Origin of the sequence: Psychrosphaera sp. 1_MG-2023, assembly GCF_030548245.1 — a bacterium.
In the GTDB taxonomy this organism is placed as follows: Bacteria; Pseudomonadota; Gammaproteobacteria; order Enterobacterales; family Alteromonadaceae; genus Psychrosphaera; species Psychrosphaera algicola.
Genome location: NZ_JAUORW010000004.1, coordinates 57,672 through 173,014, shown reverse-complemented (window position 1 = coordinate 173,014; position 115,343 = coordinate 57,672). Strand labels below are relative to the sequence as shown.

Genomic DNA, 115,343 nt, shown 5'->3' with positions numbered 1-115,343 from the left:
GTCCTTAATTTAATGAAGATTAAAACCTTGTATCCGTTAACTTTAGCATCGAATAATTTGTTGTGACAATGCTTTGGCAATTTAGCCGCTATATTATAAGTTTTGGCAACCGATAAAGTGCGTGTTAAGTCGCGGTGAAGACATCAATAGCACTGCGAATGAGTTGCATGTGAACTTGGGTAAGTTTCGCGATATCTCGTTGATACCCACCACCAATTACCGCCATGATGGGTAAATTCAATTGTTTTGCGCGATTAAATACAAACTGATCACGCAAATAGATACCTTGGGTTGAAATGTTCAATAAGCCTAAGTCATCATCTTCATGGATATCAACTCCTGCGTCGTAAATGATAAAGTCAGGTTTAAAACTTTGCACTGCAGCGTCGAACGTTTCTTCTATTATAGGAAGGTATTCTGTATCACCGATGTGGCGGTCTAAACCAAGATCCCAATCACTTTGTTGTTTGCGCGTCGGGAAGTTTTTTTCACAATGAATAGAAACCGTAAATATATTTGATTCATTTTCTGCGCACACTGCGGTGCCATCGCCCTGATGAACATCACAATCAAATATGAGGATGCGTTGAGCAAGATGATTATCTAAAAGGTATTTTGCAGCAATTGTAAGGTCATTAAATACACAAAAACCGGAGCCAAAGTCTGGGTGAGCATGATGGTAGCCCCCAGTACAATTGATGGCGATACTATGTTCTAAAGCTAGCTTAGCCGTCTCTAATGTCCCGTTAACGGCGGTTAAAGTTCGATTGACAAATTGTTGTGACCATTCAAATCCAATGCGTTTCATTGCTTTTGGTGATATTTGACCGCTGATGAAGTCTGCGACATATTGCTTAGTATGAATGGAACACAATAGGTCAGGACTGATATAACCCGGTACGGGGTTGCTGACGAGTTTATTTGGGTATGTGGCAAATGCCGTATCGAATAGCGCTTGGTATTTTTCGATTGGAAAACGGTGTCTTTTAGCGAGGTCGAGTTGGCTATAAATTGGATCGAAAACAACAGGAAGTTGCATTAATTTTGCCTTTCGTCGAGTTTTTGAATTTGTTCTTCGATTTTACTGATTGCTTGACGGCAACGCCCCAATCGTTGGTGTGTGACTAGTACGTCATCTTGTAAAGTTTGGCGCTGAGCTTGCCCTGAATATTTATTAAGGGTTTGTTGTTTTTCGGCTACCATATCGACTAAACGTCGTTCAAATTCTTGTAATTTTGAAAGCTCTTCATAAAGTGAGCGACTCGATGCGCGGGCCTGTTTGGCAAATTGCTTCACTTTATTTATCTGTTTTCTATGTGTGGCGTTATACGTTTTACTTTTGGTATTAAGAACAACAGAGTTGAGTAGCCCACGAAAACAAGAAAACTGATCGGCGACTCGGACAGAAAGATGTTCCATCAGTTGTACGTTTTGAATTGACCCCAGCTTTTTGACGTTATTTTCGAGTTCTAATACGTAGTCTTTTAATTCATCTGAACGTGTGTAAAAAGTTGTAGAATTAAACAGATCATTTTTAGCAAACCATTTCTCGGGTAAAATAGATATCGCATTGAGTTGCTCTTTTAACGACTCAAATTGTTGACACAATATTTGATAGTTATTTGTACTTGAATTCATACGAACCAAAAATCCTACTTATTCTTAACAATTAAAACCAAGCGTCAAATGCCAACTTCAATGCCATGCAACTCACAACCACGGTAAATAGTGGGCGAATAAATTTATTACCAAAGTGGATTGCTGAATGTGCGCCAGTATAGGCACCGATCATTAAAAACAAGCCCATGGAAATCCCAATAAACCAGTTAATGTAACCTAAATAGATAAATGTCACGAGGGAAAAGAAGTTACTAATAAAATTCATTGAACGGGCGACACCCGATGACAGCAATATATTCATTTTGTACAAATACAAATTACTGACTGTCCAAAAAGCGCCGGTACCAGGTCCAGCAAAACCGTCATAAAACCCGAGTGTGAATCCTTGGCTTGCCTGCTGAGTTTTTAATTTGGGTGTTTTATCAGGGAGTAAGTTGTGTTTCACTGCCGCTGTCCGATTAAATAAGGCGTAAAATGCACTAAAGCCGATTAAGATCGGAAGTAATTTGTTCAGTATATTTGGATCTAAATAAGAAACCGCAACAGTACCGACAATTGAGCCAATAGCAGTATACCAAAAACTTATTTTCCAAAACGAGGGATCAAAAAGTCGCTTCTTATAGAAGGTATAGGCCGCCGTTAGGGAACCAAAAGTAGCGGCAAGTTTATTTGTACCTAAGGCGACATGTGGTGGTAATCCACTGGCCAGTAGTGCTGGAACAGTAAGTAAACCACCGCCTCCAGCGATAGCGTCGATAAAGCCAGCGGCAAAGGCACATACGACTAAAATGAACAGTAGACTTGTCGACAACCCTGTCATTTCAGTCAACCAAATGGAAATCTCCAAACTATTTCTCCACGAAATCTACCTATTGCACCTTGATTGAAACAACAGCTTGTCTTATAAAAGCAGGATTATAACGTCATCTCAGTTGAAAATGTATCTTGGGCTCAAATCTAATCGGTTCACCTTATGCAATTTGTAAAGGTAGTTTACTAACACGCAATCAGTATGACCGTGACGGCCGTTGTATCTTTGAGCTTTGGATAAAGTCTAATGAGGCTAATATTCAGCTTATTATTACCGACGAACGTCCGGTCTGTTTTGCGACTCTACAAAACGTTAAGTTATTACAAACGGCATCAACTGCCTTGTATCCCTCTATTGAATTCACTCAGGTGAAACTTAAGACCTTTGCTGATGAAGACGTTTATGCAATTTACGTAAATTCACTTAGTGAGTTTTATCAGCTGCGACAATCAGCGACTCAACAAAGTATTGAACTACTAGAGGCAGATGTAAAACCGGTAGACCGCTATCTAATGGAGCGGTTTATTCAACTCGGTGTGACTTTTACGGGGGTTGAAGTGTCAAGTAAAGGCAATTATCAACGCTTTGAACAAGTAAAAGTAAAATCGAGTCGAGAAGCTTTCCCTATGCTTAAAGCGATGTCCATAGATATAGAGTGTGATGAAAATGGCTATCTTTTTTCTATTGGTATTCATGCTTTTGCCAAAGACAGTAATGATGAGGATTTTACTAAGGTCCTCTACAATGTTGAAGATTTTGCCTCAGGTATTGAAACTGATAACTCGTTACCCTACGTAGAATGGTTACAAGGTGAACGCGCGCTTTTGCAACGTTTAAATCAAATTGTAATGGAGCAAGACCCTGACTGTCTTATAGGTTGGAATTTTGTTGCCTTTGATATCCATGTGCTGTCACAAGCTGCGACACGAAATCATATAAAGCTTAAGTTCGGGCGAGATAATTCACGATTGAATTATTCAGCACGTCGCGCCGACGATGATTCGAGAATGCCTGCAAGGGCTTATGCGGCAGGAAGGGTAGTTCTAGATGGCATCGAAGTGATGAAAAACGCAACGTACCATTTTAATAGTTTTGCTCTAGATGCGGTCGCGTCCGAACTATTAGGTGAACGAAAACTCATTAGCAATGTTGACGGATTGGATAAACTGGCTGAAATTAAACGCCAATATAGAGAAGAGCCATTAGCCTTAGCCAAATATAATCTTCAAGATTGTGTTTTAGTATCGAAAATATTCAAACAAGAGAAGTTGCTCGAATTTTTACTCACACGCTCGCAATTAACCGGATTAGAGTTAGAACGTTTAGGTGGTTCGGTCGCGGCATTTACTAATTTATATCTCCCGCAAATTCATCGTAAAGGTTGGATAGCGCCTAACTTAGTTAATGCTGAGGACTATTTGCACAGTCCAGGCGGTTTTGTCATGGATTCGAAACCAGGCATGCACGACGACATCCTAGTTTTTGACTTTAAAAGTCTGTACCCGAGTATAATTAGAACCTTTAATGTTGATCCGATTGCTCTGCAAGAAGGGGTTAGGTTACCTGAAGCAGAGGCGATTCCAGGCTTTAGAGGCGGTCAATTTAGTCGTGAAACGAGTATATTGGCCACTATCGTAGATGATTTGTGGACTGCACGTGAAAAAGCTAAAAAGCAGAATAATACGGTTTGGTCTAATGCGATAAAAATCATTATGAATAGTTTTTATGGGGTATTAGGTTCTGCAGGATGTCGTTTTTATGATACGCGTTTAGCGAGCTCAATAACGATGAGGGGTCATTGGATTTTAGCCCAGTCTAAAATTTGGTTTGAAGAAAAAGGACTCGATGTTATTTATGGAGATACTGACTCTATATTTGTTAGCTTGCATGGCTCTAATTTTGAACCCAAAGATGCAGTTTCATTAGAACAAGAACTAAATACTTGGTGGGATATAAAAATTCAACGAGAGTTCAAATTACATAGCCGACTTGAAATTGAATTCGAATCGCATTTTAGTCCGTTTTTTATGCCAACGATTCGAGGCATGGAAAAAGGATCAAAGAAACGTTACGCGGGTATGAAACTGCAAAAGAATGCAGATCCAATATTGGTATTCAAAGGAATGGAATCAGTGCGCAGCGATTGGACCGATTTAGCTAAGGAATTTCAAACCAAACTGTTTCAATTGGTATTTAATAAACAACCCGTGACTGACTACCTTAGGTCGATAATTGCAGAGTTGTTTTCAGGTAACCTAGACAATAAACTGGTTTATAGAAAAAAAATTCGGCAACACCTCAACGAATATGTAAAAACAACTCCGCCTCAAATAAAAGCAGCCAAATTGGCAAATAATCTTTACGGCCACCCCAAATACCGTAGAGGTAGCGTTATACCTTACGTTGTGACGATAAAAGGGCCTCAAGAGTACACTAGCTGCGATAACCCTTTGCATTATCAACATTACCTGGAAAGGCAACTTTTTCCAATTGCATCGGCAATACTAGAAAATATTTCTCCAAGTGAATTGTCTGTCTTTGACCGTCAGATGACGCTTAATTGGTAGCAACGCACCATATATTGTATATCATTTCACTTTTGTCGACTTTTTATTCACTAAATGAATAACTTATTCGTAACAAATAATTGCGCTTAATTATTTGTTATTAAAAAAAATATACATTTTATTACAAAATGTTACCAATCGCCTAAAAAGTATACTAATTTTGCGTTGCGGTGGTTGACCTGTGGAAATATAGAGGTAATATCGAGACCGTTTGCTGCCCTTTGATTGCGCTTTTATCAATTACTGATTGATTATTGTTCAATTACTGGTCGGAGCCGTTACGGCTAAAACTTATAATTCATAAAAAAATGAATCACTAATAAAGTGGTCCAGGGAGAAAACTTCATGTTTACAAATAACAAACTAGCTAAGTCTGTTCGCTTAGCAATCATGTTTGGTGCTGCAGCTACAGCACTACCTGCAACTCAAGCGTTCGCGGCTGAAGAAGAAGCTGAAGAAGTTGAACGTATTGAAGTTACGGGTTCTCGTATCAAACGTACCGACCTTGAAGGTGCTTCACCAGTTAACATCATTACTGCTGAAGACATGAAAGTTGAAGGTAACTTCACGGTAGCTGACGCACTACGCGGCAGTTCATTCAACTCGTTCGGTTCGTTCTCTGAGAAATCTGGTAGTTCTGCACAGTCTCAAGCAACATTAAACCTACGTGGTGCTGGTTCTAACCGTACGTTAATCTTGTTAGACGGTAAACGTCTTCCAGGTTCTCCTACTTTAGGCGGTCAATCTGCTAACCTTAACGCAATCCCTATGGCTGCTGTTGAACGTATCGAAATCTTAACAGATGGTGCTTCTTCAACTTACGGTTCTGACGCGATTGCTGGTGTTGTAAACATCATCTTGAAAAAAGATTACGAAGGTCTAACTGTTAATATCGGTTCAGGCTGGCGTACACGTGATACTGATGTTGGTGGTACTCCAACTTCAAGCGAATTTTCAATCATTGCTGGTTACAGCAACGATAAAGGTAATATCACTTTCTCATTCGACCATCAAAAACGTGAAGGTATTTCTGATGGCCAACGTGCATTCACAGCTGCACGTGCTGAAGATTTAGATGGCGATGGTGACATTGAAATCTATTCTGATGAAACAGACGGTTGGTCTTACTACGGTGCAAGTGTGTTTGATCCAGCTTTCGATACACTATACTCATCTCCACTTTGTGATGATTTAATTGCTGAATACGGTGAAGATACATTTAAAGAATTTGACGGAACAACTGCATGGGGCCCAGGCTCTACAGTTTGTGGTTTCGCATATGCTAACGTTTCTTATAACCGTGCTTCTATCGACCGTAACACTGTATTCGTAGACGCAAACTACGAAGTAGCTGAAGACGTTGAATTCTTCACTCGTGCAATGTTCGTTCAAAACAAATCTTTCGGACGTTATGCTCCTCCAGCGGCTCCATGGGAAAATATGTCAGCTGACAACCCACATAACCCTACTGGTTTAGATGGCGCTTACGGTCTATTCCGTTGGGTTGGTATCGGTAACCGTGACGGTAACGTTCATGATTACAACCAAGATTACTTAATGGGTCTACGTGGTTTCTCTACCATCGCTGGTTTGGATGTTGACTGGGAAGTTTACTACCATAAAAATGTAGCGGACAACAAATCTGTTGGTCAATACTACTTGTCTTACGGTGGTTTAGCTTACAATGAGAAAAACGACATTGATTTAGGTTCAGAACAGGGTATAGCTAATATGAAAGCTACTACACTAACTGAAGATTCTTCAACGTTTGACCAATATTATGCTGGTGCTGGTTTTGATGCATTCGAACTACCTGGTGGCCAAGTGGCTCACTACATTGGTATGGAATACATGGAAATCAACTTCGCCTCTATCTATGACGGTCAGTCTGCTGCTGGTCTAGTTGGTGGTTCTGCTGGTAACTCTGCTGAAGGTATGCGTGATATCACTGCATTCTTCTACGAAGCAGCATTACCTGTAACTGACGATGTTGAAATGAACATTGCTGCTCGTTACGATGACTACTCTGACTTTGGTGATAACCTTGCACCAAAAGTATCTGTTCGTTGGCAAGCACTTGACAACTTAGTTGTACGTGCATCTTACTCAGAAGCGTTCCGCGCACCTGGTTTGGATGAACTTAATGCGGCGACTACGTTCTCTGCTGAAGCAGCAACGGATTACATCAGCAACCCTGATGCAGCTGAGCGTCAATATGATACTTACTACAAATCTAACTCTAACTTAGGTCCTGAAACATCTGAGTATATGAACTTTGGTGTTGCATACGACATTACTGATGACTTCGCTGTTAAAGTTGATTACTTCAACTTAGACATCTCAAACGTTGTTCAAACTAAAACTGTTAACGGTCTTATTAATGACCAAGCAAATGGTAACTTAACGCCATTAGCACCTGGTGCAAATACAGACAATGAAACGTTTTATCTAATCCGTGCCGGTGGTTCTTTAACTGGTAACATCCTAGAAGCTGGTACTGGTTACTTCAACGGTGTTGGTTTCGGAATTGAAGGTGTCGATTTAACGTTCACTGGTAATATCGAAACAGATTTTGGTGATTTCAGCGTTAATGCTGTAAACAGCTTTATCTTAGATTACGCTACAGATAACGGCGGCGACTCTGTAAACACAGCTGGCTGGTCTGGACAACCTGATCACCGTGCAGTATTTACATTCGGTTGGGCTCTAGATGGACATAGTGTTACTTGGAACACTAACTACATCGCAGATACTTCTGAAGATGAGCAGTTAATTACTAAAGATGAAGCTGGCGCTGACCTAGCTGAAGACGATTGGTACTACCAAACGGAAGGTAAACTTGACGCTTGGATTATCCACAGCCTTAACTACTCATACAACATGGGTGATTACGGTCGTGCATCACTTACTATCTCTAACTTAACAGACGAAGATCCAGTATTATCTTCAGCTGGTGTGTATGAGAACCCGGATTTATATAATAACTTCGGTCAAGACGTACGTGTAAGCTACACAATCAGCTTCTAATATTGATTTAAAAGCGAATAATATTGAAAAGCCGATTCTTTGAATCGGCTTTTTTTATGTATTATTATTATGAAATTAGACAGTTAGTCGTAAAGTGTAACTACAAATTTTAGATGATTGGACAATATGCAAACGCAAAAGTACTGGGATAATTATTGGCAACAGGGCCATATTACGTCATTTGGCAATGAAATTATGGGGACGTACAGTGGCGCGATAAAACACTTTTGGCAACGTTATTTAGGCGATACTCAACCGAACACAAGATTGCTAGATATGTGTTCTGGGAATGGCGCACTGCCTATGTTGTTTCTGCAGTTTCAGCCAAAATTATCGATAGTTGCTACGGACTTAGCACAATTAGATGAAGCGAAACTTGAGCAGCAAGTTAAGCGTCAATTTCCGGCATGCGAAATAGAATTTAAGAGCCGTGTTGATTGTACGGCACCAAATTTAAATGGGGACAAATTTGATATAGTGACGAGTCAATTTGGAATTGAATATGCGCCATTAGAGCAGGTTATTCCGGCGGCCTATGATTTGTTAAATAAGCACGGCAAATTTGCAATTATCACCCATGTTTATGATTCGCGTTTTATCAAGCAAAATACTGTAAGTTGGGCGTTTGTAGGGGAAGTTAGAAAATCTGGATTAACTGACATACTTAGGGCGCAGATCGCATCGGAAGATAATAACTCATCTGAAAAAGTGAGGGTTTCACATCAATTACAAAAAGTGACAGCGAATCTTAAAGCATTTGATAATGTTGAATATGGCTTGCTCAATATAGATGGTTTTATACAGATGTCGTTAGGCATGCAAGACAGCAACAAACTTGAACAACTCATCGCATTATTTGATAACGAAATGTTAAATTATCATTCTAGGTTGTCTGAATTGGTAAAAGCATCACGTACAGAAGAGCAACTTTCAGAAATTGTTACTATGGCATCAAATTGTGGGTTTACTTTACAACAAAGTCATCGGGTGCAAGATCAAACTGGCATTCTTGGTCACGGATTTGTTTTTACAAAATAGCTTCTGTTTTATTATAGTTATAAATTACTAAAGTTCGAGGTATCCATGAACACCCCACACATTCGACAACAAATTGCTCAGTTCTTTCAATTTGTCAAACAGGGGAAGTACGGCGACGCTGCACAGTTTGCAAGCTTACCTCACATCCAGAGTATCAAAGACCCACAAGTCCAGCATGCGCGTGGGGTGACGTTCCTAAACATTGGCTATGAGCAACATGCACTAGACGCTTTTTTACTTTTTTTAACAATGGCGCCTGAACATCATCCTATTCACAATATTGTTGCCGATCTTAGCGCCAAGCAGGGCAAATATGAGCTGGCCAACACCCACTTTGCAAAAGCAACAAATTTGGCAAGTCATGTATATCAGTACTGGTTTAATTGGGGCCTTTGTTGGAGTCTTCAAAACCAACATGAGTTAGCGAAAGCGCATTTTCTTAAATCACTGGCAATTGAGCCAGGCTTTGCGAAAGCCCGTTTTGAACATGCAAAAGCCTGCCTTGCACTTAAAGATTATGTTGGCTCGGAGCAAGCTTTAACAACGCTTTTTAATCAAGAAACTCAGCAACCTCCTTGGAAATGGCATTATGTTTATGGTCAAGTACTTGAGGGACTTTGTCGAACTGAAGAGGCAAGTAAGCAATATCAGGCTGCCTTGAGCCTGAGCGTCAATGACCAAGAGTCAGATGTACTTTATGAATGTCTTGCATTGTTGCATGTGAAGCTTTGTGACAATGAACAAGCACTATCTTGGTTAACGAAAGGGGTTGAAAATCACCCGACTAGTCGAGTTCTGCATAAATTGTTGTCTAATTTAAAATATGAAATGAACGCACCTAATCCCCTTCGTAATTATGAATCAGTCTCTGTGAACAACTTTAATACTGAGTTACAACATGATTATGTTTCATTATTGATGTCTCAAGGTAAACTCGATGCGGCAAAATCTGCACTAGTTAAATTTAAGCGTAATAAACCCAAAACCAATGCATTTACCAATCTCGATTGTCAAATAGCAATCAAAGAACATAGGTACGACGAGGTTTTGTCGGCCGTACCCACGACATTGGATATGAATAACCCCGGGGCCAGACAACTTTGTGAGTATTCTACTTTAGCTAATCTGGCATTAGGAGATTACGTTACTGCGGGTAAAAAAATCGATTTATTACTCGATGCAGATGCAACGAATCAATATTATTTGGCGTTAAAATCGACAGAATTAAAGTTAACTAATAAAGATGCCTATGAACAGCTGATAAATTTTCATTCATTAGTAAGTTTTTGTGAAATTTCTGTTACGGCTGATTATTCTTCAATTTTAGACTTTAATGAGCAACTTATGGCGGCATTGAAGTCTATCCATACGATGCAAAAACAACCATTAGGACAGTCAGGTAATGGCGGAACTCAGACCCCTGGTTACTTGTTTGACCATCCACATAAAGTTATTCAAGATTTAAAAATATCCCTCCGCAATTCATGCTCAGAACACCTTTCAAATATCAGTAAATTACCTTATTTGGAACATCCTGCGTTAACTCGGTTTAGTGATCAGTTTAATATAGTAACTGCGTGGTCTATGTGGCTTAGAGACGGCGGTTATCATGTTCCCCACTGTCACCCTAAGGGGTGGTTTAGTAGCGCATACTATGTCAACACACCGGAGTGCATCACTCAGGGCTCTGAACAGGGGCAAATTTACTTCGGGAAACCTGGAATTGTGACTTATGATGAGATAGTCGAAGACTATGCGTTAACACCTAAAGCGGGTCACCTAGCATTGTTTCCATCTTACTATTGGCATGCAACTAAGCCATTCGTTAGTGATACGCCTCGTGTGGTTGTCGCCTTTGATATCCTACCAGTAGCCAAGTGAACAATAAGTAGACGGTTCAGGAAGAATAACGAAAATATTAAGTAAATCGGGCGATTTTGTTAATTGACGTTACAGATTATGTTTGGGACACTCGATGGTCGATATTCCGTGACTTTAGTCACTGAATGGAGAGTAAAAACTCTAAAAGAGAACTTAAACACATACATTGGTTGGGAACTATGTCAAAGATGAAATTAAGTCTAGTCGCGTCAGCGTTAGTAGGGGCGGTAGCATTTACCGGATCTGCTTTTGCAGCGGATCCACTAGAGAAAATTCACGCAGCAGAACGCGTTATTCACAAAGCAGCTGCTAAATCTCAAACGAAAATTGACGCGATTCAAGAACAGACTCAAGATCTGGTTATTGAATATCGTAGCGTCGTTGACGAAATGGAGATCAATAAAGTTTATAATGATCATGTTGCGAAATTAGTAGCAGCACAAAACGACGAAATTGCTTCTTTGGAAGAGCAAATCGCTGAGATCGAAAATACAAAACGAAATGTTGTTCCTCTGATGTATCGAATGATTGATATGTTGGAAAAATTCGTAAAAGCAGACATTCCGGTTAAATTGGAATTGCGCACACAACGTATTGAACGTTTACGTGCAACCATGGTAAACCCTAACGTAAGTACTTCTGAGAAATATCGTCAGGTACTTGAAGCTTACGAAATTGAAAAAGATTACGGTAGTGCTGTCGAAGCATGGCAAGCAACTGAAACGTTTGATGGCAAACAAATTACTGCTGACTTCGTTCACGTAGGTCGTATTTCATTAGTTGCACAGTCTAAAGATCTTAAGAATGCATGGGTGTGGAATAACACTTCTCGTTCTTGGGAAAAATTAGGTGACGAATACCTAAAAGATGTGACTAAGACAATCCGTATGGCTCGTAAACAAGCGCCATTAGATCTAATTAAACTACCAATTTTTGCTGCGGAGTAATAACACATGAAAAAGGTATTTAATTCATTGGTTTTAGCCGCTGCTTTAGCAACTGCAGGTATCGCAACTCAAGCGAATGCAGCAGGCGAGCTAGACAATTTATTGCAACAAGTTAAGAAAGACCGTATTTCAGAAGGTCAACTTAACAAGAAGCGTGAGCAAGAGTTTTCTTCTGCTCGTGCTGACAAACAAGCATTGTTGAAAAAAGGGCAAGACGAACTTAAAGCTGAGAAAGACCGTGGCGACCGTTTGCAAAAGCAATACGGACAAAATGAGAAAACGTTAGCTGTTCGTGCTCAAGAATTGAAAAATGCAGAAGGTACTTTGGGCGAAATGTTTGGTGTTGTACGTCGTGCAGCTACTAATACAATCGGTTCAATTACTGCATCTAACATTTCTTCACAGTATCCTGGTCGTGACAAACTTTTAGCAGAACTTGCTGAAGCTAAAAAACTTCCTACGACTCGTGAATTAGAAGAGTTATGGATTGCATTACAAACAGAAATGACTGAATCAGGTAAAGTAGTTAAGTTTGAAACTGAAGTTTCACAACTTGCTGGCGGCCAAACAGTTGAAACTGTTACTCGTGTTGGTTCGTTCAACCTTGTATTAGACGACGGTAGCTACGTTATTTATAACGACGCAACTGGTAAAGTTCAACCTTTAGGTAAGTCTGCTGAATCTCACTTCCGTTCATCTGCTAAAGAATTAGCAAGTGCACCAGCGGGTTCATTTGTACCTTTCTATGTTGACCCTAGCCGTGGCGGTATCTTGCGTCTTAACACGCAAAAAGCAACTTTAGAAGACCGTTATCACCAAGGTGGTACTCCAGGTTACGTAATTACAGCGGTATTGGCTATTGGTTTCCTAATTGCCCTATTAAGCTTGTTCACTACGTTAACTGAAGGTTCTAAGATGAAGAAGCAGCTTAAAGATACTTCAAATCCATCTGAGAATAACGCGTTAGGTCGTATCTTAAAGATTTATCATGATAACCGTGGTTCAGATGTTGAAAATCTAGAACTTAAGTTGGATGAAGGTATTCTACGTGAAACGCCTCGCATCGAACGTGGTATCAACACAATCAAGATCCTTGCTGCTGTAGCACCTTTGTTAGGTCTATTAGGTACGGTAATCGGTATGATTGAAACGTTCCAACAAATTACGTTATTCGGTACTGGTGACCCTAAACTAATGGCTGGTTCAATCTCTATGGCACTTGTAACAACTGCTATGGGTATCATTGCTGCACTACCACTAATCTTTACACACAGCATCGTTGCTGCACGTGCTAAAACTATCATTCACATCTTAGATGAGCAAAGCGCTGGTATCATTGCTGCTCATGCTGAGAAGGAGAAAGCCTAATGATATACCTGATGGGTCTATGGGAATCCGTCAGGGATTTTATTGGCACTGGCGGCTTTGTTTTATACTTTGTCGCATTCGCCCTACTTGTTATGTGGGCGTTAATGATGGAGCGTTGGTGGTTTTTGACAGTTGAGTTTCCAAAATTGCGTGATTCTATTATTGCAAGATGGGATGCTCGACCAGACACGACTTCATGGAGTGCACATAGGATCCGTGATGCTTGGGTTTCTGAGGCATCCGAACTATTAAACGCAAGAATGTTAATTATTAAAACTCTTGTTGCGATGTGTCCGCTGATTGGTCTATTAGGTACAGTAACCGGTATGATTACTGTATTTGACACAATGGCGTCGCAAGGTACTGGTAACCCTCGTTTGATGGCTTCTGGTATTTCAATGGCGACAATCCCGACAATGGCGGGAATGGTTGCTGCGCTATCTGGAATCTTCTTCAGTACGCGTCTTGAAACAAGAGTTAAAGTGGCAAAAGAAAAGCTAGTTGATAGCTTGCCACATCACTAGGAGATTGAACTATGGCACGTAAACAACGTTTTCGTGAAGATGATGATGCCGCAATTGATATGACTCCGATGCTAGACATCGTATTCATCATGTTGATATTCTTCATCGTTACAACGTCATTCGTGAAAGAAGCTGGTATTGAAGTAGTTAAGCCAAAAGCAGCTGCCTCAAAGCCAAACTCTAAAGGCAACATATTTATCGCGATCAAAGCTAACGGCGAAGTTTGGATGGACAAACGTCTAGTCGACATCGAACGTGTAGCTGCAAATATCGAGCGTATGTTGGCTGAACAACCGACTGAATCTATCATCGTGCAAGCAGATAAAGAATCTAAACACGGTGTTGTGGTTAAAGTAATGGACGCTATCAAGTCGGCTGGTGAACTAAAAATCATCATCGCAGCGGAGAAGAAATAGTATGTTGAGATTGATTGCATCACTTGCGGTTGGTGTAGTAATCACATTCGGCTTGTTTGTTGTTATGGCTGAGCTTATCTCTGGAGGTGCAAAATCCAAAGATGAGCAACGTGAGAACATCATCGTTGAAATAAATACTACTCCGCCGGAAAGTAAAGCGCAGCAGCGGAACCGTGTTCCGCCGCCGCCTCCGCCTCCGCCTAAGCAGCCGCCTAAGCCGCAAACGCCTGAACCTGAACCTGAAATTTCTGACAGCACCAGCATGGGTATTCGTATGCCTACTGTTGATGTCGGTGGTGCAAGTGCAGGACTAAGTGGTCCAGGTGCATTGGTTAGAGATGGCGACGCTACACCTATTGTACGAATTGAACCAAAATTCCCGACTAAAGCTGCCCGTGATGGTATCGAAGGTTGGGTTAAGTTGAGCTTTGAAATTAACAAACTTGGTGGTGTTGAGAATGTCGAAATTATCGACGCTGAACCCAAACGTGTTTTCGACCGCGAAGCAAGAAAAGCGCTACGTAAGTGGAAATACAAGCCAAAAATGGTTGATGGAAAACCTCAGCACCAAACTGGTTTAAGTGTACAACTAGACTTTAATTTGGGAGGAGGTTAGTAATATGAATAACACATTGAAACTAGTCCTTTCAGCTTCATTAGTTTTAGGTGCACTTGTTGCTCCTAAAGCTAAAGCAGCGGTTCCAGCTGAGAAAGCTGAATTAGTTCAGCAACTTAAGAAACAACGTGGTGGTAAAGCGTTAGGTCCGAGAATCGGTAAGAAAGTCCAAAAGGCTTTTGAGTTGTATTCAGCGGATGATATTAAAGGCGGTTTAGAAATCCTTTTAGAAGTTGATGCTAAAGATGATTTCGATAAAGCCTATATCGATCGTTTTATCGGTAATATGTATGCGCAGGAAGGTCAAGTTGACCTTGCGTTAAAACACCTTAATAGTGCTAAAGACATCGACGAATTACCGTTTGATGATCATAAAGGCGTGCTTAAGCTGATTGCCGATTTATCGATTCAAGAGAAAAAATATGAAGATGCGTTGGTAAATTATCAAGCGTTTCTTGATTTTTCTCATGACGAAGATCCGAACGTTTACTTGCGTATCGCAAATGCACATTATGAGTTGAAAAACTATGATGCGGTACTTGCACCAGCAAGAAAAGCGATCACTTTGTATGAAAAACCAAATCAAAACCCGTATGTGTTAGTTATGGCGTCTTACTACGAACGTAAGATGTATCCAGAAGCGACGAAAGCGGTTGAAGACTTGGTTAAAACTTTCCCTGACAATGCTAAGTGGTGGACTCAATTAGGCATGTTTTACATGTTAACTGAGGATTACCAACGTGGATTGTCAACAATGGAAGTTGCTCATAAGCAAGGTTTCTTAACTACGCAATCTCAAGTTAAACAGTTAGCACAACTTTACGCATCTAATGGCATTCCTTATAAAGCTGCCATTATTCAAGATGAGTTTATCGCTAGTGGATTGATTAAGAAAACAGAACAGACGTTGTCAGTTATGGCGAGTACCTATCAAAATGCAAAAGAGTATGCGAAAGCAGCGAAGTATTTTGGTGAAGCCGCTAAGATTGATAATGACGCAGACTTGTACCGTAAGCAAGGCACAGCGTATATGGTAATGGAACGTTTTGATAAAGCTGTAGAAGCTTTTGATAAAGCGCTTAAATTTGGCATAAAACGCAAAGGTCCTGTCTATATGGGTATAGCAGAAGCACAGTTTTATTTAGAAAACTGGAAAGAGTCCTACGCGGCTATCCAAGAAGCTAAAAAAGACAAAAACTCTGCTAAATCAGCTGCAGGCTGGGAAGGTTATATTAAAGACACAGCAAGCCGAAAAGGCACTGTTCTTTAAATACGTTTTCGTAAAAAAAAAACCGCCTCAAGGCGGTTTTTTTGTATCTAAAGCAAACAAATTTTAGTTTAGCCATTTTTAGTATCCGACAGTACAATATTGTTCGCTATAAACATGACAAACCACAAACAGCCTTGCGGTTACTTTTATTTTTCGGGAGGATTAGCCCCGTCCAAAGTATTTAATTATACCAATCTTCACAATTAAATCGTCAGTTCAGTACGTTGGCCGAATCATGACAATTAATGTAATTTATAATATTGCAACTCGCATGCGTTTGGTCCCTTGCTTTCCGCTTTAAACGTTAAATCCTCTGTCAAATTAAACAGTTGTTCCAACTCTATGTCGTTATTAGGTAAAACGTTTAATGCACCGATGGAAAAGTTAATGTTAATTCCTAGTTGAACGAGTTCGGAAACGCAATCAGTTAAGATCCTTTTGGCGACAGTCTCGGTGCCGTTTTCATCTAAATTAAAAAGCCCGATGGCAATTTCATTGTCGTGGAAGCGACAAACTAAATCAGTTGAACGTTTAGTTGAGTTTTCTACATGTTCGGAAACAACTTTAAACATTTTACGGTCGAGTTCTTGATTTACATTAAGATGGGTATGGATGATCATAATCGTGAGAGCGTCTTTTTCTCGCATCATTCTATTCCATTCTCGTTGGAATACCTCGGCGAAGTAGGCTTCACTATATAGACCGGATAGATTGTCACGAAATGATGTTTCTAATCTGCTAAAAATCATAGTGTTTCTTCATTTGTATTACTGGTATTTTTGATTATAGTTGCTAATTGTCATTTGTTGGTCAATAAAATATTAGAGTTTTGACTATTTTTATTGAAATAAAATGGATAACCGTCAGGTCATCTATGTAAGCAATGTTGAAAGGCGATATTATTTGTCGTTAACATTATCTATTATTAGCTCAACATAATCGTATTTTTGTAAAACAGCAAAATTCGAACTAAGGGGAACTCCATGAAATTGAATAAAAAAATGACACTCGCTGCAATCGGTGTGGCTGCACTCGGAACTTCAGTTGTCGGTAATGTCCATGCTGCGGGTTTTCAAGCAGTAGACATGAAAGGCGGCTATGAAGTCCAAACATTTGAAGCTAAATGCGGTGAAGGCAAATGCGGCGGCGATAAAGCGAAAAAAGAAGCTAAATGCGGCGAAGGCAAATGCGGCGGCGATAAAGCGAAAAAAGAAGCTAAATGCGGCGAAGGCAAATGTGGCGGCGATAAAGCGAAAAAAGAAGCTAAATGCGGTGAAGGCAAATGCGGCGGCGATAAAGCGAAAAAAGAAGCTAAATGTGGCGAAGGCAAATGCGGTGAAGGTAAGTGCGGTGGCCATAAAGCTAAAAAAAGCGATAAAGAGGCCAAATGTGGCGGTACTCAAGCTTAAGTAATTTAGGCAATAGTATTAGTAATGAAATAAGAGCCAGCTAGTCTGGCTTTTTTATTGAGGTGAAGTGTGGAAATATCTGGTTCGGGTTTAGGATTTAGACGTGGAATGGAAAACGACCTCACAACAATCGTTGAGTCGAATGTTAATTTTGTTGAGGTAGCGCCGGAAAACTGGATGAGACTCGGTGGCAAGTTTCAACATACTCTGGCGGAAGTAAGCCGTAAAATACCATTAACGACTCATGGACTAAGTCTGTCAATAGGCAGTCCTGACCCATTGGATATTGAGTTCGTTCGTGAAGTTAAAACCTTTATGAACAAATTTAATGTCCGTCATTACACTGAGCATTTAAGTTATTGCTCAGCGAATGGCCATATGTACGACTTAATGCCGATCCCATTTACCGAAGAGGCTGTTCGCTATGTTGCGGAACGAATTCGACTCGTTCAGGACGTGTTAGAACAGCAAATAGCCATCGAAAATGTATCTTATTATTTAAAAACGGGTCAGGAGCTTTCTGAATCTGAGTTTTTGAATGCTGTGCTGGCGGAAGCGGATTGTAAATTACTATTTGACGTTAATAACGTATATGTCAATTCAATTAACCATAAGTACAATGCAAAAAGTTTTATTGACAAGGTTCCGTCAGAACGAATTTTGTATGGCCATATTGCTGGACATTATGATGAGGCCGTCGATCTAAAAGTCGACACGCACGGCGATGACGTTAAACCCGATGTTTGGGCTTTACTTGAATACGCTTATGCAAAACACGGTGTTTTTCCTACGTTATTAGAGCGTGATTTCAATATACCTCCAATGTCTGAGTTATTAGTTGAAGTGGATATGATTACGGCGATTCAAAATAAATTTAAACGCACGTTATAACGCAATTATCAAAACCACAAAGGGTGAGTTTTTAAATGACTAAGTTAACCGAGGCTCAGTTACATCTAGCGCAGCAAATAAGAACGGGCGTTACGCAAAGCAATAATAAAGATGAACAAAGGCGCGTCGAGATCTATCAAGAGTTATTTTTCAATAATCTAGAAGACTTTTGTGCCACTACCTTTCCCGTTTTAAAAAGCACTATGGGCACAAAAAAGTGGCTTGCACTTGTTCGGTCGTTTTTTATTGAACACCAATGTGAAACGCCTCACTTTATAGAAATAAGTGAGGAGTTTTTAACGTATCTTGCACAATCACCTGGGACTTTAGAAGAGCCATGGATGCTTGAACTTGCGCACTATGAATGGGTGGAGTTAGCAAGTGCAACTGCAATGGGTGACTCGGGAGAAGATGTGGTTTCCGATAGAGAAGCGGTTGTTGCTGAATTTGATCAAGAATTAGTTGCTGTTGGGCAATTTTCACAATACTTGGTTAGCATACCTGAATCTACTTGGCCACTAGCTTATAATTACCCAGTTCATACTATTTCGGCAGATAACAAGCCCTTAGAGCCGACACCTACGTACATTGTGGTTTATCGGGACCCAAGTTACGAAATTCAATTTGTTGGCACTGACGCGCTTACCGTCCACTTGATGACATTTATTCAGCAACATAACCAAGTGAGTTTCACGCAATGTATCGATTTTTTAACGTCGGACGCAATTCAACTAGAGCAGGGCGGTGCGCAACAATTTGTGCAACAGATGTTTGCCGAATTTAATCAACGTCGGGCGATAACGTTAACCTTACAAATTTAATCTTAAAGTTTTGTTCAGTTTAGTGTTTTGCCTTCTAATCCAATCTGTCATACTGCGATAAGTAAATATGAGTTGGATTAAAAATGTCAGACATAATAAAAGACAGTATTAAAACCATTCCTGACTACCCGAAACCGGGCATTCAATTTAGGGATGTGACCTCGTTAATGCAAAACCCTGTCGCGTTTTCGGCGACAATTGATAGGTTTGCAGCGCAATATCAAAATAGTGGGATCACTGCTATTGTCGGAACGGAAGCGAGAGGTTTTATCTTCGGAGCACCATTAGCTTATAAAATGAACGTACCGTTTATCCCCGTTCGAAAACCTGGTAAGTTGCCTCGTGACGTTATTTCTCAGGCATACGTACTCGAATACGGTAAAGATATTTTAGAATTACACACAGACGCGTTATCTGCCGATGATAAAGTATTAATGGTTGACGATTTATTAGCGACCGGTGGTACGATTGAAGCGACAACCAAGTTAATTCGAAAACTGGGTGCGCACGTTGAAGACGCGTGTTTTGTCGTTAATCTACCTGAGTTGGGCGGTGAGAAACGTCTGACTAACTTGTCAGTTAATAGTTTTTATTTAACTGAATTTGAAGGCGAATAAAGGTCTATATTAATGAGCTATCAGGTACTGGCAAGAAAATGGCGACCAGCAAAATTTGCTGAATTAGTTGGCCAAGAACATGTAAAGTCGGCGTTGATCAACGGTTTAACAAATCAAAGATTACATCACGCCTATCTTTTTACTGGTACCCGAGGCGTAGGCAAAACGTCTATAGCACGTATTTTTGCAAAAAGTCTTAATTGTGAAACGGGCATTACCGCGGAACCATGTGGTCAATGTGCCACTTGTGTTGATGTTGACGCCGGTCGGTTTGTCGATTTAATCGAGATTGACGCTGCATCACGAACCAAAGTTGGTGATACTCGTGAAATATTAGACAACGTACAATATGCACCTACTCGTGGTCGTTATAAAATATACCTTATCGACGAAGTTCATATGTTGTCCCGCCACAGTTTTAACGCTTTATTAAAAACGTTAGAAGAGCCACCAGAACACGTTAAGTTTTTACTCGCGACAACCGATCCTCAAAAACTACCCGTCACCATCCTGTCTCGTTGTTTGCAATTTAATTTGCAGGCCTTAGACATAGTGCAAATCGAGCAACAATTACAATCGATTTTACAGGCGGAGCATATTCAATACGAAGCACCTGCACTGACATTAATCGCAAAATATGCCCATGGTAGCATGCGAGACGGGTTGAGTTTAACCGACCAAGCGATTGCACAGTCGGGGGAAAACCTCACGCTGAGTATTGTCCAAAATATGTTGGGTACCGTTGATATTGCCTGGAGCCAAAATGTCTTTACCGCGATTTTGACGGGCAATGGCGAACGTTTAATTGAAGTATTTAACCGACTTGAAAAACAGCGCCCAGACTTTATTAAAGTCCTTGATGATATGTTAACGCTTTGCCATCAGATAGCGATGGCTCAGGTGTTGCCAGCGGCGGCAAAATTGAGTGTCGAAAATGAGGCTTTTGTGCTAAAAGTTGCACAAAATATTCCTGCCGCTCAAATTCAAGTTTATTATCAATTGCTACTTCAAGGTAAGAAAGATTTACCGCTAGCGCCTGAGATCACCCGTGGTTTTGAAATGTTGTGTTTGCGATTATTGGCTTTTAAACCAGTTGAAGCAGCAAGTGTTACCACAAGTGAGCAACCTCAGGTTGAGTCACAGGAAAGCTTAAAAAAAAACCTTGAATCTTCATTAAGTGATCTTTTAACTCAACCACTACCAGATGAAAATAAGCCTTTGGAAGTAAGTGAACAGTCACTTACATCAACTCATCAAGGTTCAGTTAATGCTGTACAAAAGCCGTATGAAACTCCAGAAATAAGCCCTAAAATTGTCACAGCGGTTGAACCTAAGGTTGAACAGAAAGTTGATCCTCAAGAATTAGCCGCTAATCAGCAACCCCCAGTTGATAATGAGCAGGGCAATGACCTTCAGTCTACGCAAACATTTAAAAATCAAGAACGTGGTCAGGAACAGAAGCAAACTTCAGCACAAGCAGCAACACAAGCAGCAACACAACCAGCAACACAACCAGCAACACAACCAGCAACACAACCAATTGTTGACCCTATACTCGCAGGCTATGAAGACTACCAACATATCTCTAATCAAACGGCTGAACAAGAGCACGAACTACTCTCGCAACAAGCATTTTATCAAGACATGGCAGAAAGTCAGGGGTTTGACCCAAGTTCAGAGTTTCAGCAAGGGGCCGCTCATTTCCCTGAGCAATCATTAGGACATTTAGAGCCACCACCTCAAGAGCCGTCAGTAGTCGCACAAGTGCCTCAATCAAACAGTGCACTAAACTCTACTTCAGAATTAGAAAACCCAGTAATGGCTATTTTGGCGAATCGTGGGTTACCAACAAATTTGGCTAATGTTGCATCGAGTGTGCAAACCGCTGCAATTGAAAAACTCGAGAGCAATAGTTCGGCGCAAGAACCTCAACAAAGCCAAGAGCAAGTCCCGGTTGAAAAAGTCATTGAAGAGAAATTAGAAGAACTACCTGACCTAAAACCAATTGAGCACGACGAAGTTAAGTTTGCCCATGAAGTAGACGAATGGGCTCGGATGATTGAAGTGTCAGATTTAGCCGGATTAGGACGACAGTTGGCCCGCAATGGCGAAGTTAAAATTGACGGCAATCAAATTGAATTAACAGTTAAACAAGAATTTGCGCATTTGTTAAACGAACGATCAGAAGCAGAACTCACAGACGTGGTTTCAAGATTGTCACCAGCGTCTAATTTTGTTATCAATAAAAGTGAAATTACCCAAGCGTCACCCGCTGATATACAGAAAAACATTAATGTAAATCGACAAGAGCGTGCCGAACAAAGCATAGCCGAGGATGGTTTTGTGCAAACCTTGTTAAACGAATTTGGCGGCAAGATAATCCCAGGTACGATAAATCCGGTTTCTTAGTTCGCAAACTTGAAACCAAAATTTTTGACCACATTAACAGTGGAATAATGACATTCAGAGGACAGACCTATGTTTAAAGGTGGAATGGGCAACATCATGAAGCAAGCCCAACAAATGCAAGAAAAAATGCAAAAGATGCAACAAGAAATCGCTAAGATGGAAGTTGTTGGCGAGTCGGGAGCAGGTCTGGTTAAAGTTACTATGTTGGGCAGCCACAATGTTAAACGTGTGGAAATTGACGACTCTTTAATGGAAGACGACAAGGAAATGATTGAAGACTTGTTAGCCGCTGCGGTAAACGATGCAGTACGTCGTGTTGAAGAGATGAATACAGAACAAATGGCGAAAGTCTCTGGCGGCATGGGCATGCCTCCTGGCATGAAGATGCCGTTTTAATCTAAACCTATTGAATTTATTGGTTTTTATTACTCCCTTGTACGAGGGATCATATAGGGGCCAAAACTTAATAAGAAAAAAGCTCAGAATATGAAATATATCTGAGCTTTTTTGTGTCTGTAAAATACTTATCAATTTATCTTCAATTACCAGGTTCATAAGGCACCACCGTTTTTTGGCCTAACTTTTCTCCTAACGTGTGAATATAATTAGGATCTTGTTTCGGTATCCATTTTCCGTAGATTTTATTGATCATTTCTGTATTCGAGTGCCCCATTTGGCTGGCTAACCATGTTGGCTGTGCACCAACCATAAGCATCTGACTCGCATAAGTGTGACGAAGTTGATATGCCGGCCGGTGTTGCAATTTGGCAGCCTTTAACCAATTTCCCCATTGTTTGGGAACCGTTGTTAATTCAGGTCGCTTGTATGGCTTATCATCTCTGCTTAAAAATACTCTGCGCCGCATTATTTTTTTAGTTTTGTTGTTTCGATAATGAATTACGTCATTTTGAGGGGCTACGTCAAAAGTGAGGCTCTTTATTTCTAATAAAACCTCTTTTGCCGCCGGGAGTAATTCAATTTTTCTGATCCCAGACTTTGTTTTAGGTAGCTTGATGTTACCTTTTCTGGTCAAGTTATAACGAACGTGCATATAGTTATGATCAAAATATACATCTTCCCAAGCCAGTGCCTTAATTTCACCGTGTTGCATGCCGGTCCAGGCAAGCAATTGAATCATAAGTTTGATCCTAGGAACATGAACGACAGCTAAAAGTGAGTCAAGTTCACTTTGCGAGAACGGACGAATATCATCATCTTGGCATTCTAAGTCATAATCATCTTTAGGTAATTTTTTAAGTGTTGGCACTGGATTAGTCTTGATATAACCTTGCTCAACTGCATGACAGAGTACTTTGCTAAACCTTCACCGTTTTGCTGAATGTGAGCGACGTCATTTATGTAACTAGAGTCGCCGACAGAACTTTCTAAGAACTCGAAATCTTGACTGTATTTACTCAAATTAACATACGAATTTGATGCCACGATTTGTCGCATTGTGCTATCTACTTTAACCATAATTGGCTCCTTAATAATTTAGATAAGCGTTAATTTCAGTATCAAATTACCTCAAGTTTAAAAACGCGCTATTGCCGTAATGGTCGTTCTTCCATCCTTATCTGGTTTTTGAAAGTTTAGTTTTTTGTGGGTTACACCTTGAACGTTCAAGGCGCTATGTGTCTGAGGTGGGGCAATTTTAAAGCGACGTTAGTGGGCCATTTTTACACCGGCGATGACATTGAATGGCGCGTTTTAATAAATATGAGTTAATGGGTGAGGTAAGAGTGATTAAGGAATAAGTATGAAATATTTTATAGAACTGCATTTCAAATATAATTGGAACGATATCTTTATATATCTATCGTTGTTCGTGCTAGTAATCGGCATATTATTGGCTGTTATTGAAGATTCAGAAACTGGAGTTTGGGCCGCCAAATTAAGAACAATTCGATTGAGATGGCTATTGCCAACATACCTCATCCATTTTGTAATCTACTTAGTGTCATTCTATTTCGCTCATGGTTTAAAAGAACAATTGCCGGTCTATAAATATGAACTCACTTCAGCAGGATGCGACGTTTTACAACAAGCCGGCTTAAGGCCCTTTGAGTTTACAGGTAGCGGGTGCATTGTTTATGGCTATTCATATGCTAACGCTAAATTACCGAAGGTAATTACTATTGGCTCCCAGCAAATATTGTTGGGTGAACGTGAAATTAGGGCGGAGCATAAAAGACTTTTTGCTGAGTATCGGAAAGAATTTGATGCAGCTTATGAGTCTAGCTATCGGTGAATATTAAGAAAGCGACGGATAGTTCACTCATGTTTAAGTGAACCATCCGTTGCGTTAACAAATGACTTTAAAAGTTAATTGTTAGTTGCATTTCCTTGCCACTGTACTGAACCAAAAAATACATAAACTTTTTCATCAGCTGGGTTTGCAACGGCAATATCATCTATTCCATCATTATTGTAATCACCAAACGCCAACCCATTTTGGACTTCAGCAGTTGCTGCACCTAAATAGTTACGACTGTTGAGGCCAGAAATTATTGAGCTATTTATGTCTGAAAATACAAATGTTAACCGTCCACTAATCCGACACTGTGATTTTATATACGAAATTCAATGCATCACATCCTTTAACGTTGACGCTTCAACGTTAATACTTTCAAATCAAAAAGAAATCGATGAACACAGCGTTCGTGGAATGGGGTTGACAGGAGAGCAAGTTAAACTAGGGATTACAGAAATCAAACAGCAAGCAGAATCATTAGTTGAATTTTGACACCTAACCGGTCAGAAAAAAGATATTAGTGAAGTGTAAAACCATGACCAAAATCAGGTGTACTTTCCAGTTAGCACCTTAAAAACTGAGTACGTGTCTAATCAAAATGATTGCACCTAAAAGGTGTGGTGGTAGTATGACATTATAGATTATTAAATTTTAATTAAATAAATGGACTTAATGTTAGATTCTTTTAATCATGCTCAACGTGAACGATTAGCATTTATCGATTTTTGCCTCGAATATTTTGGGCAAATTACCCGTGCAGATTTAATTCAAAAATTTAAAACTGGTTTGGCTGCGGCCACACGTGACATAAGTAGTTATAGAGAGTTAGCACCGCACAATTTAGAACTAAGCCACCAGACTAAAGTCTATTATCGTACAGAAGCTTTTAAGCCAGTATTTCAACATCAACCAGAATCCATTTTAAACAACCTAAGTAAAGGTTTTGGTGATGGCATTTCAAATGGCGTTATTCTAAGTGATAAATGTTTTGAAGCATCCACTTTAGTCACCCCTTCATCAGAAATAATAGCCTTAACCATGCGCGCTATTATCACCAAATCGGCACTTTGTTGTAACTATACCTCATTAACTTCGGGAGAAAGCCATAAAATGCTTTTCCCTCATTCAATTGTTAACAACGGTCAACGCTGGCATGTAAGGGCATTTGATACCAAGCATAATGAGTTTCGCGATTTTGTATGCACTAGACTCAGTCATTGCACAATTGATTCTGAAGCGAAGAATGATTTAGCTAATGCAGCTCATGACGTTGCTTGGAATAATTTAATTTCTGTAGAGCTAGTACCGCACCCCAACTTGCAATACCCAAAAGCAATAGAAATGGATTACAACATGAAAGGTGGAGTTCTAAAACTAGAAGTCAGAGAAGCGTTATTAGGTTATGTGCTTAGGTATTGGAATGTGGATTGTAGTCAAGAAGCGTCGCTTGCTGGTGGCGAAAACCATCTATGGCTTAAAAATATTGGTGAATTGGCAGAGCTTTCTTGCTTTAAAATTGCGCCAGGATACAAGGAATGTAAATGATTAATATAAAAGAGGTTTTACGCAGGCCGAGAGCTTTAAAATAATAGATAATTAATCGTTGTTCGAATTAACTAATACAAATAATAATAAAAAAACATCTGTACAATATTGAAAAATAAAGAAAATTAGATGATATGGACACAGTCGGTATCACAAAATAACAATTGAATGTAATTTTAGTAGGAAATATTATGGATAAATTAGATTGGTTACTTCCAGAGTTTTGGAACTTTAAAGCGCTATCATTTGAATCACAACTTAGTGCAACGTTTGTCGCATTTCTTCTTGTAATTACATTTTACTTTCTTAGCAAATCATTATTTTCGTTTTTTAGAGCGAAAGGCCGAGTGTCTTTATTAAATGCAGCGCTTAAAGAAACATCTACCGATAATATTGCATCTAAAAGAAGAGATTTAATTAGCTTCATTACAGAAAAAGATAGGGAAAAAAGCCAACCAGTTAGGCATATATGGAAGGAGTTTGATGAAACATTAATTGAAGTTAAGAGCATTGACAACGTGCACTTACACAATACTTTTGATGCTTCTTATTTTTTCAATACTCACACTTTGGCAAATGGGGTTACAGACAATAGACTCATTGCAGCAGTGCCTGGCTTTTTAACTGCAGTTGGGGTTATAGGAACCTTTGTTGGACTTCAAATTGGCCTTTCTGAAATGAATATATCTTCTGAAGTGTCGGTTGAGGAAATGAAAGCTGGTGTTTCAGCGGTAATTGGTGGCGCTAAAGTGGCTTTTATGACCTCTGTTTGGGGGGTATTGTTAAGTGTTTTATTCAATTTTATTGAAAAATCTTTAGAACAAAATATTAGAAAAAAAATAAGCCTAATCCAAGATAAAATCGATGATATTTTCCCACGCTTGAGTCCTGAATCTCAATTGCAAGTTATTGCACATAACAGTATTGAGTCTAGAGAAAGTCTGCAGGGACTTGCTGAGCAAATTGGTATCAAAATGCAGGAGTCGATGCTAACAGCTACTAGAGGGATTAGTGAGGCATTAGAAACCACTTTAAATGAGATAATGGCTCCGGCTATTAATAAACTAGTTGATGAAACTTCTGAAGGTAATCAAAAAGCACTCGAAGATCTGTTAACAAAGTTCATGGACGGCTTTGGCGCTCAAGGTAATCAGCAGAAGGAAGCAATGGAAAGTGCTTCTGAAAAAGTTAATGAGTCAATTTCTGGCATGCACAATTCTATGGAATCGTTCATTGCTAAGATTGAAGCATCACAGTTAGCGTCAGGAGAACGGGAAAAAGAGCTAATTTCTTCGATATCTGTGCAAGTGTCGCAATTGTTAGAGCATAGTCATATTCAGGGGAAAAAGATGACTGAAATGATGGAGTCACAGGTTGGCAGTCTGACTGACGCATTTAACAGCAATCAAGTTCGTGCGAATGAACGTGAACAGGAGTTCACCAGTAACATAGAGCAGCAAATTAAATCGTTAACTGAGGGAATTGTTTCTCAAAGTTCGGTGTTAACTGAATTTGTCGAAACGCAGATGTCTTCATTAAATGAATCTTTTACAAAACGAGATGAACAGAATGTGGCTATTTCTGAACAAAGAGATGCTGCAATAGCCGAGCAAACTCAGGCAATTTCAACCACCACACAAGAATTAGTTTCGCAAATTGAAACAAGCTTGCAAATCCACAAAACAAGTTCCGAACAAGTTATTGAACAAGGTAAATCGCTTCAACAAAGTGTTGAGTCCTCTGTTTTAGCGAGTGCTAAAGCGACTGATAGCATGCGCGAATCTGCTACTGAACTTAAATCAGCGGCAGAAAAAATGAGTGTCTTTGGTTCTCACGTAAGAGATGCAGGCAACAAATTATCAGGAGCCGTAACTGAGGCCGTTGAATCAACAAAAGATTTAGCTAATCAAAACTTAACCACGTCAGCAAGAATGGAAAGTTTACGGGATCAATTAATTGAAGATACTGCGAGATTTAAAGAACTTGCAGATCAAATTAATAACATGGTTACTAATGCTGGTAGCACTTTTGAAGGCCTAAAAACGTCTCAAAGTGAATATTTGACCGAACTCAAGAAAAATGTGGCTGATTTGTCTACGAAAATGACAAATTTATTGTCAGATTATGCAATGCAGGCAAACGCTCAAACAAAAGACCACCTGACAATTTGGGCTGATACTTCAACACAATATGCAACTACGATGAATAACGCAGCCCGAGCTTTAGCGGGCGTAGTAGAAGACATCCAAGACAAGGTTGGTGCGTGATAATGAGATTCACTACACGAAATCAAGTGAAAGTGGATGAAGAAAACCCATATTGGATTTCTTTTTCCGACTTAATGTCGGCTCTGTTGGTGATTTTTATCTTAGCAGCCGTTGCACTAATTATTGAGCTTACTCAAAGAACTCAAGATATTGACGCTGGTATAGAAGAGTTGAAAAAAGCGGAGCAAGCTCGGCAAGACATTTTAACCGAAGTTAGAGAGGAATTAGCGAAGCAAAATATCAAAGTAGAAATTGCCGATAATGAAACTGTAATTCGGATCCCGGAAGAAACTTTGTCATTTAAATCAGGTGAAGACTTAATACCAGAGGAAATGACTGATTCAGTTAAAAATATAGGCATCATCCTTCACTCAGCTATTTTAAAAAATCAAAGATTTAAATACTTAAATACGGTTTTTGTAGAAGGCCATACCGATAGTGTTCCAATTAAACGTGGTAAATATTGGACTAAGGGAAATTGGGGATTAAGTGCAGACAGGGCCATCACAGTTTGGAAGTTATGGAGTGAGGAGTTAGTTTTAGAACCAAACTTAAATGAGTTATTAAACCACTCAGAAGAAAAGTTATTTTCAGTTAGTGGGTATGCGGCAACAAGGCGCGTTGAATTAGATGAGTCGACGCCTGAACTAAAGGCAAAAAATAGACGAATTGACATCAGATTTACAGTTAAAAGGCCATCTATAGAAGACCTTGAAAAAATTAAACCAAATTACAGCAAGTCATAAGCGGTAATGTCTATGAGAATAAATATAAGTAAGCTCAAATTCACTTTACCGGAAAATCCTTTTGGCAAAAATGCTGACAAAATGCGGAAGTTAGTGAGTGGCTTACAACAACTCGCTAAAGGTGCTGGTACCGAAAGCGAATCGTTTAAAGCCGCATGGCTGAAAATTGCTAACGCAATTGAAGACAATAAAAACCTAGAGTCTGTGATTAAAAACAAATTGGATATCCGGGCATTAGGATTTGAATTAGATCCTAAATTTAACCAGCGCATAGCACTTAATGAGCGTGTTTTGCAAAAAATCGATTCTATTACTGATAATCCTAGTTCTATATTTATAGAGAGTTTATTTCAATATTACTTGAGTCATTTTAGCGAATTGAAAAATATAGATAAGGTATCAGCGTGGTTAGTCAAATCAAGAGCAAAGCGGCGTTTGAGTAAATGGTATGATCCTCATTTGCTGTCTCCTGATGGTCCGAAATGGGTGGCCCAGCAAGCTATTGATAAAAATGCTGACTTTGAAATTATTATTAAAGAGTTAGATCTAGATCAATTTCAATCCGGACAGTTTATGGAGCAATCACAACGAATTTATTTCGTAGAGCAATTGAATAATATTCCTATAAACCAGCCGCACGAACTACTAGAAGAGGTCCAGAAACAAGAAGTCTATGAATCAAGCTTCAGTCGTTCCGAATTATTAGGGCATATAGTTTTGAAGGTCTTGATAGAAAGAGCGCCCACACTTGATATTCATGAGTCTTGGATGAATACGATTATGTCAATAGCTGGAGATCCTCGTATAACAGTAGGCCATCCAAGATATATAAAATGGTGGAGCCATATTCCTGATGAAATGATTTCAAAAGTTAAAGGTTGGCTATCTGGACTTGACCTGAAGCTTTTTCTAGAGGCCTTAGAAGACTTTTCTTACTCTTCTCGGGATGCAGATATGGAAAGAATGTTTCCCGCTAGGAAGCAGTTTTTGGAAGGACTCTACGATAAAAAACTGATTAAAAATACTAAGCTGTATATGTGTAAGAATATGGCTAGATTCCTAAACAATAAATATAAAGAAGAACACTTGCCTGATTTTTCAATAGTAGAAGACGGTGAAAAATCTATTATTTATGTGGACTTAGGTAATGCACATATCATTGAAGGAAGTCACCAATGTCAGCTTTGGATTTACCGTTCTATGCATGAGTCAGCCCCAGTATTGAAATATGAAAAACAAAAAAAATCGTATAGAGGACTAACGATGGGCCTTCACGAAGCTATGTCCCGTTATGGCAAAGGGGCATATGATCATTTTGTTCACTCCCCAGGCAGTTTTAGTTGGCAACGTAGGGCGGTTAGGATCCTAAGCAATTTGGGGGTTCCAGTCACTGTGAAAGACGTTTTAACGGCTGACGATTATCGTAGTTATGTTCGTAGATTTGGAGCAGAGTAATGGCATTTTCAAACTTAATTAATAGATTTTTTAAAAATGTAGATAAATCGATTTCGTTCAATTTTACTACTGATGACATTGATGGTGGGTATTTCTCTTTAGATAAAAGTGAATTTGAAAAGATTAGAAACGGAACTGCAAATGAGTGGCTAACCCAACAATACGTCACCTTAAAGATGCTTGAGGAGCAAGGTGAAGCAGAAAGCATACCTAATGGTTTCATTGTCCCCTCCAGCGTGCTCTGCCGTTTAGACGATTATGTACGAGAGTCTTTGTCATTACCTCCTTTATGGGACGGGGCCATATCTGCGGATATTAAAGGGACTACGAGTCGTTCAAACTTTAATGTTGAACTTTCGGTTTCTGATCCAGATGGACGAAGTACACATAGTTACGTAATAGAAGGCCCGATTATAAAGTTTGGTGAAACTGCTCAATTCTTACTGACTCAAGCGCAATTAATAGCTTTTGAGGCAAAGAAAAAACATGATAACTCTGCAAAATCCGAGTTCGACAATTTAACTTTGTTGCACAATTTACAGTTGAGCCAGAAGCAGAATGCCAAATTACAACTACAACATTTTGAAAGGTTAAAAATTCATACACCTGAAAAAATAGCGGTAGAAGCGGAAGTTGATGCATATGGAAATTTAATTCTAACGCCATTTATGGGGCAAGTAGCTAGCCACGAGGAAATGCAAAAGGTATTGGGGCAAATTGTTGCGCCTAATGCAAATACAATAAAAGTTGGTGATGAAATCATCCTCTTTACCGAAGACAAAATAAAAGCGGTCAAAGAGGTATTAGACAATCGGATAGTACCTAAAAGTAAAGTTAAAGAGTTTCTAGAAAATCCAACAGCTTTTATCGATGCGTCATTAGTAGACTTAGAGCTCGGTTTTTCGCTTCGTGTTCACGGAGCAACAACGTTTAAACATGCTTACTTTGGTGAAACTGATGATTCCGGTGTCGATTGGTTTGGACAAGCAGATACTTCCGAGCAAGTATTACCTATTGCAAAGATAGCCTCACAGATAACAGATACAACCTCTTTTCAGCAAGTTGAAAAATTGATTGACGATGCAAAAGGGGCTGGAGCTTCAGAGATTCAATATGAAGGGAGCTTTTATGATATATCAGATGATAATCAGGTTAAAAACACGTTAGATAAAATCAAGCGATTGTTAGATGGGCAGGATCCTGGAGTTGGTGAAGGTGAGGACGAAGAAAAAGGTGGTGGAATAAGTGAACCTAAACCTACATATATGGAAGAAACTTTAGTTGTTGACATCGATCTAAATGATGAAGTTTTAACTGAAAACTCACCGGTTGTATCAGATAAAATTAAAGATGTTTGCCGAGTAGGGGAGTTAGATTGGACTAATTACCTAAGAACACCATACAAACATCAAGATATTGGTGTCAGGTGGATTCTTGGTTTGTTAGATCAAAGTCACCAAAAAAACTCTTTTAGTGGCTCATTGCTCGCTGATGATATGGGACTAGGGAAAACGTTCATGGCACTTTCTGCTGTGGAGCATTATTACCGTGAATTAAACCAAACTAATGAAACTCAGAAACCAACATTAATTGTTGCCCCATTAAGTTTATTAGAGAATTGGAAAGATGAAGTTGATAAAACATTTGAAACATCTCCATTTAGAGACATTGTTATACTTCAATCGGATGGCGAATTAAATAGATTTAGAAATGGTGGCGTTGAGATTAGATCAAATTCCCTAGATGATGAAGAATTTGAACCACGCTATTCATTAAACATTGGTAAGAACTGTGCTGATAGGCTGGATATGCCGGGCCGACTAGTCATTACGACGTACCAAACATTGAGAGATTATCAATTTTCCCTTTGTCTTGTTGATTGGGGAGTCGTCATTTTTGATGAAGCACAAAACATTAAAAACCCCAATGCTTTGGCAACAAGAGCAGCAAAGGGCTTAAAAGCGCAATTTAAATTAGTTGCGACTGGTACTCCAGTTGAAAATAGTTTAGCTGATTTTTGGTGCCTAATGGATACCGCATGTCCTGAATATTTAGGGGGGTATCAAGATTTCAGATCTAAATACATCTCACCAATATTGCAGGCAGCTAGTGACGAAGTAGAAGAAATAAGAAATAGGGTCGGGAGGGAATTAAGGATAAAAGTTGGGGCAATAATGCTGCGCAGGTTAAAAGAGGACAATCTAGATGGATTACCTGAAAAGCATATGTACGTTGGTATAGAAAATACAGATTGGAAGTATTTGCCTGAACTAGGAAAAACAATGGCTGGTTATCAATTGAAAGTTTATAACGGAGCGATAGAGTCAGTTGGAGAATCCGAGTCTAATCATGTTTTGGGCACATTGCAAAGGCTAAGAAGTAGCTCTTTACACCCGCGTTTAGCTGATGGCGGTAGTTTAAACTGTCCTAAGTCTAATAAAGAGTTAAACGACATACTATTTGAATCAGAAAAGTTAAAAAGCTTATTGGCGTTGTTAGATTTAATCAAAACAAAAAATGAAAAATGCATTATCTTTGCTGTTAATAAACGCCTCCAAACTTTTTTAAGTATTGCTTTAGGTCGAAAATACAACTTAGGCCCGCTGTCGATCATAAATGGTGATGCCAAAGCCGTTTCAAAAAATGCATCGACGCCTACGCGTAAATCTATGATTGCCGATTTTGAAGCTAAAGTAGGGTTTAATATTATTGTTATGTCACCAGTGGCAGCTGGCGTTGGGTTAACAGTAATTGGTGCAAACAATGTGGTTCATTTTGAGAGACATTGGAATCCAGCGAAAGAAGCTCAAGCCACCGACCGTGTTTACAGAATTGGTCAGACAAAAGACGTAAACATTTACGTCCCTGTTCTTCTTCATCCTAAAATGGAGTCTTTTGATGTCAATCTTCATAAATTACTCACTAAAAAGACGCTACTTAAAGATGCCGTAGTTACTCCAGAGGAAGTAACCCCAATGCCGGGGGGCTTAGGAGGTGCTATAGGCTTCACTGATGAACAGCTAATAAGCGCTGATGATATTAAAAAGCTAAGTTGGCAACAATTTGAAGCTTTAACCGTTGAAGTCATGGGTAAAGAGTTAGCAGCAGATAGTGTCTGGTTAGCAAGTAATGGCCCAGATAAAGGCTCAGACGGGGTATTGAAAGTAAATAATGAACTAGTACTGATCCAAGCAAAGCACACCATCGGAGGTCGTTATGATGGATATAAAGCCGTTCAAGAAATCTTTTCGGCCAAACCAATTTATCAAGATACAATAGGTACTTCTTGTAAAACTTTACTTTTTATTACCAATGCAACCATGCTTTCGTCGAGAACTAGAGAGGTAGCAAAGCAATGTGGAGTTGACGTAATTAATGGCAAAGAGCTCGCCCAACTAGTTAAAAAACATCAGATTTCGTTTAAACAAATTTTAATGCGTTTAGATAAAAAAAGGCTCAAAGTATGACAACTAGTCAAATGACCATCGATTTATCTGATAATAGTCTGTATTCAAATTCAGGTGAACTGATAAAAACATTTGAATGCCCATTATCAAAAAGCTGGGAACTACTTTCGTTGACGAAAAACCAACTTGTAAGGTTTTGTGCCGATTGTCGCAATGACGTCATCAATATTACCCAATTTGATGAAAAAGAAATTATTGCTTTGTTTAAAGTAAATCATAGTGCTTGTGCATATATAAATTTTCCAAAAGCTAAAGCCGAATTTAGTTTTAGAAATTCGAGCCCTGATGAAACTAAGTGTATAGAGACTGTTAACAACTTACCTGTGATTCAAACGGCTAGAGATATAGAGGCAATTAATATCGCTATAAAAGCTGGGAGTAAGGTGTTAATTAAACCAACAGACCCGAATAGCGCTCCCCAAAGTAAAGTTGGCATATACCATAATAAAAATGGTGAACTGACAATTGAAGGCTATGATTTAAGACACTTTGATTGGAAGAATAGCCAGACGACTTACTACAAGTCTGGACAAAACTTTTCGCCTTTTGCTGCTTACATTATTCCAAGAAATTTTCCAAATAATGTAAAAGTTTACATTCCTGACGTTATTGAGCATGTAATAGACTCATCTTGGAATCAAGGAGATACATTTCGGTTAAATTCAACTACAGGTTTTTGGAACGGGGAAGAAATTATAATAGATAAACCGGAACCAATGATCATGGTTGGCTAATATAAAAACAAAAGAATTGATGCTGTTACCTAAAGTAATAGAGAAGAAACTCATCCCTCGAAATCTAACTTTTAATTTGTCTCACCTACTAATTAATATGAATTTTTTGTTCTTGGCCACATTCATAAACCAAGGGACATAAGTAAAGAGAAATACGCAAAAATTGAATCACAATGCAGGCACATAATAGATGGTAAAGTACTCAAGCTAGCTATATCTATATAGCTACGAATGTTGAAGCCAGAAATATGCAACGCATGAACAAGTAACTTTAAATAATTGAGCTATTGCAGAGGTATAGACTCTGTTAAATTAATTGCTCATATGAACCAAAAAATCTGAACTAGGTAAATTATTTTATATACGGTAAGATAATTTACAAATAAATAGAAATAAGCAATTGGACTGTGAATATACTTTTTTCTTGGTTGGGCACTAAAGACATTGAGAATATGCTCGATGGTGAACAAAACGCTTCAATATCAACTACCGCAATAAAATCGCAAGTACCTTTTGATAAAATAGTAATACTCTCAAACCATAAACAAGAGCACTGGGAAAGATTTGAACGTTTTGTCAAAAAGCGTATGTCGACAATAAATAGACCAGCTCAAGATATTCAAGTTTACAAAGCTAATATTGATAGCCCAATAGATTATGAAGCAATTCATCAAGAAACTGAAACTTGGGTTACTAAGTTAAGTGAACAGTCTGATACGTTATCAATAAACCTTACCTCTGGTACTGGCGCAATGACTGCTTTGTCGGTTCTTATAGGCAAAGGCAAAGCGAATGTTCAATTCCTTCAAACAACACCAAAAAATGAATTGCTGCAAGTGGAAATTCCAATCGACTTTGGACAGGAATACGTAAAGTCAGCATCTAAAAATATCGCAAATACCGCAGCGTCACTGCCCAAAATTGATAGCGCCTTTTCAGATATTACGGCGCAATCCAATGCAATGAAAAATGTGGTAGACAAAGCTAAACGTATAGCGCGTTCTGAAGTACCGGCATTAATTCTTGGTGATACTGGTACAGGTAAAGAATTAATGGCAAATGCCATTCACCAAGGAAGCTTAAGGGCGAATAAACCTATAAAGATTATAAATTGTGGTGCGTTATCTGAAAACCTCGTAGATTCTACATTATTTGGTCATAAGAAGGGCGCATTTACTGGGGCGGAAAAAGATCATCCAGGGTTATTTGAGCAGGCTGACGGTGGAACATTATTTTTGGATGAAGTCGGTGAGTTATCCCTATCTGTTCAAGTTAAACTGCTCAGAGCATTGCAACAAGGAGAGGTAATCCGGCTAGGTGACACCAAAACAATTAATGTTGACGTAAGGATCATTGCTGCAACACACCAAGACCTATCAACATTAGTTAAAGAAGGTAAGTTTCGAGAAGATCTATATTATCGATTAGCTGTAGGCATTATTTTTATGCCGACATTAAGTGATAGAGTCGAAGATATTCCATTAATCGTTGGGCAATTAATAGAACAAATTAATGCTTCAGGAAGTAAACATCCTGAGTATATAAGTAAAAATATTTCCGATAATGGAATTAAGTTTATTTTATCGCAGAGTTGGTTCGGTAATATTCGCGAATTATGGAGTACATTAAACCGAGCTTTTTTATGGACTGATTCTGAAGTGATTACTGAAAAGCACATGTTAGAAGCAATGCTAAATAGGTCGAAAACAGAAACCTCAGAATCTATTGAGTTAGCATATAATGACAAAGTGGACATAATTCAACTAACTGAAAATTATCAAAAAAAATATGTGTTGGCTGCATTGAAAGCCAGTGGTAATGTAAAGAATCATGCGACTAAAATGTTAGGATTAAAAGATCATCAAACGTTATCTAATTGGATGAAGCGTTTGAGGATTGAAAATCAAAAGTAAATCAAACGTGATAAATGTTTGAAAATGGCACTTCTCTTGCGATAAAGGATATAAGGAAATAATTAGGAATGAAGAGATCAATGAATTTTGAGCATATTCAAAAGAAGTGGCCAGAGTTGCATCAATTAGCTGCATTTGCGGAAGAATATGCGATATCGGATCCACAAAGTTCGTTAGTTAAACTTCGTTGTTTTGCAGAAAAAGTGGTTGGCTATTTATATAAAGAATTACAATTACCTGTTTTTCCTAATTCAAATATTTATGACAAGTTAACTTCTGATGATTTTACTAGTGTTGTTCCTGGTTTAATTACTGACAAACTCCATGCAATTAGAAAAAGCGGTAATCAGGCAGCCCATGAAGGCAGAGTTGATCAACAACAAGCTATATGGATTTTAAAAGAAAGCTACTACGTTGCCTCTTACCTTTATATGGCTTACGACGGCGGAACTCAGGCCGATTGCGGTGTCTTCTTAGCACCAGAACCTAAGCAAACCATTGAACAAGATGATGCAGAATTTGCTAAAAAGAACAAACAACTATCCATACAACTTACTCAAAAAGAAGCTCGCCTTAAAAAAGCCTTAGAAGAATTAGAGTTATCGGAACTAGCGCAAAAACAAGCGCAGATTGAAGCTGTAAAACTGAAGCAGACCATCAATCAATCAAAAGTAACCGAAATTAAAGGTCGCAATACACAAATCACCTCAAACTTTAATTTCAACGAAGCAGAAACACGCGCTCGAATAATCGATATGGACTTACGTGCCGCGGGTTGGAATGTATCGCTTGACGATACAAGTACAGAAGAAGTAGGTAAAGAAGTTCAAGTATCTGATCAACCCACTACAACTGGTATTGGCTATGTTGATTATGTTTTATGGGATGATGACGGTAAACCACTTGCGGTAATTGAAGCAAAAGCCGCTAAGCATTCCCCTGAAAAAGGCCGCGAACTAGCCAAACTGTACGCTGATGCGTTAGATAAGCAGTTCGGTCAACGGCCAGTCATATTTTATTCTAATGGTTACGACATACGTATTTTAGATGATGCTCAAGGTTACAATAGTCGTAAGCTTTACGGTTATTATTCAAAAGACTCACTGCAATATTTAATTAAACAGCGCAAGTTGAAAAAAGATATAAATAAAACCCCCATCGACATAAACGTTGCTGGTCGTTTATATCAAATGGAAACCATCACTCGGGTCTGTGAACGTTTTGCTGATAAACATCGTAAATCACTTATTGTTCAAGCTACTGGAACGGGTAAAACTCGGGTGTCTATTGCACTAGCAAAACGCCTGTTAGATGCTAGATGGGCTAAGCGTGTCCTATTTTTATGTGACCGTAAAGAGTTGCGTAAACAGGCTGGTAATGCCTTTAACGAATTCACTAACGAGCCGCTTTATGTTGTAGGTAAAAGTAAAAAAGAATTAGCAACAAACTCACGTGTATTTATTGCAACGTACCCTGGCATGATGGGTATTTACCAAAAATATGATGTGGGGTATTTTGACTTAATCGTAGCAGATGAATCACATCGCTCTATTTACAATATTTATGGCGACATTTTTAAATACTTTGATGCCCTCGAAGTTGGTTTAACCGCAACACCAGTAGAAATGGTATCACGTTCTACCTGTCAATTATTTGGTTGTGACTTTAAATTACCAACCGCTAACTACCCTTTAGAAAAAGCGATTGAAGAGGGTAATTTAGTGCCTTATAAAATCGTTAGCTTTACTACAAAATTTTTACGTGACGGTATCAAAAAGGATAACCTAACGGATGATCAAATCGCTGCACTTGAAGATAACGGTGTTGATCCAAACACCTTAGATTTTGAAGCTAAACAAGTTGACGAAGTGGTTAAAAACAAAGATACCAATAGGGTGATCCTTCGTAACTTAATGGAAAAAGGCATACGTGATATAGACGGTCAATTGCCGGGTAAAACTATCGTATTCGCTCGGAATATTGCTCATGCAGAGCTCATGGCTCAACTGTTTAGTGAAATGTACCCACAATTAGGCAGTAACTTCTGCCGTGTAATTCACTCAAAATACGAACGAGCTGAAGAGTTAATCGACGACTTTAAGTCTTCAGAAGTAAACAGTGTTCGAATTGCTATATCAGTAGACATGTTGGATACCGGCATTGATGTCCCAGAATGTGTAAACCTTGTATTTGCCAAACCTATAAAATCGAAAGTAAAGTTCTGGCAAATGATTGGCCGCGGTACGCGCTTATGCAAAGATCTCTACGGCGAGGGCAAAGATAAAACACATTTCTTAATTTTCGACCATTGGGAAAATTTCGATTACTTCGATATGGATCCTGAGGAAGAAGACGTAAAACAAGCAAAGTCGTTAACGCAAAAGCTTTTTGAATCACGCTTAACATTAGCAGAAACTGCATTGAAAAAAGCTGATATCGAGACATTTGATTCGGCCATAAAATTGATCCACCAAGATATAAATACCCTCGACATGGGGACAATAGCGGTACGTGACAATTGGCAAGTAGTTAAAAAATGCAATGACGAAAAAATATTAAATCAATTTTCCCCACAAACCAAAGCAAATTTAATTGAACATATTGCGCCACTAATGCAATGGCGTAATATAATGGGACAATCTGAAGCTTTTAAATTTGATAATGAAATCGCCATTATTCAAACATTACTGTTTACAGACCTTAGTCAGTTAGATCTCGTGAAACAAGGTTTATTGAGTAAAGTTGAATCATTGCAAATGCACTTAAACGAAGTCCGAAGAAAAGCCAGCGATATTGCGAAAATTCAAACTGAAGAATATTGGAACAACTTAAGCTTTAACGCATTAGAGGGTTCACGTATCGCACTGCGGAATATTATCCACCTTAGGGATAAGAAAATTTATACTCCACCGCCAGAAATTATAATAGATATAGAAGAGGAAGAAGGGGAATACCAAGTCAATGAGCGACCGACAAAAATAGTGTCAATCGACTACCAAATTTTCCGTCAAGAAGTAGAAAAAACACTCTCACCAATATTTGAAAGCGACCTAGTTTTACAAAAGATCAGAAAAGGTGAGCCAGTATCAGAAGATGACTTAGCGCAACTTAATTCATTAGTGCATACGCAAAATCCCAATATTGACTTAAATACATTAAAAGAGTTTTTTCCAGAGTCTACAGCGTCGTTAGATAAAATATTACGTACCATTATTGGGATGGACAAAGACGCAATTGAGGCTAGTTTTACTAAATTTGTACAACAGATCCATACCCATATAAACGCCAAGCAACAACGATTTATCGGCATGCTGAAAAACCACTTAATTCGCAACGGCGTCATTCAATTAGATCAGCTTTACGACGCACCATTTACCCAAATACACGATATGGGATTAGACGGTGTGTTTAGTCAACAACAAGCGGATGTAATAGAACAATTTATTAAACAGTTTGATGTGGAGCTGGGTAATAAAAATCAAACGGTTAATAAAGAATTGAGCATGTAATGAGCAAAGACTTAGAAATTTACCAAAATGAAGATGGTAGCTTACAGTTAGCTGTTACATTGCAAGATGAATCAGTTTGGTTGACTCAGGCTGATATGGTGACTTTATTTGATAAAAATAAAAGAACGATTTCAGAGCATATTCGCAATATATTTAAAGATGAAGAATTAACAGAAGCGGCAGTTGTCCGGAATTTCCGGACAACTGCCGCAGATGGTAAAAGCTATAACGTAAACCATTATAATTTAGATGTTGTTATTTCTGTTGGGTATCGTGTTAAATCTAAAAATGGTGTTCGCTTTCGTCAATGGGCAACCAAAACGTTAAAGCAGCATTTATTACAAGGTTACACACTTAATCAACAGCGCTTAAGCCAAAACGCCAACGAACTTGAAAAAGCTTTATTGTTGGTAAAACGCGCGGCAGCGTTACCACAAAACAGTGAGTTTGGTGCGGGTTTAGTTGACATTATTGCCAGTTATACCCAAACATTTTTATGGTTACAGCAATACGACGAAGGATTATTACATTCACCGCAAGGGGAGTTAGGTGGTCAATTAACACCATTAACCGATGCAAAGAAAGCCATAACCGAACTAAAGCAAAACCTCATGAAAAAAGGCGAAGCTACAGCATTATTTGCTAACGAGCGCGATGATGGTTTAGCAGCTATTTGGGGCGTACTAGAGCAAACCGTATTTGGTGAACCTGCTTACCCAAGTTTAGAAAGCAAAGCGGCTCATTTGATATATTTTGTTGTTAAAAACCACCCGTTTAGTGACGGCAATAAACGCACCGCAGCCTTTTTATTGGTGGATTTTTTAAACCGCAATAACCGGTTATTAAATGATAATTATCAACCGGTTATTAATGACACTGGCTTAGCGGCAATTACCTTACTGGTTGCTGAGTCTAAACCAACTGAAAAAGACATTATCATTCGCTTAATTGAAAACTTATTAAGCCAATAAACAGACAAAAACACACATAACAAACACATTCGAATTTTATTTGTAGGTCGGGCTTTAGCCCGTCAAAGGAAATTAACAGCATATGATCACAGGTCCACTAAAAAGCAAAATCGACAAACTTTGGGAAGAATTCTGGACGGGCGGTATTACTAATCCGTTAACGGTAATCGAGCAAATTACCTTTTTAATGTACGCTCGCATGTTAGACATGAACGAGCAAGCTGACGAAAAGCGTAGCGCGAGAACCAACAAAGCTTTCAGTCGTCGTTTTAACGATCATCAACAACACTTACGTTGGCAAAACCTGCGTCACCTTGGCGCAGAAGAGCTTTACAAATTAGTAAAAGACGAACTGTTCCCGTTCTTTGCTTCAAGCTCAGCTGTCTCAGTTGCAGAAGGTTCAGTTGCAGAAGGTTCAGTAGCAGATGGCAACGAAGGTTCACTCTTTAGCGAGTTTATGAAAGACGCGCAATTGATGATCCAAAAGCAAAGCTTGTTAGTAAAAGCGGTAGAAATGGTTAACGACCTACCACTGGACAACACCGACACTAAAGGTGATTTATACGAGTATTTATTAAGTAAACTTACCACCGCAGGTATTAACGGCCAGTTTAGAACACCACGCCATATTATTCGCGCCATGGTTGAAATGATGGACCCAACCCTAGAAAGCCGTATTTGTGACCCATCAACAGGCACAGGTGGCTTTTTATCTATTTCTTATGAATATTTGCTTGAAAAATATAGCTCTGCCGAAGGTATAGAGCGCGAGCCAATATTTATTACTGAAGATGAAGGTAAAAATGGCGATGCAGGTAAACCACTATTAGATGTTTACGGTAAACAAGTTGAAAACGTACTCTATTCGGGTGATTTAATTACACCAGAAGCCCGTAAGCATATAGACACCGACATGTTCCACGGCTTTGATTTTGATGCCACCATGTTACGTGTTGCTGCAATGAACTTAGTAATGCACGGTATTAAACAACCTGACATTCATTACCAAGATACCTTAAGCCAACGCTTTAGCGAAAACTTCCCGAACGAATCAAAAGAAGGCATGGAAATCATTCTTGCCAACCCACCATTTAAAGGCAGTTTAGACGAAGAAGACGTTTGCCCAGAGTTATTGCGCAAAGTAAAAACCAAAAAGACTGAGCTGTTATTTGTTGCGTTAATTGAGCGTATGTTAAAAGTGGGTGGCCGTTCCGCCACTATCGTGCCAGACGGTGTATTATTTGGCTCATCAAAAGCCCACCAACAATTGCGACAATTGCTGGTGGATAATAACCAGCTTGAGGCAGTGATATCTTTACCAAGTGGGGTGTTTAAACCCTATGCAGGTGTTTCAACAGCCATCCTTATTTTCACTAAAGGTGGCAGTACCGACCATGTCTGGTTTTACGATGTACAAGCCGATGGTTTCACGCTTGATGATAAACGCACACCAATAAAAGATAACGACCTACCAAGCTTAGTGAGCGAATTTAAAGCCCGTGATAAAGCACAAGCGACCAGCGATGCTAACGATAAAACCCAAAAGGCATTTTGGGTAAGTAAAGACGAAATTACTTCAAATAAATACGACCTATCAATCAATCGCTACAAAGAAGTGGTGTATGAAGAAGAAAGTTATGAAGCACCAAAAGTAATTTTAGAAAAATTAGTAGCATTGGAAAATGACATTTTAAGTGATCTAAAAGCACTGGAGGAAATGCTGTGAGTTGGCCGAAAGTAAAGCTAAAAGACTGTTGTAAAGTCATTGGTGGAGCTACCCCTAAGAGGAATGTACCTGAGTACTGGGAATCAGATGACGTTCCTTGGGTAACACCAAAAGACGTCTCCAATTTAACTGATAAAACTTTATTAGACGCACCAGAATATATATCTCAACTTGGTTTCGATAAATGTGCAACTTATTTACTGCCTAAAGGAAGTATCTTACTTACATCACGTGCACCAATAGGAAATGTGGCAATAGCTGGCAAAGATATGTGTACTAATCAAGGTTTTAAGAGTTTGGTAGCGGGAGAAGGTGTTGATAGTACATATTTGTACTATTGCATGCTAACTCATAGTAAGCATTTAGATGCTTTAGGTAATGGTGCAACTTTTAAGGAAGTATCAAAAAAAGTAGTTGAAGAATTCGAAATCCCACTCCCACCACTCGAAGAACAAAAACGCATTGCAGCGATTTTAGATAAAGCCGACGCCATCCGCCGCAAACGCCAACAAGCCATCAACCTCGCTGACGACTTCCTCCGCAACGTATTCCTAGACATGTTCGGCGATCCTGTTACTAACCCGAAGGGATATGAAAAGGTTTGCTTAGGTCAAGTCTGTACTATTAAAGGTGGTAAAAGAATTCCTAAAGGGGAAAAGCTTGTTAAAGAAAATACAGGATATCCTTATATAAAGGCTGGAAATATTAAAAATGGAAAAGTTAACTCTAACAAACTTGAATACGTTCCACATCACGTTAGGGAAAAAATCGCGCGATATACAGTTGATGCCGGTGATGTTTGTTTAACTGTCGTTGGGGCTAATATTGGGGATGTGGGTGTTGTTCCTGATGAGTTGCATAGTGCTAGCCTTACAGAGAATGCAAATAAATTGCTCATTCAAAATAAGAAAATAATAACTAACTTTTATTTGGCATCAGCTCTGCAAATGGACTTCATTCAGAATCAAATTAAATCTAAAACTATGGCTGTTGGTGTCCCCAAATTAGCTCTTTTCAGAATTGAACAATTAGAAATCCTTATACCTCCAACGGAATTACAAAAAAGATTTGAATCAATAGTTAACACAGTAGATTCGTACCTGGGCAGGCTTTCTTTGAATCAAGGGCTTTGCGACACTCAATTTCTTGCACTAAGCCAAAAAGCCTTCGCTGGCGAATTATAGCTCTTACTAAAAAACAAGGACGTTGATATGTCAAAATACTTAAGTAATGAATTGCCTGATTTTCCAGAATGGTTCGAATCGCACTTAAGCGAACAATTGTGTAGTGTCAGCTTTGAATCTACGTCAGATAGCATGATTTCATATATTAAGCTCTGGGGGCTGATAGAAATTTTTACTAAAATAATCGTGAAACTATACGAAAAGCGTTGCCATATTAAAGAGTTGGAACCGCTCAGGCGTGACATATGTAAAGCTCAAGCTGAGCTTAAAGTATATTCCGAATCTTTAGAGAATTTTATTTCTCAATATCAGCAAAGTATTTCTTACAACGAGGCAATAAACTTGTCAGAAGACATTGCCAAAGTGTCTATCAGTCTTAAGCGACTTTCGGTAAATAAGTTTTCGACTAAAGCTAAAGATATAGCCCCTCAACCTTTACCAAATCAAGAGGACTTTGAGAGAGCATCGAATTATTTAGGTTTGGAAACTGAGTTAATTGGGAAACTCCTCAAGCCTAAAGGAAAACAAAGCAAATATTATGATACGCGAAACCTTATTGCTCATGAAGGGAAAATAGATATTAAACCTGACAATTTGTTTAATTTAAGAATTCAACCCATAAAAACGGCGGTAGAGCAGATAAGAACAATCGTTACGGAGCCAATGTAAAATGCCAAGAGACTATTCAAAATATCAATTTAACGGACAAGAATTAGGAAAGAATAGATTGGTTCTTGAAGTTATAAAGCAATACGTTAACGCTAAAAAGCCAAGCTACTCGCAACTATTGCAAACTTTTCCTGCTCAAATACATGGCTCACGAGAACTGTTTTTAGAGAAGTTAGAGTACGACAAACTACCTGAAGACGCAGATGATAAAAAGCATAACCGTTATTTTAAAAAAGCAGTCGAGGTTATAGAACTTGAAGATCGAGAAGTTTTAGTAACGAATCAATGGGGAATTGACAATATTGCTCGGTTTATCAAAAAAGCAAAGAGTCTTGGTTTTGAAATTGGTGAACCTACAAATAGTTACGACGATGTATACTGGTTTTTAGGTGCTTCATATGGTGGTGACGATGATCAAACGGAAAGGTTTTTGAGAGATGGCATTTGGCAGAATGGAACTGATGGAAAATATACTGACAAAGTAAAGGAAATAAGAAAAGGAGACAAAATCGCCATTAAATCTGCCTATACACAAACTCATGGTTTGCCATTTGATAACAAAGGTAAAATGTCATCTGTGATGGATATTAAAGCGATAGGTGTAGTCACTGAAAACTTGAATGATGGAAAGACCTTAAAAGTAGATTGGCAAACCGACTTTAAAAAGCTTACTTGGTACATATACACATACCAGCCTCGAATTTGGAAAGTTATCCCTAATAACAAAGAGAGAAAAGGTTTAGTTGATTTTACATTTAACGGTGCGAGACAAGACTTCTCAATATTTTTAAATTCAGATGATGAATTCGATGGTCTATCTATGCCTTCGTCTTCCGCTGATTCGTCTTTAAACACTATTTTATATGGCCCACCGGGCACAGGAAAAACCTATCACTCAATTCAAGCGGCGGTAAAAGCGGCAGAACCTGAAATGTTTCGTGCTATTGGTATTGATGAAAGTTTAGGAACAACAACAGAACAGCGAACCGAATTAACTCGCCTTTACAAGGAGCTTTATAGTTCAGGCCGCATAAGGTTTGTTACTTTCCATCAAAGTTATGGTTACGAGGAGTTCGTTGAGGGTTTAAGTGCTAAAACTGAAGGCGAACAACTTAGTTACTTTGAAAAGGATGGTGTGTTTAAGTCGTTATGTTTAGATGCCAAAGAGCACCAAATTGCAAAAACAAAAACGATTGCAAGCACCTTTGAAGATAAATGGCAGGTCTTTTCTGAAGAGTTAGCCGAAGCTGATGACGGACTTAAAATAGATACATTAAGTAAAAAGACTTACTTTACCGTTACAGATATAACGAATAATACAATTCGGTTTGATAAGAGTAATGGATCGTCAGTTCATTCGTTAAGTGTAAAGACACTGCGAGCCGTTTATAACGGTGAAAAAGAAATTAAAGGTGGGTTGCAACCTTATTATGGCGCGGTGATTGAGTACCTTAATAAATTTAAAACACAAAATGATGCTTATAAAAAAGAGCGTAAAAACTTTGTATTAATCATTGATGAAATCAATCGCGGCAATATTTCAAAAATATTTGGTGAGCTAATTACATTGATAGAACCATCAAAACGCTTAGGGCGCTCGGAAGCTATCGAAGTAACCTTACCTTACTCCGGCGATAAATTTTCAGTGCCGGATAACCTTTACATTATCGGGACAATGAATACCGCTGATAGATCTTTAGCGTTAATGGATACAGCGCTTCGCCGCCGTTTTGATTTTGTAGAAATGATGCCTGATTATGATGTTCTGCATAACGAAGAAGGCTTGTCATTCAAAGTTGAAAGTGACGGTTTTGAAATAGATTTAGCGCTGCTACTGCAAACACTGAACAAACGAATATCAGCACTATATGACAGGGAACATCAGCTAGGTCATGCGTTTTTAGTGCCTGTTGTGAAAGCTATTGCTGCTGGTGAGGACGAGAAAGCGCTTCTCGAATTGAAGAGCTGCTGCCAGAATAAGATTATTCCACTACTCGCTGAATACTTTTTTGAAGATTGGCAAAAGATTCGGCTAGTGCTTGGCGATAATCAAAAGCCCGAAGTCTATCAACTTATTAAACAGTCAGATGTCGATTATGAGGTGCTCTTTGGTGATACTGAGGATGTTGGTGACGTTGACGATGACCTGCAGGACTATAAGTTGATTGAAGCTGATTCTAAGCTTTGGACTGATCCTTTGACCTATATAGGCATATATAGCGCTGGTAATTTAACTTTCTCAAATCAGGATGAAGGTTAACTCGCTCAACATGATTAAGGGATTAAAACGACGACAAACGACTAACGTTACCGTATTTGAGTATGGACTCTTAGGTGCTAGTTCTAAAGCGGCAGAAAAAGATAATGTAGAAGCAATATCGGAAAGTGCTTTTGAATATCTTAAAAAGTGTTGTTTATGTGACGAGTCAGAGTCACGTTTTTTAAAGCTGAAAATTGCGCATGGTATGGAAGTCCTACAAGTGCAAAATTATGCTGGTGTCGTTCTTTGTCCTGATGGTACCCAAATAGAAATACTCCCTAAAGTAGCTAAAGCTAATGAGGCTGGCGATACCAATAAGCGTGAAGAGTTAGCTCGGCTATCGCTGCTAATGATGCTTAGGTCTTTAAAAAAGTTCAGACATATAGAAACAGAAGTCGCCAGTATTAAAAAGCAGAAAATGCCATTAATGGAAATCTTTATTTCTCAGTTTTTAAACGCTGTTAATGTTTTGGTTAAAAAGGGTATTAGAAGTGACTATGTTCGAGAGCAGACTAATAGTGCTTATCTAAAAGGCAAGCTACTACACAGCCAGCAACTTAAGCACAACTTTATTAATCGCCACAAGTTTTACGTCGAATACGATGCTTATTTGATGGATAAAGCGGAAAACCGACTTGTTCATTCAGCACTTAAATCGGTCGCCTCTTATACCAATGTGAACAAGAATAAGAAGCTATCTCAAGAGCTGCTGTTTGCTTTTGACGAGGTGCCTCTCAGTACAAACTACAAGAACGACTTTTCTAGTGTAAAACTCCAAAGAGGCATGCAGCACTACGACGTGCCGCTTAGTTGGGCACGGCTTATACTGGAAGGCTACTCACCTCAGTCAATGTTAGGTGAAAACAATGCTTATTCGTTGTTATTTCCAATGGAAGCTGTGTTTGAGAACTTTGTTGCAAAATATTTAAAACAACGAACCCCCCATCATTTAAAACTTTGTGCTCAAGTACAAAGCAAATCGCTAGTAAGTTATGGAGACAAACATTATTTCCGTCTAAAACCAGATTTATACCTTAAAGATGTTACGCGGAGTGACACCATATTAGATACTAAGTGGAAGTTAATCGATCAGAATAAAAAAGCAGGAAAAGATAAGTTTGGCCTATCTCAAAGCGACTTTTACCAAATGCTCGGTTATGGCTATAAGTACCTAAAAGGTGACGGGGTACTAATTTTGATTTATCCAAAAACGGATAATTTTGAACAGGTTCTATCCAATGATTTCTATTTTGACGACAAGCAGATGTTAAAGTTAAGAGTAGTACCATTTGATGTTAATTATCACTGTAAGGAAAGGGTTAGTTTGGAATTGTTAGGGATTTCCAATGACTAAAAATGTATCTTTGTTTTCGGTGCATCAAATGCCATTGCAAAGTGGTTCAAAGAAGAGCTAGTAAGGTTGCTAGTGCTTGAGGGTAAACAAGCGGGTGTTAAAACATTGTAGCCAAATCGGACAACAATGTGCTGGCAAGTTCATATCATTGATAACTAATACAAGTCGAATGAATAGACAATTATTGTTTGCGAAACCAATGGTCGCTTTATTTTCTTTATGCCTGTTACAACACGCTTAACTATTGAAGAGCTAACTAATGTACTTACTATTGGCTGGAAGGCAATGTTAGCGGATAAATTGGAAAGCTATCAACTCATTCCTAGAAGTGAAATAGCTCTGTTATTGAGTGGATTATTATATTTAATGTTTAACGTTGAGTGGGGCAAAAGTATCGATTTGAGTATAAGTGGGCATATTAGCTATTTATCTAAATACTACTGTAAAACGAATAACAAACAAATAGACCAAACGTAAAGGAAGAGTTATTCCGCTAGAGAGTTTATTGGGGTATTGCCAACGATTAAAATAACTTAACTATTGCAACTAATCTATTGTTGATTTATATATAAGTTAACTTAATTTAATGATTGATTTGTAAAAGTTGAAAATGAGTACTGAAATAAGTAAGACTTATAAACTCAACTTGATCTGTAAATGTTACCTAAATGACAACAAGGATGTTTATGTCACCAATTCTAATTTCTGCAAGAAAGTTCCCATTTTTCGGTATTGAGCTTCAAAATAACAACCTTAATAAGCATTTAAGTGCTTTACAATTTCTTAAATCAAAACATTCCTTATAACACTTCTAACTTATGTGATTTGCCATGTGTATGGTCGGTAATAAAAATTACCAATTGGTATTTTTTGTTGCAGATTTGTTTTTTTTGAATGTTATTTATTGTATATAAAACAATGAGTTGGGGTTGGTCTGTTTCTCGCATTTAGTATTGTTATCTAACTATGTGAGGAAAACGTTATGGCTTTTGTTTTAAGAGAAAATGATCGACTTTATTTTGCATCTGGTTTGACGAATAGTTTACATGCGCAGATTCGAGAAGGGCAGCGGGGTATATCTCAAAAGCAGGTTTTGCTTGCATATCGGTACGGTCGGATTATTCACGCGAGGCGTGCGGTTTACCATGTGGTTGGTAAAAAGGAAATTGAAAAATATGGTGATATTGAACCGGATTTAAAAAATATGAATGGTGTTCAATTGGTTATGTCCGCAAATGGAACAGTGTTAACGGCGTTTAAAAATAAGGATTTACGAAAAGTTCGCCCGTACAAGCACAGTCATAAACATTTACATTAATTGAAGTTTGATTGGCATACAGTTAATCAAAATTAAAAGGATAGAAAATGAGTTTAAAAAAATTCGCAGTAGCAAAAGCCAGAGCACTCCCTGTCATTATTCTAGCGGATACCAGTGGCAGTATGTCAGTGAACGGGAAGATCGCAGCGCTTAATGAAGCTGTACAAAACATGGTTTCGACGTTTAGACAAGAATCAGCTCGACAAGCTGAAATTCAAGTGGGTTTAATCACATTTGGCGGTGATAAGGCTGAAATGCATCTACCACTGGCTAAAGCATCTGAAATAGAAGCTATGCAGCCACTCGATGCGATTGGTCGCACACCAATGGGTCATGCGTTCGAATTAGCGACTGAGTTGCTTGAGGATAAAGAATTGATCACATCTCGCGATTATCGCCCTGTATTAATTTTACTTTCTGACGGTATTCCAACCGACAGTTGGCAAGCAGGTTTAGAACGTTTAACAACCAGTGAACGCGGGCAAAAAGCCAGTCGTTTTGCAATGGCGATTGGGGCAGAAGCAAATATCGATGTGCTTGAGGCATTTAACAATGACTTAGAAGCGCCAGTATTTAAAGCTAATGAAGCCAGAGATATTCACCGTTTCTTTAGAGCAGTCACCATGAGCGTAACAGCACGCTCTCAGAGTAGAACCCCTAACGAACTCGCACCGATTAACTTTGATGAGTTAGACAACGATGACGACGATTTAGGCTTAGATTTAGAAGGCCAATGGTAAATATTCACCACCTAAGTGTTTCTGTCATTGGGCCTGGTCATGTACTAAATGGTCAACCTAATCAAGATTCTGTTCTAGTAAAACGGGTGCCAAGTGGATGGCTTGCTGTTGTTTGTGATGGCATGGGGTCTAAGCCTGATTCTGATGTGGGATCAAAGCAAGCATGTCGAGCTGCATTTGATGTGATTAAGGCGGTTGATTTCAGCATTGAAAGTAAAGCGCTTATCAAGCGGGTTTACCAAAAGTGGTTGAACTCGCTTGGCGATATTCAAGCCAGCGATGCAGTGACAACATGTTTGATTGCTTGGCTTTCTGATAGTGGAGAACTTAGAACGTTTCAGTTAGGTGACGGTTTAATTCTAACTTCGCAACAGACAACTGAGAAGTTGGATACAAATGATTTTGGCAACATCACTACAGGCTTAGGTAAATCTAAACAGTTTTCAGACTGGCAAGTAACGAAACAACAATTGAGTGTAGGTGATGTGATTGCACTTATGACCGACGGTATTAGTGAAGATCTGCACCAAGGCATGGAGCTGGACTTTGCAAATTCGATTGTTGAAAGCACTAAGGGCAAGAGTATTAGACAAGCTAAGGCTTGGTTAAAAAACGAATTTAGGAACTGGGGTACACCGAATCACACGGATGATAAAACCTTCGCAGTAATGGTTTTGAGCTAGATGTGCAGAGTAAAGGTTATAAATAAATGACAAAAGAACAAACCAACAAACGTATTGTAACCGACATCTTTGGTCAAGAGTTTGAGTTAGTCAAAAAGATTGGACAAGGTGGTCAGGGAGTTGTTTGTACAACTCAGGTTGATAACGTGCTGGTTAAAATGAGCACGCAGCGAGATAAAGATAAAAAAAGAAAATGGCTTGAGCATGTTCATTGGTTAATGAGGCAACCTTTAGAGCAATTAAACATTGCTAAACCATTCTCGCGCATTGCTATGAAAGGGAATAACTTTGGTTATGCAATGGAGCTGATGGATGGATTAATTTCTCTAGAATCGTTAATGAATGAAACCGAAGAGTTAATTGCTGCGGAAGGTTCACCAGAACACTATTTAACAACGGGTGGCTTAAAGCGCCGGATGACTATTTTGGCAAAGCTCGCCAGAACATTGTCAGATCTCCATGCTAGAGGGTTAGCTTACGGCGATTTATCTCCGGCTAATATTTTTGTTTCAGAAAACCCTGAGTACTCTGAAGTGTGGTTGATTGACTGTGACAACATTTGTGTTAACCAACGTGAAAGTTTTGATTCTTTAGTAGATGAAGGCAAGCCAGGTCGCATTTTTAGCCCAGGTTTTGGTGCACCAGAAGTTGTTAATGGCGATAGTTTTGTTTCCTCACTGACGGATGCATGGAGTTTCGCAATCGTCGCGATGAAGCTATTAACAACTAATCACCCATTTATTGGTGAAGCGGTTGAAAATGGTACTCCTGAAAACGAAGAGCGTGCGTTTGCGGGTGAGTTACCTTGGATATACCACCCAACTGATCATGCTAATGCGCTAGATGAAGAGTACCCCAAAGGCATTCCATTAGAGCTGGTAGCGCTAAAGCCTCTTTATAATTTATTTGAGCAATGCTTTAACGAAGGTAAAAATGATCCGCTAGCCAGACCAAGTTTAAGTGAATGGGCGGAAGTCTTTGAACAGCTTGCCCATATGCTAGTGAAGTGCCAAAACAATGAATGTAATGCTTCTTTTAACTTCTTGGTAAGTGACGGCCATTTAGAGTGCCCTTTCTGTGGATCCTCAATGAACAACAGCCAAGTCTTGTATATACGTAATAACCTCCAAGATTTATCAATTCTAGAGCTTCCTAACACAACGATTTACGATACATACGTTGATACTGGGTATCACCAAACGCTTAATATTGGCGAAACCATCGTAATCAAAAACTCTTGCCCTGGTTCTATGTACTGGTCTGAATCACAAGAACTACTGTCGATACGCTTTTCTAAAGAGGGCTTAGAGATCACGCCAATAGGTGTTAAATCTTTTGAGATGGGGATGGGTAAAAACAAACTTCAAACCTTCAACTCGAAAACACCAGTATCAGCTTCAACAAGAGCTAATCAATGGCTAATTATTAAGCCTGTCGTCGATAATCCTGAGCCGAAAATTGCTAATTTGTTTAGGTTGAGGTGGTAGGCTGATGAATACTCGAGATCTAAAACATTTAACCCAAGAAAAGATCATTGAAGCTGTCATAGAAGAGGATGTTATTTCGGCGCTTGATTGTGAACAAGATATATCTATTCACATTATCCACGACGAGCTGTTTATTAAGCAAAATGACCTTTTGGCTCAGGTTACTAACGCGGCAGTATTTGATAGCTATGGCGACATTGAGCACTTCATTTGGATACCTATATCTAAACAAGAAAATAAGGTGCTTATTCAAGCGATCCCCTGCTTACCAAATAATTTGGATTTTCACGAGCTGCAAGTTTCTGTAGATGAAAACATTATTGAGCAAGTTGCTAAACTCACAAAGCTAAAATCCAAAGACATTGATAGCGTTACAGAGTGGCTAAAAAGCGAGTTTGTACTCGATGTTAATAACCAATCGAAAGTATTAACAGCGATCAGCAGCGCAAGCGTTGCTGATAATAGAGGGCTAACGATTGTAGGTAAAACTAGCGTGCTTGAAGTGCAATATACTCCAGATCAAAGGATGTGGGCGAAATCGGTTAAGAAATTGCGCCGTAAGGTTAAGTTCGATTTGAGTTCTATCGATTGTGAATTATCGTTTGTTGACTATACGGTTGCAGCTCGAATTCAAGATCCTTTAGTGAAGCAAAAGCTTGAGGAGTTAAATCGAGATAATTCAACATACATAAACTTATGGAACCAATACAACCAAAAAGTTAAAGAAAAATCGGTGGAACTCGCCAATAACGCTGACTTTGTTCGTTATATTAAAATCGATAAAGAGGACTCAGTCGATGGTGTGAAGTGGAAGTTTTACTTCAAAGAAAAAGATTTAGAGAAAGTTAAACAGCTTGCCGCAATTTTAAAAGAAGAGCCTAACCATACATTAGAGATCAACAAGCGTTTGCCTAGTTGGCTAGAGAATAATATTGGTGATTTAGGGCTTGAAATGGATGAAAAGGTTGAGAGTATTGCAGCTCAATTTTCGGGGCATACTAATCAGTACATAACACTCAAGTTAAACTCTTACGGTAAGCCTGAAGAAAAAGGTGTTATTTATTTGTCGATTAGTGGCTCAATTGTGCAAATGCAAAGACGTGAGCAAGCAAGGGATTCAATAACAGGATTTTTTAATCCAATGAAAGACCTACGTCTGTTAATTGAAGATCAAGATTTCAGTATTTCTAGGCAAAAAAAAGCCAAAAACAAATTAAAACCGTTAACCTCTGCGGCGAGAAGATCCTTTAAAGGTGAGCCAACGGCAAAGCAGATAGAAGCATTAGATGTCGCGTTAAATACGCCTGATATCGCCTTAATTCTCGGCCCACCAGGTACAGGTAAAACCCAAGTTATCAGTGCGTTGCAAAATAGGTTGGCAGAAGAGCATAAGAGCAATTTAACGGGGCAAATACTACTTACCAGCTATCAAAATGATGCGGTGGATAATGTCATCGCTAGATCCGAGGCATTTGGTATTCCGGCTATTAGAGCGGATGATAATACCCGTGCCCCTTATTTATTGGAGCAGTGGAGCCAGAAACAAACAAGTAATTTAACTGAGGTTGCGAATGAGTTAGCTCAAAATGACGGCAGTTATAAAATTATAAAAAACATTCGAAAGGATATTGCCACTATTCTTGCTTCTCGTGTAGATAAAAAACAAAAACACGAGCGGATGAAAAGTCTTCTTGAGGATATTGATAATCTTAGGGTAAACCACGGTTTTGACATACCTCAGTCCCTGAAAGCAAAACTTGAGCAACAGTTTGACACTCAAGTCGATGAAAACAAAACAACTTCTAACTCTTTATTACTCAATCAAGTGAGAGGTTTACGTACCTCTGAACGAGCGTATGACGATGATGGCTATGAACAGTCTTTCAAGTGTCTATCCGCTTTACGCAGAACGGGGCGGTTTGAAGAAGAAGTAGAAGTTCTTGATGAAATTATAGAGAAGTTGAATCTCAGTGCTGAAGACTTTGAAAAAATCAGAGAAGTTAAAAATAAGTTACTCGATTATTTAATCCCCGATTACCGACCTAAGTCGTTACAAGTTGAGCTTTCAAAAGAAGAAATATCAACCCTCCATCAATTGAATGAGGTTATCGCTAAGCACGCAATGAATTGTGCAGCAGGGATACCTGATGTTATCGGGGAATATTTAGACATAATCAAGTATCAACCGGATTACCTTGCAAAAAGTGTAAGGGACTACACAACATCAATTGGCGCATCGTGTCAACGTTCTGCGGGTCAGGAGGTTGTAAAGTATAAAGAGCAAATTAATGCTTCTTTGGATGAAGTTGGGGGAGACTTTACCTTCGATACAGTCATCGTAGATGAAGCTGCCAGAGCGAACCCGCTTGATTTATTTATTCCAATGGCGCTGGCAGCGAAGCGAATCGTATTAGTTGGAGATCACTTCCAGCTACCGCAAATGTTAGAACCCGATATTGAAAAAGAAATGATTGAAGCAGGTGACTTGCAACAAGAGACTGCTAAAGCAATCAAAATGAGTCTTTTCGAGCGATTATATACGCAATTAAAAGCTCGCCAAGCCAAGGATGGGATTCAACGAACTGTGATGCTAGATACCCAGTTTAGGATGCATCCAGATATCGGCGGGTTTGTTAGTCGTTCATTTTATGAAGCTGAAGGAGAACCGAAACTTGGAGCAGGCTTAAGCGAAGATCATTTCGAACTCGGTATTGCTAAGTATAAAGATAAAGTAGCCGAGTGGATTGACCTGCCTCTACAGTCTGGTAAAGAGCAGCGTTCAGGGACTAGTTGGCAACGCAATTGCGAAGCACAAAAAGTTGTTAGTGAAGTTCAAGAGCTGTTTAAAGAGAATCCTAATATAAGTGTGGGTGTTATTACCTTCTTTGCAGCTCAACGAGAGTTAATTTTAAATAAGCTTGCACAAGTAGGAATTTGCCAAAAATCAAATGATGGTTGGGAGTATCTGCCTGGCTTTAAAACAACGGAAGAGGGAGAAGAAAAAATTCGAGTTGGCTCTGTTGATGCTTTTCAGGGGAAAGAGTTTGATGTGGTGATTCTATCAATGGTTCGCTCTAATGACTTTTCGGCATTAGATGAAAATGCATACCGAAAAAAATATGGCTTCATTCGCACACCAAACCGTTTAAATGTAGCGTTTAGTCGAGCTAAGAGTTTAATTAAAGTTGTTGGTGATAAAGCCATGTTTTCTGGCGAGTCAGCCGAAAAAGCCATTCCTCAAGTATGGGCATTTATTCATGAACTCTGTGAGGTCAAGTCATGATTACACACAGAGATATTCAAGATGTTTGCTACTTAAAAAGTACGCAAACTAAAAAACCGTATTACGAAAGTCAAAAAGATATTTTTTGGCCGTTTTATTTATGGCGAGTAGCGGCACCTAAAAGTAAGCCAAGCTTAAATATTTTTCAGATGTTGGTGTTAAAGCTTATTTTAGCTGGGTGCCGTAACAACGAAACACTATGCCGATACAGCAATTTAGATAAAGAGCTTATCAGGCACATTTTAGCTCAATTAACCAATGATGGTTACCTTGAAGGTTGGAGTCATACAGACAAAGCCACGCAGTTACTTTTAGGTGTTGAAGAGTCTACAAACGAGAAAACAAGTTATTACATACTTCAAGATGCAACCACTGGAAAGTTGATGCCGAGAGTACTTTCGACATTACCGCACATAGAAGGCATGGATTTCAGTGGGCATTTCCCTCAATTTGTTCGAAGTAAAGGTTCAGGGAAGTTAGTAAAGCCTTTGTTAATAAGTAATACCGTTAAGCCAGAAGTGCCAACATCAGAGCAAATGAACACCTGCTTAAGAGCCTATCGAAGGGAATTGAACCAGTTAAAACAAGCTGACTTTTATATATCAGACGATGCGCTAGAGGTTACTTATTCTATAGCGTTTATTGAGCAGGACCCCATTGCAGTGTTCATCCACACTAAGTTATTTTCAACAATTTCTGGTGAGCGCTCGTGGTATTTATCTGATCCAACAGGACTAACGGAAACCCTTCCAGAGCTAAATGATGTTGCCGAACAGTTGTTGGATTCAAATAAGCATTTTGCTTCCAGAGTTAATGAGGTAATGGGTATCGCTGAAGAAGAATATGTATCTAGTTACCAAGAACAATTGCTTCACTTTGAAGAGTTAGCAAAAGTTGAGTTGCTGTCAAAATATCCTTGGGTTCAAAAGTACCCGTTAATCGAAAAACATTTACTTGGAATGTTGAGAGTTAAGATGCAAGTAAATTATGAGTCATCACCACGATTTGAGTTACTAGATAGCTTGTTAAGTGAATTACAACGCGTTCTGGAGGCTTGGTTAAAAACATTTATCCAGCCAAAAAAAGCAAACTCAGAATGGGAAAAATTGGTTGTTGAATGGGATGACAAGTGGCCTAAGTACCAACAAAACAGAAATCGACTTAGAGAGATGTATTGTCGCGTTGATGGAGTAAGCCATGAAGTGGGATATCAATTAGCTACTGTTGCACCAAAAAGCATTAGAAGCGCATTGACTCATGGTAATCAGTCTTTAAAACCTTTAGTTGCAGCAATGTTACTAAAGTATCCAAATGTAATTGAATCAATAAACCAACGCTATTCTGAATGGTTAGATCTAATAATTCCGTTAGCTAATGATAGAAATCAATTCGCCTCTCACGCTGGAGGAGAAAATATTTCTAAGGATAGTGTTTTAGAGCATTTAAACGCAGTAGATGAATTATTGATAGTTTTAGAAAGTTTTTTAGGAAGTAAATAATGTCAAAACGAAATAAAACAAAGAAGCAGCCTGTTGCTGCAAATGCATCAAAAACTCCAAATAAAGTAGAAGATAAAATTAATAGTGCATTAGCTGCTGTTGACAACTTAGTCGAGAGTGATAGTGGTTCGGTTTTTGGTGCAATGGCTGAGAAACTTAAATTAGCAAAAGCGTCACATGATGCAGCGAGTGAAGAGCAAAAAAAAGAAGCCTCTGAGTCTTACGGCAATGATATTCAAACTTTGGTTGGCGAACTTAAAAGGCTATTAGAGCAAAACAAGAAGATTGAAGCGGATAATAAACAGAGTTTATCAAGATCAAAGCAATTAGAAGAGTCTGTAGAAGAACTTAAAAAGAAACTTGATTCAGAAAAAAAAGAACTAGATAAGCAATCCAAAGAGCTTTTGGCGAATAAAAAGAAAAATGCTGAAGATACGGCTGAACTTGCCAATAGGCTCGAAGAGCTAAAAGAGCAAGAGCTTGATGCTGAAAATGGGTTTGCCGCAAAACACATGGAGATGCTTGAAACGTTCGAAGAAAAACAAAAGAAGCTTTCAGAATCATTGGAACGGAAAAAACTAAATCTTGAAAAAGAAGTAGATGAGCTAACCAGAACCAAACAATCGTTGAGTGAAGCAGAAAAAGCCTTACTCGAAGAAAAGTTGCAGGAAATCTCTTCGAAAGAAGCTGAACTAGACGAGAAATACTTCAAAATAAAACAAGAACTAGCGATTGCTGAAAGGAAGCGAATGCAGGCTAATCTGACTGAGGAGGAAGCGCAACAATATAAAGCTTCTCTGCGCAGTGAAGTTGAAACAGAGTTCTTTCAAAAAATAACGTCGTTGGAAAACCAAAAAGAAAACCTTGAAAAGCAAATAACTGAATATGGAAAAGAAGAAAAGCAGTTACTTGCAAAGTTGAGTTCATTTAAAGACATAGAAAGACAATTTGGTGACGCAAGTCCACAGGAGGTTTTAGAGCAACTTAATCATTACAAACAAGAGGTAAACAAACTTCGTTTACAGTTAGATGAGAAGCCTAGCGAACAGCTTGAACAATATTACAAAGAGCTTAAAAAGACCTACGAAGCATTAGAGCAAGAATACAACAATGCTCAGGCAGAGTTACAGCAAAATAAAGTTCAGCTTACAAAAAGTAGGATGTCTGTTATTGAGTTGGAGCAAGTTCAAAAGCAAAAACAAACTTTGGAAAAACATAATCAATTATTAAAAGCAGCTGTTGATCAACTGAGTGCTGATGTTGACGATTTAGTTAATAAGCAACAAGCTAAAACCGCATTCCCAGCTCTATTAGAACTTGATAGCAAACTAAGAGCTAAGGGGATAACTGAGTCTATTCCTTCACTAAGAAACTTTGCTGAAGTGCTTCAACATCGTATTGCTTGGGACTCTCATGAACAGAAAGAATTGTACTATCGCCTTGAAGATATTTGGCTGTTTATTGCTGGTCTTGCTATGAGTCATTTACATATTCTACAGGGCATCAGTGGTACTGGTAAAACCAGCCTGGCTAAAGCATTTGCGAGAGCAATAGGTGGCGGAGTCAAAACAATTTCAGTTCAAGCTGGTTGGCGTGATAAAGGTGATTTGATAGGGCACTTCAATGCATTTGAAAAGAAATTTTATGAACAAGAAACTCTTCAGGCATTATATGAGGCTCAATCTCCAGCATACAGTGATCGCCCTTACATTATTCTGCTTGATGAAATGAACCTTTCAAGACCTGAGCAGTATTTTGCAGAGTTTCTTTCAGCGCTAGAGTTAGACCCTAAAGATAGAATTCTTCCATTAATGACGACAGGGCAACCAAATGGGCCTGAAAAATTAATCGATGGTAGAAAAATTAGAATCCCAAAAAACCTTTGGTTTATTGGTACTGCTAACCATGATGAAACAACGTTTGAGTTCGCAGATAAAACTTATGACCGTGCCCATGTAATGGAGCTTCCAAGGCATAAGAATACGTTTGAAATCAACAAAGAACTAGAACCAGTGACTTACAGTTTTGAATCACTAGAGGCAGCTTTTGAAGCGGCAGCTAACAAACATAGCTCTCAGGTTACTAAGCTTATTAAAGCATTAGATGGTTCTGAGCTTTCAATGATACTAGAGGAAGATTTCAATGTTAGTTGGGGCAATCGATTAGAAAGGCATCTTACTAGGTTTATACCCGTCATGCTAGAGTGTGGCAGTGACTTGGGCTTTGCCTTAGATCATATGTTAGCAACTAAGGTGCTAAGGGCGGGTAAAGCGACTGGCCGTTATGACACTGAGCATGAAGATATTTCAAACCTTATTGATGCATTAAACGAGTTTTGGCGTACTCAAGGCTTTAATTCCAAACCTGAAGCGAGCTTGAAACTCTTAAATAATGAATTGAAGAAAAAGAGTAGTCTTTAATGATTACTTGGTATGACAGATTTAACGGGAAGTTAGTAAAACAGCTTCCTGAAAATATTGCGCCTGGAAGATATGTGGCTCAGGAATCGTGCATTTTTAATGGACATTCAAATATCCAGACAGATGATTTTCTTATTAGTGATGGAACTGAAAAGTTTCACATTGGACCTCAGGTAGGCTCATTTATTCATAATGAAAAGTCGGAACAACTTGAGACTGAATTAGAAATTATCGAGAGTGCAATACTCGCATATCAAGAAGCGGTTGAGTTGGGGAAAAATAGCTCTTTTCTTATACCAGATAAATTACTTGCTCGCTTTGAGTTGACTAAATTTGAGGAATTACTAGTCGATGTTCTAAAAAAAGGGCATCTCCAAGAAATTGCCAGACGGCCTAGAATGGAGTTAATTTATGAGGAGCATCTTGTTCCAGTTTCCAGAGCTAAAAAAGTAGCTGGCTCTGCCAATGCTCACTTAGCCTCTCATTCAGAGTGTTGGCAAACCCGGACATTAACCGGTGTAATCCCTAAACAAATCCTCGCTTTAGAAAGTGAAGATCAGCTCAATATTTATGAAAATCGAGTGTATGTAAAACTACTAGGTAATATTGAGCAATATTTAGTTAAGCGCATTTTAGAAGTTAAAAAATTAGAAGAAATATTCAAGCAAGCAGTGAGTTTTCAAAATGCGGAAGGTATTTATTTTGAGTTGCGGGACAGTATCTTTACATTATGGGGAGAAGGCTTTTCTGATGATGAACAAGCGGATGATGCTGCAGTACACGGAATAGCAACACTTGAACTGCTATCCAAGATGTTGAAAAAAGTAAGAACATTACAACATTCAGGTTTGTACCTAACGTTAACTCATAATATTCATGTTCCACTTAAGTTAAATATGACCAACGTTTTGTCACATGACCAGCATTATCGTCATGTAGCAAGGTTATGGAATAGTTGGTTGGATACCCAGCAAGCTAATTACCTCGATCCCGAACAAATTTTTCAACGAAATAAGAAGCTTGCAGTTGCATATTCACAATATTGTTGTGACTTGGTGAAACGAACATTGCATGAACTTGGTTTTAATGAGTTGACACCAAACTGCTTCAAAAGAAACGGAAACCAGGCCATTTATCTTGAGGTAACAGCTAACTCTGAAATCGTATTAAAAACACCTGAACATAATTTATTCTTTATTCCGTGTTTCACCAATAGTATTGACCTCTCAGACACAGAGTTGATGGAAAACAGTCAAAGGATATTGCTTTCTTTAGATTCTGCTCTAGAAATGAATGAAAAACATCTTTGTACTGCACCAACCAATTTTTATTCATTAGAACAGCTAGCTATTTTGATTTCGAAGTGGTTGATCAGTCAAACATTGCAAACTATTGGAATTACAGTATCTAAAGCTCCATCATTGCTTTTAAAAACGTTAAACCGAATGAATGCAAATGGCTATTGGAAGCTTGAGAATAATAGCATCACCATAATAAAGCCATGTCTAGCTGCTAAACCTAAGCTACTGGAGTTTAATAAAGAGCATAAGCAGGATGTCTCTATCGTTCAGGCAGTTGATGCCGTTACTGCAGCCGCAGATAGATTTGAAGAGTTGTTGTATTGCCCTTGTTGTGGCGCAAAATCTGATGAAGACCAATGGATTTCTAGAGATGACAATTGCTTTGCAATTCGAAACTCTAGCTGTAATCACTTATGGGAGGTTAATCGACAAGCGAATGGCAATAAAGTATTAAAAGTCGTACCAAATAAGGTTTTAGATAGTGATATGTTAGACGACTTTGAGCGTACTGGTAGGTTTAGTATTTTAGTAAATGTTTAGGTAATATTAATTACTTTTTAATAAATATTGTTACCATTTTAAGTCTGCGTCACTGCTTGTTATATTGGTATCCATCTGAATTATATAGGTATTTTGTTTTTGGTTTGATTTTGGCACTGCTTAAGAAGTTATTAACTTCGGAGTGCCATTATTAATGAACCAACAATCGATACAAACAGTAATTTTTGCAAACTCTATTAAACACGGTCAGCATTGTGTTGCTGGCAAGACATTAGACGGTAAGCGTTGGGTTAGACCAGTGTCGGACAGTGACGGAAAAGAATTAACACATAGCCAAGCTAAGTGCCGTAATCCTCATGGAACCTTTAACGTTAAGCCTTTACAAAAAGTAACTATCGGTCTTTCAGCTCATGTTCCATTGATAAACCAACCTGAAAATTACTTGATTGATGGTAGTGTTTGGAAGCAAAACTACACCTTAGACGACCATCATATTATCAATTATTTAGACCATCCATCAGATTTATGGGGGAAAGATGATAGGGTAAGGTATGAGCTTATCAAATCAGGTCAACTGGTTGTTTCTCAGAGCTTATATTTAGTGCAAGTGGGAAATTTAAGGCTGTATGTTAGTCCGTTTAATAAACGAAGAGCATCTTTCATATACAATGGTTGTGGGTATGATTTACCTGTGACTGACCCAAGTTTCGACGTTCTTGTTCAAGATAAAGGTGATATTAAAGGGATACTTTGTATTAGTTTAGGAGAAGAGTTTGAAGGTAATTACTACAAATTAATTGCGACTATTTTCTGAGGGGGACATGATGAATTTATATACCATTGGCTTTACGAAAAAAAATGCGGAAACATTTTTTACTTTCTTGCGAGAATCTGATGTTAAAACACTCATTGACGTTAGGTTGAACAATGTCTCACAGCTAGCAGGCTTTGCGAAAAGAGATGATCTTAACTTTTTTTTAAAAGAACTTTGTGGAGCTGATTACGTTCATTTGCCAGAATTGGCTCCGACGAAAGGTATATTATCTGCATACAAAAAAGGCGAAATGTCTTGGAATGTCTATGAAGACAAATTTCTAAATCTCATGAGCCAGAGAAATATTGAAAAGTTAATTACGCCAACATTATTAGAGGATGGTTGCTTACTTTGCAGTGAGCATGAACCTCATTTGTGTCATCGAAGCTTGGTTATACGTTATCTTAACGAGCACTCAAACTTAGAACTAAAAGTGAAACATTTATACTAATGAACAGTGTCTTAATACTTTATCCAAGCCTTTTTAACTGTTATTCAAAGTTTACAAGAAAGGTGCAAAAAATAACTTCTAACTTAGGAGAAGTTGAGATTGTTTTTTCTGATGATCCCAACCAATTTATACAAAAAATATGTGCTGAAAGCTCTAGTCAGATTGTTAGCAATAAAGTGGATACTTGGACGGTAGATAGCATAACACATGCCATTATTTTTGACGATGGTGAAGAATTTTCCGAAGAAACAAAGTTATTAACCTTAAATGATAAGCCAATAAGATTAATAAGGATAAAATTAACAAGGGTTATTAATATAAAACGTGAAACCAAGTATCAATCAGAAAAAAGCACACCAAGTTATGAGTATATCGGGAGAGGGTCATACTGGGGTAATCCTTACTCAATGTTTGAAGAGGGTGAAGACAGAGAAGAAGTAATTAGAAAGTATAAATACGACTTTGATTTTGAGAAGTTTCCTAAAAAAGAGAAAAAAGAAGTATTTAAATTAGCTGGTAAACGCTTGGGGTGTTTCTGTAAACCCGACAATTGTCACGGCGATGTTTTAGCTGATTTTTTAAACCAGTGGGATGATAATAAGTAAAATATATGACTTGTTCATATAAAAGAAATAAGCACTATTAGGCGACAATTAACTTGGCCGGTTCGCGACAATTAGCTTGACCGGTTTTGGTAAGCTCCAAACGTATCTAATTTATTTGAGAAAGGTATTTCTGGAAAACCCATCACCAAACAACAGGTTAATTTATATATGTCTTATCGTCAGGAACATAAGCAAGTAAAAGCAGCCGCTAAAGCTGGTATCTCAGAACGTTCCGCTTGTCGTATCGAGTCAGGTCAGCTTTTAGTCTCAAAACCACCTAGAAAATATCGTACACGTAAAGACCCTTTTGAAGGCGCATTTGAAGAACACTTAGTGCCGTTACTTAAAGAGGATCCAAAACTGCAGCCCATCACATTATTAGATAAATTGGATACGCTCATGCCCGGCCGTTTTGGCCGCACACACCTGCGGACATTGTGTAACCCCCTCATAAAATCAGAATGTTAAAAATAGAGTTTTCCATTTAAAGTAACCCTAGATGGAGAACAACATGAAAAAATCGAGATTTACTGAAAGCCAAAGCTAGTTGTGAACTAATCAAGTGGTATGAGTATTTTTTATAATTTCTGCACCAACTTTAACGATAGAGCTTCTTCTTTGGTGATGGCTGGAATAAATTGATTTGGTGAATCGAACGCGAATTGCCACAGGTATCCATCTGGAGAATCAAAAAATGAAAGTCCCATTACATCCGTTAATCCCATCAGATCTCGCTGAACTGTTCTAATCGTAATGTCTGGGTCGTATGCTAGTAATTGATTATGTATTTCTTTTTTAGTGAGTGCTTTTGGACTTACCGGAACCACCTTCAACATTTCGAGAGTTCTAGTTAGCGCTTTTACTTTTCTAGCTGGCATATCTCATCTCATTTTATAAATATTTATAGTCTAAAATCGTCATGCAATTGTGACCAGTGGCGCCTCAATATGTCCTTATGTTCTTGGTCCATTTGGAGCTCTTTTAGCAATTTAGGCCATTCAGTTCGAGCGTTGTTCATGACGTCTATGAGGTGTACTTTAATGGCTTGCCAAGGCATGCCAACCCGCTTAGACCAGATTTCAAATGAGCTCATATTTGCTTGATACCAATTTTTATTTTTGGCCATGTTGAGTGCAAATTCGGTCTCACCTTTCACATATGGCAGAGTAGAAACTATGTCATAGGCAGGGGAAATGCTAGGTCGTTGAGAATTGGTATATATCACTGACCAGTTTTTAAGGTGTGCGTCACCATTAGCGAGCAATATGTTTACAAGTAGACGTCGCGCCATTTGTTGGACGTCTTTTAAGGCTTGATGGCTATATGAGTATAGAGCGTCGGCGATTTGTTCATAATTATGCTTTTTATATTTCTCATGAGAATAGACTTGGAATATTTGTGCAAAATCTTCGGTATGGATCCTTTGCCCACTCTCTCTATCAAATCGTTTTATGGCGTAAGCATGTTTCTCATTTGGGAGTTGGATGTCTGGTAAATTATCTAACTCTGACAGCTCAACGAGTTTTATTTCTGGTATATCAACACCTACCGCTTCAGCAAGCCGCATCGCCGTATATTCGTTGTAAGGTACAAACTTGTGAACAGTGGATGGTGTTTTGATGATCCAACTGTCGTGATTAGCATCGTCGCCTATATTGAATCTTCCGTCTTTGTTGCGGACTGAAGAAAATTTCATCTGTACGCCAGCAAGAGAGAACTTATTTTGTTGGTGTTCAACATTAACTTGTATGGCTTCAACTTGATCACGGTGGTCTAGTGCCCATTGTGGGAGCTGGCCTGCTAGAATCGGTGATGCAACTATACCACCTGGTAAACTTCCTCCCATATGAGCCATTAAAGGAAACTCATTTTCGGTATGAATTTTAAGCGATTGAGACATCCACTCTCTCAATGCTCCCTCTGGAAGCAGATTCGATAATACAGGCGGCATACGTTGGGAACTAATTAATGGCTCTTGTAAGAGACGCTCATCTATCAGTTGCGACATGGTAAATGTATTGCGCTTGTTAGCAGGTAATGCGATATAGTTTGGGGAAAAGACTAAAATGTTCTTGCCACCAGAGTAATGAGAAATAACTCCTATTTCTTGGTTACCAATACTCAGACTCAGACCTTCAACATGTTCTATTCGTTTTGTATTCACTAGCCTAATCCTCTAGGTGTTTATGTTTGCTAGCCCAAATACTTTCGGTGTCTGGCGGCAGTGAGGTTGTTGTGTCTTTTTGATTGGCGGCAGGATCTACAACGGTTAGTTCCATGCTTAAACCAGATAGAATACGAAGTAAGGTTGATACTTTAAGATCTTGACCAGACTCTACGCGTTGATATTGCTGCTGAGACATTCCAATAAGCATACGCATATCCTTCTGAGACAATTGACGAGATTTTCGCTCTTGTATTAGAAAGTCGCTTAGTTCATTTAAGGTTTTCATAAAACAACTTAATTATTGTTTATAGATAATAGTACAACTTATATATTGTATTTTACAATTTGACAACATAAATGTTGTTTTTGGTAAGTGTTACAACATATAAGTTGTATTTGCTGAGAGGGATAATTTGTGAAAGTGCATACAGTTCTGTTGAAAACTGAAGCAGCATTCAAACCTAGTATTACAACAGCCCAAATCTTATGAAGGTAAACTCACATAGTGAATTAGAATTTGGATTTACAATTTATTGGTATACAGTTCATAACTAAAAAAGTTACAAAGTGTATACCGTTTGAGTCTAAATTTACTATTGAGTGAAATATCTAAGTCTAATAAAGCTGGTGGTTCAGTCTATGATACCGCTGAGCTTGCTTATATGTTGAACAAAACCGTAGACGCTAAATTCACTAAATTTTTATCTGACGTTGTGAAAAAAGGTTCATTGATCAGAGTCTGCAAAGGCATTTTCTACTCTGCACTCACCCCACCAGTGTAATAGCTTACTTAGCCGTTACATTTGTACTGGGTCTAGCCTCGCTTTAATGCTTCTATCATTGAATATTTGTGTGACTTTAAAGATAATATCGAATAATTAAACTAGAGAAATAATATAATGTCAGTTTCCTGCTATGAGTTTTTAAACTATCACTTTTTCTCGGAGACACGTACTTTATTAAATATTCAGACGAACCAAGAAACATACCTAGAGCCGAAAGTAGCAGACTTATTGTTGTATTTTTTGCAAAACCCGCAACGGGTTATCTCAAAAGATGAGTTAATTAAAGACGTTTGGCAAGATTCAGTAATAACCGATAATTCTATTAGTTGGGCTATATCTCAATTACGAAAAGCTTTAGACGATCACCCCAAAGCGCCTACCTTTATAAAAACCTATCCAAAGAAAGGTTACCAATTTTTACCCGCCCCCAATATTGTTAAAAGTAATGTTGTTATGAACAACGTAAGTATTAAGTATGTTGATGAAAACACAAAGCCCACTTCTTCACAGAGTATGATAGCAAAGCAAAGACCTCGCTTTATCAATACGAATTATTTGATATTAACGATTTTTGTGATTTCATTGCTTAGTTTGTTTTATTTCCAAAGCCAAGTTGATAGCTTAACTAAGTTAGAAAATATTCAAAATATAACGAATTTAGATGGCGCAGAAGAAGATCCTAGATTATCTCCTGAAGGAAATTTACTGCTATTTAGGCATAAAGCAAATACTTCTGATAGTACCTTTCAACTCTATATTGCAGACTTAAATGCTCAAAATGCAGTGCACCGATTAACCCATGACAAGGCGAATTATGTGAATGCTATTTGGGGAGACAACATTGAAAAAATATTTGCCGTTAAAGTCGAAAAAAACAACAACGATTTCCGCTGTACAATAAACTCATACGATTTACAGTCGCTTCAAGCGCTGGTGACATTACACAAAACACTTCACCAATGTGACGGAATGTCGGCAACGAGTCTTGCCTATCATCAAGCAACCAATACTTTATATTTTACTGATAAAATTGACGATAATAAGTATGCAGTTTATAAATTAAACTTAACGTCTAATAAAATTAAGCAACTTACCACCCCAGAAAAAGAGGGTTTAGGGGATAACTTTATCAGCCTTGATTTAGCACAAGAAAAACTACTTATTTTACGAGACTCGTTTTGGTCAAATACTGAATTTGTCAGCTTGAACCTTCAGACAAACCAACTTGAATCATTACTCTCAATACAATCTCGCTATTACAAAGCTTACTTTAGCCCTAACTCAGAACAAATCTGGTTAAATTCAGGTAATGACGTGCTGGTTAGCTATGATCCTAAAAAAGAGCAATCGACACCACTTTTAACTAATACATTCGGCTGGAACTACAACCTTTCGCCAGAAAGTAATACTGATGCTTTTTTTAGTGTTTCAGATCCTAATTATGGCGACATAATCATAAACCGAAATAGTCAGTTAAAAAAATTAACCACACAATATACTGAACTCCTCCCCACTATTTCATCGGACGGTAAAACATTATCCTACGTTTCAAATAAAACGGGCACACCTCAAATATGGCTTAAAAATTTAACCAATAAAAAGGAAACTCAACTAACAAGTACCAAAGAATATACTGAGTACAGGCAACTCGTTTGGTCGCCTAACAATGAATGGTTGTTAGTGACAAGTCAAAATAAAATTGAAGCATATCACCTAAAGAGGGGCATCAAAATGTTAGTAACAATCGCTGACTTTGGTATTTTCTATCCTTCATTTAGCTTAGATGGCGAAACAATTTACTTTTCATCAATTGTTAGTGGTGATTGGCAAACCTTTCAAGTGCCATTTAAATCAAAAACAACCAACATAAGCCCTGTTATCCCTCACCCTGCTTGGTTAGTTAAACAACTAGACGAGTCCACGCTGCTATATAGCAAGCCTCATATGGAAGGATTATTTACCTTTGATATAACATCCCAAACTAGTTCTCAATTATTTAAAAATTTCCCTAAAAACGACTATTGGGTGTTGGCAGATAACAAGCTGTATTTCAGGCAAACTCAACCCTATAAATCGTTACGAGTAACCTCTATTGATAATTACTTACCGAGAGAGCTTGTTCAGTTACCTAATGACACCAACGAGCTGTTTTCGATTACTCATTCAGGTGATACATCCATATTTTCTGTTCAAAGACAAAAGCAATCCGACATCAAAAAGGCAAAGATAATTCACTGATTTATAACAACTAATAATTTCCTCATAAAACTCTCACCTAACGCCAAAGCCTTATTTTTTGTTATTCGCTAAAAGTAATCTTCTTTTCCTGTGATTACAAAACTCTTTTGCGTAAGGAACATTATTTATGATCAAGTATAAATTAATTTTAAAAATTATATTATTTAGTACCATTCTTTTGATATTTGGTTGCGCTGATGAACAAGCCCCAAAAACTTGTAAAACCTGTAAAGATGCGAACCTTTCAACAGAAGAACTATTTGCCCAGTTAAAAACATCACACGGTGTTCCGTCATTAGCAGGCTTAATTTGGCAAAATGGTACAATGCAAGAACTGGGGGTAACAGGACTTCGTAGTGTAGATAGTACAGAAGAAGTTACAATTGATGATTTATGGCATTTAGGCTCAATCACCAAATCAATAACAGCAACATTAACAGCAAGGTTAATAGAGCAAAACGTTTTATCTTGGGAAACCACTCTCAGTGACGTTTTTTCGCCAGCGATAATGAATATTCCTCAAAAGTATCGACATACAACAGTGCGTCAACTACTAACACACCACGCTGGGTTAATGTCTGACATTACCAAAGTGAGTGGCTGGGGAGATTATTTCCATGACAATCAGGAAATAACCATACAGAGACTTGAACTAACAAAGAGTTTATTAACAGAATCAACAGGAAGTGTCGGTAAATTTTCATATACCAATTCGGGGTATGTAGTTTTAGCAAGCATGTTAGAGCATTTGACAGGTACGCCTTGGGAACAACTAATTACGAACGAAGTGTTTATTCCCCTTGAAATGTATGATGCCGGTTTTGGCGCTCCAGACTCAGGTTATAATTATTCCCAGCCTTATGGTCATTTAAGTAAAAGCGGTATTTTTTCCGTAGCACCGATGGACAAATTTTCTGACAATCCACCTGTAATGGGACCTGCTGGAACAATACATATGAGCTTATCTTCACTATTAAAATTTACTAATGCCCATTTGTTAGGAGCGAACGGCGATGAAAACTATTTAAGCAGCTCGAGTTTCGAGGAATTACACCAACCATACGGTAATAGTGGATACGCTATGGGCTGGTATGTAGACTCATCAAACAATCTATCACATATGGGAACCAACACCATGTGGTATGCCAAGGTAGGTTTTAACACTAAATCACAACTCATTGTCATTTCATTGACCAATATCGGTGGCAGTAAAGGTGATGATGCTACAGATGATCTCACAAATATTTTAATGAAAAGAAATCAATAACTTAATTGTTATTGACGTATGAATCTCAGAGATTATCGTTTTGCTAAAAGTTAATACACAGTAAATAAGCAAATAGGTCAATAAAGTAAAATCAAACCGTTTTAAGCCCGTTTTTCATCAATCAGGGGCCAACAGTTAACTCAAATAATGCACCAGGAAACGTTACATACAAGTGGTCAAGTTAAATTGGCCACGGTTTTATAGTTTAGCCAGTATCTTCTCTCTGACTCATTTGGTTAACTCGATTATAGATGAGCATAAAAATTTAGTAGGCTTAGAAATGGAAAGCTACGCTTTATATACTGCAGCGGCACTTACTGAAGAACCAAGACCTTTATGTGTGTCGATGAAATCAGTCTGTGACTTTGGTGACGAGCAAAAGTCTGGCGGATATCATGATTACGCATGCTATACAAGCGCGCGAGTTTTTTTAGAATTCATTAACAAATATTTTTAGATTTTTAAGCAATAACGGCTATCAGTTAAAATTAAAAAATTCGATGAGCGTTTTACAGCTTGAATGTCCGAGGAGCTATTCGTTAGTCAATTTCTCTGTTCTTTAGTATGATCATTTTGGAATAACTTTTAAAATCGATTAATCTAAACTTAATTTTTGGTAAGTATAACCTAGAGCTTGCCAAAGTTTTTCTCACAAAGCGGGGGTCAAATAGGGGTCAAAAATTCAGTGTTTTTTAATGTTTCTCAATTATGTGAAAAATTAGCACCCAGTAATCATGGGCTTTCAGCACTTATCAGCACTCAGTAAAACCCCAGTTTCTTCTGGTATGAAGATGCCGTTTTAATAGTATTAATTAGGCAGTGAATTTCCAGCTGTTTTGACAGTTAGAATAAAAAGCCGACGTAGGAATTGATTTCCTACGTCGGCTTTTTTGTGGGTGCAATACCATCTTATTTTTATGCTTTACGTTTTGTGATTACAAGCCTTGTTAAGAATAGCGATAATAGTAAAGACCATGACATTGAGCCGCCAGAACTAGAAGATGATTCTGGCTCTAGTTCAGGCGTCACAGCTTCTGTGATATCGATAATGTTGACTGTAACGGTCACTGCTAATGTCGAGCCAAAGTCACCCATAGCCGACACCGATAAAGTGTAAGAGCTAGTAGATTCATAATCTAAACTACCAGTAGAACTTAATGTAATGTTACCTTCATCATCAATAACAAATGGAGATGTATTGTTATTAATAGTGAAGCCAGTAATCACATTTGTCGTGTCGGTAAAGGAGAGTTGGCCGACAGATGCTAACGCTGCTGCATCTTCTTTAATGGTAAACATTTGGTCGGCATTTATGGTTGGGATATCGTCGTTGATATAGGATTTAAGCCATAGTAAAGCTGGGCGTTCATTACCACTTTTGTCTATTAAGTAGGCGCCTTCAGCATCACGCCACAAGCCTGGACGCCAGCCCCACAAGGTAATACCTTTTACGGCAGAATGGTCCCAAAAGATAGGGAATAGGCGTTTATATGACGCTAACTGGACAGCGTCGTCGGTGCCATCTATATCCAGCTCTGTGACATAAATATCTAATCCGGTTGCGGCAAGTAAGTCTAGGTTATTTTTGAGATTTGAGCTCGCCCCTGTTGTTGAGAATGCGTGTGCTTGAAAGCCTACACTGTCAATTAGGTCACGTTCTTTTAGCAAGTTAACTATTTTTACATATTCTTTTGTGAGATTGGTTTCATTGATAATGCCGTATTCATTGATCAATAAATTACTGTCTGGAAAGTAATGACGGGCGAGTTCGAAGGATTTTATGATCCAGTCGTAACCTGTTGTTCCGTCGCCGCCTAATGCTTCGCTGTAATTTGCCGCCGGGGACGAACTAAATCTTGGGTTGTCACCATTTGGTGGCGCATTCAGCGGCTCATTAACAACCTCGATAAAATCAATGTCACTATATCTATTTGCCAACGCAGCAAACCATTCTTCAATCTCTGCAAGTTGTTCGTCTTTAGGGAGTGTATCCATCCAACCGGGTTGTTGGTTTCCCCAGATTAATACATGAAGTTTAAAAGGGATATCGTTGTTTACTGCCAGCGCATAAGCCTTATCTAGCTCGTTCCAGTTCATAACGTCACGAGTGCGTTCTACGCTGCCCCATTTTCCGGCGTTTTCAGGTGTAACTTGATTCCAGTAGTCGGCAAAGTCTTGCACTTGCGCTCCGGCATAGACATTACCTAGAAATTTAGCATTGCCCTCGGCGATTGGTGGCTTTGAAAGTGCATTGGCATTTAGCGCCAATAACAAACATGAGGCTGAAACTAAACCTAACGTCTTTTTGATGTTTTTTAACATACGAATAAACTCTTACTGCGTTGTTGATTGAATTCCATGATTTCGTATTTACAGTAAGAGTGCTATTGCGTTTGACCCGCATAGTATTATGATTTTTCGTTGTCCATTTTTGGTGCCAAGCAGTGCTGATGAATAAATTCCTGTTGTGTTGGCATAACCTCAACAGACTTTGTAATAACACTTTGAATAAAGGTTAATCTTCGTTCAAGTTCTTCCTCTGGAATTGAGTCTACAAGCGGGTGGTAGCCCTTAGGGTGGATACGTTGCCCATGAAAAACTTCAAGCCAACTTGTTGGGTTAAACAATTCCATATTATTGCGAATGATATTGCCGTTAGCACTAAATTGATCAATTTTTTGTTGCAGACTATCCGGGATCGACATAGTTCTACAATGGTTCCAAAATGCCGAGTCATCACGTTCTGTGGCTTTATAATGCAGGATGATAAAGTCTCTGATACTGCAATATTCAAAGTCGGTTTGTTGGTTGTAGGCATCGATGTCATGTTGATTAAATTCGAGATCAGGGAAAAAGACCATAAGCCTAGCAATCGCGGTTTGCACTAAATGAATATTAGTGGACTCTATGGGTTCAAAAAAACCGCTAGATAAACCGATAGCAACACAGTTTTTATTCCATGATTTTTTACGTCGTCCGGTGGAAAATTTTAATAGTCTCGGTTCGGCCAGCGGTTTACCGTCCAAGTTATTCATTAATATATCGAGCGCTTCCTCGTCACTCATAAACTTACTGCTAAATACATGACCATTACCCGTACGATGTTGAAGGGGAATGCGCCATTGCCATCCAGCCGTATGGGCTGTCGAAGAGGTGTAGGGCTTTAACGGCTCAGTACGTTCGCACGGCACGGCCCATGCACTATCGCAGGGTAGCCAATGGCTCCAGTCGTCAAATCCCGTTTTTAAAGCTCCTTCTATCAGTACGGCTCTGCCGCCTGAGCAGTCGATAAATAAATCACCTGCTACTACTTCGCCACTTTCTAGTACAAGTGACTCAATAAATCCGTCACTTTCGCGAAGACGTGTTTCAACCACTTTTCCTTCTGAGCGTATAACGCCGCGTTGTTCAGAGTACTCACGTAAAAATTTCGCATATAATCCGGCGTCAAATTGGTAGGCGTAGGCAATGTTCGACAAGGGCGAATTGCCAGCGTCGATTGACCGCATAAACTTATTTTGATGGCCTGCGATGGTGTTTAAGGAATAGGCTCCAATATCCGGTACTTTGTTTTTCTGGCGCATTTTCCACCAATAATGAAAAAACGGAATACCGTCAATGTTCTGGCCAATTTCACCAAAAGCATGGGTATATTTGTCGCCAATTTGACCCCAGTTAACAAACTCAATTCCGAGTTTGAATGTACCTTGAGTGCGTTTAATAAATTCATTTTCGTCGATACCTAAAGTCCGATTAAATATTTGGATTTGCGGTATCGTTGCTTCGCCAACACCTACTGTGGAAATATCATCAGACTCGATTAAGCGGATATTGCAGTAGTTTTGTTTTAGTAATTTGCCCATGGTGGCAGCTGTCATCCAACCTGCAGTACCACCACCTAAAATAATAATGTTTTTGATTCTTTTATCGGACACGTTTGAAACCTTTAGTAATTCTATTAAATGAATTTTTTCATTATTTATAACACAAAAAGCACACCCTAGGGTGTGCTTCCATGAACAACTAATTCAATGTTTGAATTAGAACGTACCTCTAACAATGAAAGAGTAACGTCGGTCATTAACTAACCATGAGCGATGTAGTTTCAACTTGTTATCAACTTGCATATACGTTTCAGTTTGCGTATTTAACAAGTTAACACCTTGAACACCGATTTTAAGTTGGTCATTGATTTGATAGAAAATCGAACCGTCCATATACCCAGAGTCACCCGTCCAAACCGGTAATTTACTGATTGTATCGCGCGACGTTACAAGGTACTCAGAGCGCCAGTTGTAAGCAACACGAGCTGACCAATCGTCTTTTTCATACATCAAAATTAAGTTCGCTGTATGTTCAGATTGACCTTGCAGTGGTAGTGACGATTGCAATGCATAGCTTTCGCTACCTACGTTGCCGTATACATACTCTAAGTTACCGTCACCGTTTGTATCACGTTTGTCGGCATCATCTAACTTACCATCTTGGTTAAGGTCTTGAGCATCACCAATATCTGTGCTGTCTAAGTTAGCGTTTGGCGTTCCTTCCGTTTTAATATACGTATAGTTTGCTTGCATTCCTAAGCCGCTCCACGCACCTGGCAACATATCGAAGAATTGTTGATAGTTAATTTCAACACCTTTCATCGAACCTTTGCCACCATTTGTCGGGCCACTTACGTCAACTTGCTGAGTAACGCCTGTTTCTGGATTGGTAAATTCTCTTACCGTGCCGCCATTAATAAAGAAGTTGGTTAGATCTTTATAAAAGAACGAGGTGGTTAAAGAACCAACGTCATCGTAATACCATTCAAATGACGCATCCCATTGTACTGATTCCATTGGTTTTAAGAATGGGTTACCTGATGATGCTGTCCAACCGTTAATTCGGGCACTTTCAGGGTCGATCATTAAGTTTTGTTCTAAATCATTGCCACTCGCATCAACCGGTAAACCGGTTGTAGAATCTGATGGGGCGTCTGGATGCGGATTTTCTGCATTCCAATAGGCCGGCAATCTGTCGGCTTCTAAGTTATGACCCAAAACACCAATCGTTGTATTGTTTCTCAAGTTACCAATATCTGGCAATGCAATGGCTTTTGACACGGCAAAACGTGCAAGTAGATCGTCTGTTAATTCAACTTTAATGTTAAAGCTTGGTAAATATTTAGTGTAACTTTGTGATGCTTCATTAGGCACTAATGCACCATTTGCAAAGTTTCTAAAATCTTCAGACATATAGTTAATTGTTTGTTCTAAGAACCGAGAACTTGTTGCAAATAAATTGTAATCTTCAGGATTATAATTTAACGGATCCCAACCTTCAGGTGCAGGATATTGAGTCAGCTGCTCAGGAAATGACGTAGTACCACGAGTGGTATTTTCAATTCGAACTGCACGCAAACCAATGTTACCGGCAACACGATATTCCCAGTCGTCATTTTCGAAATCTAAACGAATATAGGCTGCTGTATTGCCTTCAGATGTATAACTGATCTCTTGTGGTAAGAATTGGTTCGTTAATGAACGGCTTGAACAGTCATCTTCGTATATACGAGATGCGGCTGGTCTAAAGTCGCCACAACGGTCTGAGTACATTGGCTCTAAGATAACCCCCCAATTTTCGTAATTGTTGGTCATCGCATTTGCCGGATGAAGGGCAGTATTTCCACCTTGAATTGTCGCAGTACCGCCGCGGAAGAAATTACTCCAATCGACAACTTCATGAACTTGACCAAGCTGTGCTCTACCGGCAATATCATCAATTAGCGGATCATCTAAATAAACCGGATTAGCCCAAAGTGCACCTAATGAGCCCCAGTTGTACTTACTGTATTTGACTCTTTGTTCACGTTCAGCACGACGAACACCAAATTTCAATTGAACAAAGTAGTCACTGTCGAGCGAATAAGTTGCATCAATACTTAGCGCATTTGATACCCCTTTACTGCGTTCGTAATGGTCCATCGCCGCAGCAAAATGGTATGAAGTTAATTCATTAAAGTAGTTGTCACCACGATAGTCGACACCAATAGCATCCACTTCTTCTTGCGTTGCAGCTGACCAAGGATTGATCATTTCAAGATTTGGGGTACTACCAGTGGTGTCCCAATTTTGATTCGCGTGGGTCATAAACATAAGTTTCATGTCATCATCTGTTTTTTCAGCAACAATGTGTTGGAAATCAAAAACGAGTGACAAGTTGTCCGTCGGCGTGTATTCAACTTTAAGTGAAATGTCGTCGACTTCTGTACGTTGCTGCTTAATTCGGTTACCAGTATTGAATCTGAAACCAAAGTTTTGAACTTCACCACCAGGCGAACGTTCGGCGTCGCCGCGCCAACCACCAGATGTATCGGTGATACTGCCGCTTTCATAAACACCGTCGTCATCAAATTCAAACTCAGTACCTGGAATTGCGCCTGCTCTATAATCGCCAGGTTGCCATTCTGAATTTATGTTATGTTCATTCCAAGATAAGACAGAATCAGAACGCAAAAACTGCACAGTTGCTTTAAGTGAGCTATCTTCACTTTGCCATTGTAGTGCTGTTGCAATACCTGTTCTTTCACGAGTATCTTGTTTCATGCTTAAGTTAGCACTTGTTGGTACTAAGACACCTTCATCACCAATTTGTACACCGGTTGGCGCATATTTGGCAAACGAACCGTCATAGATATATGGGTTCGCGACTTCCATCCCGTTTAAACTACTTAACGGTCTGAATTCAAATACATTATTTTGAATGCCGTGGCTGTCAGCTTCTAATCGAGACTTAGAAAAGTTAATTAAAAAACCAAATTCACCAAGTTCACCTTTATCCCAGCGATCGCTGTATAAACCCGAGAAGGTTGGGGTGGTTTCTTTAGCAATATCACCACGTGTCCAATCGGCAGAAAACGCCAATTGGCGACCCGCTTGGTCAAATGGACGACGGGTGCGCAAACTAATTGTTCCGGCAATGCCGCCTTCAATCATGTCAGCCGTTTGGTTTTTGTATATATCAACACCGGCCATCATTTCAGGTGGAACATCTTGGAAGCTTAATCCACGGCCTGAGTCGGCGGTAAAAGAATCTCGACCATTAAATTCGCTTCGAGTTTGAGTCATTCCTCGGACGACTGCACCAGAACCTTCAGAGCTAAAGTGATCAGGGTCGTTTGATGCCGCAAAACGTTCAATCGATACGCCAGGTAAACGTTGCATTGCTTCTAAAACGCTTCGGTCAGGTAAAGAACCGATATCGTCAGATGTAATGGAATCGACAAATGTTTCAGCATTACGTTTTAAATTTTGCGCGTTAAGTAAGTTGCTCCTCATGCCCTTTACTTCGATGACTTCTACATTGTCTTCAGCTTCTGTTTTTTTCTCTTCTTCTTGACTGTAGACATTTGTACTTAAGCTCATAATAGCGATCGCTATTAATGACTTTTTAAATATAGGTATTTGTCTTTGAATACCCTTTGAATTACGACCAACGTGCCCCATGCTTTTGCTCCACATTTTAGCTTTATTATTTATTATGACGGATACATTTTATTCATATTTTGCAGGTGACATTTATTGTCTCTGCTTTTAGCAAATTATCGCTAACGCCCAACAGAGCTTAACAGATAAACCTTTAATACAAATTTCTTAGGTGTATTTAGGTACTTATTTACCAAATAGTCAATTGAACTATAAGAAAACGCAAATTAAAAACAATATATCGCAAGATATACTTATTTTTGTCACTCGCTAGGGATGTAATTTACCGACAAAATTAGGTCGATTTATTATGTTTTTGAGTTTGAAACTTGTCTTTTTTTTTAATCCTGATTATCGCTATACCTTTTCTAAATTCATCTCTATATAGTTTGAAAAGACATAATTATAATAATATTTGTGAGTAGAAAAATGATAAGTACAAATTATAAAATTGGTTTATTGAGTTCTTTAATCGCATTGTCAATTACAGGTTGTTCTCTAGAATTGGAAGATGAGGAAATTAATGTAACCCCGCGTTATGCTGATGTGGTTATTGCACCAGTTAGTGATGACGTAGACACTGGAGCGGGCTCTGACAAATTATCGTTAGATAATGCAGACTTGGAAACGGGTAGCACCGACCCATGGTTCGGGAACGGTCCAGCTGTGTTGACCATCGAACAAACTGAAGTCAAAGCAGGGTCATTTAGTTTAAAAGTAACCGATAGAACAGATGGATGGAATGGTGCCGCTATTTCCTTTGGCGACAAGCTAATTGTCGGCCACACTTACACTGTTTCTGTTTGGGTTAAAATGGCAAATGTTGACTCATCTAATGTTTCATTGACAGTCAAAGTCGCGGACGACGATGGTGATCATTATAACGGTATAGGGTCAACGATAGCGACAAACACCGATTGGGTTGAGCTAACTGGTGAATATACTCATGCGCCAATAGGAACTGAAACTGCGGAACCTTACATTTATATCGAAGGTGCAGATGCTGGCGTTGAATATTATGTCGATTCGTTAGTGGTTATCGATAATGATTTCGAACCAGGTGGCGCTGTAGATACGAGCGTCGCACTTGATAACTCAGGTTTTGAGTCTGGCGTTCAAGCCCCGTGGACAACTCAAGGCGATGCGATGTTAACGCTTGAGCCGACAGAAGTTAAAGAAGGGAGTTTTAGTGCGTTGATAACCGGTCGTTCTTCAGGCTGGCATGCTCCTATCTATACAATTACAGACAAATTAGTTGTTGGCGACACATATTACTTTTCAATATGGGTGAAGTTAGTCGAAGAGACAGCGGAAAACATGAAGTTAAGTTTAAAAGTTGTTGATGACAGCGGCGATAACTACATAACAATTGCCAATGCATCGGTTGATAATACGGCATGGGTTGAATTAACCGCCGAATATGTTCACGCGTCAGATGGTCCTGAAACACAAGTGATTGTTTATGTTGAAAGCGACTCTCCAACAGCATCTTATTATATAGACTCACTAAAAATTGATGGTGAGGCCGTAGTCGTTCCAACCAATATTTTACCAAATGGTGACTTTGAATTGGGTGCCGGTGACAGTTTTGAAAACTGGGGGGCTTGGAATGGTTCAGTAAATGTTACTGCTGAAACAACTGATGTTCATGGTGGTAACCGCGGTGTGAAAGTGGTTGGTACCGGCACGAATCCTTGGGATGTACAATTAGGAAGTGACGCTGTAGAAACAGTTGTTGGCAATGAATATGTGCTTTCAATGTGGATAAAAGGTGAAGAAGACGGAGGTGTAGTTCGCTTCTCTACAAGCAGTGAAGCTGGTGCACTTTATGGTGCTGATGAAACGATTGGGACATCATGGCAACAAGTGACCTGGACATTTGCAGCGAACGATGTTGCAACTCAAGTTGTTCTGGATTTAGGAGCGTCTGCAGTTACTTATCTAATTGATGATGTTGAACTTATTCCTGTTGCTGCCGAACCGGCTTACATGTTATCGGCTGATACAGTCTTGTTAAACGGTGACTTAGAACTAGGTACAGACAATGACTTTGATAATTGGGGCAAGTGGAACAATGGTGATGGCATTGTGCAAGAACTTACTGAAGTTCACAGTGGTGCACGTTCAGCCAAAGTGACTAATGGCAGTGACTTTAACGCCGAGTATCAATCGCAACTTGTTAGTGATGAAACCACTTTAGTTGTAGGCACTACTTATAGTGCATCGGTTTGGATAAAAGGAACCGTTGATGGCGAAGTTCGTTTTTCTACCAATGAAACTACGCCGCAATATGGCGCTACAGCTATGGTTACCGCTGATTGGTCTCAAGTCGTTTGGGAGTTTACCGCAACAGAGGAAGTGACTAGGCTCGTTTTTGACTTAGGTAAAACGCCAGACGCAGTTTATTACGTCGATGACTTTGAATTAGTGGCTAAATAGTCAATTGGCTATTTAGCCCTAATACATAATCATAAAAACTCTTAATTTATTAGTAAATTAAGAGTTTTTTTACTTTATCAAGAGAAGAGATGATCTTATGAATCAATACAAACAAAAGTTAAAGCGCGCAGCTCAAAATATTTCATTGGCTATAATGTTTGGCATTTCTTGCTTAATAACTGCGCACGCCGCTGATTTCTCAATTACGGTAAAAACCAAGACAATAAATGGCGACCAGTACAACAACGTTGCCACAAAAAGTATTACGGGAGACCACTGGGAGCTAATTTCAGGGCACTATAAACATAGTAACGACAAAGACCTTGCCAGTCCGTATCTGTATATCGAAGGGCCCAACAAAGGCATCAATTATTATATCGACAGCCTCGTAGTGGTAGATTTAAATTCAGAGCTATCTGGCTCGGCAGAGAATCTAACCGATAATTCAGGTTTGGAAACCGGATCTGTGTCACCTTGGTTTAAAAATGGTGATATAAAATTAGCCCTTGAAAATGCAATTGTTAACGATGGTAAATACAGTTTAAAGGTCAGTCAACGAACCGATAATTGGAATGGGGCCGCAATCGCGTTTAATAGAGCTCTAATCAGCGGTCATACTTATAAAATATCAGCTTGGGTTAAATTAGCTAAATCTGAGGCCACAGTAAAAACCGTGCAAAAAAGCAATCCTTCCTCAGTAAACAGTAATTATGTTTATTTTACCGACGGTAAACCAACAGGCGAATGGGGAATCGTGCTCGGCGATAGCAGCGACTGGACAAAAGGCATCAAAAATAACACCGGGTCATCAGCCGATAAGCAACTAGCGGTAAAACCTGCAACGTATAAAGTGGCTAATGATGCGATAAATATCAAGTGGGCTCGTAAAAAAGGCAAGGGGCAGTTTGCGATTTACGGTGCAAACATTGATCTATCTTCGTTGCAAGATTCAGTGGCTTTAACGATGGAAGTTAAAGTCATCAGGAAACCTAAAAAGAGCGTCCAGTTTGGTCTAGACTGCGGATATCCATGCCGTGGTGAAATGAACATTCAAAAAATGTTTAGAGGTCTACCAAAAGGTGAATGGGTGACGTTTCCTATTCCACTCAACTGTTTTGTCGCCCAGGGGCTTGATGCCAGTAGAATAAATGGCCCATTATTGATCGCGTCCGACGGTTCATTTGAAATTGAAATCGCGGATGTACGCATGGAGCAATTACCTGAGGGCGCACCAACCTGCGCAAACTAGATAGCTTTTAATTAGATTCGCTGAGTATTGACGTTATGTTCAATACTCAGCATCAGAGGTTTAATAAACCAACCAACATCAACTCACTTATTAACATCAAAGCGTTTGACGGCAGATGTTAGGCGTTCAATAAACATCAAACTTAACGTTAATTAAAGGGGTTGAACTCAGGCGGTAGCGTGCCGCAACTAAGGGTAAACATAGCACCTTCTTCATAGGGTTCGCCGAGTACGGTTTTCTTAACTTGAGATACCACCCAACCACTGATATCTTGCTTAAAGCTAGAGTTACAGAACATTTTATTCATAGACCAGACACTAGACACATCCCACGAACCAATATTTTGGTTGAATTTAGATTCGGCAAACATGCTATACGCTCGATTCAGATTAGAGACATCCCAAGAACTAATATCTTGATTGAAAACAGAACGTTGAAACATACTTTCCATATATTTTACATTAGAGACATCCCATAAGCTGATGTCTAGGTTAAAAACTGACCCTAAAAACATTGAACTCATATCAGTTACAATAGAAACGTCCCAAGAGCTTATGTCTTTATTAAAAACAGAATCTTGGAACATACCGTCCATATATTTCACATTAGAGACATCCCAATTTCCAATGTCCTGATTGAATACTGAGCTTTCGAACATTCTAGCCATACTTTTTACATTAGAAACATCCCAATTTCCAATGTCCTGATTGAATGCAGAGCTTCTGAACATTCCAGCCATAAGCTCTACATTAGAGACATCCCAATTTCCAATGTCCTGATTGAATGCAGAGCTTCTGAACATTCCACCCATATATTTCACATTAGAGATATCCCAAGAGCTGATGTCTTGATTAAAAGGGGTAGCTGAAAACATTCCACCCATATTTTCTACATTAGAGATATCCCAAGAGCTGATGTCTTGATTAAAAGGGGTAGCTGAAAACATTCCACCCATATTAGTTACATTAACGACATCCCAAGAGCTAATGTCTTGATTAAAAAGGGTAGCTGAAAACATTGCACCCATATCAGTTACATTAGCGACATCCCAAGAGCTGATGTCTTGATTAAAAGGGGTAGCTGAAAACATTGCACTCATATCAGTTACATTAGCGACATCCCAAGAGCCGATGTCTTGATCAAAAGGGCTAGCTGAAAACATTTCACTCATATCAGTCACGTTAAAGACAACCCAAGGACGAATGTTTTGATTGAATTCTGAGTCTTTGAACATTTCACTCATATCAGTCACATTAAATACATCCCACGAACCTATGTTTTGATTGAACTTTGATCCTTTGAACATTTCACTCATATCAGTCACATTAGATACATCCCACGAACCTATGTGCTGATTGAACATTGATTCTTTGAACATTTCACTCATATTAGTCACATTAGCGACATCCCAAGAGTCGATATCTTGATTAAATTCTGAGTTTTTGAACATTTCACCCATATTAGTCACATTAGATACATCCCACGAGCCTATGTCCTGATTAAATTCTGAGTTTTTGAACATTTCACTCATATTCGCCACATTAGAGACATCCCACGACCCAATGTCCTGGTTGAACTTAGAATCTTTGAACATTTCACTCATATCAGTCACATTAGAGACATCCCAAGCGCCAATATCTTGATCGAAACTTGACTCGTTGAACATTAATTTCATGCTAGTCATACTAGAGACATCCCAAGAATTAATGTTTTGATTAAACAGTGAAGAAGTAAACATCCTGCTAGCACTTTTCAAATTAGAGACATCCCATGAATTAATGTCTCGATTGAATGCTGAGTAGGCAAACATTTCGTTCATATTCACCACATTTGAAACGTTCCAATCACCAATATCTTGTTTGAATTGACTATTATAAAACATACGCTCCATATTAGTCACATTAGAAACATCCCAAGAGCCGATATCTTGGTTAAATCTTTCATTGGAAAACATTTCACTCATATCAGTCACTTTAGAAACATCCCAAGCGCTAATATCTTGATTAAAATCTGCTGAATTGAACATTCCCGACATGTTTGTTACATTTGATACGTCCCAGGATGTAATATCAGGAACGTATTGTGCATTTATAAACATCCATTTCAAGTTAGTGACTTTGGTCGTTATAACGGTATGTAAATCGGCTTTATCATAGTCTCGAATGGTTTTGTCATCTACTATGGTGTATTCGACCCCATTGATTAATTGAGTTTTCCCCACACTTGCTTCGTCAACTGCAACAATGGTTATGCCATTCTCTGCGAGGTAGGCATAGGCAGATAGTTCAGGGTTATGTGGGAAGGGATCCAAACTGTCGATAACGCCATCGTTGTCAGAATCGATATCAGTTTCCTGGTCCGGCTTACTGTCAGAGGAGCAGCCAAAAAGGAACAGGGGAATTGCAATTAACCATAGTATTTTCAAAGTCATAATCCTTTATTATTATCATTAAAAATTATACTAGGCAGTGTGTAGAAGTTAGTCAATAGTACACGCGGTGCATTAGTTTCGGTTGTTAGTTGTTAGTTGTTAGTTGTTAGTTGTTTGTTTTTTGTCAATATTACTTTACGTCGTAAAGACGGCATCTTTTCGATGGTTATATTAAATAACTGTGGCTCATAATTGCCTTACTTAACCAAGTAACGGGGGCATGTCTATTTAGACTAATCCTGTTGCAATATTGTGACTGCATTTAGGAATGGCATAAGTTAGTTTTTAATTTCTGGTGCTTGGCAATAATGTTTAACAAACTCCTGATGAGTGGGCAGTTGGTCTACTGCCGATGTAATTGAATGCTTCAACCCTGTCAGGAACTTTTCTAGCTCTTGGTCACTCATCGTTTTAACCATGTGGTGGTACTGTTTAGGGGCTATGCCTTGCCCCAACATCACTTGAACCCAAGAGTCGACTCTGAATAACTCACCGTCTGACTGAAACGCACGACCACCGTCTTTAAATAAATTAATCCTGTGTGACAAGGTCTTAGGTACTTCCATATCTTTGCAATAACGCCAAAACGGGCTGTCGTCACGTTGCGTTACGTGATAATGCAAAATGATAAAGTCGCGTATTTTTTCAAGCTCCACTGCAGCTTGTTGGTTGTATTCATCAATAACTTCATCTGTGATGCCACCAAAGGGAAATAGCTTCATTAAGCGAATGGTTGCCATCATAAAAAGATGGATACTGGTTGATTCCAAAGGCTCAACAAACCCACTGGAAAGTCCCATTGCAATACAGTTTTTATTCCAATTTTTCCGTCGTCGACCGGTTCGGTATTTGATCACTTTGGGTTTGGTAATTGGCGGTCCATCAATGTTATCTAAAAGTTGTTTTACGGCTTCTTCATCCGACATATATTGACTGCAAAACACTAATCCATTACCTACTCTATGTTGTAATGGAATTTGCCACTGCCAGCCCGCGCTATGTGCAATAGACCGCGTATACGGAACTGCAGGACCTGTCGACGCGGTTTGCACAGCGACAGCACTATCACATGGCAACCAATGTGACCAATCTTCGTACCCTGTGTGCAGCGCTTTTTCGATGAGTAAACCTCGAAAACCTGTACAGTCAATAAATAGGTCACCTTCGATGGCTTGACCGGAGCCCAATGTAATAGCGCTTATGCCGCCAGTTGTTTGGTCTTTCAGTACATCTACAATTTTACCTTCGATGCGAGTAATACCTCTATCTTCACTGAATTTTCGTAAAAATAGACCGTATAAAGTTGCATCCATATGATAGGCATAGTTTATTTTTGACTTAGCCGAGGTGGCAAATTTGCCTGCTTTGGCTGCTTGTAATTCATAACAATAGTCACCAAATGGCGCATTGATGCCTTTTTCTAACCCATGTAGCCAAAAGTCATGGAATTCACCCAAGTAAAAGTCTTTACCTGTGATCCCAAATGAATGTATGTATTTATCACCAATTTGGCCCCAATTTTCAAATGAAATACCTAACTTGAAGGTGGCTTGCGTGGCTCGCATCACTTCCTGTTCGTCGATACCTAAAAACTTATGGAAGGTCCTCATGGGCGGTATGGTCGCTTCACCTACGCCTATCGTGCCGATGTCATCCGATTCGACTAGGACAATGTCGAGTACTTTTCCAAGTTGTTTAGTTAAGGCTGCTGCGGCTATCCATCCGGAGGTTCCGCCACCTGCGATGACGACTTTTTTAATTGGTTTTGTTGCCATGTTTTTATTATACGAAGTCAAAATGAGTTCCAACGTTTAAAGTGAGCTTTAACTTAACCTATGTTAGCAAAGTTAGGAAATTCGCTCGGGTTATCGATTAAGCTTATTTAACAATTGCGCTCTGAGTTTTCTTGCCTGTAATTCGTCTATTTTTCCCAACGAACCTCTTGCCTGCTCTGGCAGGTGTTCACCCGCGTGAGTTGACTCGGAAAAAATATAATAATCAAAGACTTGCTGCCATGCCTTTTTCTCTGTTAATGGTCGATCTTTAATGCTGAGTAGGGCATGTTGTAATACGTTCATTGCTTCACCTAAGTAGTTAGGTACGTTGTTCCACCAGTAGTTAATAAGTACGTTAAACTTACTTAAGCCTTCAACTTGATGCCACCACATACGGGGCAAATACAAGGCATCCCCGGGGGTCAATTCAGCAATTTGTCCCGCTGCAATGGCGTCTTTAAAACGTGGGTATTTGTCAACGTCGGGCTCGTTAAAATCAACCATACTGATAGCAGGACCACCTGGGTTTAACTCAAGTGGGCCTGGGTAAAGGTTATGTATTTGTTCAGGAGGGAATAATGTGAATCGACGATTACCCACAACACAACACGCAATATTGTCTGACGTATCATAATGGCAAGCGGCGAGGGTGGCATTGCCGAGCCAAATTTTCATCTCGGGTTTTGACATCAAACCGCTGTTGATGTGTTTTGAAATATCGAGATCGTTATTTTCCCTGAGCGAAGGTAAGTGTTTATCAACAAAGCTTGAGGCAATATAATACGACGGAGTTTGAGGGGCATTCAGAGTTGCCATTATCAAGTCTAAAACCTCGCTAATTGGCATTTTTTGAGATTGATAATCGAGCTTACTAGTGTCGTTATTATAAAAAAAACGACCTTGGATTTCGGGTCTACCAATACATGCAATGGCGGGTTTGCCATTGTCCGCAGATTTTAAATAATCTATTGCTTGGCTATTTGAAGCTTGGCCCGCCTTATATAATTCCCAGTTGTTAACCAATCCTCTTAAAATAACAGGCTCGGAGGAATTCAGTATATGCTCAGGGATTTGACCTGAAGTACCGACATCTATGCTGTTTGTTTTGTTTGTTATATTTTGCATACCCTAACTTGCCACAAGTCTTGTTCTATTACATCGAAATTAATAGATGCTGCCGAATTATTCTATTAGTTGGTTTTTCAAATTGATTAATTTTTGAATGTTAGAAATTGAGGCAATGATTAAAAAGGCACTTTGTAAAAAGCCTGACCGATTTAGCTTTTCAAGACTTGCGCCATCGAGGTTTTGGAGTTTCTCGTCACTAATTGTGTAGTTGCCATTGAGTTGGTATTTTTCACCGTTATCTAACGTAAATTCAATTGTAATGGGTTCTATTAAACTGAGCTCTTCAAATGCCGCAAACATGACATTGGTCAATTTCGCGCCCTCGGTAATTCGCTTTAATGAACTTGCGCTGTTTTCCAAGTACTGACTGTTACCGCCATGCTCTAAAAATAAGGCTGTTCCGTCAGAAATATTTGTTCGTGTGCTGTCCATATCAATATGGATCACTGGTGCTTTTTCGTCACCACCATCGGCTGATTGGTCTTGATAACCAATTAAAAAGGGTTCACGGGCGATAATAGCCGGGACATATTCTGCATTCCATCCAGTGGCTGTTGTAGTGTCTAAAAACAGGTTTTCGTTTTTTTCGAAGCCTAATATAACGGTAGATAGGAACTGGTTAGTTTCAGGGTCTTTGCGAAATAAAATAGGGTACTCTTTTTGAATGTCTTCAATCTCATTAGGGAAGATAATTGTACTCGCAATGTTATTGCCGTGAGCAGCGCTATAGCGAGGATCAATTTTTAAATCTTTGTGGGTTACGTTGTTTAGCAATACATGGTTGGCCATTGTTATTATTATTCCTGTATTTATAGGGCAAATCGGTTTGATTCCGCGTGCATTAATCTCGTTGTTGGGAAAAGAAAGCCGCTAAATTTAGCGGCCTTCTATACGTTCAAACTGTTTCTAAGTAATTAGATTACGTATTAGAAAGAGTAACGTGCGCCCACTTGATAACGTGCCCCTAACTCTGTTAAGTACCAAAGTTGGGTTTTGTTACGTGCATGCGAACGGCTGTTTTCTTCAGTAAGGTTAATCCCTTCGAAGAATACGGTTAAGTCGTCGTTCACTTCATAACTTACGTTAAGGTCAATTTGAGAGTAAGCTTCAACGTAACGCGGGTTATTTGAACTACCTTTGTTAACTTCCGCTAAGTACTCGTCACGCCAGTTGTAGGCAATACGAGCTTGCCAACCATCTTTCTCGTACATCGCGACAACGTTAGCTGTATCGCTCAAACCAATTAACGCAAACTGAGATACATCTGGATCCGCTTCGTTATCAAACTTAATATCGCCACGAACTAACGTATAGTTAGCTTGTACACCAAAGCCAGTATCACCAAAGAAGTGTTGGACCGCAAATTCAGCACCATAAATCTTAGCTTCTTTGTTATTGTCAGGTGTATTGGTGCGGAAAATCATTTCAGGGTCGCCAGCAACTGCTGTTAGATCCCATCCCGGAGTTTCTGCAAGTTGTGCTGCTTGAGCATCAGAACCATCATAATCCGCTGCGCCGTTCGGGAATACTTCTGGGTGCTCTAACAATACCATCATGTTATATAATGAACTGTCGTCTAGCGCCCAACCACCGTCTATTACAGCTTGTGCTGCTGCTTTTGCGCGTGCTCCGCCTGTAACGTCTAAGATACCAAAGTGACCGCTGTCAACTTGCTTGCTACCAATAAATTTAGCCACGTTCTTTTGGAAGAAACCAGTAGAAATGTAACTTGCTTCGTCAAAGTACCATTCTAAAGACAAATCAACGTTAGAAGATTCTAAAGGCAATAAGCCTGGGTTAGATGCGCTAGCTGTTGGTTTTGCGCCAAGTAGTGTTGAACCACCGCCGCCGCCAAAGTTACTAGCAGAAACCCCTAAGCTTCCTAATCCAGCGCGAGCGATTGTTTTACTGAAAGAGAAACGACCTTTTAAATCATCTGTGATATCAATATCGAAATCAAATGTTGGTAAAAGGTTGTCATAGCTGTTTGTTGCCGAAAATGGCGCAGCAGGAATGTTACTGTCTACATAAGGTACTACGTCATCGTTATCTTCCCAGCTGAAAAATATTGTGCCTACCAAAGAACTCGATTCAACTTCAGTCTTTTCAAAACGTAGACCAGTCAATACGTGGAAAGGCATGCCATTTAGTTCACCGCCAACTGCAATTTGCATATAAGCAGCCGTTGTTGATTCTATAACACGGTTACTTGCAGACAAAGATGCTTCAGATTCAGTCGGGATACCTGGATACAGATTAAGTGCTGCATCATATATTGCAGAAGGGCTACCAATAAAACCATAACCTGGGGTAGATGACGTTGGGTAATCGTTAAATTCGCCCGCTAAGTCAAATGGCTGAAGTATATCGCCAAACTCACCTGGGTTTGCAACACCCCAGTTACCAAGCGCAATATTGTTACCAGCCGTTTGCATAGAAAGTGAATCCATTTCACTGACTTCCACACCAAAGTCAAAGCGACCGTCATCAAACTCATACGTACCATCAAACTTAACTTGAGATATGTCTGTTTCTTGTGATGCATTTCTAATACGAGCGATAGACGAACCAACATCGCCTGCGTCTACCATGCCGTTATTATTTGCGCCACGGATACTGTCATCGTAAACGTTGCTAAACGTTGGCAAGTCAGCGCCCCAGAACCATTCTGTTTGTGTTTTAATTGGAGCACCTAGACCAACAGCAAGTTCACCACTGTTACGAGGGCCAACACCGCGACTGTGCATATTTGACTGGTGGGCATCAAGTCGTAAAATCAAGCTGTCATTAACTTCGAATTCAAAGTTAACACCTAGTGAGGTGAGGGTATTTAAGTTTTCACGTAATTGTTGCTCGTAGCCTTCATCCGAACCGCCAGAATAGGCTTCTTTAGCATAAATTGGTGTTGCTACCGCAGAGTCGTCAAAAATGACTTGTTGTACGTTGTCACCATTCTGCATCCAGTTGGTGATTTCACCACGGTGCTCAGTAAGTTGGTTTTCAGCGAATGTATAATCAAGTGTACCGGTAATTCTATCGGTAGGTCTAAATTGTAATGTTAATTGGGCGTTATCTCGAACACGTTGGGTGTTTGAAAATGCATAACGGATGTCATTTGGACGAGCGTATAATTGACCATCTTCAGGTTCATTTTGATAAATGTCTCCGGTATTATTATACAAACCGCCTGGGTTATTTAGGTCATTCCAGTATCCGATGTTCCAGTTGTTTACGGTCGCTCCAGTGTAACCAGAATCACGCTCTTGGTGACTGACTGATAAGCTAACACCATAAATTGAATCGTCATCGCTATAGCTGATCAAGCCTGAAAGTTCAGGTGTAATGTCGCTGCCAGTTCTGTTTGTTGTATCTGCTACAGCTTTAACGCCTACATTGGCTTTAAACCCGACGGTATCGAGTGGTCTTGCTGTATTAATATTGATTGTTGCACCAATACCGCCAGTGGCAATATTTGCTTTACCTGTTTTATAAACTTCAACAGACTTTACGCTTTCTGATGCAAGGTTGGCAAAATCAAATGCTCGCGTACCACCGCCTCGAGTCGTTCCATCAGCACCTGAACCGGCACCATAAGTTGTTGCCGCAGGCATCATTCGACCGTTTAAAGTCACCATGTTGTTATCACCCGCAAAACCACGGACAGTAACTTCCGACCCTTCGCCGTTTACACGACTGATAGAAACACCAGTAATACGTTGTAGTGATTCAGCTAAGTTAGTATCTGGGAATTTACCCATATCCTCTGATGAAATTGCGTCTACAACGCCCTCTGCATCTCGTTTTAAACGCGTTGACTCTTGAATACTTGAACGCATACCAGTAACAGAAATGACTTCAATTGAGGCCTCCGCTGCTGCGTTATCGTCGGCTGCAATTGCGACACCCGCATAGAAGCTTGATGCAATGCTAGCGGCTAGTAGTGATTTTGCAAAAGTTTGATTCTTACGCTGTGATTGTAAATGTTTCATTTTAATTCCCACTTTGTATTGTTGTGATTTTTTTAAGTGTTCGTCCATTTATATTCATGACTGAATAACAAAAGATACATTTTTAATCCCTCAATCCTTGAGCGAGTTGTTTCCCGGACAACTTTCCCTCAAAAAATGCATCATTCGCACAAATACAACCCAATTTGTAAGCGGTTACATATGGACATTTAGTAATCTATTACAAATCGCTTTTTAACGATAATACTAAATTAAACATTCCATTTATGTTAATCCGCAAATTAGATTTTGGTTTTTCGTTATGTTGTTTTTTGTTTTTATATTTCAATAGTTTACTTTCCTTGTTGAAATTTGGTTTGTTTCTGAAAATTAGTTTGGCTTGTCGTTTTAAACTCATGTGTCCAGACGAAACTGCACCCGTTTTAGGTGTTTTTTGAGTCGTCACAAAATAGAAAGAATACATGATGGTTAAAAGCGTTTTTGGATTGCTATATTGGATATGAATAATGTCAAAATAGTCATTCCTCACTCTCAAAAAAAACAGGTGTTTGGTCTATGACTTTTCAGTCAAATAACCTGATGTGAATGTAAATTGTTCACGACTTTACTGCCGTTACGTTGGTGTTTACTCAGGCTCGTCTCAACATGTGTTTGTAAAGCGTGGTTAGTTGAAATTTCGAACCAGGTATCTACAAGTAAGTCATTTTTTAAATAGAAAATAAGTGATTGGCTCACTTATTTTCTATTAGCCACAATGGATTACAGGTTATTTGTTGTAAGGCGCAATCGGAATTATGGTGCCATCATCATTGTAATTAATTTCTGCCATTTTAATTGACCGTAAATGTGTTACGCCTTTTGAAAGCACACAGTCATGGTAAAACAAATACGATTTATCATCGATTTCACAAATGGAGTGATGCGTTGTCCAGCCCTCTACAGGGGTTAGGATGTGTCCTTGATAGGTGAATGGTCCGTATGGATTGTCACCGATGGCATAACAAATCAAATGGCTATTGCCTGTTGAATAAGAGAAGTAGTATTTGCCATTATGTTTGTGCATCCAAGACGCTTCAAAAAATCGACGTTGGTGATCACCGGCTAATAATACATCGCCATTTTCATCTAATATTTTTAGCTCTTTAGGTGTTTCATCACATTCCAGCATATTGTCAGTTAAGCGCGCTACAATAGGCCCTAACTGAGGTTCATCGTCCGCAGGTTCACCTTTGGATGCATCATAGACATTGTTTCGATAGTTTTGTAACTGGCCGCCCCAGATACCGCCCCAGTACATGTAATGACGGCCATCATCATCTTCAAAAACAGCAGGGTCGATTGAATAACTTTCTTTAATCGGGTTTGGTTGGGCGATAAATGGCCCTGTAGGTGAGTCACTTACCGCTACGCCGATTTGAAAAATACCATCGGCTTTTTTCGCCGGAAAATATAAGTAATATTTGCCGTCTTTGCAGGCTGCGTCTGGTGCCCACATTTGACGTTCGGCCCAGTCTACATCGTCAACGTGCAGCGCCACACCGTGATCTACAGCTTCACTATTAACATCGTTCATGGAGATTACATGGTAATCTTCCATCGCGAAGTGATCACCGTTATCGTTAAACTCGATGCCAGCTTCAATATCATGTGAAGGGTAGATATAAATTTTACCGTTAAAAACATGGGCCGAAGGGTCAGCGGTATAAATATGTTTAACGAGAGGTTGAGAAATCGCTTTCTTCTCAAGTTGTTCATAATCTACTTGTTCAATAGTTACATTTTCTGTATCAGACATTTTTAAACTCTTATTTAGTAAATTGTATTAATTTCTAGATTTTCTTAAATCCGCTTCGATTTGCAGTTCCATTTTTTTGTTTATCTCATAAAAGAATAAACTTGCGCAGCCAATCAAAAATGGCACAGCGGCGTAGATGCTAACGGCAAACTTAATGCCCTCGATTGTCTCTGCTGTTTGGGTCACCAGCTCGGCGTTATAATGGTAACTTGCTAAAATACCGGCGACTAAAGACCCGCCAATTGCGAGGCCAGACTTGAGTCCAAATAACATTGCGGAAAAGACAATGGCTGTAGCTCGGCGACTGTTTTTCCATTCAGAGTAATCTGCAACGTCGGCAATCATTGCCCAAAGGATAGGGGTTGTGATCCCGTAGAAGAAACCGTGGAATATTTGCGTGCCAAACATTAAGGCAACGGATTCAGGCTCATAGAAATAGAACATCATGACAAAAAGAGTCGATATAAATAATGCGCCGGCAAATACGTCTCGTTTACCAAATTTGTCTGCCAGTGGTTTGGAGAAGCCGATACCAATAATCATAAAGATAATGCCACAGGCATTAAATATACTGTTGCCTGATATCGCGACATCTTTAGGCCATAAGAACTCAACAAATCCCATGCTAGTGAGCATGCTATTTAGGCGACTAATAAAGCTGTTGAAACCGATGTCTTGTTGGAATTGAGCAAGGTGACTTTCGCTGACATAATTTTGGAAGTAGTAAATGTACATTCCGCCTTTAAGCGCGAGCGTGACAAACACCAAAATAGTAAGCGTTAACATAACCACCCAAGGTTTGTTTTTCACTAAATCAATGAGGTCTTGCTTAATTGTAGACTTCTGCTCAGCTTTGGTTATCACGCGTTCTTTTGTCGTGAAGAAGGTAATAAGAAAGAAAACAATGCCCACGAGTGCAAACATGGTCATGGTATTTTCAAATCCAACGGCTTTATCGCCGTCACCCATAATTAGAACAAGAGGCAATAACATTACTTGGATGAGAAATTGAGCGACCATAACAGCGACAAATCGATAAGAAGACATGCTGTTTCTTTCAGACATGTTGCCCGTAATAACACCGCTTAAGGCGGCATAAGGCAGATTGTTTGCAGAATAGATGATAACTAGCCCGACATAGGTCACTAAGGCGTAAATCATTTTACCCTGAGGGCCAATGTCTGGTGTACTAAAGGCTAAAATGGCCATTAAACCAAAAGGTAAAGATGTCCATAATATCCAGGGTCTATAACGTCCCCAGCGTGTACTGGTTCGATCGGCAATTACGCCCATGATTGGGCTAAAGAAAGCACCAACCATACCGCCCACAAAAATTATGAAGGTCGCGGTTTCTGCTGGTATTTTATATACATCAGTATAGAAAAACGCTATAAAAGTGACAAATGTCTGGAATATCAAGTTGGCAGCAAGATCGCCCAAGCTGTATCCAACTTTTTCTGTGACGGATAGCTTTTCCATCGCCAAGTCTGGTTTATTCAAATTTGCAGTATCGAGTTCTGTTGTCATAGTCTTATAATTCTTCTTATTTTTTTGTCATTCTAATGCTTTCAAGGCGTTTGAGTATTGTGAATTTAAATTTTGTTATTATCATTTGTTACGATTAACGCAAAAAAACAATAACGTATTATGCTTTTTCTGAATCCACAAACACTAATGCTTGCGGGCGTTTAGTGGGTTTGTTCAGCCATCGGTGGTTTTGAGTTTACTTAAGTAAATCGTGTGTAAACCCTTTTGTTGCCAGGGAGACTCACATCATAACTTTCTCAAAACGCACTAATTTATAACATGTTCCACAGCTAAGTATTTAACTCGCCCATCTACGAATTAAATGTAAAACAAATAAAACGTAATTCTGATTATGAAATTTCTTATACGAATATTTTTATTAATTCGTATAAGATGAATTTAAGTAGTAACGTTATAAATAGAGAGTTTTAAACCAAAGGGGTGGGCGATATGTTTGAAAATAAACATAGTATTACGCTGTTATTAAACGCGAGTAAAACATACGACCGAAAAGTGATTGAAGGAATAGGTCATTATCTACAAGCATCTAAAACGGATTGGGACTTATATTTGGAAGAAGATTTCCTAGCACGCTTCGATAATATTGATGAGTGGGGGGGAGACGGCATCATTGCTGACTTTGACAATCCGGAAATTCAAGAAGCACTCATGAAGACCACAGTTCCGGTTGTTGGCGTGGGTGGCTCTTATAGCAATCCAGACGATTATCCAGATGTGCCGTATGTCGCTACCGATAACTATGAACTGGTGAATACCGCTTATCAGCACTTAAGACAAAAGGGCATAGAACGTTTTGCTTTTTATGGCACACCAAAAGACGAACATCATCGTTGGTCCGAAGAGCGTGAAAAAGCCATTATTAGTATTTGCAAAGCGGATGGTTACGATTGCCAAGTTTATCGTGGGCATCCTATTAAGCCTGAAACCTGGCAAGATACCATTAAGCGTTTGTCAGATTGGCTACAGTCTTTACCAACACCTATAGGCATTATTGCCGTTACTGATGCTCGTGCCAGGCATTTGTTGCAGGTTTGCGATCATACTGGGATGTTAGTGCCTGATAAATTATGTGTCATTGGTATCGATGATGACGAAATTGCTCGATTTCTTAGTCGTGTAACACTTAGTTCGGTGAGCCAAGGTTGTTTTGAAATGGGCTTTCAAGCCGCCAAAAAATTACATCGTTTACTCAACGGCCAAAAGTGTTCAACTAAACCCCACTTAGTGCCGCCAGCTGGTATTTTAGAACGCCAGTCTACGGACTTTAAGGCGATTAAAGATACGCATGTCATGCAGGCGATGCATTTCATTCGTCAAAAGGCGTGTCGTGGAATTAAAGTTGATCAGGTTTTAGATTACGTGGGAATTTCTCGTTCTAATTTAGAGCAACGGTTTAAAGAGGAACGTGGGCATAGTATTCATAATGAAATTCATCATGAAAAGCTGAGAAAAGCCTGCAGTATGTTAAAAAATACTAGCCAAACAACCAGTGAAATTGCCAGTGTTTGTGGTTACCCATCATTGCAATATATGTATGCGATATTCAAAAAGCACTTTAATAAAACGCCGCGTGAATATCGTGATGATGCAAAAGGCGTCGTCAGCGAACCCGACAATTTAGATATTAGTGATATTAAATTAGAAGATGAGTAAGTTGGCGCACACTTTCTTTTAAGCCCTTGCTTTACTGCTTTTTGATGAGCTAATGTGGTCCTTGTTGAAATATTATTGATATTTTTAATATCTCAACAAGGATTTATATTTTTAGTCACAGCTTATAGCACGACCCAATTTTGTTTCTTATCGCTGGCAAATATTCCGTCAATTACTTTCATGTTCGCTAGCGCATCAGTTAATGGCGTTGGAGTGGCTAATTTGTTATTTACTGCATTTGCTAATGCATCCACTTGAAATACATATTGATCACAATTTTCTACTTTATGGACAGTTTTAACTTGATCATGACGCACTGTTAGTTCGGCTTGGCAATCGTCTGGTTGATAAAACGGATATTCAATTGTTAAGCTTCCGGTTTCACCAACTATGTAAACCCGTTGACTCGACTCACTTTGGGTTGAACAGAAGAAAGAGGTTTTGACATCCCCAAAGTCCAAAATGGCATTGGCATGTTTATCAACGCCAAAGTTAGTATCCATAACTAATGATCCCATGACTTTTTTAGGTTCTTTCCCTAATAAAAAGCGGGTTGCGGAAATGCAATAGCAGCCGATATCCATCATCCCGCCACCACCTATGTTTGGCATGTTTCTAACGTTTTCTGGGTCAACGTTGTGAAAGGTAAATGCCGCATCAATTGTATGCACTGTTCCGATTTCACCAGCCTCGATGAGTTGTTTAGCAAGTGTCCATTGGGGATGAAAACGGTACATAAACGCTTCCATAATTTTTAACTGTGGATGTTTATCTGCAACTGCAATTAACTGCTCGACTTCGGCCACATCTAAGCCAATTGGCTTTTCACACAATACATGTTTACCAGCCTCTATGGCCTTAATGGTCCAAGGGACATGTAAGTGGTTTGGCAGTGGGTTATAGATAATATCTATACTTGGATCGTCAAGTAACGCTTGATAGCTCCCAAACGCATTTGGAATATTTGTTTCCTGAGCAAATTTTTCAGCTTGCGCTAAATTACGAGAGGCAACGCCATAAACCATCGATGAATTTGAGGCATGAATTGCAGGGATTAGTTTGCCTTTAGCGATATTGGCGGTACTTAGAATACCCCACTTTAGTTTTTTTGAATTAGTCATAACTAGCCTTGTCCTGGTGCGTATGGAAATGTTAACGATTTGAAATAGTCTAACGACTTGTCTGGTTTACTTAACCCATTAGGTAGTGGGCGTTTTGAATAGGTTTGAAAATAAAGCACACAGGCGTCACGCCACCATTTTGCTTCTTCAACTTGAATTTCAAGTGCCATCTTAACCTGATTAAACTGATGAGGGGCGATATGGTTTTTTTGTGCTAGCCAGTCTTTTTCCATCTGTTCGGTAGCGACGACACCTCGATAGTAATGTTTTACGAGCTCATTCCAAAGTGTATCGCCAGATGGCATGGTGTAATCCCACGGTAAATGATGGAACCAAAGTAAAAGCGGTTGCGGTGTTTTAGCTGGGTCTTCAAACCTTGTTTGCCAATATGTTGCATATTGTGACACGGCGTTAGTGCCTTTACTGGTTCTATCTAATCCAATGCCGTAGTCATCCGCTCGGTGGTAATAAACCGGATTCCAATCGTCACGGCCCAAATTATCTACCCATGGGCCTGGTCCATAGTGATGGCCAGTGTCCATTAAATGATGCAGCCCTAAAGGTGTCATGTAGTTAACGATATTTTCACGGGACCTCATCATCATGTTGGTGATGCTATTAACACTGCTCTGTTCTTGAGTCAGTGTCATCTTTATCCAGTCCTGCGCTATTTCGTCGGCAGTTAAATCATGGTCCCAGGCCAAACGGCCATAGGCATACCAATTTGCCTGGCCAAAAATATGACCAGTCCAGTTTCTGTCGCTGCCAATGTTGGCAACACCGGCGATGGCTGTAATATTTTTATTAACTAACGTGCCGTCGATGATTTTAGCTACTGTAGAGCCTATACCTTTAACTCTTGTATCGGCGTCGAGCACTTCTTTATATAACGTTGCTAAGTACGCTAAATGGGTACTAAATCCGAGGTATTCCTGGGTAATTTGAAATTCCATTGCTAGCGGTGTTTTTGGCATTGCGCCAAACATTGGACTAAAAGGCTCTCTAGGTTGAAAATCAATCGGGCCATTTTTGACTTGGATACTTACGTTTTTTTCAAATTGACCATCTAACGGCACAAACTCATTGTAGGCTTGCAGAGAGCGTTCTGTTTTTTCTTCATGTGAATAAACAAAAGCACGCCAGATAACATTGCCGCCATAAGGTTGCAGTGCTTTAGCAAGCATATTCGCCCCTTGAGCATGTGTGCGCCCGTAATCGCCTGGCCCCGGTTGACCTTCTGAATTTGCTTTTACCAAAAAACCACCAAAGTCTGGAATTAGCTTGTATATTTCAGCTGCTTTCCCTTGCCACCATTTTTGTACGTTAGGGTCTATAGGATCCGACGTGGACAAATTACCAATCTGCTGCGGCGAGCTAAATTTAATTGAAAGGTAGATTTTGATGCCATAAGGGCGAAATATATCAGCAAGTGAACGTACTTTTTCAAGCCAAGCTGGCGTTAGAATTAACGAGTTTGCATTAACATTGTTGACGACAGTGCCGTTAATACCAATAGACGCATTGGCCCTAGCATAGTCGAAATAACGTTGTTCTTTGTATTGCGGTAATTTATGCCAGTCCCAAATCGACTCTCCTGCATATCCGCGTTCGGTATGCCTATCGAGGTCGTCCCAGTGATTAAGCATTCTTAAGGCAATTTTAGGTGACTCAACAATGTTAACATCCGAAAGCGGTTTGCCCGTTTGCATTAACTGAATTAATCGGTAGGTGCCATATAGTAGACCAATATCAGATTTAGCCGTGACTAAAACATGTTGATTTTGCTTTTGGTCTGTTACGGTTTTAATGATAAAACCTTCGTTGTTTATCATCTTTAAACTGTGATCTAATTTATAGTTATGACGCAACGTTGAGTTAGCTTTTGAAATGATTAATCCGTTGCTCTGCGGAACATTCGTCGACCAGTTAATTGAATTTCCCAATAGTGTAGGTAGGGCCTTTTTTAGCTCACGGTCTATAATACTGATGGTGTCGGATTGCCCTACAAGTTGCACATTGGCAATCTGGCGCAAATATAATAAGCGTTGTGTGTCATTTTCGATGAAAGTGTAGTTTAACCACAAGCGATAACCGTCATCGCCTTGGTCATATTCATTACTCCATGCTTTGCCACTGACGACGCAGTAAAAAAACAACAATAAAACGGTTATAACTTTCATGTTTGGGCTCCAAAATTGAGGGGTATTACGTCAAGTTGTCCGTAGACTGTGTCTTGAATTCCTTTGTTGTATAGGTAACTCGCTGAAAAGTCGTAATATTGGTAAGGCATTAGTTTGTACTTACTAAAGAAGACAATATCGCAGCGGGGACTTGGCATAACGTCCGATAGGCTTGGGTCACTTGGGCAATAAAGTCGGGCTCGTCGGCGACACCTGAAAACAATTCGAGTGCCATAAAATGCGCAACATCTTGTTCTGCACTATCACAACAATAAGAGCTTATGGCTAATAATTGATGATTTAGTGGGTCTATCAACTCACTCTTGTTGCGAGATTTAATAATGACAAAGCGCATCCAAGCCGCGACAGCAAAACAGCAACTTTTGATCGGGATTCGATGTTTTATGTTGTGCACAATAATTGGCAATATTCGTACCTGCAGTTTTTGTGAACCATCCCAGGCTATTTGTGACAACAGATGTTTGATTGCCGGATTACGGTAACGTTGTAAAATTGCGCAACAATAAGACTCGTAGTTCATTTCCTTAGGGATGACTAACGAAGGTTTGATCTCGGTTTTTAGCATGTTGGAGATGAATGTATGCAGCACTTCATTGTTGATCGCGCTGTATACCGTTTCGATATCGAGCAAGTGGCCTAGATAGGCAAGTGTTGAATGTGTGGCATTGAGCACTCTGAGTTTGGCGTTTTCGTACCCTGCAATGTCGTGCGTAAATGTCACACCGACGTCGCCCCAGGCTGGAATATCATCGGGTAATATGTCTTCGATTACCCACTGGGTAAAGGTTTCACGTTTAATTGGCCAATTGTCTTTGTAACCAAACTGTTGTTCGATTTGCACCGCCATGTCGGTGTCAGTTGCCGGGGTAATAGAGTCAACCATAGTGCGGGGGCAAATTACAGCGGTCTGAATTATGTCGGCCAATGTTGTATCGACAAGTTGTGCATAGTTAACCAAGGCGGCTTTTAGTTTGACGCCGTTATCATTTAAATTGTCACAACTAATGACGGTTAAGGGGGAGGTGTTTTGCTGGTGGCGTATTTTACAGGCAAGGAATAACAAACCAATTGCCGACTCAGGACGTTCAGCGTTTAACAAATCTCGTTTAATTATGGGATGATTACAGTCCAAACGACCTTTGGCGTCAAGGCAATAGCCCTTTTCTGTAATTGTTAACGTCACTATTTTTGTGGTTGCGTCCGTGAGACGAGAGACAACTTGACTGAAATCTTCCTGTAACGCGAGAACCTCTTTGACCGAGCCAATAATTGAATATTGTGTAGTGTTATCCTGCTCAACTAAGGTGTATAAACCCTGCTGTGGTTCTAACTGTTGTTTAACGCGATTACTATTTAATGCAATAGCACAAATACCCCAGTTTCCAGCTTTTACATTAAGTGCTTGTTGAGTATACCAAGCCTGATGTGCTCTGAAAAAAGCGCCAGGACCTAAATGTACAATACCAATTTGGGTTTGTTGTCGGTCGAATTTTGGTTTTAGGATGTCTTTGCTAAGACGATCCAAATTGTTTTGGGTTAACTGCATTACATTTAAATTCTTATTATTATGTTGATATAAGCGGTTTCAGCATTTTTGTTTGCCTATAAACAATATCAAATAAAAAACCGTAAAGCTCAACACTAAATAAAATCATAACTTTGTTGTGGTTTTAGATAATAATCTTATGGCTAAAAGTGATTACAATCGTGGCTTGTTTGTCGATTCCTAGAGGTTGTCTTTATGTTTAATTTAATCAGCAGAGCATTAGGCTGTTGCGCTTTTTTGCTATTTTTTAGTGCGTCGGCAATCGCAAATATAAGTCTACCTCGGTTGATTGGTGATGGGGTTGTTCTGCAAAGAGACAGTAACAATCTACTATGGGGATGGGCGGATAATCACGAACAAGTTTCAGTAAGTTTAGACGGCAAATTGATAGGCACAGTCACCGCCTTAAACCAAAAGTGGTCGATAAATTTACCACCTCAAATCGCTGGTAGTGACCACAAAATCGTTATTAGTGGGCATAATACATTAACAATAAGGGATGTTTCGTTTGGTGATGTGTGGCTAGCCTCTGGGCAGTCAAACATGGAATTGACCATGGCGCGAGTTAAAGTCAAATACCCCGAAGAGTTTACTTTAAGCCAATACCCAAATATCCGCTTATTTAAAGTCCCACGAAAATATGATTTTGCGCAGGCTCAAGATGACGTTACATCGGGGTCGTGGCAGCGTGTAGATAGCTCAAACTTAGGACAGTTTCCTGCGGTCAGCTATTTTTTTGGAACCCGTCTCGCAGAAAATCACCAGATCCCGATTGGCATTATAAATAGTAGTTATGGTGGCTCGCCAGCGGAAGCTTGGCTTAGTGAATCGGCCCTAGAGCAGTTTCCACATTACCTCGATATCATTAACAAATACCGTCAAGAAAATTATCTCGCTAATTTGATAGCCAGCGATCATAAACGGAATGACGATTGGTACAACCAACTAAACGCTCAAGATTTAGGGCTGAAACCCAATGACAAAAACCTGACTTGGTCTGACCGCGACTATGACGCTTCGATGTGGCAAACCACGGTTTTACCGTCATTTTGGCAAGACAAAGGCATTGACACAAAAAATGGTGTGGTGTGGTTTAGAAAGGAATTTGAATTATCCAAAGCTGAAACCAACCTACCTGCGAAACTGATTTTGGGTCGTATTGTTGACGCTGACACTGCATTTATCAACGGTCGGAAAGTAGGTAATACCACTTACCAGTATCCACCGCGTCGATATAGCGTTGATAAAAACATTTTGAAGGCGGGTAAAAATGTGGTGGTGGTTCGAGTGATTAGCAGTGCCGGAAAGGGCGGGTTTGTTAGTGATAAACCTTATCAGCTCAATGTTGGAAGTCGGACAATTGATCTAAATGGTCCATGGCGCTATCGAGTTGGAGCAGAGTCGTTACCACTTGCGGGTCCTAGTTTTCAGGAATATAAACAGCCACTTGGTTTTTTCAATGCGATGTTATCGCCTATTTTGAAGACCAAGATCAAAGGTGCAATTTGGTATCAAGGTGAATCAAATACTGACCGACCAACTGAATACGCAACTTTATTCCCTGCCATGATCCGAGATTGGCGCAAACAGTTTCAACAGGGTAATTTCCCCTTTATTTTTGTTCAGTTAGCTAACTTTATGGCAGAAAACAATAAACCTGTAGAAAGCCAATGGGCAGAAACTCGAGAAGCGCAACGATTGGCATTGGCCGAGCCGAACACGGCAATGGCAGTGACGATTGATATCGGTGAATGGAATGACATTCACCCGTTGAATAAAAAAGACGTTGGTGAACGATTGTTCCTTGCGGCTCAAAAGCTGGCTTATGGCAACAATGAAGTAGTGTACTCAGGTCCAGAAATAAGCAAGGGTAAAGTGGTCGACAATCACGTTTGGCTGAGTTTTAAGTTGTTTGGTAGCAAACTAGCGATTCGAAATAAAGCCAACGAGAACGCCCATTTATTGGGATTCAGTCTCGCAGGAAACGATGGTAAGTTTGTGTGGGCCAATGCCACTATTGTCGGAGACAAAATAAAAGTGTGGAGCAACCAAATCAGCAACCCTGTAACGGTCCGCTATGGGTGGGCAAATAATCCAGTCAAGGCGAATTTAATTAATGTTCATGGGCTGCCTGCGTCGCCATTTCAGCTTTCCATTTGAAGAAGAACTTTGAAATAACCGACTGAGTTATTTTTGTTGTAAGCGTTTACAAATAGGTAAATTTCATAACTTAAATATGACAAGCAATAAAAGCACGGAATTTGGATAGGTAGTAGTCTCAAGAAATACTAGCCTAAATAATAATAAAAATAATTATGCTCAAATTAGCCCAAATACCGTCAAATCGCTTTATTATATCAACATTAGCAAGTGTGCTACTTATGGGGTGTAGCCCCGCAATCACAAACGTCCCAAACGAATCCCAGGTTCTAAAATCGAATGTTTTTTCCATCGATTCAGTCCCTCCGCTTAAATCGTTAGTCGACTTCCCTGTTGGGGTTGCTGTCCCTGCAGATCCATATGCTCATAGTTTATTAATCAGTTCTGAACGCCAAGAAGTCGTTGAAACTCACTTTAATAGTCTGACCGCTGAAAATATTATGAAAATGATGTTTTTGCAGCCCGAGCCAAACAAGTTTGCTTTCACCCATGCCGATGCTTTGGTTGAATATGCACACCAAAAAAATATGATAATGCATGGCCATGCGCTGGTTTGGCACACGCAATCTCCGAAATGGATGAACGATTATCAAGGTTCAAAAGACGATTTCAAAGCACTGTTAAAAAATCATATTTCGACTGTTGCTGGCCATTTTGCTGGAAAACTAGCGAGCTGGGACGTGGTAAACGAAGCTTTTTTAGATGACGGCACAGCGAGTAACCCAACAAAATACCGAGAAACTATTTGGTATAACAATATTGGTCCTGAGTATTTGGAAATGGCCTTTAGGTTAGCAAGAGAAGCTGACTCTGAAGTCGATTTATATTACAACGATTACAATTTAGTAAATAATGACAGCAAAATAGACCGTGTGGTCAAAATGCTAGAAGACTTTCAGCAACGCAATGTGCCAATTGATGGCATAGGCTTTCAAGTCCATATAGATACCGACACTCCAAGCATAAAAAATATCAAAGAGGCATTTTCAAAAGTCGTAAAACGAGGGGTTAAGGTTAGAGTTTCGGAGCTGGACATTGCTGTAAACCAATCGGAACAATATTCGGAGTTAACCGAAGAAGTCTCGACGTTACAACGCCAACGGTACGCTGAAGTGGTTGATGCCTATATGGATGTGGTTCCTGAACATTTACGAGGAGGTATAACGCTTTGGGGGATCAGCGATAGCGATAGTTGGATCCCAGGGTTTAGAAAACGCGCAGATTGGCCTTTATTATTTAATGAGAAGTTTCAAAATAAACCTGCACTTGTTGGCATGGCTGAAGGGTTAACCGGCCAAACGCCAAACCCCAAAACCGTCGAATTTGATTGGTTTGAATACCAAGGTATGGATGAAATATTTTCTGAACCTATGCCGGAAGGGCAATATCAAAACCCTGTTATTTCTGGTTTTTTCCCGGACCCGAGCATCACACGTAAAGGGGACGACTATTACATTGCTGTATCTTCTTTTGCCTACAACCCTGGTGTACCAATTCTGCATAGTCGCGATCTAGTGAATTGGAAGCTTGTGGGTCATGCGTTAACTAATCAAAAGCAACTCGACTTAAGAGGTAATCAAGTATCGCAGGGGGTTTACGCACCGACAATCCGTTATCATGACGGATTATTTTATATGATCACAACTGCGGTATATGGTGGCGGAAACTTTTTTGTCACAGCCGAAGATCCTGCGGGTGAGTGGTCAGAACCTTATTGGTTACCGGAAATTGGTGGGATTGACCCAGACATATTTTTTGACGACGACGGGAAAGTTTACATCGCGCACAATGATGCACCTGTTGGTGAACCTTTATATGAAGGTCACCGGGCAATTTGGATGTGGGAATATGACCTAGCTGCTAAAAAAGTCATCAAAGACTCAGGCCGAGTTATTGTAAATGGCGGCGTCGACTTAGCAAAACAACCGATTTGGATTGAAGCACCACACATATACAAAATAGATGGTTGGTATTATTTGATGTGTGCTGAAGGTGGTACTGCGGATCAGCATTCAGAAGTTGTGTTTCGAGCGAAAAACATAAACGACCCATTTATTCCATATTCTGGTAATCCGATTTTAACTCAGCGTGACTTAGCTGATGATCGAATAAACCCAATTACAACGGCAGGCCACGCCGACTTAGTGCAAACGCCACAAGGCGACTGGTGGGCGATATTTTTGGCAACTCGTGCTTATGATCAACGGTTTTATAACACGGGGCGCGAGTCATTTTTATTACCCGTAACCTGGAATAATGGCTGGCCACATATTCTTGAACAAGGCAAAGCAATTCCGCACCGCTTACCTAAACCCGCCATTAACAATTCCCTTGATATTGATGAAAAACAAACGGGCAATTTTATCTGGCGTGATGAATTTGACGGTCAAAAACTGAATGTAAATTGGAATACATTACGCAGTTTTTATAGTGGATGGTATGAGTTAGCCGATGGCAAAATGAACATCACACCTGCGCCAATTGATTTAACGTCATTAAAGCAGCCGGTTTTTTTGAGTCGTCGCCAGCAGCATATGACTTATCAAGTCACAACAGGCTTAGCGCTCCCTCAATCTACAGATATTTCAGCTGGGTTAGTGGCATTTCAAAACGAGTTTTACCATTATTATTTGGGAGTTAAAAAGATCGGCGATGGCAAATTTCAACTATTTTTGGAAAGAACAAAGGATAAAAACGCTTCTGAACCAAGAAAGATAATCAAGCAAGTTGAAATCAGCGCTAAAAACGACCAGCAACTCGTTTTAGAAATAAGTGGTGACAAGGCTGATATCAGCTTTGCATACCAAATTGCGGATGGTGAAAAAATAACGTTAGCGGCGAACTTGGATGGCAAAATACTTAGTACTGCGATTGCTCAGGGGTTTGTCGGCACTATGTTAGGCATCCATAGTCGAATCGAAAGTACGGATAAGTAGGATGAAATCGTTTTCTATTATTGGTAATACAATAGTCGCGTTATTCATCTGCATCTTATCGACTTCGATAAGCCAGGCAAATGACGGCGATTATGTCCTCTTTAACTCGTTGAATGCGGACTTTGGCATTGTTCAAAACGATAGGGTTGCTGATATCTACGTTGATAAAAGTGACCATAAGGGCGTATTACGAGCAGTAAACAATCTGCAAGCTGATATAAAAAAGGTGACGGGGAAGCTCGCCACAGTTTCAAATTCAAATCATACGCCTGATAACGCTGCACTTATCATTGTCGGTACGATTGGCCGCAGCGCTTTAATCGACCAACTTGTCCGCACTCAAAAGCTGGATATTGAAAGCTTACAAGGTCAATGGGAGGCGTTTCGAATTGAGGTTATTGATAACCCGTTTCCTCAATCACACCCATCAACAAAAAAAGCATTAGTCATCGTTGGGAGTGATAAGCGGGGAACAACCTTTGGGGTTTATGATTTAGCAGAAAAAATTGGCGTTTCACCATGGTATTGGTGGGCTGATGTGCCCGTTAAACAAAGTAAGCAGCTATATGTCAAACATAATACGTACTATCAAACTCAGCCTAAAATAAAGTACCGAGGCATTTTTCTTAATGACGAGGCCCCGGCGCTGACTAATTGGGTTAAGGCCAAATTTGGTGAATATAACCATCAATTTTACCAACACATCTTCGACTTATTATTGCGACTAAAAGCCAATTTTCTTTGGCCTGCAATGTGGAACAATGCCTTTAGTGATGACGATCCTTTAAATATGGTGTTAGCCGACGAATACGGCATTGTCATGAGCAATTCTCACCATGAACCCATGTTGTGCGCTGATAAAGAGTGGGATCGTCGTGGCACAGGCAAATGGGATTACGACGTTAACGCCGAAAATCTATATCAATTTTGGCAAAAGTGCGCCGAGCGCAATAAGCCGTTTGAAAGCATTTATACCTTAGGTATGCGTGGTCAACACGATACGCCAATGAGTGAAAATGAGAATATTGAGTTATTAGAACACATCGTGGCGGACCAGCGAACGATTCTCTCAAATGTCTTTAAAGACAGGGAGGTAAGTGACGTACCGCAGGTTTGGACGCTTTATAAAGAAGTGCAAAGTTATTACGAAAAGGGCATGCGTGTGCCTGACGATGTTACCTTACTTTGGTCAGACGATAATTGGGGCAATATACGCCGATTACCAACGCCGCAGGAGCGCAAGCGAAAAGGCGGGGCAGGGGTGTATTATCATTTTGACTATGTTGGCGGTCCACGTTCTTATCGCTGGATAAATACAACACCTATTGCAAAAATTTGGGAGCAAATGGCGCTCGCTTACCAGTTTGACGCAAAACAAATCTGGCTCACTAATGTTGGCGACTTAAAGCCGATGGAATACCCAACGGATTTCTTCCTTACCTATGCGTGGGATCCCGAGGCAATACCAAAAGAAAAATTAGCAGAATATACTCATGAATGGGTGAAACAGCAGTTTGGTGATAAATATGCGACCCAAATAGCAAGTATTTTGACGACATACACCCGTCATAATGGTCGTAGAAAACCAGAACTCATGGATGTCACTACGTATAGTCAGTTTAATTACAATGAAGCCGACCGAATTTCGGTTGAATTATCCGATGCGGTAGACCTAGCTGAGCGCATAAATAATACGTTATCTGACGATAAAAAATCGGCTTATTTCCAATTGGTTTTGCATCCAATAAAAGCAACGGCGAATCTTTATGAGCTATACAATAACGTCGCTAAAAATAGGTTGTACGCCAGCCAAGGGCGCGCCAGCGCAAATAAATATGCGGCGGCTGCCCAAAAAAACTTTGAAACAGATGCCGCTTTAAAAGCAACTTACCATCAATTAAATAATGGTCGCTGGGCGCATTTTATGGATCAAACTCATATTGGTTATACCCATTGGAATAATCCACCAGCAGACGTAATGCCCTGGTTGGCAACAAGCTCGCCTGCTAATGTTTCTGACATGGGGGTTGCTGTAGAAGGCACTGCCAATGTTTGGCCTCATATCGACCGATTAGTGCTAGACCAATTCAGTCCGTTTGGGCAAAAACAGCGTTACATTGATGTTTTTAATAAGGGGTTAATGCCATTTGAGTTTAGCGCGACAGCCAGCAAAACATGGGTAACGTTAAGTCATAACAAGGGGTTGTTAACAAACGATACACGCATTTTAGTAGGTGTTGATTGGGCAAAAGCTCCTAAAGGTGAGTTAAGTGCAACGGTATTTATCAAAGGCACCGGTTGGGGCGGTGCGACTGTTAACATCAGTGCATTTAATCCAGGCAATACTGTGGTGCGCGGATTTGTCGAAGCGGACGGTTATGTTGCTTTAGAAGCCGTTAGTGCACAGGCACTTGGTTCTACTGATAATGCAAGTTGGCAAGAGATCCCGTTCCATGGACGCACGCAATCGTCGATGTCAGCAATGTCAAAAAATATTGACCAAAGCATTCAAAATTATAAAGACGCGCCTTACCTAGAATATGATTTATTTCTATTTAACCAAGGGGCCGTGGAGATCCAAACCTTAGTCGCGCCGAGTCTAAACTTTGTGCCTACACGTGGTTTAAGATTCGCCATCGGATTTGATGATGAAGAGCCAATAATGGTTGATGTCTTAGAGAATAGTAAGCAAAACGATTGGCAGGAGTCTGTTAAAAATGGTGTGCGCTATGCGGTGAGTCATCACAATGTAAAACAGCCGGGAGCGCATAAGCTACGGATTTATATGGTGGATATTGGAGTCGTTATCCAAAAAGTCATTGTAAATACTGGCGGACTTAAAAAGAGCTATTTAGGCCCAGAGCAGAGCATGTGGGTGGACTAATTTAAAATGAAACTACTCATTTTCATCCTCGTCACTTTAGTTTTTATTCGTCCAGTTTATGGGGTTGTAAATGAGCTAAATGTGATCACTTCGCTTAGTAGCTCTGATCCTATGTATCAAGGTTTGCTCAAGTTCAAACAGGGCGTTGAAACAGCAACAAATAAAGACATTATTGTTAGGATTTTTGTAGGGTCACAACTTGGCAGCGACAACGATATATTAGAACAGGCGCGTGCTGGAGCGAACGTTGCGGTTCTGGTCGACGGTGGCCGGTTGGCAATTTATCAAAATGAAATGGGCATATTAGGTGCCCCTTATTTGGCTAGTGGGCTGGCGGAGGTCAAAAAAATTGTTACCTCAACAGTCTTTAACGCTTGGGCTGCGCAACTTAGTCAAAACGCGGGGTTAAAGGTATTGTCTTTTAACTGGTGGCAGGGCGAACGGCACTTGTTAACACACAAAGAAATTAACCATCCAGATGACTTGATTGGCGTTAGAATACGTACCATTGGCGCCCCCGTTTGGCTAGAGACAATCCGTGCGCTCGGTGCTACGCCTACGCCTTTAGGTTGGACTGAAGTGTATAGCGCATTGCAACAAAAGGTCATTGACGGTGCCGAAGCTCAACATCCGGGCACATGGGGTTCGCGTCTTTATGAAGTTATCACCTACATCACTAAAACAGCTCATATCAACCTAATATCGGGCCTTGTGGGCAGCGCAACTTGGTTCGACAAACTTTCGATAGCACATCAATTGATAGTCACTGAACAAGCGTTTTTAGCAGGGGAATTTGCCTCGCAACTCAACTTTGATTTATTAGCCGAATACGAAACAAAAATGCGCGATTATGGCGTTGTGATCCATGAAGTAGATACACGCGCATTTATCGAAGCGACCAATAAAACCTATGACGTACTTGGTTATACCGAACTTAGAGCAAAGCTTAAGTTGAGTTTAAAACAATGAAATTATACTTAATCGAATGCTTCTCAATTAAAAACCATGCAATTGGCGCAGGGTCAGTTGATGAGTGACAAGTTAGTTCAGTTTGAACAAAGATTAGCTGCGAGTTTATTGGTTGCGATTGTGCTGTTGGTTTTTTCGGCTGCTGTGATGCGTTCATTTGGCGCACCAATTATATGGTCGGTTGATTTTGCGCAACTGTTTTTTGCGTGGCTTGCCATGCTGGGTGCGGACCAAGCACTGCGCAATTTTGAACACGTTGGGGTTGACCTATTTGTTCGGCATCTGAGTTGGCAACACAGGGTGAAACTCGATTTAGTGTTGTTCAGTTTGATGTTTATCGGTTTAGTCATATTGCTTATTTTTGGGCTTAAACTGGTACTGTTAAATCCACAACGCGAACTTGGTACAACGGGATTATCATATTCTTTGGTGACATTGGCTTTACCTGTTGGCGCCTTATTAATGCTAAATACAGTGCAACAGCAATGGCGAGCGTTATTTAGGTTGAAGCACGGAATACTGGCTAACATCAATTCAGATGGTGTTAAGCTACCAAGTTACCTGCTCAGTGAGTTAGAAGACGAACAAAAAGCTAACCTCGGACAAATGGGTGTAAATAAATGATCCTATTAGCGATATTTATTCTTTTACTCATTGTCGGCATGCCCTTGTCATTTAGTTTGTTATTGACCGGATTGGGCTATTTTACACTATCTGAACATATACCAATTCTCGTTGGGGTTCAGCGTATTGTTGCAGCGAGTCAGAGCTTTCCCTTACTTGCCATACCGTTTTTTATCCTCGCCGGGCAGGTGATGAATAAGTCAGGAATTACCCGCAGACTTATTTCGTTTTCAAACTTGCTGGTGGCTTGGATCACCGGCGGTTTAGCCCACGTAACAATTGTACTCAGCGCATTAATGGGAGGCGTGTCTGGTTCGGCAATCGCCGACGCCGCCATGCAATCAAGAATTCTGGGTAAACCTATGATTGATTCTGGGTTTAGTAATGGCTTTAGCAGCGCGATTATCGCGATAAGCGCTTTAATTACAGCGACTTTACCACCGAGCATTGGCCTTATTCTTTATGGTTTTGTTGGTAACGTATCAATTGGTAAGTTATTTATTGCTGGCATAGTACCTGGCATATTACTGACCATGATCCTAATGTTGACCGTATACATAGTCGCAAAAAAACGAGGCTACACGCCGGAGTCGAGTCAAAAACCAAGTGGTAAAGAAATTTGGCATGCCATGAAGGATTGTAAATGGGCACTGATTTTTCCGCTAATTTTAGTGGTCACAATACGTTTTGGTATCTTCACGCCCTCTGAAGCCGGGGCTTTTGCAGTTATCTACGCGGTATTAGTGGGCTGGCTGGCGTATGATGAAATTACCTTATCGAGTATCAAAAACGCACTTGTTGAAAGTGTTTCTGACATCGGCATGATCATGTCGATTATTCTATTTTCGGGGATGATTGGCTACCTCTTTGCTTATGAACAATTGCCGGTTGACCTCGCCACAGCGATAACTCAAGTCACTGAAAACCCTGGAATCGTACTATTGCTGTGCCTCGTATTATTGTTTGTTGTCGGCATGATAATGGAAGGCACAGTAACCGTATTACTCCTTACCCCTATTTTAGTGCCAATGATCCAATCAGTTGGTATCGACCCAGTGCATTTTGGTATTTTGATGTTGCTCATGGTGTCATTTGGCGGTACGACTCCCCCTGTAGGAATAGCGATGTATACCGTATGCGGCATTTTAAAATGTCCGACCGATGACTATGTGAAAGAAGCGATGCCGTTTTTCAGTGCGGTACTGGTGTTAATTGCGTTGTTAGCAATCTTTCCAGAAGTCGTTCTATTTTTACCTAATTTATTTTTCTAAGTTAGTGGCAAACTAAATTTAACCAGAGGAAAACGTTGTGAAAATTATAGATGCAAAAGTCATCGTTTGCAGTCCAGGACGTAATTTTGTGACCCTCAAAATTATCACAGACGAAGGCTTGTATGGGGTGGGTGACGCAACCTTGAATGGGCGAGAAAAAGCCGTTGTTTCTTACCTTGAAGATTATGTTATTCCAATGTTAATCGGCCGAGATCCTCAGCGAATTGAAGACATATGGCAGTATTTATATCGAGGCGTGTATTGGCGTCGTGGCCCCATTGGCATGACGGCAATAGCGGCGGTAGATACTGCTCTGTGGGATATTAAAGCGAAAGCCGCCAATATGCCTTTGTATCAGCTGCTCGGTGGTCGAAGCCGGGATAAAATCATGGTGTATACCCATGCCAACGGTCTTGATCTCGGATCAACCCTTGAGCAAGTGGGAAAAGCCATAGATCAAGGATACAAAGCGGTTCGTGTGCAATCTGGGATCCCAGGCGTGGCAGGGACTTATGGGGTTTCTAAAAACAACAAGAAGTACGAACCCGCAGACTCAGACTTACCTACGGAAGATACGTGGTCGACAGAAAAGTATTTAAACTATGCACCTAAGTTGTTTGCCGAGGTGCGAAAGCAGTTTGGTGATGATATTCATCTTCTGCACGATGTGCATCACAGATTAACGCCCATCGAAGCGGCGCGATTAGGTAAAGAGTTAGAACCTTACCACCTGTTTTGGATGGAAGATCCGGTTCCGGCTGAAAACCAAGAAAGTTTCAAATTGATCCGTCACCACACAACGACCCCTATTGCGGTTGGTGAAGTCTTTAATTCAATTCATGACTGCAGAGAGCTTATTCAAAACCAATTGATTGATTATATTCGAACTACCGTTGTGCACGCCGGTGGTATTTCGCAGCTAAAACGTATCGCCGACTTTGCCAGTTTGTTTCATGTTAAAACAGGGTGTCACGGGGCGACCGATCTTTCGCCAATTTGCATGGCTGCGGCATTGCATTTTGATTATTCGGTAGCAAATTTTGGTATTCAAGAACATATGGCCCACAGTGAAAAAATGGAATCGGTATTCACCCGAGATTACCGTTACGTTGATGGCTATTTTACTCCAGGGGAGGCGATTGGGCACGGCGCTGATATCGACGAATCAATTGCCAAAAAATACCCATATAAACGTGCTTGTCTGCCGGTAAATCGCCTTGAAGATGGGACATTATGGAATTGGTAACAAGTCAATAGAACAGTTGGTTTTAGGTACAAGGTCGGGTATTTAGCGGCCAAACAAGGAGCTTTATACCAATTAAATACGAACATAAATACGACGTTAATAATATTAAAAACACATTAGATGGGCCACACATTATGAAAAAAAGAACGTTAGGAAAAACCGGTTTTGAAGTTTCTGAGATAGGTTTAGGCTGTTGGCAGTTAGGCAATGACTTTGGCCCGGTTGAGGATAGTGAAGCAAAGGCAATATTGGATTCGGCTGCTGAGCAGGGAATTAACTTGTTTGATACTGCCGATGTTTACGGCGGTGGGGTCAGCGAACAACGCATTGGGGATTGGCTAAAAACCCAAAAAACTAAACCCGTGGTGATCACTAAAGTTGGTCGCGGTGGTGACTTGTTTCCGGATGGGTATAACAAAAACAGCGTACGAAAAAGCCTAGAAGGTTCAAAAGCTCGATTAGGTGTTGAGTCCCTTGATTTGGTGCAATTGCACTGCATTCCCCCGGAGATGTTAAAAACCGGTGAGATATTTAGTTGGATGGAAGCGTTTCAACAGGAAGGGTTGATCACACATTACGGCGCAAGTGTTGAAACCATTGAAGATGCTTTAGTCTGTTGTCAGTCCGATAGTTTAGCAACGTTGCAGATCATTTTTAACATCTTTAGACAAGACGCTGTTGATAAGTTACTGCCTATAGCCGAGCAGAAGAATATCGGCATTATTGCCCGTTTGCCATTAGCGAGTGGCTTATTAAGTGGACGGATGCAAAAAAATCGTACTTTTTCAGCCCAGGATCACCGTAACTACAACAGTGACGGCGCCGCATTTAATGTTGGTGAAACCTTCAATGGTCTGCCATTTGAACTTGGTGTTGATTTAGCTGACCAAGTGAAAACCATGCTCCCAAGTGACATGAATTTGCTGCAGTGCTCGCTGCGATGGTTGTTAGACCAACCTCAAGTCAGTACGGTTATTTCGGGCGCGAGCTCGTCACAGCAAGTGATTAGTAATGCGTTAACTAGTGACTTGCCACCATTGTCACAAGTACTAAGCGCTAAGTTACAAACGTTTTATCAAGAGCAAGTTAGACAGCACATTCGCGGTGAAATATAACGAGTTCATCAGGGGGAATAGTCGTCCTTTTGTTAATGACAACTGAAAAGGTTAAACCGGTGTTTTTGTTATTTTCACTTTAATAGTGATATCGATTTCTTTTGACTAGAAAGCAATACTATATTGAACATTAACGAACCTATTGCGGATTAGCTTATTACACCGTAAATTAATCATTAACAAAAAAGCAAAACCAGCGATTAACATCAGTGATAGGTGTGCTTTTAATTGAGGGTGAAGTTAGAGATGCCCACTTAGTAACAGTTAAAAACGAAAGGATGATCCACCAAATGAAACTAAAAAATACGTTATTGCTGATGGCCTTCACTTCATCATTTGTTAGCAGTGCTGCGCAGACACCACGAGAAAGATCGTTGTCTCAAGAACTTACTCAGGCCGTTTTGGAAATAAATGCTGAAGGGCCAAAATTACTTGATACAGAAACCAGGCTAGATTCAGCTGCCACATTTAGAAACTTCATTATTTACAATAATACTATGGTTAATTACACGGCGGCACAATTAGATGTCACGTTATTAAACCCAATTATTCAAGAAGCCGTAATTAATACTTTATGCGCGAATAAAGGGTTAGAGAGTTTTATTGGTCTAGGCGTTATTATGGTTTATCGCTACCATGGTAAAAATGGTCAGTATATTACTGAGTTGTCAAAAGACATGGCGACCTGCAAATCATCGTAGCAATCAAGTCTGTTCCTAAAACTAACTGCTGTAATAAATGTCCGAAATCAGTTTCAAAACCGGACCTAATGTTAGCTATTTACAATCTGTAAGGTATTGGTCGATATGGTAATACGAGTCGGTGGGTTAGAACATAAAGACGTTATTGCATTGTTACAAGAACACCACGGCGACATGTTAGTTCACTCGCCACCTGAAAGTGTCCATGCGTTGGATATCAGCGGATTAAAAGCAAAGGACGTAACCTTTTGGAGTTTATGGATAGACAATAAACTGGCGGGGATTGGCGCACTAAAAGAGCTCAATAAAGAACATGGTGAAATCAAGTCGATGCGCACATCGGCTGATTTTTTAAGGCAAGGTATGGCTCAAAAACTATTAACTCATCTTATCCACGAAGCCAATCAACGGTCATACAAACAGTTAAGTTTAGAAACGGGCACGGCGGAAGCATTTATACCGGCTCAACAGCTTTACCTTCGATTTGGGTTTAAACAATGTCCGCCTTTTGGGCAATATATCGAAGATCCTTACAGTATGTTTATGACTAAATTTCTGTAATAAAAAGCTTTTAAAAACAACCGTGTTTGCCACTTTGGTGGACTAATTAGCTTATAAATGGCTAAGGTGATAAATACCAAGTGTCAATCGAAATGCCTTTTTCAGCGACAAATTTACCAGAAAATTGAAATTTGTCCGACGATTGATTTTTCGCTCGGTCAGTGACAAGTACATCCCAGGGTTTTGCAGTGTCTTCTCCAAGCTTACTTGCGACATTAACTGGGTCGCCAAACATATCTGCGTTATTGATATTTAGTATTTTGCCGCAGTCAATGCCTGAACAAAGTTCGATATCCCATATATCTGGGGTTTTAGCATTTTCTGCCTTCATTTTATGGTTTATTTCTTTTATGCAGGCAAGCGCAGAGTCGACGTCTTCAAATTTTGAAAATGAATTGTCCGCAACAAATTTTATGACCAGCCCTTTATGTTTAGCGACTGACAAGGCTATGGCATCTTGCATACGCTTGATCATCGCAAGGTAGTAAATGATACCGTGCTGCTGCGTTACTTTAGAAAAATGAGACATGTCAGTGACTAACACGGTAGCGTCTTGACCAAACATAGCCCATAAATCTTCTTCTATATCACCGCATTCTCTGGGACTTAAATCGCCCATCGATGTGAGTAATCTATAGAGTCTCGGGTGTTCAATTATATTCATATAGATATCACTTTAATATTCCTGTAGTTAAAAGATAGCACGTCTTT

General features: G+C 39.5%; 86 protein-coding genes. 62 read left to right on the top strand and 24 right to left on the bottom strand.

The window, feature by feature from the left end:
* Positions 1 to 124 precede the first annotated feature (124 nt).
* The 3 genes from Q4575_RS04935 to Q4575_RS04925 are packed head-to-tail and all read right to left on the bottom strand — an operon-like array spanning position 125 to position 2,440.
* On the bottom strand, positions 125 to 1,039 hold the full coding sequence (locus Q4575_RS04935) for a histone deacetylase (protein ID WP_303521525.1): 915 nt from the start codon (positions 1,037 to 1,039) through the stop codon (positions 125 to 127).
* Entirely contained in the window at positions 1,039 to 1,638 is a 600-nt protein-coding gene (locus tag Q4575_RS04930) for a primosomal replication protein (protein ID WP_303521524.1), read from the bottom strand. The genes Q4575_RS04935 and Q4575_RS04930 overlap by 1 nt, the downstream gene beginning before the upstream one ends.
* A gap of 31 nt (positions 1,639 to 1,669) precedes the next feature.
* Positions 1,670 to 2,440 carry a TSUP family transporter gene (locus tag Q4575_RS04925; protein WP_215964381.1) on the bottom strand — a complete coding sequence of 257 codons (771 nt, stop codon included), beginning with the start codon at positions 2,438 to 2,440 and terminating at the stop codon, positions 1,670 to 1,672.
* Between the two features lie 125 nt (positions 2,441 to 2,565).
* On the opposite strand from Q4575_RS04925, the gene Q4575_RS04920 reads away from it, so the two are divergent.
* From Q4575_RS04920 to Q4575_RS04875, 10 genes are all read left to right on the top strand, one after another.
* On the top strand, positions 2,566 to 4,998 hold the full coding sequence (locus tag Q4575_RS04920; protein WP_303521523.1) for a DNA polymerase II: 2,433 nt from the start codon (positions 2,566 to 2,568) through the stop codon (positions 4,996 to 4,998).
* Between the two features lie 345 nt (positions 4,999 to 5,343).
* Positions 5,344 to 8,025, top strand: coding sequence for a TonB-dependent receptor (locus Q4575_RS04915; protein WP_303521522.1), 2,682 nt, complete (start codon positions 5,344 to 5,346; stop codon positions 8,023 to 8,025).
* A 126-nt stretch (positions 8,026 to 8,151) separates the two neighbouring features.
* Positions 8,152 to 9,063, top strand: coding sequence for a class I SAM-dependent methyltransferase (locus Q4575_RS04910; protein ID WP_303521521.1), 912 nt, complete (start codon positions 8,152 to 8,154; stop codon positions 9,061 to 9,063).
* Positions 9,064 to 9,108: 45 nt separating this feature from the next.
* Complete coding sequence (locus Q4575_RS04905; RefSeq protein ID WP_303521519.1) at positions 9,109 to 10,944, top strand: putative 2OG-Fe(II) oxygenase; 1,836 nt, start codon at positions 9,109 to 9,111, stop codon at positions 10,942 to 10,944.
* Positions 10,945 to 11,123: 179 nt separating this feature from the next.
* A complete protein-coding gene (locus tag Q4575_RS04900) occupies positions 11,124 to 11,891 on the top strand; it encodes a DUF3450 domain-containing protein (RefSeq protein ID WP_215964296.1) in 768 nt (255 codons plus the stop codon).
* 6 nt (positions 11,892 to 11,897) lie between these two features.
* Complete coding sequence (locus Q4575_RS04895; protein WP_215964297.1) at positions 11,898 to 13,259, top strand: MotA/TolQ/ExbB proton channel family protein; 1,362 nt, start codon at positions 11,898 to 11,900, stop codon at positions 13,257 to 13,259.
* The gene (locus tag Q4575_RS04890; RefSeq protein WP_303521518.1) at positions 13,259 to 13,783 is read left to right on the top strand and encodes a MotA/TolQ/ExbB proton channel family protein; all 525 of its coding nucleotides are present in this window, start codon (positions 13,259 to 13,261) and stop codon (positions 13,781 to 13,783) included. Before Q4575_RS04895 ends, Q4575_RS04890 begins: the two co-directional genes overlap by 1 nt.
* Positions 13,784 to 13,794: 11 nt before the next feature.
* A complete protein-coding gene (locus Q4575_RS04885; protein WP_215964299.1) occupies positions 13,795 to 14,199 on the top strand; it encodes a biopolymer transporter ExbD in 405 nt (134 codons plus the stop codon).
* A gap of 1 nt (position 14,200) precedes the next feature.
* Positions 14,201 to 14,815 carry a TonB family protein gene (locus Q4575_RS04880; RefSeq protein WP_215964300.1) on the top strand — a complete coding sequence of 205 codons (615 nt, stop codon included), beginning with the start codon at positions 14,201 to 14,203 and terminating at the stop codon, positions 14,813 to 14,815.
* Between the two features lie 4 nt (positions 14,816 to 14,819).
* Entirely contained in the window at positions 14,820 to 16,085 is a 1,266-nt protein-coding gene (locus Q4575_RS04875; protein ID WP_215964301.1) for a tetratricopeptide repeat protein, read from the top strand.
* Between the two features lie 242 nt (positions 16,086 to 16,327).
* Here the strand turns inward: Q4575_RS04875 and Q4575_RS04870 are convergent, their stop codons facing one another.
* A complete protein-coding gene (locus Q4575_RS04870; RefSeq protein WP_215964302.1) occupies positions 16,328 to 16,834 on the bottom strand; it encodes a diguanylate cyclase in 507 nt (168 codons plus the stop codon).
* Between the two features lie 234 nt (positions 16,835 to 17,068).
* Here Q4575_RS04870 and Q4575_RS04865 point away from each other — a divergent pair, with 234 nt between their 5' ends.
* The 6 genes from Q4575_RS04865 (at position 17,069) to Q4575_RS04840 (ending at position 22,628) form a co-directional block, all read left to right on the top strand.
* Positions 17,069 to 17,494: a hypothetical protein gene (locus tag Q4575_RS04865; RefSeq protein ID WP_303521516.1), complete on the top strand. Its 426-nt coding sequence runs from the start codon at positions 17,069 to 17,071 to the stop codon at positions 17,492 to 17,494.
* Positions 17,495 to 17,563: 69 nt separating this feature from the next.
* On the top strand, positions 17,564 to 18,385 hold the full coding sequence (locus Q4575_RS04860; RefSeq protein WP_303521515.1) for a DUF692 domain-containing protein: 822 nt from the start codon (positions 17,564 to 17,566) through the stop codon (positions 18,383 to 18,385).
* 35 nt (positions 18,386 to 18,420) lie between these two features.
* Positions 18,421 to 19,206 (top strand): DUF2063 domain-containing protein, encoded by a 786-nt coding sequence (locus tag Q4575_RS04855; RefSeq protein WP_303521514.1) that lies wholly within the window; start codon positions 18,421 to 18,423, stop codon positions 19,204 to 19,206.
* Positions 19,207 to 19,289: 83 nt separating this feature from the next.
* Positions 19,290 to 19,823, top strand: a complete 534-nt coding sequence (gene apt, locus Q4575_RS04850; RefSeq protein ID WP_303521512.1) for an adenine phosphoribosyltransferase — start codon at positions 19,290 to 19,292, stop codon at positions 19,821 to 19,823.
* Positions 19,824 to 19,835: 12 nt separating this feature from the next.
* The gene (gene dnaX / locus Q4575_RS04845) at positions 19,836 to 22,232 is read left to right on the top strand and encodes a DNA polymerase III subunit gamma/tau (protein WP_303521511.1); all 2,397 of its coding nucleotides are present in this window, start codon (positions 19,836 to 19,838) and stop codon (positions 22,230 to 22,232) included.
* A 69-nt stretch (positions 22,233 to 22,301) separates the two neighbouring features.
* Entirely contained in the window at positions 22,302 to 22,628 is a 327-nt protein-coding gene (locus tag Q4575_RS04840) for a YbaB/EbfC family nucleoid-associated protein (protein WP_215964307.1), read from the top strand.
* A gap of 142 nt (positions 22,629 to 22,770) precedes the next feature.
* Here the strand turns inward: Q4575_RS04840 and Q4575_RS04835 are convergent, their stop codons facing one another.
* Complete coding sequence (locus Q4575_RS04835; protein WP_303521510.1) at positions 22,771 to 23,499, bottom strand: site-specific integrase; 729 nt, start codon at positions 23,497 to 23,499, stop codon at positions 22,771 to 22,773.
* Entirely contained in the window at positions 23,457 to 23,708 is a 252-nt protein-coding gene (locus tag Q4575_RS04830; RefSeq protein WP_303521508.1) for a hypothetical protein, read from the bottom strand. The genes Q4575_RS04835 and Q4575_RS04830 overlap by 43 nt, the downstream gene beginning before the upstream one ends.
* A gap of 283 nt (positions 23,709 to 23,991) precedes the next feature.
* Here Q4575_RS04830 and Q4575_RS04825 point away from each other — a divergent pair, with 283 nt between their 5' ends.
* The gene (locus tag Q4575_RS04825; RefSeq protein ID WP_303521507.1) at positions 23,992 to 24,483 is read left to right on the top strand and encodes a hypothetical protein; all 492 of its coding nucleotides are present in this window, start codon (positions 23,992 to 23,994) and stop codon (positions 24,481 to 24,483) included.
* A gap of 74 nt (positions 24,484 to 24,557) precedes the next feature.
* Here the strand turns inward: Q4575_RS04825 and Q4575_RS19800 are convergent, their stop codons facing one another.
* Positions 24,558 to 24,680, bottom strand: a complete 123-nt coding sequence (locus Q4575_RS19800; protein WP_368392746.1) for a hypothetical protein — start codon at positions 24,678 to 24,680, stop codon at positions 24,558 to 24,560.
* A gap of 73 nt (positions 24,681 to 24,753) precedes the next feature.
* On the opposite strand from Q4575_RS19800, the gene Q4575_RS04820 reads away from it, so the two are divergent.
* The 28 genes from Q4575_RS04820 (at position 24,754) to Q4575_RS04685 (ending at position 63,856) form a co-directional block, all read left to right on the top strand.
* On the top strand, positions 24,754 to 24,978 hold the full coding sequence (locus tag Q4575_RS04820; protein ID WP_303521506.1) for a hypothetical protein: 225 nt from the start codon (positions 24,754 to 24,756) through the stop codon (positions 24,976 to 24,978).
* Between the two features lie 180 nt (positions 24,979 to 25,158).
* The gene (locus Q4575_RS04815) at positions 25,159 to 26,031 is read left to right on the top strand and encodes a WYL domain-containing protein (RefSeq protein WP_303521505.1); all 873 of its coding nucleotides are present in this window, start codon (positions 25,159 to 25,161) and stop codon (positions 26,029 to 26,031) included.
* A gap of 191 nt (positions 26,032 to 26,222) precedes the next feature.
* A complete protein-coding gene (zorA, locus tag Q4575_RS04810; RefSeq protein ID WP_303521503.1) occupies positions 26,223 to 28,298 on the top strand; it encodes an anti-phage ZorAB system protein ZorA in 2,076 nt (691 codons plus the stop codon).
* 2 nt (positions 28,299 to 28,300) lie between these two features.
* Entirely contained in the window at positions 28,301 to 29,044 is a 744-nt protein-coding gene (locus tag Q4575_RS04805) for an OmpA family protein (protein ID WP_303521501.1), read from the top strand.
* A 12-nt stretch (positions 29,045 to 29,056) separates the two neighbouring features.
* A complete protein-coding gene (locus Q4575_RS04800) occupies positions 29,057 to 30,499 on the top strand; it encodes an EH signature domain-containing protein (RefSeq protein WP_303521500.1) in 1,443 nt (480 codons plus the stop codon).
* Positions 30,499 to 33,966 (top strand): SNF2-related protein, encoded by a 3,468-nt coding sequence (locus Q4575_RS04795; RefSeq protein ID WP_303521499.1) that lies wholly within the window; start codon positions 30,499 to 30,501, stop codon positions 33,964 to 33,966. Before Q4575_RS04800 ends, Q4575_RS04795 begins: the two co-directional genes overlap by 1 nt.
* Entirely contained in the window at positions 33,963 to 34,700 is a 738-nt protein-coding gene (locus Q4575_RS04790; RefSeq protein ID WP_303521497.1) for a hypothetical protein, read from the top strand. Before Q4575_RS04795 ends, Q4575_RS04790 begins: the two co-directional genes overlap by 4 nt.
* 407 nt (positions 34,701 to 35,107) lie before the next feature.
* Positions 35,108 to 36,613 carry a sigma-54-dependent Fis family transcriptional regulator gene (locus Q4575_RS04785; RefSeq protein WP_303521496.1) on the top strand — a complete coding sequence of 502 codons (1,506 nt, stop codon included), beginning with the start codon at positions 35,108 to 35,110 and terminating at the stop codon, positions 36,611 to 36,613.
* 80 nt (positions 36,614 to 36,693) lie between these two features.
* Positions 36,694 to 40,122 carry a DEAD/DEAH box helicase family protein gene (locus Q4575_RS04780; RefSeq protein WP_303521495.1) on the top strand — a complete coding sequence of 1,143 codons (3,429 nt, stop codon included), beginning with the start codon at positions 36,694 to 36,696 and terminating at the stop codon, positions 40,120 to 40,122.
* Positions 40,122 to 41,093, top strand: a complete 972-nt coding sequence (rhuM, locus tag Q4575_RS04775; protein ID WP_303521494.1) for a virulence protein RhuM/Fic/DOC family protein — start codon at positions 40,122 to 40,124, stop codon at positions 41,091 to 41,093. The genes Q4575_RS04780 and rhuM overlap by 1 nt, the downstream gene beginning before the upstream one ends.
* An 82-nt stretch (positions 41,094 to 41,175) precedes the next feature.
* Positions 41,176 to 42,819: a class I SAM-dependent DNA methyltransferase gene (locus Q4575_RS04770; protein ID WP_303521493.1), complete on the top strand. Its 1,644-nt coding sequence runs from the start codon at positions 41,176 to 41,178 to the stop codon at positions 42,817 to 42,819.
* Complete coding sequence (locus Q4575_RS04765) at positions 42,816 to 44,003, top strand: restriction endonuclease subunit S (RefSeq protein WP_303521492.1); 1,188 nt, start codon at positions 42,816 to 42,818, stop codon at positions 44,001 to 44,003. The genes Q4575_RS04770 and Q4575_RS04765 overlap by 4 nt, the downstream gene beginning before the upstream one ends.
* 27 nt (positions 44,004 to 44,030) lie before the next feature.
* The gene (locus tag Q4575_RS04760) at positions 44,031 to 44,672 is read left to right on the top strand and encodes a hypothetical protein (RefSeq protein ID WP_303521491.1); all 642 of its coding nucleotides are present in this window, start codon (positions 44,031 to 44,033) and stop codon (positions 44,670 to 44,672) included.
* Position 44,673: 1 nt separating this feature from the next.
* Positions 44,674 to 46,932, top strand: a complete 2,259-nt coding sequence (locus Q4575_RS04755) for an McrB family protein (RefSeq protein WP_303521490.1) — start codon at positions 44,674 to 44,676, stop codon at positions 46,930 to 46,932.
* A gap of 10 nt (positions 46,933 to 46,942) precedes the next feature.
* Complete coding sequence (locus tag Q4575_RS04750; RefSeq protein ID WP_303521489.1) at positions 46,943 to 48,286, top strand: McrC family protein; 1,344 nt, start codon at positions 46,943 to 46,945, stop codon at positions 48,284 to 48,286.
* Between the two features lie 219 nt (positions 48,287 to 48,505).
* Positions 48,506 to 48,763, top strand: coding sequence for a hypothetical protein (locus Q4575_RS04745; protein ID WP_303521488.1), 258 nt, complete (start codon positions 48,506 to 48,508; stop codon positions 48,761 to 48,763).
* A 505-nt stretch (positions 48,764 to 49,268) separates the two neighbouring features.
* Positions 49,269 to 49,604, top strand: coding sequence for a hypothetical protein (locus tag Q4575_RS04740; protein ID WP_303521487.1), 336 nt, complete (start codon positions 49,269 to 49,271; stop codon positions 49,602 to 49,604).
* A 47-nt stretch (positions 49,605 to 49,651) separates the two neighbouring features.
* Positions 49,652 to 50,344 carry a VWA domain-containing protein gene (locus tag Q4575_RS04735; protein ID WP_303521486.1) on the top strand — a complete coding sequence of 231 codons (693 nt, stop codon included), beginning with the start codon at positions 49,652 to 49,654 and terminating at the stop codon, positions 50,342 to 50,344.
* On the top strand, positions 50,338 to 51,027 hold the full coding sequence (locus Q4575_RS04730; RefSeq protein ID WP_303521485.1) for a PP2C family serine/threonine-protein phosphatase: 690 nt from the start codon (positions 50,338 to 50,340) through the stop codon (positions 51,025 to 51,027). Before Q4575_RS04735 ends, Q4575_RS04730 begins: the two co-directional genes overlap by 7 nt.
* 26 nt (positions 51,028 to 51,053) lie before the next feature.
* Positions 51,054 to 52,514, top strand: a complete 1,461-nt coding sequence (locus tag Q4575_RS04725; RefSeq protein WP_303521484.1) for a serine/threonine-protein kinase — start codon at positions 51,054 to 51,056, stop codon at positions 52,512 to 52,514.
* 4 nt (positions 52,515 to 52,518) lie between these two features.
* On the top strand, positions 52,519 to 55,797 hold the full coding sequence (locus Q4575_RS04720) for a DEAD/DEAH box helicase (protein WP_303521483.1): 3,279 nt from the start codon (positions 52,519 to 52,521) through the stop codon (positions 55,795 to 55,797).
* Entirely contained in the window at positions 55,794 to 57,296 is a 1,503-nt protein-coding gene (locus Q4575_RS04715) for a hypothetical protein (protein WP_303521482.1), read from the top strand. The genes Q4575_RS04720 and Q4575_RS04715 overlap by 4 nt, the downstream gene beginning before the upstream one ends.
* Positions 57,296 to 59,716: an AAA family ATPase gene (locus Q4575_RS04710; protein WP_303521481.1), complete on the top strand. Its 2,421-nt coding sequence runs from the start codon at positions 57,296 to 57,298 to the stop codon at positions 59,714 to 59,716. Before Q4575_RS04715 ends, Q4575_RS04710 begins: the two co-directional genes overlap by 1 nt.
* On the top strand, positions 59,716 to 61,557 hold the full coding sequence (locus Q4575_RS04705; RefSeq protein ID WP_303521480.1) for a hypothetical protein: 1,842 nt from the start codon (positions 59,716 to 59,718) through the stop codon (positions 61,555 to 61,557). Before Q4575_RS04710 ends, Q4575_RS04705 begins: the two co-directional genes overlap by 1 nt.
* Positions 61,558 to 61,711: 154 nt before the next feature.
* Positions 61,712 to 62,332, top strand: a complete 621-nt coding sequence (locus Q4575_RS04700) for a hypothetical protein (RefSeq protein ID WP_303521479.1) — start codon at positions 61,712 to 61,714, stop codon at positions 62,330 to 62,332.
* Between the two features lie 10 nt (positions 62,333 to 62,342).
* On the top strand, positions 62,343 to 62,783 hold the full coding sequence (locus Q4575_RS04695) for a DUF488 family protein (RefSeq protein WP_303521478.1): 441 nt from the start codon (positions 62,343 to 62,345) through the stop codon (positions 62,781 to 62,783).
* Positions 62,784 to 62,845: 62 nt separating this feature from the next.
* The gene (locus Q4575_RS04690; protein ID WP_303521477.1) at positions 62,846 to 63,388 is read left to right on the top strand and encodes a DUF4326 domain-containing protein; all 543 of its coding nucleotides are present in this window, start codon (positions 62,846 to 62,848) and stop codon (positions 63,386 to 63,388) included.
* A 168-nt stretch (positions 63,389 to 63,556) separates the two neighbouring features.
* Entirely contained in the window at positions 63,557 to 63,856 is a 300-nt protein-coding gene (locus Q4575_RS04685; protein WP_303521475.1) for a hypothetical protein, read from the top strand.
* 110 nt (positions 63,857 to 63,966) lie between these two features.
* Here Q4575_RS04685 and Q4575_RS04680 read toward each other — a convergent pair whose 3' ends face one another.
* The 3 genes from Q4575_RS04680 to Q4575_RS04670 are packed head-to-tail and all read right to left on the bottom strand — an operon-like array spanning position 63,967 to position 65,841.
* A complete protein-coding gene (locus Q4575_RS04680) occupies positions 63,967 to 64,266 on the bottom strand; it encodes a hypothetical protein (RefSeq protein ID WP_303521474.1) in 300 nt (99 codons plus the stop codon).
* Between the two features lie 23 nt (positions 64,267 to 64,289).
* Entirely contained in the window at positions 64,290 to 65,552 is a 1,263-nt protein-coding gene (locus tag Q4575_RS04675; protein ID WP_303521473.1) for a type II toxin-antitoxin system HipA family toxin, read from the bottom strand.
* Positions 65,553 to 65,556: 4 nt separating this feature from the next.
* On the bottom strand, positions 65,557 to 65,841 hold the full coding sequence (locus tag Q4575_RS04670) for a helix-turn-helix domain-containing protein (RefSeq protein WP_303521472.1): 285 nt from the start codon (positions 65,839 to 65,841) through the stop codon (positions 65,557 to 65,559).
* Positions 65,842 to 66,133: 292 nt separating this feature from the next.
* On the opposite strand from Q4575_RS04670, the gene Q4575_RS04665 reads away from it, so the two are divergent.
* From Q4575_RS04665 to Q4575_RS04650, 4 genes are all read left to right on the top strand, one after another.
* Positions 66,134 to 66,337, top strand: a complete 204-nt coding sequence (locus Q4575_RS04665) for a hypothetical protein (protein WP_303521470.1) — start codon at positions 66,134 to 66,136, stop codon at positions 66,335 to 66,337.
* Positions 66,338 to 66,454: 117 nt separating this feature from the next.
* Positions 66,455 to 68,578, top strand: a complete 2,124-nt coding sequence (locus Q4575_RS04660) for a winged helix-turn-helix domain-containing protein (protein ID WP_303521468.1) — start codon at positions 66,455 to 66,457, stop codon at positions 68,576 to 68,578.
* 127 nt (positions 68,579 to 68,705) lie between these two features.
* The gene (locus tag Q4575_RS04655) at positions 68,706 to 69,845 is read left to right on the top strand and encodes a serine hydrolase (RefSeq protein ID WP_272182087.1); all 1,140 of its coding nucleotides are present in this window, start codon (positions 68,706 to 68,708) and stop codon (positions 69,843 to 69,845) included.
* A gap of 172 nt (positions 69,846 to 70,017) precedes the next feature.
* A complete protein-coding gene (locus tag Q4575_RS04650) occupies positions 70,018 to 70,302 on the top strand; it encodes a hypothetical protein (protein WP_303521467.1) in 285 nt (94 codons plus the stop codon).
* Positions 70,303 to 70,760: 458 nt separating this feature from the next.
* Here the strand turns inward: Q4575_RS04650 and Q4575_RS04645 are convergent, their stop codons facing one another.
* The 3 genes from Q4575_RS04645 to Q4575_RS04635 all read right to left on the bottom strand — a co-directional run bounded on the left by Q4575_RS04645 (position 70,761) and on the right by Q4575_RS04635 (position 77,251).
* Positions 70,761 to 72,167, bottom strand: a complete 1,407-nt coding sequence (locus Q4575_RS04645) for an endo-1,4-beta-xylanase (RefSeq protein WP_303521466.1) — start codon at positions 72,165 to 72,167, stop codon at positions 70,761 to 70,763.
* A gap of 86 nt (positions 72,168 to 72,253) precedes the next feature.
* Positions 72,254 to 73,780, bottom strand: coding sequence for a tryptophan halogenase family protein (locus Q4575_RS04640; RefSeq protein ID WP_303521465.1), 1,527 nt, complete (start codon positions 73,778 to 73,780; stop codon positions 72,254 to 72,256).
* Between the two features lie 105 nt (positions 73,781 to 73,885).
* Positions 73,886 to 77,251, bottom strand: coding sequence for a TonB-dependent receptor (locus Q4575_RS04635; protein WP_303521464.1), 3,366 nt, complete (start codon positions 77,249 to 77,251; stop codon positions 73,886 to 73,888).
* Between the two features lie 489 nt (positions 77,252 to 77,740).
* On the opposite strand from Q4575_RS04635, the gene Q4575_RS04630 reads away from it, so the two are divergent.
* Positions 77,741 to 79,750: a carbohydrate binding domain-containing protein gene (locus tag Q4575_RS04630; protein ID WP_303521463.1), complete on the top strand. Its 2,010-nt coding sequence runs from the start codon at positions 77,741 to 77,743 to the stop codon at positions 79,748 to 79,750.
* A 97-nt stretch (positions 79,751 to 79,847) separates the two neighbouring features.
* Positions 79,848 to 80,999 carry a putative glycoside hydrolase gene (locus Q4575_RS04625; protein ID WP_215964312.1) on the top strand — a complete coding sequence of 384 codons (1,152 nt, stop codon included), beginning with the start codon at positions 79,848 to 79,850 and terminating at the stop codon, positions 80,997 to 80,999.
* A 148-nt stretch (positions 81,000 to 81,147) separates the two neighbouring features.
* Here Q4575_RS04625 and Q4575_RS04620 read toward each other — a convergent pair whose 3' ends face one another.
* The 7 genes from Q4575_RS04620 to Q4575_RS04590 form a co-directional block, all read right to left on the bottom strand.
* Entirely contained in the window at positions 81,148 to 83,424 is a 2,277-nt protein-coding gene (locus Q4575_RS04620) for a BspA family leucine-rich repeat surface protein (RefSeq protein WP_303521462.1), read from the bottom strand.
* Between the two features lie 284 nt (positions 83,425 to 83,708).
* Entirely contained in the window at positions 83,709 to 85,205 is a 1,497-nt protein-coding gene (locus Q4575_RS04615; protein WP_303521646.1) for a tryptophan halogenase family protein, read from the bottom strand.
* A gap of 90 nt (positions 85,206 to 85,295) precedes the next feature.
* Positions 85,296 to 86,330: a cupin-like domain-containing protein gene (locus tag Q4575_RS04610; RefSeq protein WP_303521461.1), complete on the bottom strand. Its 1,035-nt coding sequence runs from the start codon at positions 86,328 to 86,330 to the stop codon at positions 85,296 to 85,298.
* A 57-nt stretch (positions 86,331 to 86,387) separates the two neighbouring features.
* Complete coding sequence (locus tag Q4575_RS04605; protein ID WP_303521460.1) at positions 86,388 to 87,122, bottom strand: SapC family protein; 735 nt, start codon at positions 87,120 to 87,122, stop codon at positions 86,388 to 86,390.
* 137 nt (positions 87,123 to 87,259) lie between these two features.
* The gene (locus Q4575_RS04600) at positions 87,260 to 90,322 is read right to left on the bottom strand and encodes a TonB-dependent receptor (protein ID WP_215964316.1); all 3,063 of its coding nucleotides are present in this window, start codon (positions 90,320 to 90,322) and stop codon (positions 87,260 to 87,262) included.
* Between the two features lie 745 nt (positions 90,323 to 91,067).
* Positions 91,068 to 92,096, bottom strand: a complete 1,029-nt coding sequence (locus tag Q4575_RS04595; protein ID WP_303521459.1) for a glycoside hydrolase family 43 protein — start codon at positions 92,094 to 92,096, stop codon at positions 91,068 to 91,070.
* A gap of 27 nt (positions 92,097 to 92,123) precedes the next feature.
* Entirely contained in the window at positions 92,124 to 93,623 is a 1,500-nt protein-coding gene (locus tag Q4575_RS04590) for an MFS transporter (protein WP_303521458.1), read from the bottom strand.
* Between the two features lie 450 nt (positions 93,624 to 94,073).
* On the opposite strand from Q4575_RS04590, the gene Q4575_RS04585 reads away from it, so the two are divergent.
* Positions 94,074 to 95,297 (top strand): DNA-binding transcriptional regulator, encoded by a 1,224-nt coding sequence (locus Q4575_RS04585; protein WP_215964318.1) that lies wholly within the window; start codon positions 94,074 to 94,076, stop codon positions 95,295 to 95,297.
* 122 nt (positions 95,298 to 95,419) lie between these two features.
* Here Q4575_RS04585 and Q4575_RS04580 read toward each other — a convergent pair whose 3' ends face one another.
* The 3 genes from Q4575_RS04580 to Q4575_RS04570 form a co-directional block, all read right to left on the bottom strand.
* Entirely contained in the window at positions 95,420 to 96,418 is a 999-nt protein-coding gene (locus Q4575_RS04580) for a Gfo/Idh/MocA family protein (RefSeq protein WP_303521457.1), read from the bottom strand.
* A gap of 2 nt (positions 96,419 to 96,420) precedes the next feature.
* Positions 96,421 to 98,598 carry an alpha-glucuronidase family glycosyl hydrolase gene (locus tag Q4575_RS04575; protein WP_303521456.1) on the bottom strand — a complete coding sequence of 726 codons (2,178 nt, stop codon included), beginning with the start codon at positions 98,596 to 98,598 and terminating at the stop codon, positions 96,421 to 96,423.
* Between the two features lie 109 nt (positions 98,599 to 98,707).
* On the bottom strand, positions 98,708 to 100,165 hold the full coding sequence (locus Q4575_RS04570) for a mannitol dehydrogenase family protein (RefSeq protein WP_303521455.1): 1,458 nt from the start codon (positions 100,163 to 100,165) through the stop codon (positions 98,708 to 98,710).
* 195 nt (positions 100,166 to 100,360) lie between these two features.
* On the opposite strand from Q4575_RS04570, the gene Q4575_RS04565 reads away from it, so the two are divergent.
* From Q4575_RS04565 to Q4575_RS04520, 10 genes are all read left to right on the top strand, one after another.
* A complete protein-coding gene (locus Q4575_RS04565; RefSeq protein WP_303521454.1) occupies positions 100,361 to 102,325 on the top strand; it encodes a sialate O-acetylesterase in 1,965 nt (654 codons plus the stop codon).
* Between the two features lie 155 nt (positions 102,326 to 102,480).
* On the top strand, positions 102,481 to 105,261 hold the full coding sequence (locus Q4575_RS04560; protein ID WP_303521453.1) for an endo-1,4-beta-xylanase: 2,781 nt from the start codon (positions 102,481 to 102,483) through the stop codon (positions 105,259 to 105,261).
* Position 105,262: 1 nt separating this feature from the next.
* Complete coding sequence (locus Q4575_RS04555; protein WP_303521452.1) at positions 105,263 to 108,145, top strand: glycosyl hydrolase 115 family protein; 2,883 nt, start codon at positions 105,263 to 105,265, stop codon at positions 108,143 to 108,145.
* A gap of 6 nt (positions 108,146 to 108,151) precedes the next feature.
* Positions 108,152 to 109,114, top strand: coding sequence for a C4-dicarboxylate TRAP transporter substrate-binding protein (locus Q4575_RS04550; protein ID WP_303521451.1), 963 nt, complete (start codon positions 108,152 to 108,154; stop codon positions 109,112 to 109,114).
* A gap of 60 nt (positions 109,115 to 109,174) precedes the next feature.
* Complete coding sequence (locus tag Q4575_RS04545) at positions 109,175 to 109,738, top strand: TRAP transporter small permease (protein ID WP_303521450.1); 564 nt, start codon at positions 109,175 to 109,177, stop codon at positions 109,736 to 109,738.
* A complete protein-coding gene (locus tag Q4575_RS04540; protein ID WP_215964327.1) occupies positions 109,735 to 111,009 on the top strand; it encodes a TRAP transporter large permease in 1,275 nt (424 codons plus the stop codon). The genes Q4575_RS04545 and Q4575_RS04540 overlap by 4 nt, the downstream gene beginning before the upstream one ends.
* A 37-nt stretch (positions 111,010 to 111,046) precedes the next feature.
* Positions 111,047 to 112,255 carry a D-mannonate dehydratase ManD gene (manD, locus tag Q4575_RS04535; protein ID WP_215964328.1) on the top strand — a complete coding sequence of 403 codons (1,209 nt, stop codon included), beginning with the start codon at positions 111,047 to 111,049 and terminating at the stop codon, positions 112,253 to 112,255.
* Positions 112,256 to 112,389: 134 nt separating this feature from the next.
* On the top strand, positions 112,390 to 113,370 hold the full coding sequence (locus tag Q4575_RS04530) for an aldo/keto reductase (RefSeq protein ID WP_303521449.1): 981 nt from the start codon (positions 112,390 to 112,392) through the stop codon (positions 113,368 to 113,370).
* Positions 113,371 to 113,660: 290 nt separating this feature from the next.
* On the top strand, positions 113,661 to 114,071 hold the full coding sequence (locus Q4575_RS04525) for a hypothetical protein (RefSeq protein WP_303521448.1): 411 nt from the start codon (positions 113,661 to 113,663) through the stop codon (positions 114,069 to 114,071).
* Positions 114,072 to 114,176: 105 nt separating this feature from the next.
* On the top strand, positions 114,177 to 114,632 hold the full coding sequence (locus Q4575_RS04520; protein ID WP_303521447.1) for a GNAT family N-acetyltransferase: 456 nt from the start codon (positions 114,177 to 114,179) through the stop codon (positions 114,630 to 114,632).
* Positions 114,633 to 114,693: 61 nt separating this feature from the next.
* On the opposite strand, the gene Q4575_RS04515 is transcribed toward Q4575_RS04520, so the two are convergent.
* Positions 114,694 to 115,296: an adenylate/guanylate cyclase domain-containing protein gene (locus Q4575_RS04515; protein ID WP_215964332.1), complete on the bottom strand. Its 603-nt coding sequence runs from the start codon at positions 115,294 to 115,296 to the stop codon at positions 114,694 to 114,696.
* Positions 115,297 to 115,343 lie beyond the last annotated feature (47 nt).

Coding starts and splice junctions, on each gene's coding strand:
- Q4575_RS04515 (WP_215964332.1), bottom strand. CDS start 115,296: ATGAATATAATTGAACACCCGAGACTCTATAGATTACTCACATCGATG.
- Q4575_RS04570 (WP_303521455.1), bottom strand. CDS start 100,165: ATGCAGTTAACCCAAAACAATTTGGATCGTCTTAGCAAAGACATCCTA.
- Q4575_RS04755 (WP_303521490.1), top strand. CDS start 44,674: ATGCCAAGAGACTATTCAAAATATCAATTTAACGGACAAGAATTAGGA.
- Q4575_RS04605 (WP_303521460.1), bottom strand. CDS start 87,122: ATGGCCAACCATGTATTGCTAAACAACGTAACCCACAAAGATTTAAAA.
- Q4575_RS04520 (WP_303521447.1), top strand. CDS start 114,177: ATGGTAATACGAGTCGGTGGGTTAGAACATAAAGACGTTATTGCATTG.
- Q4575_RS04895 (WP_215964297.1), top strand. CDS start 11,898: ATGAAAAAGGTATTTAATTCATTGGTTTTAGCCGCTGCTTTAGCAACT.
- Q4575_RS04730 (WP_303521485.1), top strand. CDS start 50,338: ATGGTAAATATTCACCACCTAAGTGTTTCTGTCATTGGGCCTGGTCAT.
- Q4575_RS04610 (WP_303521461.1), bottom strand. CDS start 86,330: ATGCAAAATATAACAAACAAAACAAACAGCATAGATGTCGGTACTTCA.
- Q4575_RS04560 (WP_303521453.1), top strand. CDS start 102,481: ATGCTCAAATTAGCCCAAATACCGTCAAATCGCTTTATTATATCAACA.
- Q4575_RS04820 (WP_303521506.1), top strand. CDS start 24,754: ATGTCTGAAAATACAAATGTTAACCGTCCACTAATCCGACACTGTGAT.
- Q4575_RS04925 (WP_215964381.1), bottom strand. CDS start 2,440: ATGACAGGGTTGTCGACAAGTCTACTGTTCATTTTAGTCGTATGTGCC.
- Q4575_RS04695 (WP_303521478.1), top strand. CDS start 62,343: ATGAATTTATATACCATTGGCTTTACGAAAAAAAATGCGGAAACATTT.
- Q4575_RS04825 (WP_303521507.1), top strand. CDS start 23,992: ATGAAATATTTTATAGAACTGCATTTCAAATATAATTGGAACGATATC.
- Q4575_RS04680 (WP_303521474.1), bottom strand. CDS start 64,266: ATGCCAGCTAGAAAAGTAAAAGCGCTAACTAGAACTCTCGAAATGTTG.
- Q4575_RS04590 (WP_303521458.1), bottom strand. CDS start 93,623: ATGACAACAGAACTCGATACTGCAAATTTGAATAAACCAGACTTGGCG.
- Q4575_RS04550 (WP_303521451.1), top strand. CDS start 108,152: ATGAAACTACTCATTTTCATCCTCGTCACTTTAGTTTTTATTCGTCCA.
- Q4575_RS04805 (WP_303521501.1), top strand. CDS start 28,301: ATGAGATTCACTACACGAAATCAAGTGAAAGTGGATGAAGAAAACCCA.
- Q4575_RS04530 (WP_303521449.1), top strand. CDS start 112,390: ATGAAAAAAAGAACGTTAGGAAAAACCGGTTTTGAAGTTTCTGAGATA.
- Q4575_RS04725 (WP_303521484.1), top strand. CDS start 51,054: ATGACAAAAGAACAAACCAACAAACGTATTGTAACCGACATCTTTGGT.
- Q4575_RS04740 (WP_303521487.1), top strand. CDS start 49,269: ATGGCTTTTGTTTTAAGAGAAAATGATCGACTTTATTTTGCATCTGGT.
- Q4575_RS04715 (WP_303521482.1), top strand. CDS start 55,794: ATGATTACACACAGAGATATTCAAGATGTTTGCTACTTAAAAAGTACG.
- Q4575_RS04585 (WP_215964318.1), top strand. CDS start 94,074: ATGTTTGAAAATAAACATAGTATTACGCTGTTATTAAACGCGAGTAAA.
- Q4575_RS04685 (WP_303521475.1), top strand. CDS start 63,557: ATGTCTTATCGTCAGGAACATAAGCAAGTAAAAGCAGCCGCTAAAGCT.
- Q4575_RS04935 (WP_303521525.1), bottom strand. CDS start 1,039: ATGCAACTTCCTGTTGTTTTCGATCCAATTTATAGCCAACTCGACCTC.
- Q4575_RS04780 (WP_303521495.1), top strand. CDS start 36,694: ATGAATTTTGAGCATATTCAAAAGAAGTGGCCAGAGTTGCATCAATTA.
- Q4575_RS04635 (WP_303521464.1), bottom strand. CDS start 77,251: ATGAGCTTAAGTACAAATGTCTACAGTCAAGAAGAAGAGAAAAAAACA.
- Q4575_RS04790 (WP_303521497.1), top strand. CDS start 33,963: ATGACAACTAGTCAAATGACCATCGATTTATCTGATAATAGTCTGTAT.
- Q4575_RS04840 (WP_215964307.1), top strand. CDS start 22,302: ATGTTTAAAGGTGGAATGGGCAACATCATGAAGCAAGCCCAACAAATG.
- apt (WP_303521512.1), top strand. CDS start 19,290: ATGTCAGACATAATAAAAGACAGTATTAAAACCATTCCTGACTACCCG.
- Q4575_RS04720 (WP_303521483.1), top strand. CDS start 52,519: ATGAATACTCGAGATCTAAAACATTTAACCCAAGAAAAGATCATTGAA.
- Q4575_RS04880 (WP_215964300.1), top strand. CDS start 14,201: ATGTTGAGATTGATTGCATCACTTGCGGTTGGTGTAGTAATCACATTC.
- Q4575_RS04735 (WP_303521486.1), top strand. CDS start 49,652: ATGAGTTTAAAAAAATTCGCAGTAGCAAAAGCCAGAGCACTCCCTGTC.
- Q4575_RS04525 (WP_303521448.1), top strand. CDS start 113,661: ATGAAACTAAAAAATACGTTATTGCTGATGGCCTTCACTTCATCATTT.
- Q4575_RS04875 (WP_215964301.1), top strand. CDS start 14,820: ATGAATAACACATTGAAACTAGTCCTTTCAGCTTCATTAGTTTTAGGT.
- Q4575_RS04745 (WP_303521488.1), top strand. CDS start 48,506: ATGCCTGTTACAACACGCTTAACTATTGAAGAGCTAACTAATGTACTT.
- Q4575_RS04905 (WP_303521519.1), top strand. CDS start 9,109: ATGAACACCCCACACATTCGACAACAAATTGCTCAGTTCTTTCAATTT.
- Q4575_RS04815 (WP_303521505.1), top strand. CDS start 25,159: ATGTTAGATTCTTTTAATCATGCTCAACGTGAACGATTAGCATTTATC.
- Q4575_RS04630 (WP_303521463.1), top strand. CDS start 77,741: ATGATAAGTACAAATTATAAAATTGGTTTATTGAGTTCTTTAATCGCA.
- Q4575_RS04540 (WP_215964327.1), top strand. CDS start 109,735: ATGATCCTATTAGCGATATTTATTCTTTTACTCATTGTCGGCATGCCC.
- Q4575_RS04750 (WP_303521489.1), top strand. CDS start 46,943: ATGATTAAGGGATTAAAACGACGACAAACGACTAACGTTACCGTATTT.
- Q4575_RS04915 (WP_303521522.1), top strand. CDS start 5,344: ATGTTTACAAATAACAAACTAGCTAAGTCTGTTCGCTTAGCAATCATG.
- Q4575_RS04710 (WP_303521481.1), top strand. CDS start 57,296: ATGTCAAAACGAAATAAAACAAAGAAGCAGCCTGTTGCTGCAAATGCA.
- Q4575_RS04865 (WP_303521516.1), top strand. CDS start 17,069: ATGAAATTGAATAAAAAAATGACACTCGCTGCAATCGGTGTGGCTGCA.
- Q4575_RS04555 (WP_303521452.1), top strand. CDS start 105,263: ATGAAATCGTTTTCTATTATTGGTAATACAATAGTCGCGTTATTCATC.
- Q4575_RS04575 (WP_303521456.1), bottom strand. CDS start 98,598: ATGAAAGTTATAACCGTTTTATTGTTGTTTTTTTACTGCGTCGTCAGT.
- zorA (WP_303521503.1), top strand. CDS start 26,223: ATGGATAAATTAGATTGGTTACTTCCAGAGTTTTGGAACTTTAAAGCG.
- Q4575_RS04830 (WP_303521508.1), bottom strand. CDS start 23,708: ATGGTTAAAGTAGATAGCACAATGCGACAAATCGTGGCATCAAATTCG.
- Q4575_RS04795 (WP_303521499.1), top strand. CDS start 30,499: ATGGCATTTTCAAACTTAATTAATAGATTTTTTAAAAATGTAGATAAA.
- Q4575_RS04595 (WP_303521459.1), bottom strand. CDS start 92,096: ATGTCTGATACAGAAAATGTAACTATTGAACAAGTAGATTATGAACAA.
- Q4575_RS04580 (WP_303521457.1), bottom strand. CDS start 96,418: ATGACTAATTCAAAAAAACTAAAGTGGGGTATTCTAAGTACCGCCAAT.
- Q4575_RS04545 (WP_303521450.1), top strand. CDS start 109,175: ATGAGTGACAAGTTAGTTCAGTTTGAACAAAGATTAGCTGCGAGTTTA.
- dnaX (WP_303521511.1), top strand. CDS start 19,836: ATGAGCTATCAGGTACTGGCAAGAAAATGGCGACCAGCAAAATTTGCT.
- Q4575_RS04625 (WP_215964312.1), top strand. CDS start 79,848: ATGAATCAATACAAACAAAAGTTAAAGCGCGCAGCTCAAAATATTTCA.
- Q4575_RS04870 (WP_215964302.1), bottom strand. CDS start 16,834: ATGATTTTTAGCAGATTAGAAACATCATTTCGTGACAATCTATCCGGT.
- rhuM (WP_303521494.1), top strand. CDS start 40,122: ATGAGCAAAGACTTAGAAATTTACCAAAATGAAGATGGTAGCTTACAG.
- Q4575_RS04930 (WP_303521524.1), bottom strand. CDS start 1,638: ATGAATTCAAGTACAAATAACTATCAAATATTGTGTCAACAATTTGAG.
- Q4575_RS04705 (WP_303521480.1), top strand. CDS start 59,716: ATGATTACTTGGTATGACAGATTTAACGGGAAGTTAGTAAAACAGCTT.
- Q4575_RS04910 (WP_303521521.1), top strand. CDS start 8,152: ATGCAAACGCAAAAGTACTGGGATAATTATTGGCAACAGGGCCATATT.
- Q4575_RS04760 (WP_303521491.1), top strand. CDS start 44,031: ATGTCAAAATACTTAAGTAATGAATTGCCTGATTTTCCAGAATGGTTC.
- Q4575_RS04565 (WP_303521454.1), top strand. CDS start 100,361: ATGTTTAATTTAATCAGCAGAGCATTAGGCTGTTGCGCTTTTTTGCTA.
- Q4575_RS04800 (WP_303521500.1), top strand. CDS start 29,057: ATGAGAATAAATATAAGTAAGCTCAAATTCACTTTACCGGAAAATCCT.
- Q4575_RS04700 (WP_303521479.1), top strand. CDS start 61,712: ATGAACCAACAATCGATACAAACAGTAATTTTTGCAAACTCTATTAAA.
- Q4575_RS04885 (WP_215964299.1), top strand. CDS start 13,795: ATGGCACGTAAACAACGTTTTCGTGAAGATGATGATGCCGCAATTGAT.
- Q4575_RS04900 (WP_215964296.1), top strand. CDS start 11,124: ATGTCAAAGATGAAATTAAGTCTAGTCGCGTCAGCGTTAGTAGGGGCG.
- Q4575_RS04615 (WP_303521646.1), bottom strand. CDS start 85,205: ATGGCAACAAAACCAATTAAAAAAGTCGTCATCGCAGGTGGCGGAACC.
- Q4575_RS04655 (WP_272182087.1), top strand. CDS start 68,706: ATGATCAAGTATAAATTAATTTTAAAAATTATATTATTTAGTACCATT.
- Q4575_RS04600 (WP_215964316.1), bottom strand. CDS start 90,322: ATGAAACATTTACAATCACAGCGTAAGAATCAAACTTTTGCAAAATCA.
- Q4575_RS04645 (WP_303521466.1), bottom strand. CDS start 72,167: ATGTTAAAAAACATCAAAAAGACGTTAGGTTTAGTTTCAGCCTCATGT.
- Q4575_RS04770 (WP_303521493.1), top strand. CDS start 41,176: ATGATCACAGGTCCACTAAAAAGCAAAATCGACAAACTTTGGGAAGAA.
- Q4575_RS04670 (WP_303521472.1), bottom strand. CDS start 65,841: ATGAAAACCTTAAATGAACTAAGCGACTTTCTAATACAAGAGCGAAAA.
- Q4575_RS04855 (WP_303521514.1), top strand. CDS start 18,421: ATGACTAAGTTAACCGAGGCTCAGTTACATCTAGCGCAGCAAATAAGA.
- Q4575_RS04660 (WP_303521468.1), top strand. CDS start 66,455: ATGTCAGTTTCCTGCTATGAGTTTTTAAACTATCACTTTTTCTCGGAG.
- Q4575_RS04890 (WP_303521518.1), top strand. CDS start 13,259: ATGATATACCTGATGGGTCTATGGGAATCCGTCAGGGATTTTATTGGC.